The sequence below is a fragment of the Pigmentiphaga litoralis genome, assembly GCF_048632615.1.
Taxonomy (GTDB): Bacteria; Pseudomonadota; Gammaproteobacteria; order Burkholderiales; family Burkholderiaceae_B; genus Pigmentiphaga; species Pigmentiphaga litoralis_B.
The window spans coordinates 4,828,283-4,943,625 of record NZ_CP184479.1; the positions used below are offsets into that span (position 1 = coordinate 4,828,283).

The 115,343-nt window shown below is 64.0% G+C and carries 96 protein-coding genes, 3 tRNA genes and 13 pseudogenes (2 of these 112 running past the window's edge); 72 read left to right on the top strand and 40 right to left on the bottom strand.

What is annotated here, in order from left to right:
- The 6 genes from ACNANG_RS22305 to ACNANG_RS22330 all read left to right on the top strand — a co-directional run.
- Window positions 1–592 carry the 3' portion of an OmpW/AlkL family protein gene (locus ACNANG_RS22305; RefSeq protein ID WP_420224849.1) on the top strand. It extends 140 nt beyond the left edge of the window, so only the last 592 of its 732 coding nucleotides appear in the window; its start codon lies off the left edge, out of view; it ends in the stop codon at window positions 590–592.
- Window positions 593–660: 68 nt separating this feature from the next.
- Window positions 661–2,964, top strand: a complete 2,304-nt coding sequence (locus ACNANG_RS22310; RefSeq protein ID WP_420224850.1) for an ABC transporter substrate-binding protein — start codon at window positions 661–663, stop codon at window positions 2,962–2,964.
- On the top strand, window positions 2,961–3,938 hold the full coding sequence (locus ACNANG_RS22315; RefSeq protein ID WP_189610854.1) for an ABC transporter permease: 978 nt from the start codon (window positions 2,961–2,963) through the stop codon (window positions 3,936–3,938). The genes ACNANG_RS22310 and ACNANG_RS22315 overlap by 4 nt, the downstream gene beginning before the upstream one ends.
- Before the next feature lie 5 nt (window positions 3,939–3,943).
- The gene (locus ACNANG_RS22320; protein WP_420224851.1) at window positions 3,944–5,413 is read left to right on the top strand and encodes an ABC transporter permease; all 1,470 of its coding nucleotides are present in this window, start codon (window positions 3,944–3,946) and stop codon (window positions 5,411–5,413) included.
- The gene (locus ACNANG_RS22325) at window positions 5,410–7,299 is read left to right on the top strand and encodes a dipeptide ABC transporter ATP-binding protein (protein WP_420224852.1); all 1,890 of its coding nucleotides are present in this window, start codon (window positions 5,410–5,412) and stop codon (window positions 7,297–7,299) included. Before ACNANG_RS22320 ends, ACNANG_RS22325 begins: the two co-directional genes overlap by 4 nt.
- 48 nt (window positions 7,300–7,347) lie before the next feature.
- Window positions 7,348–7,435 (top strand) — tRNA-Ser (locus ACNANG_RS22330).
- 54 nt (window positions 7,436–7,489) lie between these two features.
- Here ACNANG_RS22330 and ACNANG_RS22335 read toward each other — a convergent pair.
- Complete coding sequence (locus ACNANG_RS22335) at window positions 7,490–7,861, bottom strand: helix-turn-helix domain-containing protein (RefSeq protein WP_420224853.1); 372 nt, start codon at window positions 7,859–7,861, stop codon at window positions 7,490–7,492.
- 2 nt (window positions 7,862–7,863) lie between these two features.
- Window positions 7,864–8,166, bottom strand: a complete 303-nt coding sequence (locus ACNANG_RS22340) for a type II toxin-antitoxin system HigB family toxin (protein ID WP_420224854.1) — start codon at window positions 8,164–8,166, stop codon at window positions 7,864–7,866.
- Window positions 8,167–8,260: 94 nt separating this feature from the next.
- On the opposite strand from ACNANG_RS22340, the gene ACNANG_RS22345 reads away from it, so the two are divergent.
- A complete protein-coding gene (locus ACNANG_RS22345; RefSeq protein WP_420224855.1) occupies window positions 8,261–8,650 on the top strand; it encodes a YkvA family protein in 390 nt (129 codons plus the stop codon).
- Window positions 8,651–8,737: 87 nt separating this feature from the next.
- On the opposite strand, the gene ACNANG_RS22350 is transcribed toward ACNANG_RS22345, so the two are convergent.
- The 6 genes from ACNANG_RS22350 to ACNANG_RS22375 form a co-directional block, all read right to left on the bottom strand.
- Entirely contained in the window at window positions 8,738–9,190 is a 453-nt protein-coding gene (locus tag ACNANG_RS22350) for a tannase/feruloyl esterase family alpha/beta hydrolase (RefSeq protein ID WP_420224856.1), read from the bottom strand.
- Entirely contained in the window at window positions 9,187–10,476 is a 1,290-nt protein-coding gene (locus tag ACNANG_RS22355; protein WP_420224857.1) for a tannase/feruloyl esterase family alpha/beta hydrolase, read from the bottom strand. Before ACNANG_RS22355 ends, ACNANG_RS22350 begins: the two co-directional genes overlap by 4 nt.
- A 171-nt stretch (window positions 10,477–10,647) precedes the next feature.
- Window positions 10,648–10,935, bottom strand: coding sequence for a hypothetical protein (locus tag ACNANG_RS22360; RefSeq protein ID WP_229828023.1), 288 nt, complete (start codon window positions 10,933–10,935; stop codon window positions 10,648–10,650).
- A gap of 71 nt (window positions 10,936–11,006) precedes the next feature.
- Window positions 11,007–11,237, bottom strand: coding sequence for a hypothetical protein (locus ACNANG_RS22365; RefSeq protein ID WP_420224858.1), 231 nt, complete (start codon window positions 11,235–11,237; stop codon window positions 11,007–11,009).
- Window positions 11,238–11,389: 152 nt separating this feature from the next.
- On the bottom strand, window positions 11,390–11,824 hold the full coding sequence (locus ACNANG_RS22370) for a hypothetical protein (protein WP_420224859.1): 435 nt from the start codon (window positions 11,822–11,824) through the stop codon (window positions 11,390–11,392).
- A 757-nt stretch (window positions 11,825–12,581) separates the two neighbouring features.
- Window positions 12,582–13,487, bottom strand: a complete 906-nt coding sequence (locus ACNANG_RS22375) for a manganese catalase family protein (protein ID WP_420224860.1) — start codon at window positions 13,485–13,487, stop codon at window positions 12,582–12,584.
- Window positions 13,488–13,742: 255 nt separating this feature from the next.
- On the opposite strand from ACNANG_RS22375, the gene ACNANG_RS22380 reads away from it, so the two are divergent.
- The 3 genes from ACNANG_RS22380 (at window position 13,743) to ACNANG_RS22390 (ending at window position 16,750) form a co-directional block, all read left to right on the top strand.
- The gene (locus ACNANG_RS22380; RefSeq protein ID WP_420224861.1) at window positions 13,743–14,069 is read left to right on the top strand and encodes a thioredoxin family protein; all 327 of its coding nucleotides are present in this window, start codon (window positions 13,743–13,745) and stop codon (window positions 14,067–14,069) included.
- Window positions 14,070–14,216: 147 nt separating this feature from the next.
- Entirely contained in the window at window positions 14,217–14,840 is a 624-nt protein-coding gene (locus tag ACNANG_RS22385) for a hypothetical protein (protein ID WP_420224862.1), read from the top strand.
- A gap of 338 nt (window positions 14,841–15,178) precedes the next feature.
- Window positions 15,179–16,750 (top strand): sulfatase-like hydrolase/transferase, encoded by a 1,572-nt coding sequence (locus tag ACNANG_RS22390; protein ID WP_420224863.1) that lies wholly within the window; start codon window positions 15,179–15,181, stop codon window positions 16,748–16,750.
- Here ACNANG_RS22390 and ACNANG_RS22395 read toward each other — a convergent pair whose 3' ends face one another.
- The 4 genes from ACNANG_RS22395 to ACNANG_RS22410 form a co-directional block, all read right to left on the bottom strand.
- Window positions 16,751–17,047 carry a DUF2513 domain-containing protein gene (locus ACNANG_RS22395; RefSeq protein ID WP_420224864.1) on the bottom strand — a complete coding sequence of 99 codons (297 nt, stop codon included), beginning with the start codon at window positions 17,045–17,047 and terminating at the stop codon, window positions 16,751–16,753. It abuts the gene before it with no gap.
- Window positions 17,048–17,258: 211 nt separating this feature from the next.
- Entirely contained in the window at window positions 17,259–17,405 is a 147-nt protein-coding gene (locus ACNANG_RS22400) for a hypothetical protein (RefSeq protein WP_189610823.1), read from the bottom strand.
- A gap of 239 nt (window positions 17,406–17,644) precedes the next feature.
- Window positions 17,645–17,729: transfer RNA gene (locus ACNANG_RS22405), tRNA-Leu, on the bottom strand.
- Window positions 17,730–17,838: 109 nt separating this feature from the next.
- Window positions 17,839–18,099 (bottom strand): hypothetical protein, encoded by a 261-nt coding sequence (locus ACNANG_RS22410; RefSeq protein ID WP_420224865.1) that lies wholly within the window; start codon window positions 18,097–18,099, stop codon window positions 17,839–17,841.
- Window positions 18,100–18,347: 248 nt separating this feature from the next.
- On the opposite strand from ACNANG_RS22410, the gene ACNANG_RS22415 reads away from it, so the two are divergent.
- Together ACNANG_RS22415 and ACNANG_RS22420 are read left to right on the top strand one after the other, a co-directional pair.
- Window positions 18,348–18,929, top strand: coding sequence for a DUF4142 domain-containing protein (locus ACNANG_RS22415; protein ID WP_420224866.1), 582 nt, complete (start codon window positions 18,348–18,350; stop codon window positions 18,927–18,929).
- A gap of 152 nt (window positions 18,930–19,081) precedes the next feature.
- The gene (locus ACNANG_RS22420; RefSeq protein ID WP_420224867.1) at window positions 19,082–19,324 is read left to right on the top strand and encodes a DUF1488 family protein; all 243 of its coding nucleotides are present in this window, start codon (window positions 19,082–19,084) and stop codon (window positions 19,322–19,324) included.
- 39 nt (window positions 19,325–19,363) lie between these two features.
- Here the strand turns inward: ACNANG_RS22420 and ligD are convergent.
- Window positions 19,364–22,212 (bottom strand): annotated as a pseudogene (ligD, locus tag ACNANG_RS22425) (DNA ligase D).
- A 6-nt stretch (window positions 22,213–22,218) separates the two neighbouring features.
- Window positions 22,219–23,310: a Ku protein gene (locus ACNANG_RS22430; RefSeq protein WP_420224868.1), complete on the bottom strand. Its 1,092-nt coding sequence runs from the start codon at window positions 23,308–23,310 to the stop codon at window positions 22,219–22,221.
- A 265-nt stretch (window positions 23,311–23,575) separates the two neighbouring features.
- Between ACNANG_RS22430 and ACNANG_RS22435 the strand changes: the two genes are divergently transcribed.
- The 4 genes from ACNANG_RS22435 to ACNANG_RS22450 all read left to right on the top strand — a co-directional run bounded on the left by ACNANG_RS22435 (window position 23,576) and on the right by ACNANG_RS22450 (window position 26,554).
- Window positions 23,576–24,700: a DUF3182 family protein gene (locus ACNANG_RS22435; RefSeq protein ID WP_420224869.1), complete on the top strand. Its 1,125-nt coding sequence runs from the start codon at window positions 23,576–23,578 to the stop codon at window positions 24,698–24,700.
- Window positions 24,687–25,466, top strand: a complete 780-nt coding sequence (locus tag ACNANG_RS22440; RefSeq protein WP_420224870.1) for an alpha/beta hydrolase family protein — start codon at window positions 24,687–24,689, stop codon at window positions 25,464–25,466. Before ACNANG_RS22435 ends, ACNANG_RS22440 begins: the two co-directional genes overlap by 14 nt.
- Before the next feature lie 274 nt (window positions 25,467–25,740).
- Window positions 25,741–26,133 carry a hypothetical protein gene (locus tag ACNANG_RS22445; RefSeq protein ID WP_420224871.1) on the top strand — a complete coding sequence of 131 codons (393 nt, stop codon included), beginning with the start codon at window positions 25,741–25,743 and terminating at the stop codon, window positions 26,131–26,133.
- A gap of 58 nt (window positions 26,134–26,191) precedes the next feature.
- Complete coding sequence (locus ACNANG_RS22450) at window positions 26,192–26,554, top strand: hypothetical protein (protein WP_420224872.1); 363 nt, start codon at window positions 26,192–26,194, stop codon at window positions 26,552–26,554.
- A gap of 12 nt (window positions 26,555–26,566) precedes the next feature.
- Here ACNANG_RS22450 and ACNANG_RS22455 read toward each other — a convergent pair whose 3' ends face one another.
- Window positions 26,567–26,962: a hypothetical protein gene (locus ACNANG_RS22455; protein WP_420224873.1), complete on the bottom strand. Its 396-nt coding sequence runs from the start codon at window positions 26,960–26,962 to the stop codon at window positions 26,567–26,569.
- Between the two features lie 118 nt (window positions 26,963–27,080).
- Between ACNANG_RS22455 and rraA the strand changes: the two genes are divergently transcribed.
- Window positions 27,081–27,566 carry a ribonuclease E activity regulator RraA gene (gene rraA, locus ACNANG_RS22460; RefSeq protein WP_420224874.1) on the top strand — a complete coding sequence of 162 codons (486 nt, stop codon included), beginning with the start codon at window positions 27,081–27,083 and terminating at the stop codon, window positions 27,564–27,566.
- 54 nt (window positions 27,567–27,620) lie between these two features.
- Here the strand turns inward: rraA and ACNANG_RS22465 are convergent, their stop codons facing one another.
- From ACNANG_RS22465 to ACNANG_RS22475, 3 genes are read right to left on the bottom strand one after another with little or no spacing between them, the layout of a single operon-like run.
- Window positions 27,621–28,619, bottom strand: a complete 999-nt coding sequence (locus tag ACNANG_RS22465; RefSeq protein ID WP_420224875.1) for a Bug family tripartite tricarboxylate transporter substrate binding protein — start codon at window positions 28,617–28,619, stop codon at window positions 27,621–27,623.
- Between the two features lie 55 nt (window positions 28,620–28,674).
- Window positions 28,675–29,688: an amidohydrolase family protein gene (locus ACNANG_RS22470; protein ID WP_420224876.1), complete on the bottom strand. Its 1,014-nt coding sequence runs from the start codon at window positions 29,686–29,688 to the stop codon at window positions 28,675–28,677.
- A 17-nt stretch (window positions 29,689–29,705) separates the two neighbouring features.
- A complete protein-coding gene (locus ACNANG_RS22475; RefSeq protein WP_179587000.1) occupies window positions 29,706–30,122 on the bottom strand; it encodes a RidA family protein in 417 nt (138 codons plus the stop codon).
- A 275-nt stretch (window positions 30,123–30,397) separates the two neighbouring features.
- Between ACNANG_RS22475 and ACNANG_RS22480 the strand changes: the two are divergent.
- From ACNANG_RS22480 to ACNANG_RS22500, 5 genes and pseudogenes are all read left to right on the top strand, one after another.
- Window positions 30,398–31,379 (top strand): annotated as a pseudogene (locus tag ACNANG_RS22480) (NAD(P)H-quinone oxidoreductase).
- A 103-nt stretch (window positions 31,380–31,482) separates the two neighbouring features.
- Complete coding sequence (tpiA, locus tag ACNANG_RS22485) at window positions 31,483–32,265, top strand: triose-phosphate isomerase (protein WP_420224877.1); 783 nt, start codon at window positions 31,483–31,485, stop codon at window positions 32,263–32,265.
- The gene (gene secG, locus ACNANG_RS22490; RefSeq protein ID WP_420224878.1) at window positions 32,265–32,669 is read left to right on the top strand and encodes a preprotein translocase subunit SecG; all 405 of its coding nucleotides are present in this window, start codon (window positions 32,265–32,267) and stop codon (window positions 32,667–32,669) included. The genes tpiA and secG overlap by 1 nt, the downstream gene beginning before the upstream one ends.
- Before the next feature lie 64 nt (window positions 32,670–32,733).
- A tRNA-Leu gene (locus tag ACNANG_RS22495) sits at window positions 32,734–32,818 on the top strand.
- Window positions 32,819–33,020: 202 nt separating this feature from the next.
- Complete coding sequence (locus tag ACNANG_RS22500) at window positions 33,021–34,529, top strand: AMP nucleosidase (RefSeq protein WP_420224879.1); 1,509 nt, start codon at window positions 33,021–33,023, stop codon at window positions 34,527–34,529.
- A 56-nt stretch (window positions 34,530–34,585) separates the two neighbouring features.
- Here the strand turns inward: ACNANG_RS22500 and ACNANG_RS22505 are convergent.
- The 9 genes and pseudogenes from ACNANG_RS22505 to ACNANG_RS22545 all read right to left on the bottom strand — a co-directional run bounded on the left by ACNANG_RS22505 (window position 34,586) and on the right by ACNANG_RS22545 (window position 45,384).
- A pseudogene (locus ACNANG_RS22505) lies at window positions 34,586–35,838 on the bottom strand (Hsp70 family protein).
- A gap of 149 nt (window positions 35,839–35,987) precedes the next feature.
- Complete coding sequence (locus tag ACNANG_RS22510; RefSeq protein ID WP_420227636.1) at window positions 35,988–36,638, bottom strand: TetR/AcrR family transcriptional regulator; 651 nt, start codon at window positions 36,636–36,638, stop codon at window positions 35,988–35,990.
- A 109-nt stretch (window positions 36,639–36,747) separates the two neighbouring features.
- Complete coding sequence (locus tag ACNANG_RS22515; protein ID WP_420224880.1) at window positions 36,748–37,626, bottom strand: sugar phosphate isomerase/epimerase family protein; 879 nt, start codon at window positions 37,624–37,626, stop codon at window positions 36,748–36,750.
- 40 nt (window positions 37,627–37,666) lie between these two features.
- Window positions 37,667–38,629: a Bug family tripartite tricarboxylate transporter substrate binding protein gene (locus tag ACNANG_RS22520; RefSeq protein ID WP_420224881.1), complete on the bottom strand. Its 963-nt coding sequence runs from the start codon at window positions 38,627–38,629 to the stop codon at window positions 37,667–37,669.
- An 87-nt stretch (window positions 38,630–38,716) separates the two neighbouring features.
- On the bottom strand, window positions 38,717–39,736 hold the full coding sequence (locus ACNANG_RS22525; RefSeq protein WP_420224882.1) for an amidohydrolase family protein: 1,020 nt from the start codon (window positions 39,734–39,736) through the stop codon (window positions 38,717–38,719).
- 23 nt (window positions 39,737–39,759) lie between these two features.
- A pseudogene (locus ACNANG_RS22530) lies at window positions 39,760–40,946 on the bottom strand (dihydrodipicolinate synthase family protein).
- 8 nt (window positions 40,947–40,954) lie between these two features.
- Window positions 40,955–42,118: a Gfo/Idh/MocA family protein gene (locus tag ACNANG_RS22535; RefSeq protein WP_420224883.1), complete on the bottom strand. Its 1,164-nt coding sequence runs from the start codon at window positions 42,116–42,118 to the stop codon at window positions 40,955–40,957.
- 417 nt (window positions 42,119–42,535) lie between these two features.
- Window positions 42,536–44,389: an ABC transporter ATP-binding protein gene (locus ACNANG_RS22540; protein WP_420224884.1), complete on the bottom strand. Its 1,854-nt coding sequence runs from the start codon at window positions 44,387–44,389 to the stop codon at window positions 42,536–42,538.
- Window positions 44,390–44,472: 83 nt separating this feature from the next.
- A complete protein-coding gene (locus ACNANG_RS22545; RefSeq protein ID WP_420224885.1) occupies window positions 44,473–45,384 on the bottom strand; it encodes an SMP-30/gluconolactonase/LRE family protein in 912 nt (303 codons plus the stop codon).
- A 241-nt stretch (window positions 45,385–45,625) separates the two neighbouring features.
- Here ACNANG_RS22545 and ACNANG_RS22550 point away from each other — a divergent pair, with 241 nt between their 5' ends.
- A complete protein-coding gene (locus ACNANG_RS22550; protein ID WP_420224886.1) occupies window positions 45,626–47,248 on the top strand; it encodes a methyl-accepting chemotaxis protein in 1,623 nt (540 codons plus the stop codon).
- On the opposite strand, the gene ACNANG_RS22555 is transcribed toward ACNANG_RS22550, so the two are convergent.
- Complete coding sequence (locus ACNANG_RS22555; protein WP_420224887.1) at window positions 47,235–47,558, bottom strand: hypothetical protein; 324 nt, start codon at window positions 47,556–47,558, stop codon at window positions 47,235–47,237. The two genes, ACNANG_RS22550 and ACNANG_RS22555, sit on opposite strands and share 14 nt — an antisense overlap.
- Before the next feature lie 192 nt (window positions 47,559–47,750).
- Here ACNANG_RS22555 and ACNANG_RS22560 point away from each other — a divergent pair, with 192 nt between their 5' ends.
- From ACNANG_RS22560 to ACNANG_RS22635, 16 genes and pseudogenes are all read left to right on the top strand, one after another.
- Window positions 47,751–48,110 carry an NADH-quinone oxidoreductase subunit A gene (locus tag ACNANG_RS22560; RefSeq protein ID WP_179587037.1) on the top strand — a complete coding sequence of 120 codons (360 nt, stop codon included), beginning with the start codon at window positions 47,751–47,753 and terminating at the stop codon, window positions 48,108–48,110.
- Between the two features lie 36 nt (window positions 48,111–48,146).
- Window positions 48,147–48,623: a NuoB/complex I 20 kDa subunit family protein gene (locus ACNANG_RS22565; protein WP_179587039.1), complete on the top strand. Its 477-nt coding sequence runs from the start codon at window positions 48,147–48,149 to the stop codon at window positions 48,621–48,623.
- Between the two features lie 84 nt (window positions 48,624–48,707).
- On the top strand, window positions 48,708–49,301 hold the full coding sequence (locus ACNANG_RS22570) for an NADH-quinone oxidoreductase subunit C (RefSeq protein ID WP_420224888.1): 594 nt from the start codon (window positions 48,708–48,710) through the stop codon (window positions 49,299–49,301).
- 3 nt (window positions 49,302–49,304) lie between these two features.
- Window positions 49,305–50,558: an NADH-quinone oxidoreductase subunit D gene (locus tag ACNANG_RS22575; RefSeq protein ID WP_420224889.1), complete on the top strand. Its 1,254-nt coding sequence runs from the start codon at window positions 49,305–49,307 to the stop codon at window positions 50,556–50,558.
- A 35-nt stretch (window positions 50,559–50,593) separates the two neighbouring features.
- A complete protein-coding gene (gene nuoE / locus ACNANG_RS22580; protein ID WP_420224890.1) occupies window positions 50,594–51,097 on the top strand; it encodes an NADH-quinone oxidoreductase subunit NuoE in 504 nt (167 codons plus the stop codon).
- On the top strand, window positions 51,094–52,416 hold the full coding sequence (nuoF, locus tag ACNANG_RS22585) for an NADH-quinone oxidoreductase subunit NuoF (RefSeq protein WP_179587046.1): 1,323 nt from the start codon (window positions 51,094–51,096) through the stop codon (window positions 52,414–52,416). Before nuoE ends, nuoF begins: the two co-directional genes overlap by 4 nt.
- A gap of 80 nt (window positions 52,417–52,496) precedes the next feature.
- Window positions 52,497–54,838: pseudogene (gene nuoG, locus ACNANG_RS22590) on the top strand (NADH-quinone oxidoreductase subunit NuoG).
- Window positions 54,838–55,911 (top strand): NADH-quinone oxidoreductase subunit NuoH, encoded by a 1,074-nt coding sequence (gene nuoH, locus ACNANG_RS22595; RefSeq protein WP_420224891.1) that lies wholly within the window; start codon window positions 54,838–54,840, stop codon window positions 55,909–55,911. Before nuoG ends, nuoH begins: the two are co-directional and overlap by 1 nt.
- A gap of 13 nt (window positions 55,912–55,924) precedes the next feature.
- On the top strand, window positions 55,925–56,413 hold the full coding sequence (gene nuoI, locus ACNANG_RS22600; protein ID WP_179587052.1) for an NADH-quinone oxidoreductase subunit NuoI: 489 nt from the start codon (window positions 55,925–55,927) through the stop codon (window positions 56,411–56,413).
- Between the two features lie 64 nt (window positions 56,414–56,477).
- Window positions 56,478–57,122, top strand: coding sequence for an NADH-quinone oxidoreductase subunit J (locus ACNANG_RS22605; RefSeq protein ID WP_420224892.1), 645 nt, complete (start codon window positions 56,478–56,480; stop codon window positions 57,120–57,122).
- Entirely contained in the window at window positions 57,119–57,427 is a 309-nt protein-coding gene (nuoK, locus tag ACNANG_RS22610; RefSeq protein ID WP_074323126.1) for an NADH-quinone oxidoreductase subunit NuoK, read from the top strand. Before ACNANG_RS22605 ends, nuoK begins: the two co-directional genes overlap by 4 nt.
- A gap of 27 nt (window positions 57,428–57,454) precedes the next feature.
- On the top strand, window positions 57,455–59,578 hold the full coding sequence (gene nuoL, locus ACNANG_RS22615) for an NADH-quinone oxidoreductase subunit L (protein WP_420224893.1): 2,124 nt from the start codon (window positions 57,455–57,457) through the stop codon (window positions 59,576–59,578).
- Between the two features lie 11 nt (window positions 59,579–59,589).
- Window positions 59,590–61,077, top strand: a complete 1,488-nt coding sequence (locus ACNANG_RS22620; protein ID WP_420224894.1) for an NADH-quinone oxidoreductase subunit M — start codon at window positions 59,590–59,592, stop codon at window positions 61,075–61,077.
- A gap of 20 nt (window positions 61,078–61,097) precedes the next feature.
- On the top strand, window positions 61,098–62,579 hold the full coding sequence (gene nuoN / locus ACNANG_RS22625; protein ID WP_420224895.1) for an NADH-quinone oxidoreductase subunit NuoN: 1,482 nt from the start codon (window positions 61,098–61,100) through the stop codon (window positions 62,577–62,579).
- A 288-nt stretch (window positions 62,580–62,867) separates the two neighbouring features.
- Window positions 62,868–63,188, top strand: coding sequence for a DUF2818 family protein (locus tag ACNANG_RS22630; protein WP_420224896.1), 321 nt, complete (start codon window positions 62,868–62,870; stop codon window positions 63,186–63,188).
- Window positions 63,185–63,811: an NUDIX domain-containing protein gene (locus ACNANG_RS22635; protein ID WP_420224897.1), complete on the top strand. Its 627-nt coding sequence runs from the start codon at window positions 63,185–63,187 to the stop codon at window positions 63,809–63,811. The genes ACNANG_RS22630 and ACNANG_RS22635 overlap by 4 nt, the downstream gene beginning before the upstream one ends.
- Window positions 63,812–63,946: 135 nt before the next feature.
- Here ACNANG_RS22635 and ACNANG_RS22640 read toward each other — a convergent pair whose 3' ends face one another.
- A complete protein-coding gene (locus ACNANG_RS22640) occupies window positions 63,947–66,124 on the bottom strand; it encodes a malate synthase G (RefSeq protein WP_420224898.1) in 2,178 nt (725 codons plus the stop codon).
- A 305-nt stretch (window positions 66,125–66,429) separates the two neighbouring features.
- On the opposite strand from ACNANG_RS22640, the gene ACNANG_RS22645 reads away from it, so the two are divergent.
- From ACNANG_RS22645 to ACNANG_RS22680, 8 genes are all read left to right on the top strand, one after another.
- Window positions 66,430–66,981, top strand: coding sequence for a sigma-70 family RNA polymerase sigma factor (locus ACNANG_RS22645; RefSeq protein WP_420224899.1), 552 nt, complete (start codon window positions 66,430–66,432; stop codon window positions 66,979–66,981).
- Window positions 66,978–68,006: a FecR domain-containing protein gene (locus tag ACNANG_RS22650; RefSeq protein WP_420224900.1), complete on the top strand. Its 1,029-nt coding sequence runs from the start codon at window positions 66,978–66,980 to the stop codon at window positions 68,004–68,006. Before ACNANG_RS22645 ends, ACNANG_RS22650 begins: the two co-directional genes overlap by 4 nt.
- A 73-nt stretch (window positions 68,007–68,079) precedes the next feature.
- On the top strand, window positions 68,080–69,648 hold the full coding sequence (locus ACNANG_RS22655) for a TonB-dependent receptor plug domain-containing protein (protein ID WP_420224901.1): 1,569 nt from the start codon (window positions 68,080–68,082) through the stop codon (window positions 69,646–69,648).
- Window positions 69,645–70,622 carry a TonB-dependent receptor domain-containing protein gene (locus ACNANG_RS22660; RefSeq protein WP_420224902.1) on the top strand — a complete coding sequence of 326 codons (978 nt, stop codon included), beginning with the start codon at window positions 69,645–69,647 and terminating at the stop codon, window positions 70,620–70,622. The genes ACNANG_RS22655 and ACNANG_RS22660 overlap by 4 nt, the downstream gene beginning before the upstream one ends.
- A gap of 123 nt (window positions 70,623–70,745) precedes the next feature.
- Window positions 70,746–71,273 (top strand): biliverdin-producing heme oxygenase, encoded by a 528-nt coding sequence (locus ACNANG_RS22665; RefSeq protein WP_420224903.1) that lies wholly within the window; start codon window positions 70,746–70,748, stop codon window positions 71,271–71,273.
- 231 nt (window positions 71,274–71,504) lie between these two features.
- Window positions 71,505–72,353 (top strand): heme/hemin ABC transporter substrate-binding protein, encoded by an 849-nt coding sequence (locus ACNANG_RS22670; RefSeq protein WP_420224904.1) that lies wholly within the window; start codon window positions 71,505–71,507, stop codon window positions 72,351–72,353.
- Window positions 72,354–72,438: 85 nt separating this feature from the next.
- Window positions 72,439–73,455: a FecCD family ABC transporter permease gene (locus tag ACNANG_RS22675; RefSeq protein WP_420224905.1), complete on the top strand. Its 1,017-nt coding sequence runs from the start codon at window positions 72,439–72,441 to the stop codon at window positions 73,453–73,455.
- 3 nt (window positions 73,456–73,458) lie between these two features.
- Window positions 73,459–74,310, top strand: coding sequence for a heme ABC transporter ATP-binding protein (locus tag ACNANG_RS22680; protein ID WP_420224906.1), 852 nt, complete (start codon window positions 73,459–73,461; stop codon window positions 74,308–74,310).
- A 153-nt stretch (window positions 74,311–74,463) separates the two neighbouring features.
- Here ACNANG_RS22680 and ACNANG_RS22685 read toward each other — a convergent pair whose 3' ends face one another.
- A complete protein-coding gene (locus tag ACNANG_RS22685) occupies window positions 74,464–76,116 on the bottom strand; it encodes an electron transfer flavoprotein-ubiquinone oxidoreductase (protein ID WP_420224907.1) in 1,653 nt (550 codons plus the stop codon).
- A 149-nt stretch (window positions 76,117–76,265) separates the two neighbouring features.
- Between ACNANG_RS22685 and ACNANG_RS22690 the strand changes: the two genes are divergently transcribed.
- The 7 genes and pseudogenes from ACNANG_RS22690 to ftsB all read left to right on the top strand — a co-directional run bounded on the left by ACNANG_RS22690 (window position 76,266) and on the right by ftsB (window position 82,832).
- Window positions 76,266–76,964, top strand: a complete 699-nt coding sequence (locus ACNANG_RS22690) for a CoA transferase subunit A (RefSeq protein ID WP_420224908.1) — start codon at window positions 76,266–76,268, stop codon at window positions 76,962–76,964.
- 10 nt (window positions 76,965–76,974) lie between these two features.
- Window positions 76,975–77,637 carry a 3-oxoacid CoA-transferase subunit B gene (locus ACNANG_RS22695; protein ID WP_420224909.1) on the top strand — a complete coding sequence of 221 codons (663 nt, stop codon included), beginning with the start codon at window positions 76,975–76,977 and terminating at the stop codon, window positions 77,635–77,637.
- 130 nt (window positions 77,638–77,767) lie between these two features.
- Entirely contained in the window at window positions 77,768–78,424 is a 657-nt protein-coding gene (locus ACNANG_RS22700) for a hypothetical protein (RefSeq protein ID WP_420224910.1), read from the top strand.
- A gap of 164 nt (window positions 78,425–78,588) precedes the next feature.
- Window positions 78,589–80,246: pseudogene (locus ACNANG_RS22705) on the top strand (CTP synthase).
- Entirely contained in the window at window positions 80,243–81,127 is an 885-nt protein-coding gene (gene kdsA / locus ACNANG_RS22710) for a 3-deoxy-8-phosphooctulonate synthase (RefSeq protein WP_420224911.1), read from the top strand. Before ACNANG_RS22705 ends, kdsA begins: the two are co-directional and overlap by 4 nt.
- A gap of 18 nt (window positions 81,128–81,145) precedes the next feature.
- Window positions 81,146–82,429: a phosphopyruvate hydratase gene (gene eno / locus ACNANG_RS22715; protein ID WP_420224912.1), complete on the top strand. Its 1,284-nt coding sequence runs from the start codon at window positions 81,146–81,148 to the stop codon at window positions 82,427–82,429.
- Between the two features lie 12 nt (window positions 82,430–82,441).
- Window positions 82,442–82,832, top strand: a pseudogene (gene ftsB, locus ACNANG_RS22720) (cell division protein FtsB).
- A gap of 49 nt (window positions 82,833–82,881) precedes the next feature.
- Here ftsB and ACNANG_RS22725 read toward each other — a convergent pair.
- On the bottom strand, window positions 82,882–83,322 hold the full coding sequence (locus ACNANG_RS22725) for a hypothetical protein (RefSeq protein ID WP_420227690.1): 441 nt from the start codon (window positions 83,320–83,322) through the stop codon (window positions 82,882–82,884).
- Window positions 83,323–83,687: 365 nt separating this feature from the next.
- Window positions 83,688–84,656: an Hsp33 family molecular chaperone HslO gene (hslO, locus tag ACNANG_RS22730; RefSeq protein ID WP_420224913.1), complete on the bottom strand. Its 969-nt coding sequence runs from the start codon at window positions 84,654–84,656 to the stop codon at window positions 83,688–83,690.
- A gap of 94 nt (window positions 84,657–84,750) precedes the next feature.
- Here hslO and ACNANG_RS22735 point away from each other — a divergent pair, with 94 nt between their 5' ends.
- Window positions 84,751–85,629: a ferritin-like domain-containing protein gene (locus tag ACNANG_RS22735; RefSeq protein WP_420224914.1), complete on the top strand. Its 879-nt coding sequence runs from the start codon at window positions 84,751–84,753 to the stop codon at window positions 85,627–85,629.
- On the opposite strand, the pseudogene ACNANG_RS22740 reads toward ACNANG_RS22735, so the two are convergent.
- Window positions 85,553–87,277, bottom strand: a pseudogene (locus tag ACNANG_RS22740) (acyl-CoA synthetase); the annotation flags it as partial. The gene ACNANG_RS22735 and the pseudogene ACNANG_RS22740 sit on opposite strands and share 77 nt — an antisense overlap.
- Window positions 87,278–87,482: 205 nt before the next feature.
- Here ACNANG_RS22740 and ACNANG_RS22745 point away from each other — a divergent pair.
- From ACNANG_RS22745 to greB, 3 genes are read left to right on the top strand one after another with little or no spacing between them, the layout of a single operon-like run.
- The gene (locus tag ACNANG_RS22745) at window positions 87,483–88,367 is read left to right on the top strand and encodes an alpha/beta fold hydrolase (RefSeq protein WP_420224915.1); all 885 of its coding nucleotides are present in this window, start codon (window positions 87,483–87,485) and stop codon (window positions 88,365–88,367) included.
- A gap of 26 nt (window positions 88,368–88,393) precedes the next feature.
- Window positions 88,394–89,236 carry a 3',5'-nucleoside bisphosphate phosphatase gene (locus ACNANG_RS22750; protein ID WP_420224916.1) on the top strand — a complete coding sequence of 281 codons (843 nt, stop codon included), beginning with the start codon at window positions 88,394–88,396 and terminating at the stop codon, window positions 89,234–89,236.
- Between the two features lie 8 nt (window positions 89,237–89,244).
- Window positions 89,245–89,814: a transcription elongation factor GreB gene (gene greB, locus ACNANG_RS22755; RefSeq protein WP_420224917.1), complete on the top strand. Its 570-nt coding sequence runs from the start codon at window positions 89,245–89,247 to the stop codon at window positions 89,812–89,814.
- A 27-nt stretch (window positions 89,815–89,841) separates the two neighbouring features.
- Here the strand turns inward: greB and ACNANG_RS22760 are convergent.
- From ACNANG_RS22760 to ACNANG_RS22780, 5 genes and pseudogenes are all read right to left on the bottom strand, one after another.
- Window positions 89,842–92,111: pseudogene (locus ACNANG_RS22760) on the bottom strand (RelA/SpoT family protein).
- A 183-nt stretch (window positions 92,112–92,294) separates the two neighbouring features.
- Window positions 92,295–92,498 (bottom strand): DNA-directed RNA polymerase subunit omega, encoded by a 204-nt coding sequence (gene rpoZ / locus ACNANG_RS22765; protein ID WP_420224918.1) that lies wholly within the window; start codon window positions 92,496–92,498, stop codon window positions 92,295–92,297.
- 59 nt (window positions 92,499–92,557) lie between these two features.
- Window positions 92,558–93,199, bottom strand: a complete 642-nt coding sequence (gmk, locus tag ACNANG_RS22770) for a guanylate kinase (protein WP_420224919.1) — start codon at window positions 93,197–93,199, stop codon at window positions 92,558–92,560.
- Window positions 93,200–93,236: 37 nt separating this feature from the next.
- Entirely contained in the window at window positions 93,237–93,821 is a 585-nt protein-coding gene (locus tag ACNANG_RS22775) for an MlaC/ttg2D family ABC transporter substrate-binding protein (protein ID WP_420227637.1), read from the bottom strand.
- Window positions 93,822–93,978: 157 nt separating this feature from the next.
- Entirely contained in the window at window positions 93,979–95,121 is a 1,143-nt protein-coding gene (locus ACNANG_RS22780) for a mechanosensitive ion channel family protein (protein ID WP_420224920.1), read from the bottom strand.
- 186 nt (window positions 95,122–95,307) lie between these two features.
- Here ACNANG_RS22780 and ACNANG_RS22785 point away from each other — a divergent pair, with 186 nt between their 5' ends.
- Window positions 95,308–97,176 (top strand): prolyl oligopeptidase family serine peptidase, encoded by a 1,869-nt coding sequence (locus tag ACNANG_RS22785; protein ID WP_420224921.1) that lies wholly within the window; start codon window positions 95,308–95,310, stop codon window positions 97,174–97,176.
- Window positions 97,177–97,297: 121 nt separating this feature from the next.
- On the opposite strand, the pseudogene ACNANG_RS22790 reads toward ACNANG_RS22785, so the two are convergent.
- Window positions 97,298–98,347 (bottom strand): annotated as a pseudogene (locus tag ACNANG_RS22790) (VWA domain-containing protein).
- A gap of 335 nt (window positions 98,348–98,682) precedes the next feature.
- Between ACNANG_RS22790 and ACNANG_RS22795 the strand changes: the two are divergent.
- The 4 genes from ACNANG_RS22795 (at window position 98,683) to ACNANG_RS22810 (ending at window position 102,776) form a co-directional block, all read left to right on the top strand.
- Entirely contained in the window at window positions 98,683–99,621 is a 939-nt protein-coding gene (locus ACNANG_RS22795) for a trypsin-like peptidase domain-containing protein (protein WP_420224922.1), read from the top strand.
- Window positions 99,622–99,688: 67 nt separating this feature from the next.
- Entirely contained in the window at window positions 99,689–100,705 is a 1,017-nt protein-coding gene (locus ACNANG_RS22800) for an AAA family ATPase (protein ID WP_420224923.1), read from the top strand.
- Window positions 100,680–101,702, top strand: coding sequence for a DUF58 domain-containing protein (locus tag ACNANG_RS22805; RefSeq protein ID WP_420224924.1), 1,023 nt, complete (start codon window positions 100,680–100,682; stop codon window positions 101,700–101,702). The genes ACNANG_RS22800 and ACNANG_RS22805 overlap by 26 nt, the downstream gene beginning before the upstream one ends.
- Window positions 101,703–101,723: 21 nt before the next feature.
- A complete protein-coding gene (locus ACNANG_RS22810) occupies window positions 101,724–102,776 on the top strand; it encodes a VWA domain-containing protein (RefSeq protein WP_420224925.1) in 1,053 nt (350 codons plus the stop codon).
- Window positions 102,777–103,057: 281 nt separating this feature from the next.
- Here ACNANG_RS22810 and ACNANG_RS22815 read toward each other — a convergent pair whose 3' ends face one another.
- Complete coding sequence (locus tag ACNANG_RS22815; protein ID WP_420224926.1) at window positions 103,058–104,092, bottom strand: Bug family tripartite tricarboxylate transporter substrate binding protein; 1,035 nt, start codon at window positions 104,090–104,092, stop codon at window positions 103,058–103,060.
- A gap of 153 nt (window positions 104,093–104,245) precedes the next feature.
- On the opposite strand from ACNANG_RS22815, the pseudogene ACNANG_RS22820 reads away from it, so the two are divergent.
- From ACNANG_RS22820 to ACNANG_RS22860, 9 genes and pseudogenes are all read left to right on the top strand, one after another.
- Window positions 104,246–105,966 (top strand): annotated as a pseudogene (locus ACNANG_RS22820) (IlvD/Edd family dehydratase).
- 90 nt (window positions 105,967–106,056) lie between these two features.
- The gene (locus tag ACNANG_RS22825) at window positions 106,057–106,758 is read left to right on the top strand and encodes a GntR family transcriptional regulator (RefSeq protein ID WP_420224927.1); all 702 of its coding nucleotides are present in this window, start codon (window positions 106,057–106,059) and stop codon (window positions 106,756–106,758) included.
- 398 nt (window positions 106,759–107,156) lie between these two features.
- Window positions 107,157–107,720 carry a helix-turn-helix domain-containing protein gene (locus ACNANG_RS22830; RefSeq protein WP_420224928.1) on the top strand — a complete coding sequence of 188 codons (564 nt, stop codon included), beginning with the start codon at window positions 107,157–107,159 and terminating at the stop codon, window positions 107,718–107,720.
- 157 nt (window positions 107,721–107,877) lie between these two features.
- On the top strand, window positions 107,878–111,114 hold the full coding sequence (locus ACNANG_RS22835) for a xanthine dehydrogenase family protein molybdopterin-binding subunit (RefSeq protein WP_420227638.1): 3,237 nt from the start codon (window positions 107,878–107,880) through the stop codon (window positions 111,112–111,114).
- On the top strand, window positions 111,111–111,929 hold the full coding sequence (locus tag ACNANG_RS22840; RefSeq protein WP_420224929.1) for an FAD binding domain-containing protein: 819 nt from the start codon (window positions 111,111–111,113) through the stop codon (window positions 111,927–111,929). Before ACNANG_RS22835 ends, ACNANG_RS22840 begins: the two co-directional genes overlap by 4 nt.
- Entirely contained in the window at window positions 111,926–112,450 is a 525-nt protein-coding gene (locus ACNANG_RS22845; protein ID WP_420224930.1) for a (2Fe-2S)-binding protein, read from the top strand. The genes ACNANG_RS22840 and ACNANG_RS22845 overlap by 4 nt, the downstream gene beginning before the upstream one ends.
- Window positions 112,443–113,867: pseudogene (locus ACNANG_RS22850) on the top strand (AMP-binding protein); the annotation flags it as partial. The gene ACNANG_RS22845 and the pseudogene ACNANG_RS22850, both read left to right, overlap by 8 nt.
- Before the next feature lie 351 nt (window positions 113,868–114,218).
- A complete protein-coding gene (locus tag ACNANG_RS22855) occupies window positions 114,219–115,025 on the top strand; it encodes an enoyl-CoA hydratase/isomerase family protein (protein ID WP_420227639.1) in 807 nt (268 codons plus the stop codon).
- Window positions 115,026–115,130: 105 nt separating this feature from the next.
- Window positions 115,131–115,343 (top strand): annotated as a pseudogene (locus ACNANG_RS22860) (ABC transporter substrate-binding protein); it runs 974 nt beyond the window's last position.

Consider the following 115,343-nt stretch of genomic DNA (forward strand, 5'->3'; position numbering starts at 1 on the left):
CACATCGCCTTCGGCCATTGCAGGCGAAGTGCCCAATACCGGATCGAGCGTCGGCAACGCCAACACGCTGGGCCTGACCGTCGAATACTTCATCACCAACCAGATCGCCGTCGAAGCGGTCTTCGGGATACCGCCGCGCTATCACCTGCAGGGCGCCAAGTCGCTCGAACCGGTCGGCGAACTGGGTTCGGCCAAGCAATACAGCCCGTCGGTGCTGCTGCGCTATCACTTCGGTGAACCCTCGCAGCGGCTCCGTCCTTTCGTCGGTGTTGGCGTCAGCCGGGTCTGGTATGGCGACGTCAAACTGACGGACCGGTTCCAGGGCGTGCTGTCCAGCCGCTTCACGGGCGGCGCCACGTCGGCCGGCCGCACCGACGCCGACATCGACAGCAAGTTCGTGCCGGTCTTCAATATTGGCGCGGGCTACAAGATCAATGAACGGTGGGGCGTGGGCGTGTCGATGTCCTATCTGCCGCTGCGGACCACGATCAATCTCAAGACGACGTTGCCGACTGGCGCAGTCATCGAGAGCGAAACCAAGACCAAGCTCAACCCGATCGTGACCGTGGTCGGCGTCACCTACACGTTCTAGGGATTACCGGCGCGTCGTCGGCCCGGATTTTGCTATTCTTCCCCTCAGCTCACACGGGGAGAGGGTCGATGCGCTTGACGCGCGCTTGTGGTGCAACAACGAACGCTCGTGGGGCGTGGTCCGGCGTACGACGCCTGGTCCTGGTGGCCAGCCTGGCCTGCGTTGCTGTCGCGGGGGCAGCCTGTTCATCGGGCGACCCCGATGAACGGACCCCGCTCAATAGTCCCTACACCGCCGACGCGCAGCGCGAGAATGCGATGTACACCGCATTCACGCAGCGCTCTCCCAAGTACCTCGATCCCACCAGCTCGTATTCGGTCGACGAGACGCCCTACACCTACAACATCTACGAAACGCTATACGGCTATCACTATCTGAAGCGGCCGTATCAGCTGGTGCCGCGTGCCGCGCGGGACGTGGTCGAGCCCACCTACCTGGATGCGCAGGGCCAGCCGCTACCCGCCGATGTGCCGGGCGACCAGGTTGCGCAAAGCGTGTATGACATCCCGATCAAGCCAGGCATCCGCTTTCAGCCGCATCCAGCCTTTGCCGTCGATGCGCAAGGCAAGGATGTCTATCGGCACCTGACCCCGGCCGACCTGCAGGACAAATACGGCGTGCCGGACTTTCCACAAACCGGCACGCGCGAGATGACGGCCGACGATTACGTCTATGCCATCCGGCGGCTGGCCACGACCCGCGTGACGTCGCCCATCTATGCGCACATGACCGACTACATCGTCGGCCTGAAAGAGTACGGCGACCGCCTTCGCGCCATCGACAAGGAAATGCGCAAGGGCCTGGACCCCACCAATCGCGATCTGCCGTGGCTGGACCTGCGCAAGTATGCGTTCGAAGGCGCCGAAGCGCTCGATCCGCACACCTTGCGCATTCGCGTCAAAGGCAAGTATCCGCAGTTCAAGTACTGGCTGGCGATGACCTTCTTTTCGCCCATTCCGTGGGAAGCCGACCAGTTCTACAACCAGCCCGGCATGGCGGCCAAGAATCTGACGCTCAATTACTGGCCGGTGGGCACGGGCCCGTACATGTTGACCGAATACAAGGAGAACCGTCGGCACGTGCTTTCGCGCAATCCCAATTACCGGGGCGAGCCGTATCCGTGCGACGGGTCGGACGAAGACCGTGCCCAGGGCCTGCTGGCCGATTGCGGCAAGCCCACGCCGTTCATCGACCGCATCGTCTTCAACATCGAAAAGGAAGGCGTGCCGCTGCAAGGCAAATTCATGCAGGGCTACTACGACGTGCCGCAGGCAGATCGCGGCGAATACGGCGTGGCCTATCTGGTGGCGATCGGCGATTCGAAGGAAAAGGCCGCGCTGTTCGCGGACCGCGCCATCCGGCTGCCCACCACCGTCGAAACCCAGAACTGGTACATGGGCTTCAACTGGAAAGATCCGGTGGTGGGGAAGGGCGAAACCCCCGAGCAACAGGAACGCAACCGCAAGCTGCGCCAGGCCATCAGCATTGCGGTGGACTGGGAAGAGTACGTCACCATTTTCGAGAACAGCCAGGCGCAGGTCGCGCATGGCCCCTTGCCGCCGGGGCTGCTTGGTTATCGCGACGTGCCCGCGGGCGCCAACCCGGTGGTGTATGACATCGATGGCAATGGCGTGAAGCGCAAATCGCTGGATGTGGCGAAGCAGTTGCTGGCTGAAGCAGGCTACCCGGCGGGCCGCAATGCCGTCACCGGGCAGCCGCTGGTCCTGAACTACGACGCGATGGGGGGCGTGTCGCCCGCCGCCCGATCGCAATTCGACTGGATGGTGCGCCAGTACGCCAAGCTGGGCATCCAGCTCGAAATCCGCACCACCGACTACAACCGCTTCCAGGACAAGATGCTGCGCGGCGTGGCCCAGATCTATCTGTGGGGCTGGAACGCCGACTATCCCGACGCCGAAAACTTTCTGTTCCTGCTGTATGGACCCAATGGCAAGGCCACGTCGGGCGGCGAAAACGCGTCCAACTACGCCAACCCCGAATTCGATAGGCTGTTCGAGCAGATGAAGTTCCTGGACGACGGTCCGGACAAGGAGAAGATCATCGAACGCATGACCGCCATCGTGCAGCAGGACGCACCCTGGATGTTCGGCTACTTTCCCAAGTCGGGCGGCGCCTACCATCAATGGGTAGGGAACGGAAAGCCGACCCAGATGATCCGCAACAACCTTCAATACATGAAGCTCGACCCGGCGCTGCGTGCGCGCAAGATCGACGAGTGGAACCGGCCGGTGTGGTGGCCGCTGATCCTGGTCGCGGCCGTGCTGGCATTGATGATCGTGCCGGCCGTGCGCATGCTGCGCCGCCGGGAAGGCGCCACCGCGCTGCACACCGGCGAGGAGGGCCAGCCATGACCGCCTACATCATCCGCCGTGTGCTGTATGGCGCGCTGATCCTGGTCGGCGTCAATCTCTTCACCTTCCTGCTGTTCTTCGCGGTGAACACGCCCGATGACATGGCGCGGCTGTCCATCGGTGGCCGGCGGGTCAGCGCCGACGCCATTGAAAAGTGGAAGGTCGAGCGCGGGTATGACAAGCCGATGTTGATCAACCGACAGGCCGAAGGCGTCAAGAAGGTCACCGACACCATCTTTTTCGAAAGGTCGGTCAAGCTGTTCGCGCTGGATTTTGGCGCGTCCGATGCGGGACGCGATATCGGCTACGAAGTGCGGCAGCGCGCCGGGCCGAGCCTGGCGCTGGCCTTGCCGACCTTCATACTGGGGTTGATCGCCAGTGTTGCCTTCTCGTTGATGCTGGTGTTCTTCCGAGGTACCTATCTGGACTTCTGGGGGGTGGTGCTGTGCGTGGCGATGCTGTCCATATCGTCACTGTTCTACATCATTGCCGGCCAGTTCCTGTTTTCCAAGACCCTCAGGCTGGTGCCTCTGTCGGGGTACGCGGCCGGGCTGGACGCCTTGCGCTTCCTGGCCTTGCCCGTGCTGGTCGCCTTGATCGCGCGGCTGGGGCCCGAAGCCCGCTTCTACCGCGCGCTGTTCCTTGAAGAGGTCGGCAAGGACTACGTGCGCACGGCCCGCGCCAAGGGGCTGTCGGAACGCCTGGTGCTGTTCCGCCACGTGCTGCGCAACGCCATGCTGCCCATCCTGACCAGCACCATCGCGACCATTCCGCTGCTGTTCATGGGCAGCCTGATCGCCGAGTCCTTCTTCGGCATTCCGGGCCTGGGCAGCTTCACGATGGACGCCATCAACGCACAGGACTTCGCCATCGTCCGCGCCATGGTTTTCATTGGCTCGGTCCTTTACATCATCGGCCTGATCCTGGCCGATATTTCCTACACGCTCGCGGACCCCCGCGTGCGGTTCGAGTAAACCGCATGCCCAAGATCGTTCTGCTGTGGACCGACATCGCCCTGTTCGTGCTGCTGCTGGCAGTGGCCTTCTATGCCTGGCGCGCCTACCGGTCGCCCAACCTGCGCGCCACGTGGGGCAGGGTGGCGCAGGACACGCCCGCCATGTGCGCCGCGGTGGTGCTGGGTGCGTTCGTGCTGATCGGCGTGCTGGATTCGCTGCACTATCGCCCGCTGCTCGAAGCCGTCAAGGTCGAAGGCGCCAAGGGCGGCACCTCGGCGCGCGCCTATGCGCCGGTCACCAAGTCCGTGCTTGATGCGCTGCTGGAAAAGCCGGTCGCCGGACGGGAAAAGACCTATTCCGCGCCGTTGGCCGTGCGCCAGTTCAACAAGGAATCGGTGCTGGTCAATGGCCAGCCCGTGCGTGACTTTCCCCGCTTGCGGTTTGGCGGTGCGCACCTGAAAGACCCGGACTCGCAATGGCTGGGCGACGTGCTGCGCCGGGGCCTGACCGGGCTTGTCGGCGGGGCGCTGGTGGCCCTCGTTGCCTGCCTGCTGGTCGGCGCGGCCATTTCGCACGTGCGCGGCCTCACGCCCCGCGCCACCTGGGATGCGATTGCCGAGCGCCGCACGCCAGTGCCGTGGCGGGCCATGATGATCACCTTCGGCATCCTGTGCCTGCTGACCGGCGTGGCCGCGTCCCTGTCCACCGGCTATCACGTCATGGGCACCGACAGCACCGGGAACGACGTGCTGGTGCAGACCATCAAGAGCTTCCGGACCGCGCTGATCATCGGTAGCCTGACCACCCTGGCGACCCTGCCGCTGGCCTTGTCGCTGGGCATCATGGCCGGCTACTTCAAGGGCTGGGTCGACGATCTGATCCAGTACGTCTACACCACGCTCACCTCAATCCCTGGCGTGCTGCTGATCGCAGCCTGCGTGCTGATGGTGCAGGTGTTCATCGACAACAACCCCGAGATGTTCGCGACCGGCGCCGAACGCGCCGACCTGCGCCTGTTCCTGTTGTGCATCATCCTGGGCGTGACGGGCTGGGCAGGGCTGTGCCGGCTGCTGCGCGCCGAAACGCTCAAGCTGCGCGAACTGGATTATGTACAGGCCGCGCGCGCCTTCGGGGTGTCCCACACGCGCATCATGATCCGGCACCTGCTGCCCAACGTCATGCACATCGTCCTGATCACCGTGGTGCTGGAATTTTCCACCCTGGTGCTATACGAAGCCGTGCTGTCCTATCTCGGGGTGGGCGTGGACCCGTCCATGAATTCGTTCGGGTCAATGATCAACCTGGCGCGGCTGGAAATGTCGCGCGACCCCATGATCTGGTGGAACCTGCTGTCCGCCTTCGTTTTCATGCTGGCACTCGTGCTGTCGGCCAACCTGTTTGCGGATGCCGTCCGGGAAGCCTTCGATCCCCGCGCGCGCGCCTTCCGCCCCGCGTGGGCCCGCAAACGCGTCACCCGGACGGTCCGCCCATGAACGCCGTGATCCAGGATTCCCCCTTGCTGGAAGTGAATGACCTGAGCGTGGTGCTCGATAGCGACCATGGCCTCGTCCACGCCGTCGACGCCCTGCGCCTGACGATTGCCGAAGGCAAGACGTTCGCCCTGGTAGGTGAGTCCGGCTGTGGCAAGAGCATGACCGCCCTGGCCCTGCTGCGCCTGTTGCCCGACGCCGGCCGCATCACGGGCGGCCAGACCCGGCTGCGGGACGTCGACGTCAACCGCCTGCCCGAATACGACATGCGCAAGGTGCGCGGCGGCAAGATCGGCATCATCTTCCAGGAACCGGCCACCAGCCTGAACCCGGTCATGCGGGTAGGCGACCAGATCGTCGAAACCATTCATGCCCACACCGCGTTGCGCGGCGCCGCTGCGCGCGAGAAGGCCATCGACTGGCTGCGCCGCGTCGGCATTCCCGAGCCCGAGCGGCGCATCGACGACTATCCCTTCCAGCTATCGGGCGGGCAAAAGCAACGCGTCATGATCGCCATCGCGCTCGCCGCCGAGCCCGACGTGCTGATTGCCGACGAACCCACCACCGCGCTCGACGTCACGATCCAGGCGCAAGTGCTCACGCTGCTCGGCGACCTGCAACGCGAGCTGGGCATGGCCATGCTGCTGATCACCCATGACCTGGGCGTCGTCCGCAACATAGCCCACCACGTTGCGCTGATGTATGCCGGCCAGATCGTCGAAACCGCGCCTGCCGACACCTTCTTCAACCACCCGCGCCACCCCTACGCCCGGCTGCTGTTCGCGGCCTTGCCCGGCATGGACCGCCGCGGCGAAAAGCTGGCCGCCATCCCCGGCACCGTTCCGCCGCTGAACCAGATCTTTACCGGCTGCCGCTTTGCCGACCGCTGCCCCGCCCACCAAAGCATCTGCGACGCCGCCCCGCCGCCGCTGATCTGGACCGACGCTCGGCACGGCGTGCGCTGCGTACGCATCGACGCCATCGAAGCCTCCGCGGCGCAGGACGCGTCAGGCAAGGAAGTCGTCGACGCCGTTCACGTACCGGAACCCGCAAGCCTGGTCATGCCCGCTCCGGTCACCATGCCCCTGCTGGTGGTTAGGGATCTGAAGGTCCACTTTCCCATCCGCAAAGGCCTGCTGCGCCGGACCGTCGGCGTCGTCAAGGCCGTGGACGGCATCAACTTCTCGCTCGCCGCCGGCCGCACCCTGGCCCTGGTGGGCGAATCAGGCTGTGGCAAGACCACCACCGGCAAAGCCCTGCTGCGCCTGCTCGACGGCAACGCCGACGTCACCGGCCAGGCCACCTGGGAGGGCCGCGACCTGCTGACCGCCCGGCCCGCCGCGCTGCGCACCCTGCGGCGCGACATCCAAATCATCTTCCAGGACCCCTTCGCGTCCTTGAACCCGCGCATGCGTGTCGGCGAAATCCTGGACGAAGGCCTTGCCTCGCTACACCCCGAACACGACCTGCTCGAGCGCCAGACCCGCGTTGCCCGCCTGCTCGATCAGGTCGGCCTGCGCAAAGACGCCGTGAACCGCTACCCGCATGAATTTTCGGGCGGCCAGCGCCAACGCATCGCCATCGCCCGCGCCCTGGCGGTCGAACCCAGGCTGATGGTGTGCGACGAACCCACGTCCGCGCTGGATGTCTCGGTGCAAGCCCAGATCCTGAATCTGCTACATGATCTGCAGGCAGAACTGGGCATGGCCTACCTGTTCATCACGCATAATTTCGGCGTCGTGGAATACCTGGCCGACGACATTGCCGTGATGCAGGGCGGCCGCATCGTCGAAGCCGGCTCGGCCGAACAGGTCCTGCGCGACGCCCGCCACGATTACACCCGCAAATTGCTGTCCGCCGTCCCGCGCTTCGAGGCAAGCGTGGCCTGAAATCGGCTATGATTACGCGCTTGGCGCCCCATGGCGCCGAGTCGATTTGGGTGTGTGGCCGAGTGGTTGAAGGCACCAGTCTTGAAAACTGGCGAACGGCAACGTTTCGTGAGTTCGAATCTCACCGCACCCGCCAAGATTCTGCAGTTAAAAACAAAACGCCGCTTTCATTAGCGGCGTTTTGTTTTGATCATCCCAATGCGGTGGGTTTGATCAGGCTCTCTGCAGGAATGCCAAGTCCCTGATGCAGTTTCCAGATCATTTTCAGGGTCAGTCCCCGCTTGCGATTCAGGACTTCATATACCCGATTCGACTTGCCGATCATGGGCTCAAGATCTTTGACCGTCAAACCGGCTTGGTCCATCCTGAACTTGATGGCCTCGATCGGATCAGGTGGATCGATGGGATACTGTTTTGCTTCGTATGCCTGGACAAGCGTCACCAGCACATCCAGGCGATCGCCATCTGGCGTACCAATGTCTGGATCGCCCTCCATCAGCCGAGCGATCTCTTTCAACGTGGCCTTGTAATCGATCTCGGTTCGAACAGGGTGGATATTCATGGTCACTCCATTTCCACTGTTTCGGCGTCAATCTTGTCGTACTCGGCATGAGTTCCGACAAACTTTATGTAGACGACGCCCAGACGGTATGCGACAGCAGCAATCAACCGGTAATCGTTGCCTTTTATATTGAAGACCACACGCCGATTCTTCAGAATGCTGGCATTGCGGTAGTGCGCCTTGATGTCAGCTGGCTGCGTCCAATCGGCTTTGACTGCTTCATCAAACCATGCGCGCAAGGACTGCTCCGCATCAGGATGTTGTTGCCAGAAGAGGCGAAGGGTACTCACGGCAATGACTCGCATACACAGTACTATAGTCCCATTTTGGGACTTCCACAATTGTTCCCGACTTGCAATGTGCGATGCTGCATTTGATCAACCGACTTGGCGATGTATCTTGTCTCTCCTGGCCTCTCTTAGAACCTGGGCGCGCCGCATCAAACGCGACGCCGTCACCCTGTGGTTCGCTTCCCGCCACCCGGCCATGCCGTGGGTACCCAAGATCGTTGGGGTGATCGCCGTCGCCTATGCCTTGAGCCCCATCGACCTGATTCCCGACTTCATCCCGATTCTGGGCTACCTGGACGACGTGATCCTGCTGCCGGCGATGATCTGGCTGGCGGTGCGGCTGGCGCCCGCCGACGTCATCGCGGCAAGCCGGGTCGAGGCCGACCAATGGATGACGGAGCAGGGCAGGAAGCCGCGCAGCCACGCGGGCGCCGCGGTGATCGTGGTGCTGTGGTTGGTGGCGGCGTGGCTGGCGTGGCGCTGGTGGGCGTCACGCTGACAAGGATGGTTGCGCGACAAGAACGCCTCCAATGAAAAACGGCCCGCAGGGCCGTTTTCCAAAGGGTGTGTCAGGTCAGATCACCAGTCACTGGCACACGAAACTCTCTGCCTTTTCCACATCGCCCGACTTGTACACCGCGGTCTTGGGATACGCGCACAGCGGCCGGGTGCGGTCGGCCGGGATCGCGGGCTTGACGGACGTCAGGCCGCTGGCGTTGGCGGCGCGGGCCTTGGCTACCATCTGCTCGGGCGCGACGCCTTTTTCCACCCAGTTCACGATGGCCGTCAGCGGGTCGAACGAGTCGGTCGACGGGCCGCCCGAGCAGTGCGTCATGGCGGGGACCATGAAGAGGCGCGCAAAGGCTTGGGTGGGCGTCAGGCCGCCGTTCAGCTGAACCAGCCGGTTGTAGTAGTTGATGGTATTGGACACGCTGGGGCCGGGGTCCGAGATGCCGTGATAGAAGATCATCTTGCCGCCGCGCGCCTTGTAGGCGGACAGGTCCAGGCGGGTCGACAGCCACGGCGGGTCGATGGTCATGCGGTTGGGGTAGGTGTCCCAGTTGATGCCCAGGGGATCGAAGGTAGGGTCGGGGGGCTGATATGCAGGTAGGGCACCTGAACCGCGCCGAATGCAAAGTCGCCGGGCAGTGACGTGGCCGTGCCGATCAGCCGGGAGGGCTGGCCGGATGGAGTCATCCAGCCGGTGTCGATGACGTAGCCCTCAACGGGGGTTTCGCGGGGCAGGGCGTAGCCCGGGACGCGCACGGGGCTGCCGCTGGACGTGACCGGGCCGGCGACCGTGGCCTTGACGGCGGCGACCTGGGTCGGTGTCCAGCAGGTGTCGTTCTTGGCGCCGGTGCATTGCAGGACGGCGGGGTCGAAGCTGCACGCGAACGGGTTCTGGACCATGCCGTCGGCGACGCCATCGGTGGCGTCGCAAGCCTTGACGTAGGCGTCGGTGAACAATTGCCGGTCGGTGGGCGAGAAGGATTGCGACCACACGATGCCGCCGGTGGTGTCGCGCGGCGCCGCCTTGGCGAATTGCTGCAGGCCCCAGATTTCGGCGGCGGTAATGCTGCCGAGGTCCATGACGGGTGCGCCGGCCACGACGCCGTCGAAGGCATCGGGAAAGCGCTGCGTGAACATCATGCCCTGGCGTCCGCCGTTGGAGCAGCCCAGAAAGTACGACTTGTCGGGCGCGGCGCCGTAGCTGCCCTGGATGATGGACTTGGCGGTGACGGCGGTTTTGTCGATGGCGTTGTAGCCCCAGTCGATGCGGGCCTGCGGGTCGGCGCCAAACGCGGCGGTCGTGGCCAGGGTGCTGTTCTGGTGACCGCCGTCGGTGGAGACGACGGCATAGCCTTGCGACAGCGCAACGTTGTTGCCGCCGTCGGCGCTGTTGATGATGCCGGTGGCGGGCGAGACGGACCCATCGGTGCCGCCGCCGCCCTGGAAGAAGAAGCGGCCGTTCCATGCCGCCGGCAGCCGCAGTTCGAATTGAATGCCATAGGGCACGCCGCCCACGCCGGTGCGCGGTGCAATGGTGCCCTGAACCACGCAGTGGGCCGGCAGGGCAGTGGTGGCCGTGGTGGCGGCCTTTTCGGCGCCTTCCGCGACCCAGCGGCTGGGGCCGAACACCGGGCTGTTCGTGTAGGTCCGGGACCCAATGGCGGTGCAGGATGCTTCGGACAGGGTGCGGGCGCCGCCGGCCGGAGGCGGGGCAGGGGCGTCATCGTCGTTGCCGCCGCCAAAGCACGCGGCAAGCGACAACAGCAGGGCGCCGCCCGCCACTTTTGACAAGTGGGACTGGAATCCGGTGTTCATGGGGGTCTCCTCCAGCGCCCGCCACTGCATGGCGGCAGGCGTATTTTTTGAACCGTTCTTATTGATCAAGCTTAATTTTGACTATGCTCAATAATGAAAGCGATCCAATGATAGGCATGCCGTCCTGAAGGGGTCAAGCTGTCCTGGAGGTGCCGCCCGCAAGCCGCGGATTCAATTGCGGGTGGTAGCCAGGAACCAGTCCGGTAGCTGGTGATACCACTGCAGCCACCAGCCCTGGTAGTACCGCGCGCCGCTCAGTTCCTCGAATCCGGTAATGACCATGCCCTTTTCGGAATTGAAGGTGAGCATGGCCGGGTCGAGCAGCTGCGGAATGGCCTGGCGATAGTTGGGCTGTCCGGGATTGCCTTCGGCCGCCAGTTCCATGATGACGACCTGGCGCCGCAGATCGGCGCGGTACTGCGAATACATATGGACCCGGCCCGAATAGGGGCCGTCCATGCGGCCGATCTCCAGAGGTTGACCCTGCCGGTGGGTACGTTGAACGATGCAATGCATGGCACACCCCGGGGCTAAGGCTGGATGGGGTGCGCGGGCGCCGCATTTTCGTCGATGAATGCCTGCGCCCATCGCAGCGCGTGGTCGGCGGCGCTGGCCGCCGTGGGCTGCGGGCCCAGGGGAGGGAAATAGATGGCGGCGCGACGGGGACGTGCGCCGCCACGGCGCAGGGCCAGGCGGGCGCAATAACCGCCGGCGGTGGCCGTCGTGCGGATGTCGACGGCATAGTCTTTGTACTGTTGCATCAAAAACCTCCTTATGAATACTGTATGGATATACAGTATAGGCAGGCCTTTGCTGGAATGGGAAGCGTCTAGAAATCGCTTTAAGTTCTTGACGTGTGGCGCGTATTGCACACCGTCGTGGGCGCCGCCTTTTTCATGCGTGCAAGGTCAGTTCAGGAAGACCGTGTGCTGCGCAAGCGCGCGAGCAACCGGGCATATTCATCAGGGGGAGCGGCGTCCGCAGCGGCACCCGGAAGGTCCACTTCGTTGTAGTCGGATACTCGCGAGCAAATGATGAAGGTCGCGGGCCTGACGTACCGGGTAACCCGCCGCGTGCCATGGGGAAACGGGATGCCTTCAAAAATCGCGCGTTCCTGCATCTCGTCCAGGGGCTGGAAGGTGCCGTCCCAGCGCTGCGCCACGTCCTCGCGCATCGGGTGATCCGGATCACCGCCAAAGTCCATGGGGCCGACCTGCAGCATGAAGTAGGCAAGCCGTGGTTTGTGCGCCGGACAATGAAAGGCGATGCGTTCGGGCCAGACCATGGTGACGGCGTCGACCGCCGAGATGCCCTTGGGACCGTCCTGCCGCCATTCCAGCGCACACATGTCGAAGGGGAACGCCGCAGATCCCTCAGTTGCTGGATACCGCCGCCAGGCAGAAAGATCCGCGCGCAGCTGTTGCGCGCGATATGACGAAGCATGGTGTTGACCGGGCCGGCGCCGTCGCAGGACGCGTGCGCCGGAATACCCGCGGGAAACGTCAGGCGCAGGCTGTTGGCCCATCGCACGGCGCAATCGCGAGTTTCGTCGTCCATTACCGCCTCCGGATAAGAACACCTGACTGCGGAAATTAAATCACGGAATCCTCACAACTACCTGCGTAAAAAAGGTGGCGGAACCGTCGTAGGTGTAGCGGCGCGTTTCTTGCAAGTCAGGTGTTCTGCACCCTACGTAAATCGAATGCGTGCGTCATTCGCCAGGAGACACCCATGAAAAATCTACTCGGTCGCTGTACCGTTGCCCTTGCGCTGGCAAGTGCGCTCCTGATGCCCGCCATGGCGAACGGGCCGGTCCTGGTGGCGGCGGATACGCCGCCCGGCGGCGCCGCATCGTCGCCTGGTCCGCGTCCTTTTTCAGGCTTTCGAACCGGACCTGCATCGTGTGACGTCGACGCCTTTACCAAGGTCGAAGTTGGCCAGGTTCACAGATGGTGTCCAGGCGTGCAGACCGCGGGCGGCGGATGTTCCGCCCCCACAATGTGCAAGCGGTGCGATGCCGCCGGCTCATGGGGGCAGGAGTACCGCTGCTGACGGCCTTATCAGCCGCCCGTCAGCCACCTATCCCGCCGTCTTCCGTTTCCGGATCACACCGACGGCGGTGTTCCAAGACCCGTCTTTACCGTGGCGGAGGCGCCCAATTCCGCGCCCGTCGTCGGATTGACCGTCGGGTCGGACAGGGTTCGTTGCGCCATTGCCTGAACCGCTTCGCTTTCGTCCGACGTCAGGGTCGTCTCTGAAATGCCGCCGCCATCGAACCCGCCCTGGTCTTCACGGTTGGACACCACCACGAAGTCGTCGGGGTTATTCCACGGGCCCGCTGCATCGCCTTCGCCTTGCGACATGTTGAAGTAGACGTTGGTAAAGCGTGCATCACCTGGCAGCTTCCCAGGTGGGAAGTTTGGCGTCAGACTGTACAAGGCCTTTTCAAATGACAGCTGGTGCGCGACTTCGCGTGTCATCAGGAAACCCAGCGCGTCCTTGACCCCCGGATCATCGGTCACGTTGATCAGACGTTCATACACGATCTTGGCGCGTGCCTCGGCCGCAATGTTGGAACGAAGGTCCGCCGTCGGATCACCGATCGAATCGATATAACCCGCGTTCCACAATTGGCCGCCTGAATTGATATAGGCGGGCCCGCCGCCGTACAGCACTTGCGTCACGTGCGATGAGTTGCCGCCGCCGCTGATCGTGCGATACATCTCGGCTTCTTCTTCGATGCCTTCGGACAGGCGGCCCTTGTTGCCTTTGTTGAGCATCGCAATCAGATTGCCGATGACTTCAAGATGGCTGAGTTCTTCGGTCGCAATGTCCATCAGCATGTCGCGACGGCCGGGATCGTCTTCGGCAATGGACTGGTTGAAGTACCGACAGGCAGCCGCCAGCTCGCCTTGCGGGCCGCCGAATTGTTCCAGCAGCAGATTGGCCAGACCGGGGTTGCTGCCCGACACACGAACGGTGTATTGCAATCGCTTGTTATGCGCGAACATGATGCTTTCCTTTGAAGGGTGACCGCAGTGTTCACGCATCGCGTGTGCCTGGCAGTGCCTCCCTGTGCTTCCCAGCAAACCTTCAGGCAGGACGCAGCGGCGTGGTAGATCGCGCTCATCGGCTACGGCGAACCTGCCCGATCGTGCTCGTCCACGGGCACGTCACGCAATCCGTTACGGCAAGCCCTTCGCAGCTTCGCTATCGTTGGCTGAGTCTTCCATCCCTATCGTCTTTGATGTCACAGTGAGGTCAGCATGTCCCGTATTCCCTATAGCGCGGCCGAGCCGTCGCGTGCCGACGTGGACGCCATGGCGGGTCCGGTCGTTCTGGACTTTGGCACGAACTGGTGCGGGTTCTGCCAGGCGGCCGCCCCGGTGATCGAGCAAGGTCTGGCCGATACGGCTGGCGTGCCGCACCTGAAGGTGGAAGACGGGAAGGGCCGGCCCCTGGGCCGCACCTTCAAGGTCAAACTGTGGCCCACCCTGATCTTCCTGAAGGACGGCGTGGAAGTGGCGCGACTAGTGCGGCCGGGTGACCCCGCGGACGTGCAGAACGCGCTGGCCAGGATCCTGTCCGCCTAGTGCTTTGCGTGGGCGCCATCTCGCAACGGGCGACAACAAACGTTTCAGTGCGTGTTTCGCCCCGGTTAATGGCCGTCTGCTTGGTAAGGTGCAAGGACACCGCGCCGTCCAGCCGCGCGGTGGACCGCCCGCACGCAAGGAGACGCCGTGGCCAATCGTAGCTATCTGTATTCGACGCATTGCCTGCCAGGAGAAGAGGGGTGTGAGACGGCTGCCCGCATCGGCCTCTCGGAATGGGCGTATGACATCCCGCTCGTTTACAAATTGCTGGTGTCTGGACAGCCGCGCGCCTGCCCGTCATCGATCTGGGAATCCGACGACGACATTGCCATTGCCGGCAACTATGCCGAAGGCGTCGCCCGACTGAAGCGCTTCCTTGCCCGGATCGACTTGCCGTCGGCGCAGCCCATGATCCAGGAGGCGCTAGCGTTTCTGGACGACCCGGCAAACGTGTCGACCTACATCGTCCTGGAAAGCCGGGAGATCTTTGAAATGCAGGGCGACGACCTGGGCGCCCAGAACCAGGACCTGCTGGTGGAAATCGCCGATGCCGGCGCCGACGAAGACGACATCATTGCCGCGCTTCACGCGCCGGCCGCCGAACCGCACGGCCTGCTCGGCAAGCTGTTCGGCCCTAGCCACGACGACCTGTCGGGCGATCTGCACCCCGAAGTCCTGGACGACATTGGCCTGGGTGCATGGAGCAACGACCTGTATTTCGATCTGTCGATGACGGCCGAGCTTCCCGGCGACGACGACATCCGATCCTGACCGGTCTGCGAAATGGGCTAAACTTCGGCCACTTCGCCCAGGCCCTTCACGGCCTGCCGAGCGGTCGGCCCTGGGCCGGCCCTGGCCCTTGTCTTGTCCTTGCGCCTCAGCCACGTCCTATCGCGTGGCGTGCCATGCCGCCGTCGCGGCCTGCTGCCGTGGGCAAGCCGCCAATGAGTAGACGTCGATGCGAGAACATGCTCGCGCCCATGCAGCGCGACTGAATTCCCTTTTTTGCGCGTCCGCCTCGTCCCGAGGCCGACGGTTCCCCTGACACCGCAAGGCTGACCGACGCCCGCATCGCGTTTGGCGTCGCGACACTGACCGTACTGGCCTTCGTGGCGCTCGGCCATGATGGCCGCCGCATCTCACAGTTGATGGCCCTGGCGCTGCCGGCGCTGGCCTGGCTGCTGTGGCCGGTACGCGCGCGTGCCTGGCGCCGCATACGCGCCGCGACGGTTTGGACGTTGGGCATGAGCTTCGTGGTAGACGGCATTGCCCGCGCCTACCTGACCGACAGCTATCAGGCTGCGGCTGACAGCGGCATGGTGATCGGCGCCGTGGCGAACACCAGTGCCAAGGAAAGCGCCGAATACCTGGCGATGTACTGGCGGCCTGCGGTGGCGTGGGCCACGGCTTTGTTCGTGGCCGCTCTGTTGATGTGGCATGCCGTTGCACGCGCCAGTGCTGTCCCGGCCCCTCGTCGTGCCGGCCAGGTCCCTTCGATGCTCTCTCGGTTCGGCGTCGGTGTCCTGGGCGTAGCCTTGCTGGTCAGCGCCGCGGGCTATGCCAGCAAGCCCTGGCGCCGCCTGCATCCGGTCGTGTTCTGGGCCGGGTGGAGCGAGTCGGTGCAGGAACTGCGCCACAGCTGGTCGCACCATGAAGCCGCGCGTGAATTGGCTTTGCAGCGCGCCAGGGACGCCGATCCGGTCATCGCCTCCGCGGCGCCATCCACTGTGGTGCTCGTGATTTCGGAAAGCATCAACCGGGATAATCTGGGCTTGTACGGTTACCCTCGCGCGACCACCCCTACCATGCGGGCGCGCCACCATGCGCTTGATGCCGAATTCGTGCTGCTCAAGAATGCGTGGTCGGTCGACGCAACGACCTTGCCGGGTCTGCGCAGCCTGATGCTGATGGACAATGCGCAAGGTCAGCCGCCTCAACATCTACTGGCGCTTGCCAAGGCCGCCGGGTATCGGGTCTGGTGGATCGGCAACCAGGACGACATCGCGATTGAAAACCTGCACGCCCGGTTTGCTGACGAACTGCATCTGGTGAACCGGACGCCAGGGCGGGGCAGCCAGTCGCCCGATACGGCCGTGCTGGAACCCTTGCAGTCGGCCATGGCCGACCCGCATCCGCACAAGCTGGTCGTAGTGCATCTGATGGGCGCACACCCGCACTATCGCCTGCGCTTTCCCGACAAGGCCAACCCGTTCGACGATTATTCCGACGGCGTGGACCAGGGCATGCAGCACGCCGGCCGCCCGGGGTGGCTGCGCCGCGCGCGGGACGAATACGATTCGGCCCTGTTGACGCAGGACGCCGTCATGTCCAGCCTGCTCGACATGACCCGCAAGGGCGCCGCATCCAATGAGTACCGCGCCTGGATGTTCGTGTCCGACCATGGACAGGAAGTAGGCCACCAGATCAATCATGCCGGCCACAGCCAGATGACGGCGGCGGGCTATCGCATTCCGGCCATGATCTGGCAGTCCGCGCCGCGCGATACCTTGCCGGCGGACATCGACGACCGGCCATTCCGCGCCGATTGGGCGGACATGACCGTCGCCCGTCTGCTGGATATCCGGTGGAAGGGCTACGAGGCGTCGCGCGATGTGCTAAGCGACGCCTACCGCTGGCGGGCGCCCGCGTTGCCCGCCAAGGTCGAATCCTTCGTCAAGTGATCAGTCGTCGAGGGTGTCGTCATCCTCGTCGTCATCGCCGCTGTCTTCAACCGCGTTATAGCCTTCCCAGGCAAGGCGCCATTCCGTGCTGGACGTGACCGGGCCCGGATGCTTGACCTTGACCAGGCCGATGTCGCTCATGATTTCAAGATGGTGCTGCGTCCAACCTTCCGGCACGTCGTCATCGCCGGCAATATCCGCCAGACCTTCGGACAGCGCCGTTGTGCCGACGTAAGACGTTTCGGCTTCGCGCAGCAGTCGAAGCAGCAGGACGACGGTATGGGAATCACGTTGCATGAGGGGCATCTCCTGAATGGGAGACTCATCATGACATGCCAACGCCATTTTGCGCAGACGCCGTGCGCCTGCCGGATGCAACAACGCCCGCGATAAAGCGGGCGCTGTGCCGACATGCGGCGATCCGCCGCGGCGGGGGGCGTAGTTTGGACTTATGGGCCGGAGTTACCAGCCGTCCCCATTATGCTGCCGCGACGATCCACCGTACCTATCAGGAATTGAAGTCGTTGCGCGAACGGGCAGGCGGCGGGGCCGACGCGTTGCGCACCGGGCCATTGTTGCGGCTGCGGGTGTAGGACTTGAGCATGCGCGAAGCCAAGCCAGAAGTGATCGCGAAAAAGATAAGTTTTCTGAGCATATTGTGTGTCCCGGGTTTTGCGAAAAGTGCGAGTCAGGGCAGCGTGAAACGTACGCTGGGGTTATCGTTGCCACCGTCATCCAGCAAGGGGCGTGCCCAGTTGCCGCAAGGTGCGCCTGCAGCCCTGTTATCCCAGTTCGCCAGTGGCCCTGTCGTCGCAGTTCGCCTACCGCAGTTCGCATACATACCGCGCGGACAAAAAAATAGCAGCCCGTAGGCTGCTATTTTCATGAATTTGTTGGTGCCCAGAAGAGGACTCGAACCTCCACACCTTTCGGCACACGGACCTGAACCGTGCGCGTCTACCAATTCCGCCATCTGGGCACTGCTTTCTTATTACTGCTGCTTTGCTAGCTGGCTGCGTTTCGCTGCATCCCCTAGCAAGACCAAGAGTATATAGAAGTTTTGACCGCTTTGCCAACGGTTGCGCAAATTATTTTTGAAGCGGCATGAATTGATTGGCATCGATGGCATGGCAGACACGCGTCAACGTATCCACATAAGCGCGTTCCCAGTCTCGGTAGGGCCCGCCGCCGCCTTCCATCCGCTTCAACAGCGACCGGACCCCTCGCGTTTCCCGAAAGACCTGCACACGCGGATGGAAGCCGTCTTTGCCACGGGCTTCCATCGTGATCTCGATCTCGAATCGGTCCGCTGTCGCAGCAGGCCGTCGGTACTGGAAAGTGCGCTTCATGGGTGTCCGGCCTGCGGAAAGGGAAGGGGCGTCGCCAGTCGCCTCGGGTCCAGGAATTTTTACCATGTGACCTCCGTATTTACCCTCGGCTGAACGGCTGTCAGGTATTTGGATAATGCCGCTGGGTCCCTGCCTGCGGGGCGCGCAGATCCTGGTGCTGTCGGGGCGTGCGGGCGTCCGGACCCGCACCGTATCGGTGTAGGCACGCCACTTGCTCATCCGGATTCATCAACTTCTGGAGGACGACCATGAAAAAGATCCATTTGGCAGCAGTTTGCGCAGCATTGCTGGCAGCGTTCAGCGTGAATTCGGTCAGCGCCGCCGAACTGGCCCGCAAAGACAAGCAATTCATTGAAAAGGCCGCGGAATCCGGCTACCTGGAAATCGAAGCCAGCCGCATGGCGGCAACTAAGGCATCGCACGCCGATATCAAGTCGTTCGCGCAGATGATGGTGACCGACCATACCGCGGTCGATACCGAACTCAAGAGCCTGGCGTCGTCGAAATCGGTGACCGTGCCGACTCAGCCCACGCGCAGCGTCAAATCCAAGCTGGATAGCCTGGCCAAACGCACCGACGGCGCGGACTTCGACAAGAAATATGCCGACGAGATCGCCGTGGACGCGCACAAGGATGCCGTCAAACTGTTTGAAAGCACGGCCAAGGACGCGAAGGACCCAGATATCAAAGCCTTTGCCGCCAAGACGCTGCCCAGCCTGAAGGCCCACCTGGAAAAGGGTGAAGCACTCAAGACGGCGTTGAAAGACTCGGGCAAGGCGCCGGCGCGATCGTCGTCGACCATGCCGATGGGCGCACCTGCCACGCGCTAAACCCTGCAACGCAGGGCATGATCCAACGCCCTCGTTTTCGGGGGCGTTGCTTTATCTACAGCGAACGGATGGTGTTCCCAGCGGTGGGAATGTCAGGGTGTCAGTCCTATAATCCGTGCTGAAGGAGCCCCTACTCGCAGCGAGAGCACGGTATGCACACTTTTCCCAAGTTCGAATCGGATAGCGATGCGCTGAGTTTCCTTGTCCACGTCGACGGTGAATGGCACAAGGCGCGCATTTCGGGCGAGGCATTATGGTCGCGCTTTGGATCGCCGCCTGACGAAGACGGCATGAAACAGTCCTATCTCATCAACGCGTCGCGGATTCATCGCGTTGCGCGCCGCAAGATCGAAAACGGACTGCCTTGCCCGACCCTGGATCCATCGGACTTCTGATTGGCAGGGCCCGGTTGCCGCAAATGCAATCCGCGCGATTCAAGGTTTGGCCGGCTTGAAACCCAGGATTTTCATGCCCTGCGTAATGCTTTGCGCGGAATCGGCATAATCCGCCCACGGCGCGTTGCCTTGATCCAGGCGGGTCTGGATATTTTCCAGATTCCATTGCGACGAGCTTTCCAGGGTATCCACTTCTTCCCATCGCAACGGGACGGATACTCCCAACCCGGGGCGGGATCGCAGGGACCATGCCGACACGGTTGTCGCCCCGAATCCATTGCGCAAATAATCCACGAAAATCTTGCCGACACGGTTTTTCGGACCGCTCTTTGCCGAAAAACGTTTGGGCAGCGTCTTGGCCAGATGCTGCACGATGGCCTGCGAGAAATCCTTGACCGTGTCCCAGTCATATCGGCGCTGCAAAGGCACGACCACATGCAGGCCCTTGCCGCCGCTGGTTTTTACAAAGCAGGCGATTTCCAGTTGTTCGAGCATGGCGCGGACCACGTGCGCCGCTTCCTGCATGGCTGGCCAGGCCACGCCGTCGCCCGGGTCCAGGTCGAACGTCATGCGGTCCGGCTTCGCAATGGCCTGCTTCGTTCCATTCCAGGTGTGGAATTCGAGCACGTTCATTTGCGCGGCGGACAGCAGGCCTGCCGCGGTGGTAATTTCCATCAGCGGCGCGTGACCCGGATCCAGCGCCTTGGGCAACAGGGTCACCCCCGGCATCCTTGCCGCTTCCATGTGTTTCTGGAAGAAGAGTTCGCCGCCAATGCCCTCGGGCGCGCGCACCAACGAGACGGGCCGGTCGACCAGATGCTCCAGGATCAGCGGTGCGACCAGCGCGTAGTACTTGATCACGTCCAGCTTGGTCGTGCCGGACGAGGTGTCGATGACGCGGTCTGGATGGCTGACCTTGAAGCCGGCCGGAAGCGCGGCGGATTCGGAAGCGGCGTCCGCTGCGTTGACGCTTGCGGCCTTTTTCACCGCTGTCTTGGTCGCCGTCGTCTTCTTGACAGCCGTCTTCTTGGCGGCCGTCTTCTTGGCGGGCGCCGTCGTCGCTGCCACCTTGGCCGCCGCCTTTTTCCAGCCGTCTTCTTGACTGCGTTCATCGTGTCCTCGGTGTCATCGCCAGGGCCGGTATCGCTATCCGACGTATTGGGCTCTGGCGCAGGGGTGGGGGCCTCGCGAGTAATGGCCTTGGCGGGCTTGTCGCTGCGCAAGCCGTGAAAGACCGCGTGACGGATGCGACCATCGCCGGTCCATTCGCCAAAAGACACTTCGGCCAGCAACGTGGGCTCGACCCAATGCGCCTTGCGGTCGATGCCTGTCGTTCCGGCAAAGGGCCGGGTCTTGGTTGCCAAGGCTTCCAGACGCCGGGTGACTTCGCTCAAGGTCTTGTCGTTGAAACCGGTGCCGACGTTGCCCGCATATTGCAGCTTGCCGTCGTCATCGTGCACGCCCAGCATCAGAGAACCGAAACCGGTTCGGGTGCCTTGCGGATCGGTATAGCCTCCAATCACGAATTCCTGGCGCTTGCTGCACTTCAGCTTGATCCAGTCACGCGACCGTCGTGACACATAGGTCGATGTCTTGCGTTTGCCGATCACGCCTTCCAGGCCAAGCTGGCAGGCCGACGCCACCACGTCCACCGGCGGCGCATCGAAGGTGCCGCTGTAGCGCAGCGATTCGGGTGTGTCGTCAGTGAACAGGCTTTGCAGATAGGCGCGGCGTGCGATCAGTGGCACCGATCGCAGATCGTGCCCATCGCTGTACGGCACGTCGAACAGGTAGAAAACGATGTCTTTGGTGGCCGCCTTGTCGAACGCATTCTGCAAGGATTGAAAGTCCGGCACGCCGCGTGCATTCAGCACGGTGATCTCACCGTCGTACCACCCGTCGGGCCATCCCAGACCCTGCAAGGTAGCCGCAAGCGGCTTGAGCTTGTGCGTCCAGTCATTGCCATTCCGCGTGAACAACGTGACTGTCTTGCCTTCGATCCGCGCCAGCATCCGGTAGCCGTCAAACTTGATTTCGTACACCCAGTCGCTGCTGTCGGACGGCGGCCCGTCGACCAGGGTTGCCAGCTGCGGCTGGAACGTGACGGGCAGGTCCGCAGGCACGGCGTCGTCCGGCAGGGCAGGCCGGCCGGGTGACGCCTTCTTGCTGCGCGTCTTGCGGGGGCCTGCCGCCGCGGGCGGTTCAACCGCTGCCTTCATGTCAGCCTTGGCGGCCCTTCGGGATGCGGTCGAGGTCCGTGGCGTGGTCTTCTTGCCTGCCTTGCCGCCGTCTTCCCGCGGCATTTCGAATGTTGCCATCCGCGCCAAGGCTTCATCGGACAAGGGCAGGGCGGCCACGCTATCCGGGAATTCGTCGACGACGCTGAAGGTGCCGGCGTCCTGCACGTAGCCGTCTTTTTCCTTGATCAACAGCCACGGTTCCTGCTTTTCGCTCCGGCCTTTCATGCGGACCAGCACCCACTTGCCGCGCATTTTGTGCCCGAACAATTCAAACTTGAGATTGCCGTCGCGATACCCCTGGTCGGGATCGCCCAGTGGCGCCCAGACCCCCTTGTCCCAGATGATGACCTTGCCCGCGCCATACTGTTTTGCGGGGATTTCGCCTTCGAACTGGTTATACGAAATCGGGTGGTCTTCGACGTGCACGGCCATCCGCTTGTCTTTCGGGTCGTAGCTGGGGCCCTTGGGCACCGCCCAGCTTTTCATGGCGCCGTCCAGTTCCAGCCGGAAGTCGTAGTGCAAGCGTGTCGCCCAGTGTTTCTGGATCACGAACGACCGATGCGCGGCATTGGCTTCGCCGCCTTCCTCGGGCTCGGACGTGATCGCGAAATTGCGCTTGGCGCGATAGGTTTTCAGTGAATCCGTCATGGCGTATCAGGCAGAGCGGCGTTTGGCGGGCGCCGACTCGGCGGCAGTGCTCTTGGCCCCGCTCTTCTTGGCAGCGGTCTTTTTCGCGGCTGTCTTGCCTGCCGTTTTGCTGGCGGCGGTCTTGGCGGATGCCTTTGCCGTGCTCTTTGTATCGGCCGATCGGGACGCCGTCTTGCCCGACGCCTTGCCGGCCGACTTGCTGGCACCCTTTCGGGCAGGGGCCTCATCGGCGTCGTCGTCGTCGCCATCGTCGCCGTCATCCGCCGCCGCCTTGCCGCCCGACGCATTCTTGCCTTTCTTCAGGCTGCGTTGCAGCAGCTCGGTCAGGTCGTAGATCTTGGCGCCGGCGGCTTCTTCTTCGACTTCTTCGATCGGGCCTACCGTTTCGGTATCGCCTGCCTTGACCTTCTCGTCCACCAATTTCAGGATCTGCTCGCGGAACGAATCCGTGAATTCTTCGGGCTTGAACGAATCGCTCATGTCTTCGACCAGTTGCTCGCCCATCTTCATTTCCTTGGGCGAGATGCCTGCGTTCGAGACACCTGCGCCGGGCAGGTCCAAGTCGTCCAGGCTGCGGATTTCGTCACCCCACCGCAGCAGATTCAGCACCAGCGCCTTTTCGGACGGAACCAGCACCGCCAGATGCTGCTTGGTCTGGATGACGACCTTGGCAATCCCGACCTTGTTGGTCTTGAGCAGCACTTCGCGCAGCAGCGCATAGACCTTCGCGCCCTTGTTGATCGGCGAGATGTAGTAGGGACGCTCGAAGTACACGAATGGGATTTCGCCCGCGTCCACGAAGGCTTCGATCTCGATGGTCTGGGTGGTCTTGGGATAAGCCGCTTCGATTTCGTCCTGCGACACGATCACATACTGGCCGTCTTCATACTGAACACCCTTGACGATGTTTTCGCGGTCGATTTCCTTGCCCGTTTTCTTGTTGATGCGCTTGTACCCGACCGGATCCATGGTCCGTTTGTCGAGCCAATCGAAATCGATGCCCTGCTCGCTGGTGGCAGAGTGCAAGGCAATGGGGATATGAACCAGTCCGAAAGAAATCGCGCCTTTCCACAGCACGCGCCTGCTCGATGTCGCCATGATGTCCGCCCCGGGGTTTTTGCCGTTGTTCAGCAATAATCATTCCGGACGGGCGTGGCGCGTCGTGACATGCCAATGAAGCCATGCCTCGAAAGCGGAAAGTCAGTCGACGGTAAATATTTCCTGCCGGGCAGCGTCCAGACTGGCTTGGCGGAGAAAATTACATAGTTAATCATTTGCTCACCCGAAAGGCTTACCGGAAATCCGCCAGAGCAGGTAGCTTGTAAAAAGGCTCCACCGTCTCGCCCAACTCTGGAGATATCCGATGGCAACGCTTCACTCATCCGCTCCGTCGGCAGGACAAGTCGTGATCTATCCCGCCCGCAAGAACGTGCCATCCCACGAACGCGCCGTGCATCAGGCACTGGCGACCCGCATTGCCGCGCTCCATGGCCGCCAGTTCGGGGGCATTCATGAAGGCGGGCAGAGCGCCGCGAACACCTACTACATCCCGACGGGCACCATCGTTGGCGTCGCCATGGCGCAGGGCATAGGCATACGGACCGAAGACGATCTCTTCGGTGCCGTAGTGCCCCATGCCTTCATTGCCACCAAGGCCATTTCGCATCCTTTGGTGCGGAGCGACGCGGCTGCGCCGGAAGGGTGGTCCACAGCCTTTGCCGACGCGGTCCACGACGCGACCTTGCGGGGATTGACCGCGTTCACCATGGATGATGCCCGCGAAGCCGGCCGCCAGCTGCTGGCTGCCGGCGCGATCCGCATCAAGCCCGTACTCGCCACGGGCGGCCGCGGCCAGACCGTGGTGCATACCCCTGGTGAACTTGACGCTGCGCTGCAGGACCTGGCGTGCGACGAGCTGACCAGTTGCGGCGTCGTGCTGGAAGAGAACCTGGATCAGGTCGTGACCTACAGCGTGGGGCAGGTCCGGGTCGCTGGATTGGTGGCCAGCTACTGGGGCACGCAGCGGCTGACGCCCGACAACGGCGGTGAAGAGGTCTATGGCGGGTCCGACCTGTACGTGGTGCGGGGTGGATTCGATGCGCTGTTGGCGCTGGACCTGGATCCACCCGTGCGCAAGGCGGTCGAACAAGGTCGCATCTTTGACGACGCGGCATCCGAGCATTACCCGGGCTTGCTGGCGTCGCGCCGCAACTACGACATCGCCCAGGGCATCGACGCGCAAGGACAGCCGTGCAGCGGTGTGCTGGAGCAGTCGTGGCGCATCGGCGGCGCGAGCGGGGCCGAAGTGGTCGCGCTGGAATCTTTCGCGGCCGACCCGGCGCTGAATGTCGTGCAGGCGTCGACGGTCGAACTCTACGGGCCGTCGCAACACGCGCCCGAGGGCGCCTGTGTCACCTTTCGCGGCGAAGACGAAGACGTCGGTTTCATCACCAAGTTTGTAATGGCAGGCAGGTATGGCAATACGTAATGAGAAGGTCAATATCCCGGTTGATCATGAAGCGATCGCCGGAACGTTTCTGGCGCCGGATTCCAAAGTTCCCGGCGTGTTGTTCGTGCACGGATGGGGTGGCAGTCAGCATAGCGATCTGGTGCGCGCCAAGGGCGTGGCGGGTCTGGGCTGCGTCTGCCTGACGTTCGATCTGCGCGGCCATGAACGCACGCTGGATCAGCGCAAGACGGTATCGCGCAATGACAACCTGAGTGACCTGCTGGCGGCGTACGACTGCCTGGTCGCGCATCCGTCGATCGACACCGCATCCATTGCGGTGGTGGGCAGCAGCTATGGCGGATATCTGTCCGCGATCCTGACCACCTTGCGGCCGGTCAAGTGGCTCGCGTTGCACGTGCCGGCCCTGTATCGCGATACGGAATGGGACGTGCCGAAACGGTCTCTGGACCGGGACGACATCGCCCGCTATCGGCGCTCACCGGTTTCCCCCGACGAAAACCGGGCGCTGTCCGCTTGCGCGTCATTCGAAGGCGACGTGTTGATCGTCGAATCCGAGCACGATGATTTCATCCCGCATCAAACGATCATGAATTACCGCGCTGCCTTCATCAAAAGCCATTCGCTGACGCACCGTATATTGGACGGCGCGGATCACGCGTTGACGGGGGAGCTCAGCCAGGCGGCATACAACGACATCCTGCTCAAGTGGACGACTGAAATGTTCATTGGCGCACGGGTTGGCAACAACCTGCACCACTGGACAGCGGACATGGGCCAACAGTGATGCCTCACCGTCCCACGCGGTGGACGGTGTCGACTTCTGTCATTTTCGGGTAACTTGTCAGTACAAGTCTCACCTAAGTGTCTTTCCACAAGGCGTAGACGGCGATATATCGTGCGGCTTGGTGTGTATGGACTTGTTAAATCATTGCCGTATGTCGGCGGTTTGCGCTATCTTCGCGCCCACACGATGTAGCAGTTCGCCTTACGCGGGCTTGTGCCATATACCTAGTCCGTGAAGCGCTACATGCACGGACAATTTCTATCACGACCGCTTCATGAACGGCTATCCCACTTTCAAGACGCTCAACGATACGTTGACTTTCCAGGTGCAGTATCACGGCAACCTGTTTCTCGCGACCATTTCCGGCGAGGTGCTGTGGTCGCACTTCGGCGGTGGCCTGGATGATGCCGGGCTGATGTCCGCGTACTTCGCCAACGAACAGGAGATCCACGGTGTTGCCATCGCGCGCATCCAGGCCGGGGATCTCAATCCAGCGCTGACCATGAAGGACTTTACGTCCGGCCGCGAAGCGGACGATGTGCTGCGCCGCGCGTCGGTAAAATCGTTGGGCCCCAAACTGTTCCAGCAGGCCGCGCCGGCTGCCGATGTCAGCGCCCAGACCAGCCAGTTGCTGGGTCTGATCGGCGCCCGCGCCGCGCTGCGCTGACAGCCGCTCCCGCGCTCCTGTCTGGCACGCGCGGTCGCTCTTCTTTCTACAAGGCACGATGAAAAATACCGCCGGCCCCCTCATTCTCGTCCTGCTGGGCATCGCCTGGCTGCTGCATGAACTTGGCTGGCGTATCGAGTGGGAAGTGCTTGGCGCCGGCGCCCTCGTGCTTGCAGGCGTACTCGTCCTGGCGCTGGAAGGATTCACCAAGTCGTCGGTCGTCAATGGACCGATGCTGATCTTTGCAGGGGCCGGCTGGTATGCGTACCACGAACGCTGGTTCAGCTGGAACCTGATCCTGCCCGTCGGCGTCATCCTGCTTGGCATCTGCCTGGTGCTGTCGCGGGTGTCGAACCTGCCCGTGCGCCGTCCGACCCGTACGGATCGGCGCGCCGCCAACGATGGGTCGCCGCTGCGCTGACCCGCTACAGCCTTAACGTATCGTCAGCACCAGCGACTGCGTACCTGCCTGTGCATCGGACGACTGCATCGTCACCCGGCAATTGACCGGGCTCGGCCCCACCGACGTGCCGCTGTGCTCGAACCCCCACCTGTCCGCCCCGCGCGGCGTGACCGCATAAACGAATCGGCACTGATACCGGTCATCGGCCGACGCATAGGTTGCGCTGCCTTGCAACGGCCCCGCGTCGCGCGCCGTGATAGTGTAGCGGTCACTGCCGCCCACGTTGATGCGGGCGGCAGGCGCTGTCTCGTGCGCGGTGCCGGCGCTGCTCGACACGCGTATCACAGCGCGCGGGCTGTCGTTCTGCACGGTGACCTGGATGACGGCCTGCGCATGGACCGGGCTAGCGAGAAGGCCGGCGAGCACACCCGCGGCGACGAGAACAGGGCGAAATGCAAAAGGTCGATTCAAAGACATGGTGGACGAAGGCGTGCGAAAGGCGAAACCGCTAGACTAAGGCTTCACCAGATTCTCCGGAAGTCCTATGTCCCGTTCGGCCCGTACCAGCGATATCACCGACATGTACCCGCACGCCGCATCGTGCGATATCCAGTTCCGCAGCTTCGGCAAACACCGCATTTTTGAAGGCCGCATCCGTACCCTGCGCACGCTTGAGGACATCGGCCTGATCAAGCAGACACTGGCCCAACCCTCCAAGGGCGAAGTGCTGGTAGTGGATGGTGGCGGATCGATGCGCAGTGCACTGATGGGTGACATGCTGGCGGGCAGCGGCGTCGACAGCGGGTGGGCAGGGGTGGTGGTCTACGGCGCGATCCGCGATTCGATGCTGATCGACAGCCTGGCCATCGGCGTCAAGGCGCTTGGCACCAACCCGCGCCGCAGCGCCAAACGCGGCGACGGGATCGTCGACATACCCGTATATTTCGGCAGCGTCACGTTCGAGCCCGGACACTATCTGTACAGCGACGAGGACGGCATCGTCGTGCTGCCTTCGCCGGCCGACCTGTAATTGAAAAACCCCTGACGGCGTGGCTCGATGGCCATGCTGTCAGGGGGCGTCTCATCAGTCGACCTGCACGTTGGCTGCCTTGATGATGGCGCCGTACTTGTTCAGGTCCTGCTGCATGAACGTGCCAAAGGCGGCGCCCTGCAGATCGGACTTGACCGCACCCATGTTGCGCATCTGCGTCTGCACGGCCGTGTCGGCCAAGGAGGCACGCGTATAGGCCTGCAGCTTGGTGATCACGGCAGCCGGTGTCTTGGCGGGCGCGAACAGGCCGAACCAGGCCTCGGTGTCATAACCCTTCAGGCCGGCTTCGTCCAGCGTCGGCAGGTCGGGCAATTGCGGCGAACGCGTCTTTGCGCTCACGGCCAGGCCGCGCAGCTTGCCTGATGCAATGTGCTGCGTCACGGTCGGAATGTTGATCATCAGGGCCGACACTTCACCGCCCATCAACGCGGTCACGGCAGGCGCCGCGCCCTTGTAGGGCACGTGCGTGATCTGCGTGCCGGCCATCGAATTGAACAGCTCGGCCGACAGGTGCGACAGGCTGCCGTTGCCGCCGGACGCAATGTTCAGCTTGCCAGGGTTGGCCTTGGCGTAGGCAATGAATTCCTGGATGTTCCGAACGGGCAGATTGGGGTTCACCACCAGCACGTTCGGTGCGCTGGCCACGAGCGCAATCGGCGTGAAGTCCCTGACCGGATCCCACGACAGCTTCTTGTACAGGCCGGGTGTCACGGCATGCGAACTGGCGTTGCCCATCATGAGCGTGTAACCATCGGGCGCGGCCTTGGCAACCGCGTCGGCCGCAATGCCACCGCCCGCGCCGGGCCGGTTCTCAATCACGACACTCTGGCCGAGCCGCTCGCCCAGCACCTTGCCGATGCTGCGGGCAAGAATGTCGGTGCCATCGCCCGGGGGCGCGGGCACGACCAGGCGGATGGCATGGTCAGGATAGTCGGCGGCGAACGCGGGCGCGGCAGCGACAACCGACAGCGCGGTCAGGCCAGCCGACAGGGCCGAGCGCGACACACGGCTCAAAGAGGGGACGAACTTCATGGTGGTGCTTCCTTGGGTGCGGGGCGGGGTGGTCAGGAATCGAAGGCGCGTCGGGTCAGGCGGCGACGCCCTTGACGTCGATATTGAAGAAGTCGATGGCGTTGTCGGCCCAGATCGCTTTCTTGTCGGCGTCGGTCAGGTCCGGGTGCTCGGCCACCAGTTGGCCGATCTGCTGTTCGCCCAGCGGGAACGGGTAATCCGATCCCAGCATGATGCGGTCGGTACCCATGACCTCGGCCAGCAGGCGCAGCGCGCGCGGATCGAAGACTGCCGAATCCACGAAGAAACGTTTGACGTATTCCGACGGCGGCTTCGGGCAATCCTTGCGCACGATGTCGCGATGCTTCCATGCGTTCTCGACGCGGCCCAGCAAAAAGGCAAAGCTGCCGCCACCATGGCCGAAACAGATCTTGAGCGATTCGGGAATGCGTTCGAAAGCGCCCGACAAGATCAGCGACAGAATGCCCAGCTGCGTTTCGGCCGGCATGGACACCAGCCACGGCAGCATCCATTGCTTCATGCGATCGCCGCCCATCATGTCCCAGGGGTGGACCAGGATGGGAATGTCCTCGTTGGCGCAGTGCTGCAGGAACGTGACCAGGCCTTCGTCATCCAGATCACGATCGCCCATGTGATTGCCGATCTGCACGCCGTGGTGGCCAATGGACATGGCGCGCGACGCCTCGCGGCAGGCTGCGTCGATATCCTGCAGCGGCACCTGCGCCAGTGCGATCACCCGGCCCTTGGTGGGCTCACAGAATTCGATGGCCAGCTCGTTCATGCGCTGCACCCACGGCATCACGCGGTCGGTCGGATATTCATAGCCGAACATGATCGGCGTCGAACACGTGACCTGGATGTCCACCTTCTGCGCGTCCATCTCGGCCAGCCGGGCATCCACGTCCCACAACGCGTCGTACACCGGCCGGAAGGGCTGATCCGCGCGCATGATCTGGCCGGACTTGCCGCCTTCATCCACGCGCAACCAGGGGCCGCGGACGGGGTCCAGGGCGGCGGCTTCCGCCTGCGTGATCCGCGGGAAGAAGTGGGAATGCATGTCGATTTTCATGGTCGTCACCTGGCGGGTCAGAGGGGTTTGTATGCGATCGCCTTGATCTCGATACGCAGGTGAGGGTGGGGAAGCTGGTGCACGCCAACGGTGGTGCGAGCCGGACCGGTGTAGTCGAAGAACTCGCCATACACCTCGTTGTAGCCGCCAAAGTCATTCATGTCGACGAGGAAGGTGCTGATCTCGACCACGTCGGTCAACGACGCGCCCGCTGTTGCCAGAATGTCACGAATGTTCTCAATCACGGCACGTGTCTGCGCGCGAATGTCCAGGCGCGTTGTGCCCATCGCATCGACTTCGACGCCGGCGAACGAATTGTCGGCGCGGCGCGAGCTCGTACCCGACACGAACAGGAGATCCCCCGCCCGCTTGATATGCGGATACTTTCCGCGAGGAGTGGCCTTGCCTTCGATGACCTGCGCTTGTGTCGTCATGATGTCTCGTATCCTGAAGTTCCGCGCGCGGCATGCATGCCAGCGTCGCACCGCGAGAGTCTAGGGAGGATACGTACAAAAGAACACAAGCTATTTGGAGTCCTGGTATTCGAAATGGGAATGCCCAGGGTTTGAGTACATCTGATCAAGGACTCTAAGATCGAGAGCACAGCGGATCCGGGTCCCCCCGTCCGCCAGTGCTGCCCCTGGGGGAGGCGCGCAGCGCCTAGGGGGCATACCCACCGGGGTTACACTGGTTTTTTTGGAGGCCCCCCATGATCGCGATCGAAATCACCCAGCCTGGCGCACCTGACGTTCTGAAGCCTGTCGAACGGCCTATTCCCGAAACCTGCCGCCGGCGAGGTCTTGATCAAGGTCGTGGCAGCGGGCGTCAATCGCCCCGACGTCTTCCAGCGCAAGGGCAGCTATCCGCCGCCTCCGGGCGCGTCCGACCTGCCAGGTCTGGAAGTCGCGGGTGTCATCGTTGGCGGCGACGCCGGCGCCGCTGGCTTCAAGGTGGGTGACTCCGTCTGCGCTCTGGTGAACGGCGGGGGCTATGCCGAATACTGCGTCGCGCCGGCCGTGCAATGCCTGCCGATTCCGGCCGGCCTGTCCATGGTCGAAGCCGCCGGCCTGCCCGAAACGTACTTCACCGTGTACAGCAACGTCTTCATGCGCGGCCGGCTGTCCGGCAACGAACGCTTCCTGGTGCATGGCGGCGCCAGCGGCATTGGCACCACGGCGGTCCAGATGGCCACGGCCATGGGCCACGCCACCTACGCCACCGTCGGCAGTGACGACCGCGTTCGCGCCGTCGAACAACTGGGCGCCGTCGCCGGAATCAACTACAAGACCCAGGACTTCGTGGCCGAGATCAAGCGCCTGACGGACGGCAAGGGCGTCGACGTCATCCTCGACATGGTGTCGGGCGACTACATTGGCCGCGACCTGCAATGCCTGGCCGATGACGGCCGTATCGTCATGATCGCGATGCTGGGCGGCACCAAGGCCGAACAGCTCGACCTGAACCTGATGATGCGGCGCCGCCTGACGCTGACGGGTTCGACACTGCGCCCCCGCGACGCCGCGTTCAAGGGCAGCGTGGCGACCGCGTTGCGCGAACACGTATGGCCCTTGCTCGAAGCCGGCAAGCTCAAGCCCATCATCCACGCCACCTTCCCTTTGGCCGATGCCGCCAAGGCTCACGCCATGATGGAAGCCGGCGAACAGGTCGGCAAGATCATGCTCACGATCTAGTTTTTACGATAGGTGCTGTAGCGAGAGGCCAGAAGCCGATACAATCGATCTTTTGCCCAAGCCGTCCGGCTGAACATTCGGGGCAATTTTCGATGTGCACTCGATGACCACTACTCAGCAGAAGATCCGCCGTCTCGTCCTTGGCAACTGGAAAATGCATGGCGAGCTTGCCGCCAACGCGCAGCTCCTGTCCGCTATCCGTTCCGGCTGGAACCAGTCCTCGAATGCCGCCGCCTGCGACGTCGGCGTCTGCGTTCCGTTTCCCTACCTGTCGCAAGCCGAATCCGCATTGCACGGGTCCGACATCGCCTGGGGCGCGCAAGACATCAGCCGCTTCGACAAAGGCGCCTACACAGGCGAAGTGTCGGGCGCCATGCTTGCCGATTTCGGGTGCCGCTATGTGCTCGTGGGCCATTCCGAGCGCCGCAGCATGCACGGCGAATCCAGCGACGTCGTGGCTGAAAAGGCCAAGGCGGCGCTCGCGGCCGGCCTGACGCCGGTCGTGTGCATCGGCGAAAGCCTGGAAGAGCGCGAAAGCGGCCGTTTCCTTGACGTGATCCACGCGCAGCTCGCGCCTGTGCTCGCCTTGGGATCCGACGCCGTCGCGCGCATGGTGCTGGCCTATGAGCCCGTGTGGGCCATCGGCACCGGCAAGACCGCCAGCCCCGAACAGGCGCAGGAAGTGCACGCCGCGATCCGCGCCGCGCTGGTCGCCGTCAAGTGCCCGGGCGTCCGTATTCTTTATGGCGGCAGCGTCAAGGCAGCCAACGCGGCCACCCTGTTCGCGCAGGCCGACATCGATGGTGGGCTGATCGGCGGTGCCGCCCTGGTCGCCGACGAATTCTTGCGCATCGCCGAGGCGGGCGCGTCAACCCGGAGTCTTTAATGTCTGTTTTGTTCACCGTCCTGCTGATCGTGCAGGTCATTTCCGCCATTACCATCATCGTCCTGGTGCTGCTGCAGCAGGGCAAGGGCGCCGACATGGGCTCGGCATTCGGCGGCGGTTCCGCAGGCAGCCTGTTCGGCGCAACGGGCGCAGCGAACTTCCTGTCGCGCGCCACCAAGTGGGCGGCGGTTGTCTTCTTCCTGACCACCGCGGGCCTGGCCTACCTTGGCCGTCCGGCCGCATCCGTCGCCCCCGCGGGCGGCGTGATGGACGCCGTGCCAACCGACCGTTCCGTGCCATCGGTTCCAGGCCTGCCGCGTCCTCCGGTTCCTGGTAACGACAACTCGGTTCCTGTTGCACCGACCGCGCCGGCCGCACCTGCCGCCCCCGCAACGCGCAGCTAAAAAGTTGGGAAGTCTGGCGACACCCTCGCCGGATTTCCTATATACTAGCGGGCTTGGAGCAAATGCCGTCGTGGTGAAATTGGTAGACACGCTATCTTGAGGGGGTAGTGGCGAAAGCTGTGCGAGTTCGAGTCTCGCCGACGGCACCAACGAAATTCGAAGTCGATTGAAAAGAACCTGCAACCGTCTTGAACGCGCAGGTTTTTTTTCGTCCTGGCTCAGCCATTCTGCTGTTCACATTCACCGGTATCATGGCTTTGTCGTCGCGACGCGCAAGGCCGCCGACATTGGCCTTTGCGTTTCGACGCCGCTATCGCAGCACGCCTGCCGCGTCCAACGTGAAGAATGCCCATGACTGATTCCGTTCCGCTTTCCGCCCCGCCTGCTCACCCTTTCGAGCCTGCACTGCCTACCCCCTGGCCTACCGAATCCTTTCGCGACGCGTCCGCCGCGGTAGCCCGGCTGATCGCCATTTACGAACGTAACACCGCGTGGCTGGTGGCGTGCTTCAAGGACATCGTGGCCGCCCAGGCCGCTGAAGCCGGACGCGTGCGAGCGTGCTATCCCTTCATCCGCATCCGTGTCGACACTTACGACTCGGTGGACTCGCGCCTGTCGTACGGCCACGTGGCGGAGCCCGGCGTCTATCAGGCCACGGTCACGCAACCGGCCTTGTTCGAGGAATACCTGACCGAGCAGATCAAGCTGCTGATCCAGAACCATGGCGTGGCAATCGACGTGGGCGAGTCGGACGTGCCGATCGCCTTGCACTTTGCGTTTCCCGATGGCACGTATGTGGAAGGCGAACAGATTGAAGCGCTGAAGCGGCCGCTGCGCGACATGTTCGACGTGCCGGACCTGGCGATAACCGACGACGCGATCGTGAACGGAACGTGGTTCGGCAATGACACGTCGCCGCGTCCGCTTGCGCCCTTTACCGCCCCGCGTATCGACTATTCGCTGCACCGGCTGCAGCACTACACGGCAACGGCGCCGACGCATTTCCAGAACTACGTGCTGTTCACCAATTACCAGTTCTATGTGGACGAGTTCTGCGAGCGCGCGCGGGCGCTGGTGGGCAGCGGCGAGTATGACGCGCTGGTGGAGCCGGGCAACCGCATCACGCGGCATGGTGATAGCGAGCCGAACCGGGTCGCGGTGGCGCGGCTTCCGCAAATGCCTGCGTACCACCTTGTCCGGCCCAATAATTCTGGCGTGACGCTGGTCAATATCGGCGTCGGGCCATCCAACGCCAAGACGATTACCGATCACATTGCCGTGCTGCGTCCGCATGCCTGGCTGATGCTGGGCCACTGCGCGGGATTGAGCACGTCGCAGCGGCTGGGCGACTACGTGCTGGCGCATGGCTACGTGCGTGACGACCACGTGCTGGATGCGGACCTGCCGACCTGGGTGCCGGTGCCGCCGCTGGCCGAGGTGCAGGTGGCGCTGGAACAGGCGGTGGAACAGGTGGCAGGGCTGTCGGGGTGGGAGCTGAAGCGCATCATGCGCACGGGTACCGTGGCCACGATCGACAACCGCAATTGGGAACTGCGCGAGCAGCTGGAACCGGTTCAGCGCTTTGCGCAGTCACGCGCGATTGCGCTGGACATGGAATCGGCAACGATCGCGGCCAACGGGTTCCGCTTCCGGGTGCCTTACGGGACGCTGCTGTGCGTGTCCGACAAGCCATTGCACGGTGAGCTGAAGCTGCCCGGGATGGCCAGTGCGTTCTATCGCCGGCAGGTCGGGCAGCACTTGGATATCGGCATTCGGGCGCTGGAACTGCTGCGCGAGATGCCGCCGGAAAGGCTGCATTCTCGCAAGCTGCGCAACTTCATGGAGACGGCGTTCCAATGAAGGGAGGGGCGCTGGCCCAACTGCAGTGTACTGACGATCAGTGCACTGCTTTCTTTTCAGTTGAACTTGCGCACCGCATCCAGCGCCAAACCGGCGCCGATGCTCCCGAACACGTCACCTTCCACACTGCGCGCGGCGGGCACCACCGCCGACAGCCGCTCCCGCAGCAGCGGCAGGCGGCTCGAGCCCCCGTAAAGAACACCGTGTCGATGTCCGCAGGCGCGACATTGGCCTTGCGCAAGACGTCTTGCACCGTCACTTCCACCTTGTCGACCAGATGTCCGACGGCCTTGTCGAACACTGCCCGTGTCACATCGACGGACTGGCCCGGCGCAACACGCGACAGATCGATCACCGCCTGGCCGGCATCCGACAGCGCAATCTTGGCTTCTTCGACCTGCATCGCCAGCCAGTGGCCCGACCGTTCCTTGACCATGCCAAGCAGCAGCGCCAGCTTGTCTTTTTCAGCGGCCTCGCCGTAGATGTCGTTCAGGTGCGCCCAGGCTTTGCGGCTGTAAGCCAGGTTGATGGTGTGCCAGCAAGCCAGGTTATTGAACTGGGTGGATGGCACGTCCTTGCCACTGGTCAGCTTGCTGCCCAAGCCGAAGCGTGGCATGACCGTGGCCAGGCTAAGGTACTTGTCGAAGTCGACGCCGCCAATATGCACACCGCCATTGGCGAGGATATCGTCGCGCCGTTCCAGTTTGGCCGCACGCTCGGGGCCCAACCGGATCACGGAAAAGTCCGAGGTGCCCCCGCCGATGTCGACGACCAGCACCAGCTCTTCGCGATCGATCTGCGATTCGTAATGGAACGCCGCAGCCATCGGTTCGAACTGGAATTCAATGTGCTTGAACCCGACCGACGCGGCAATCTCGGCCAACGTCGTTTGCGCCAGGTCATCGGCCACGGGGTCGTCGTCGACAAAAAACACCGGACGGCCCAGCACGGCGCTGTCGAACCGGCGGCCCGCGGCGGACTCGGCGCGATGTTTGAGTTCGCCAATGAATTTGGCAAGCAGCGTCCGAAAGGGCAGGGCGCGGCCCTGGACTTCGGTGTGGCCTTCCATCAGCGAGCTGCCCAGCAGGCTCTTCATGGACCGCATCAGCCGGCCGTCATAGCCGGCCAGATAATCGGCAAGCGCAGCGCGGCCGTAGCTGATTTCGGCGTCTTCGTCATGGAAGAAGATGGCGGAAGGGAGCGTCGGCTTGCCCTGTTCCAGATCGAGCAGGGCCGGGTGTCCTGGCCGGCTCCATCCCACGGTGGAATTGGACGTGCCAAAGTCGACGCCGCATGCGGTAGACATCATCAAGGTAAGCAACTCACGTAATTACGCGTCGCCTGTCGCGACGGCCCGCCAGTGTAAACGCAAGCCGAGGGATGGCTCCGCGCCGGCCCAACCCCGACCAGGAAGTGTTGCTTCCTGGTGAAGGGGCCCGCCCGACTAGGTCCTTGGCATCAATCCCGCAAGATATACCCCATGATCACTTCGTTGATGTGCGAGATGCGTTCGGCCTTGGCCTTGGCGGACAGCAGGTCGCGGCCGAAGGCGGACGACAGGGTGTGATTGTTCGACAGGTAGAAATACGACAGCGCCGCGATAGACACATACAGCTGCACGGGGTCGACGCCGCCCCGGAAGACGCCGGCGGCGCGGCCGCGTTCCAGGATGCCGGCCAGGGTTTCGATCAATGGCGAATTGACGTTCTGCACATTGTCGGACTGCGCCAGATGCCGCGCGCGGTGCAGGTTTTCGCTATTGAGCAACGTAATGAATTCGGGGTGGGCAAGGTAGTACTCCCACGTGAATTCGGTCAGCTTGCGAACGGCGTCGGCCGGCGACAGATGCTCCAGATGGAGCTTGCGTTCGGCCGCCCGGATATCGTCGTACGCGGCTTCCAGCACGGCCAAAAACAAGGCTTCCTTGTTCTGGAAGTAGTAGTAGATCAGCCGCTTGTTGACCTTGGCGCGTTCGGCAATGCGGTCAACGCGCGCGCCGCCCAGCCCGTACTCGGCAAATTCGTCGCGGGCGGCCAGCAGGATTTCAGCCTGGGTGCGGTCGGCATCGCGTGATCGCTGACGCGGGTCTGTCGTGACGTCGCTGGTCATCGGCGAGTCGCTGACGACGAGGAGGGGCAAGGGGGCATGCGCGACGAGAAGATCAAATCAGGCTCCGGAATGGCCGCGATTATACAACCCGGCCATGCCCGATACGCCGTCAAACCGCGCTGCGATGCCGTTCGATGCAGGTGGCCAGCGTCTCGGCGCCGGGGCGCTTCCACCAGTTGTCTTGCGAAAAGATCTCGACTTCGCTGTAGCCGGCAAAGCCCTGCGCTTCGACCCAGCCGCGTATCAACGGAATATCGATGACGCCGTCCCCCGGCATGCCACGGTCATTGAGCAGGTCGGTGGTCGGCGTGAGCCAGTCGCACACGTGGAAGGCCAGCAGGCGGGATTTACCGGCGCGGGCGATCTGTTCGCGCAGTTTTGGATCCCACCACACGTGATACACATCGACGGCCACGCCCAGGGCGCCGGTCTTGCCGGGGTCCAGGCGATCGCAGATGTCCAGCGCCTGTTCCAGGGTGTTGACGCAGGCGCGATCGGCTGCGTACATAGGGTGCAGGGGTTCGATGGCCACTGGCATGTGCGCGCCCTTGGCATATTCCAGCAGTTCGGCAATGCCTTCCTCGACCTGCGCGCGGGCGCGGGCGATATCCGTATAAGCCGCCTTGCCCGCCAGGGCGCCTGGCAAGCCGCCGACGACCAGCACCAGACACGCTGCATTCAGTTCGGCCGCTTCGTCGACCGCACGGCGGTTGTCGGACCGGGCTGCCAGGTGGCCGGGGGTGTCGGTGTAGGTAAACATGCCGCCGCGGCAGTAGCCGGACAAGGCCATGCCATGCGCGCGCACCGCGCGTGACGTGGCCGCCAGGCCCGCCGACGCCACCTGGTCGCGCCACGGCGAAATGGCCCGCACGCCCTGTTCGGCGCACTGGTCCAGAATGTCCAGCAGCGGGACCTCGCGGCCTTCCTGCCGGCGCAGGGTCGCGGTATTGATGGAAAGCAATTCGTGGCTGTCGGAAAAATTGCGCATGGGTGCATCCGGTAAAAGCAGGTTGTTCAATCTTGAGCGTTCAATCCACGCGGATATTCGCTTCCTTGATCACGCGTGCATACGTGGCGGTCTGCTTGTCGATGAAGCCCGAAAATTCCTGGGGCGTGCTGCCATTGGCGATAAAGCCCTGGGGTTTCAGACGTTCTTCGACCTGCGGCGACCGCATGGCCTTGGCCACTTCGGCAGACAGCTTGCGGGTGACCTCGGCGGGCATGCCGGCCGGCGCCCACAGGCCATACCAGCTCGACATATCGAAGTCGGGCAGGCCCGACTCGGCCACGGTCGGCACGTTGGGCAGGCTCGCGACGCGCGCGCGGGTGGTCACGGCCAGGGCCTTGAGCTTGCCGCTTTCGATATGCGGATAGGACGACGGAATCGCGTCGATCAGGGCGCTGATCTGTCCGCCCAGCACGTCATTCAACGCACCGGCGGTGCCTTTGTAGGCCACGATGGGGATGTCGATCTTGCTTTCGAACTTGATGGCTTCCTGGGCAAGGTGCATGGGGGATCCGAGGGCCGACGTGCCGAACGCGTACTTCGACGGTGTCGCCTTGGCCAGGGCGATGAATTCCTTCAGATTCGATGCCGGCACGCCAGGATAGGCGGCTAGCACCATGGGCACTTCGCCCAGCAGCGATATCGGCGTGAAGTCGCGCGCCACCTGGTAGGGCGTGGCCTTGATCAACAGCGGATTGGCGACCAGAGTGGGCGACTGCACGAGCAGGGTGTAGCCGTCGGGCGTGGCCCTGGCCACCGCTTCGCTGCCGATCGCGCCGCTGGCGCCCGCGCGGTTTTCCACCATGAAGGTTTGGCCCATCTGTTCGGTCAGACGCTGCGCCAGGACCCGCGCGACCAGGTCCACCGTGCCGCCCGGTGAATAGGGAACGATGATACGGACGGTGTGGTTGGGATAGGCCTGCGCATGCGTGGTCATCGGCAGCGCGGCAAGTGCCACGGCCACCATCGGAAGTATCGGGTTCATCAACGTCTCCTGGATGTGCGGGCGCTTCTCTGACGGAAGCGTCTTGGGCAATGCGGCAAGACAAGCGTGGCGGAACAGGTAACCGGGTCAGCAGTCGCAGGGCATCTTCAGCATGCGCAGCGCGTTCTTGAAGTAGATGCCTTCCCGGTCGTCGTCGGACAGATCCAGGCTGTCGATCGCTTCCGGAATGGTCCGCAGGAACATCGGGCCTCCTTCCGGATCGAAGGGGCAGTCGGTGGCGAACAAAACATGATCGGCACTGAAAAATTCCAGCCCGCAGCGCAGGCCGGCGCGGCCGCCCGCCAGCGCCGTGTCGGCGTAGAACATCTTGAAGTAGTCGATCGGCCGCTTGGGCATTGCCTTGAGCAGGCCTTCGTAATCTTCGTCGGACGTGCGGCTGCCGAATTGATCCAGCCCCGGCCCGACGCGGCCGTCAAAGAAGGGAATCATCGCGCCCATGTGGTGCGTGATGACTTTCAGGGTCGGCAGCTTGTCGAAAAAGCCCGAGAACACCATGCGTGTCATGGCCGCACTGGTTTCGTACGGCCATCCGAACGTCCACCAGATCTCGAACTTCGACTTGGTTTCGGTCAGGTAGTCGGGCATGTTGGCGCCGCGTGCCGGGTGCATCCACACGGGCACGTCGTATCGGGACACGGCACGTTCAAAGATGGGCCAGAACTCGGGGTCATCCAGCGGGCGGCCGTTCACGTTGGTGAACACCTGGATGCCGCGCGCGCCCAGTTCCGTGATCGCACGGTCCATTTCTTCAAGCGCGGCGGGCACGTTGTTCATCGGCAGCGAGGCGACGAACGCCGGAAACTTGTCCGGATGCGCGTCGCGGATCTTGGCCATCTCGTCATTGGCCAGCCGTGCCATGTCGGGCGATTGGTCGGGCCCGGCAACGAGTTCGATCGGCGGATTCGACAGCGTCAGGATCTGCTGATAGTCGGGGTGATCTTCCATCATCTTCAGCCGGGCATCCAGGTCGTACAGCACCGGAATGGTCAGCCAGCGTTTGATCGCGCCCTTGTCCTTGGCCATGTCGGCCATGCGATCGAAATAGGCGCGCGGCAGAATGTGCGCGTAGCTGTCGAGTTGTCTCATGCTGACTCCGATCCCCTCGGTTTTTATTCGACGCCGTGCTGGGCCAGCAGCAGCTTCATGCGATGCACGGCCAGGTCCGGCCGCTCCAGCAAACCGGCCGCATCGGCCAGGCGGAACAGCTCGGCAAAGTGCGGCAAGGACCGCGCGCTTTGCTGGCCGCCTACCATGGTGAAGTGGCTTTGGTGCCCGCCGAGCCAGGCAATGAACACCACGCCCGTCTTGTAGTAGCGCGTGGGCGCCTTGAAGATGTGACGGGACAGCGGTACGGTGGGCGCCAGGATGGCGTGGAACCGGTCGGTGTCGCCGGCCGCCAGGGCCTGCAACGCCGCGCTGGCGGCAGGGGCGATCGCATCGAAGATGCCGAGCAGTGCATCGCTTTGCCCATGATTGGGCGACGCCCCTTCGTTGTCACCCGCAATCAATTCGGCATAGTTGAAATCGTCACCGGTATACATGCGCACGCCGGGCGGCAGACGGCGCCGCATCGCGATCTCTTTGTCCTTGTCGAGCGAGAGATCTTGATGCCGTCGACCTTGTCGGGGTGCGCGGCAATGATGCCGAGCGCCGTGTCCATGGCGGCGTCCAGATCATCCGTGCCCCAGTAGCCGGCCAGAGCCGGATCGAACATGCTGCCCAGCCAGTGAAGGACGACCGGCTGCCGGGCCTGCGACAGGATGCGGTCGTAGACACGTTCGTAATCGGCGGGTCCGGTGGCCACTCGGGCTAGGGCGCGGCTCGCCATGACGATCAGCTGACCACCCAGCGATTCGATCGCTTCCATCTGGGTTTCGTAGGCGCAGACCACGTCGTCGACGGACCGGGCATCTTCCGGGGCCAGGTGGTCGGTGCCGCAGCCCGATGCCACCCTTGCGCCCGGCACGTCCTTGGCCGCGTCGAGTGACCGGCGGATCAGTTCCAGAGACGTCGGCCAGTCCAGCCCCATGCCGCGCTGCGCGGTATCCATGGCTTCGGCCACGCCCAGGCCCAGCGACCACAGCCGCTGGCGGTAGGCAATGGTCGCGTCCCAGTCGATCTTGCTTTCAAGGAACGGGTCGATGGCAGCCAGCGGATCGGCCACCACGTGCGCGGCCGAATAGGCAATGCGGTTGAAGGGCGCGGTCGGCGCGGATGCGCGGATGGGATCGGCGTCGCGCAGGGTGTACGGCGCCAGCCTGCCTTGCAGGTCGGGTAGGGTGAGGGTGGCGGGCATGGTGCGCCTCACAGCCCGAGCGAGGGCACATCGACCCAGCGGCGGTCTTTCCAGCTTTCCAGCGCGGCTTCGACGAGTTGCACGCCCTTGGCGCCTTCGGGCAGAGTCCAGCGGTAGGGCGCATCTTCCACCACGTGGCGAATGAAGTGTTCCCACTGGATCTTGAAACCGTTGTCGAACGGTTCGGTGTCAGGCACTTCCTGCCATTGGTCGAAGAAGTTCATTTCCTGCTTCTGATCGGGGTTCCACACCGGACGCGGCGTGGCGACCCGCGACTGGATGCGGCAGTCCGTCAGCCCGGCCACCGCCGACCCTAGCGTGCCGTCCACGTGGAAGGTGACCAGGTCGTCACGGCGTACACGGGTCACCCACGAACTGTTGATTTGCGCAACAACCGGTTCGCCGTTGTGACCCTTCAGCTCCAGTGTGGCGTACGCGGCATCGTCGGCCGTGGCGGTGTAGGGCTTGCCTTCTTCGTCCCAGCGTTTCGGGATGTGGGTCGCGCCAAGGCACGACACGGACTGCACTTCGCCGAACAGGTTGTCCAGCACGTACCGCCAGTGGCAGATCATGTCCAGGATCACGCCGCCGCCGTCTTCCTTGCGGTAGTTCCACGACGGCCGCTGGATGGGTTGCAGGTCACCTTCGAACACCCAGTAGCCGAACTCGATGCGCACCGACAGCATCTGGCCAAAAAAGCCGCTGCGGCGAAGCATGTCCAGTTTCCGCAGACCCGGCAGGAACAGCTTGTCCTGCACCGCGCCGTGCTTGAGCCCCGATTCCTGCGCCATGCGGCAGACTTCCACAGCCTCATTCAGATTGGTGGCGATGGGCTTTTCGCAGTAGACGTGCTTGCCGGCGCGGATGGCCTTGGCGAGCAGGGTGGGGCGCATCTGCGTGGTGCCGGCGTCGAAAAAGATCGTGTCGTTCTTGTTGGCCAGCGCGGCGTCCAGATCGGTGCCCCAGCGGTCGATGCCGTGCCGGCGCGCCAGCGCGGCGATCTTTTCCTCGTTGCGGCCGATCAGGATCGGGTCGGGCATGACCTTGTCGCCGTTCGAAAGGGTCACGCCGCCCTGGTTGCGGATCGCAACGATCGAGCGGATCAGGTGCTGGTTCATACCCATGCGGCCGGTCACGCCGTGCATGATGATGCCGAGTTGTCTGGTGGTCATGTCTGGATGTCTTCTCTTGTCGAAAGGGAGCGCCGGGTTATGGCGAGCGTGCGGCGCCTGCGGTACCGAATCACGTTCGGCTTAATTAACCATTGAGTGAATTGTGGGCGGCAACGATGCCCGTGTCAACTCATCGCCAGGTCGCCGTGGACTAGGGGTTTCACCAAGGATGTATTTCAGCCAGCGCGGGAGAGGCACGCCACTCGACGCTTGGAAAGCTTGCCCGTGTTGACGGGGGCCATCTTTGTGGACACAACGTCGTCAATTAACTGGATGGTGAATTTAAAGCGTTGCGGGTGCCTTCAGGGCGTGCATCAGGCCGAACTGCCGACGCAACCCGCTGGTTCCCCATCAAATCGGCGCCGGAGCGCCGTTCGTCCATGGATCAGGACGACGCCCCTCCAGCGCCGTCCCCCGTCAATCCACGCCCATGAAGCCGCCGGTCTGATGCTGCCACAGCCGGGCATACAGCCCGCCCTTGGCAATCAGTTCGGCGTGCGTGCCGACTTCCACCACCTTGCCTTTTTCCATGACGACCAGGCGGTCCATCCGGGCAATGGTGGAGAGCCGGTGCGCAATCGCGATCACTGTCTTGCCCTCCATAAGGGTGTCCAGGCTTTCCTGGATGGCGGCCTCCACCTCGGAATCGAGCGCCGAGGTTGCCTCATCCAGCACCAGGATCGGCGCATCCTTCAGCAGCACGCGCGCGATGGCGATCCGCTGGCGTTGTCCGCCCGACAGCTTGATGCCGCGTTCACCCACGTACGCGTCAAGACCGGTGTTGCCGTTGTTGTCGGTCAACCGGTGGATGAATTCATCGGCGCGAGCCTGCCGCATGGCCTTGGCCATGTCGGCGTCGGTGGCGCCCGGCCGGCCGTAGAGCAGGTTCTCGCGGATCGACCGGTGCAGCAACGACGTGTCCTGCGCCACCACGCCGATCTGCGATCGCAGGCTTTCCTGCGTGACCTTGGCAATGTCCTGACCATCGATCAGGATGCGTCCGCCCTGCAGGTCGTACAGCCGCAGCAGTACGTTGACCAGGGTCGACTTGCCCGCGCCCGAAGGACCGATCAAGCCGATCTTTTCGCCTGCCGCGATGTCCAGGTGCAGGCCGCCGATCACGCCCGATGTCTTGCCGTAGTGGAAATGGATGTCTTCGAATTGCACGCGCCCCCGAGCCACCTTGAGCGTGGTCGCATCCGGCGCATCCACCAGGGTCTGCGGCCGGGCAATGGTGTTGATGCCGTCCTGCACGTTGCCGATGTTCTCGAAGATGCCGTTGATCACCCACATGATCCAGCTCGACATGTTGTTGATCCGGATCACCAGCCCCGTCGCAAGGGTGATCGCGCCCAGCGAAATGCGGTCTTCGCTCCACAGCCACAAGGCCAGGCCGGTCGTGCCCGCGATCAATATGCCGTTGAGCGTCGTGACCACCGTGTCCATCGAGGTGATCACCCGGCCCGCCAGTTGCGCCTTGTGGGTCTGGTCGGCCATCGCTTCGCGCGCATGTTGTTCTTCGTGATGGCTGTGAGCAAAAAGCTTGAGCGTGCCGATATTGGTGTAGCCGTCAACGATGCGACCCATCAATTGCGAACGTGCTTCGGACGAGATCACCGACCGCTCCTTCACCCGTGGCACGAAAACCATCATCGCCAAGGTGAAGCCCACGATCCAGAACAGCAGCGGCAAGGTCAGCCGCCAGTCCGCTTCGGCAAACAGCACCAGCGAGGTGACCGCATAGATCACGACGTGCCACAGCGCGTCCACCGCCTGCACAGCCGAATCACGCAGCGCATTGCCGGTCTGCAGAATGCGGTTGGCGATCCGGCCCGCGAAGTCGTTGTGGAAGAAGGACAACCCCTGTTTAAGCACGTACCGATGGTTCTGCCACCGGATCAGGGTAGTCAGGCCGGGGCTGATGGTTTGATGCACCAGCAAGTCATGCAGGCCCGTCACCACCGGGCGGATAATCATGGCGACAAAGGCCATCCATAGCAGTTCGTTCCGGTGTTCGGTAAAGAACTCGCGTCCGGTCGATGCCTGCGCCAGATCGACGATGCGGCCGAGGAAGCCGAACAGGGCCACTTCCACCAAGGCGACCGCCAGCCCCACCACCATCAAGATGACGAACAGGGGCCACACCTGCACCACGTAGTGCCAATAGAAGCGGATGACGGATTTGGGTGGCATGCCTTCCGAGGCAGGGCGGAAGGGGTCGATCAGGGATTCGAAACGGTCGTAGATGCCGCGGCGGCGGTGTTCGGGCATGACAGCTCAACAGATGGCGCAGAACCCGCTACCTTACGCCATTCGGGTAGCTGCGCGCATCCTGGTGGCCTGCGATCCGGTGACTAGGCGTGACCTGCCGACCCGATGCCCGGAAATGGCGTATCGGCCAAGCCCTTCGCGCCGACCTGCAGCGCGATGACCGCGCCGCCCAGCGGGTCCTTGGAAAGGTCGCCGTCCTGAGGTTTGGCGGAGGTGACGAACAGCGTGCGCATGTCGGCACCGCCAAAGGCGCACATGGTGGGCTCGCGCATCGGCAGGTCAAGTGTGCGATCCAGGATGCCATCCGGCGTGAACCGCAACAGGGCGCCTTCGCCGTTGGCGCAGGTCCAGTACCCGCCATCGCAATCGACGGCCGCGCCATCGGGCCGGCCCGCGCGTGGATGCAGGTCGGTGAACAGGCGGCGATTCGACGGCACGCCATCGTCGCTGTCGTAATCGAACACCCATACGGCTCCGCGGTCGGGATGCGAGTCGGACAGATACATGCGGTGGCCGTCGGGGCTGAAAGCCAGGCCATTCGGGATCATCAGGTCATCCAGCACGGGCGTGGACAGTCCGTCCAGGTCATAGCGGTACAGCTTGCCGGCGTTCGAACGGGCATCGGCGTCCATGACCATCGTGCTGCACCAGAAGCGCCCCTGGCGGTCCGTACGGCCATCGTTGAAGCGCATTCCGGATGCGGCGTGGGTGACCTCGGCGACGCGGTGCAAGGTGGCTGCATCGGCGTCGGGCGCCAGATGCGGCGCGGCGAACAGGCCGCTTTGCGCAGCCAGAAGCCAGGCGTCATCGCCGGTGGCCGCCATGCACCCGACCATTTCGGGCAAGGTCCAGCTGCGTGTGCGGCCGCTGCCGGCGTCCCAGCGCCACAGGCAACGTGAAGGAATGTCGGTCCAATACAGCGCCTGTTCGCCAGGGTGCCAGACGGGGCATTCCCCCGTGGCGTTGTGCATGGTCCCGAGTCGTTCGAATGTCATGACGGTCTCCCGAAAGGCGCCTGGACCGGTGGAGGTCCGGGCGATGCCTCACGCTCGCTGCATGAGGCGTGCCTGCTGCAACAAAAGCTTCATTCAAGTTGCCTACGTGTTAACCCGATATATAGCGACGGCATCACGGCGACAGGGCTTCACGCATGTCGCCGTTTCCATTTCTGCTTTGTAAAGTCATCACGCCGTCATGACCATCAGGTATCGCTTGTTCGTTCTCGGCTCAGCCGCCATGCTCGCCTTGCTGGTTGTCGTCGCGGGCAGTCTATTGGGATTGCGTCAGCTGACCCGCACCGTGGACGGCCTGGCTGGCCAGCGTATTCCCGCCCTTGTGGCATTGGGCGCAATGCGGGAAGGCCAGGTGCAGGTTGCCCGCTATGCATTGGAACCCCTGCAATGGGCTGCCGAATTTTCCATCGAAGCGCGAAACGAGTGGTCGCGCATGCTGCAGTCCAAAGCGCGCAACTGGCAGGCCGTCGATGCCGCGCGCCAGGTGCTGGCCGGACTGCCGCACACGGAGGACGAACAGGCCGCCCTTGCGGCGTTCGATATCGCGTTCACCGCGTGGGCGGCGCGCGACGCCGCGCTGACCGACCTGTTGACGCAGCTGGTGTCCGTGCCCTCCGCCAACGACCAGGCTTTCCTGTTCATCAAATACCAGGCCGCCTATTCGGCGCAGGAACCGGCGTACGACCAGGCCCAGGCCGCCATGCGCGCACTGGCCGACGTGTACGCCATCGGTGCCGCGCAGGAAGCGGCGGGGCTGGATGCCGCCAGTCAGCGCGTGCGCCTGGTGGTCGCCGTGATTGGCGCGGTGGCCGCAGCCTGCCTGCTCGCCTGGGCAAGGCGTTCGTCGCGCGCCATTACCGGCGCAATCGGCGAATTGCGGTCGGTCCTGATGGCGGTGGCGGCCGATCTGGATGTCACGCGCCGCGCGCCGGTGCGCGGCAACGACGACATCGACGACATGGCGCGCGCCCTGAACACCTTGCTTGACCGGCTGTGCAGCGCCTTGGGCGCGGTGCAGGGCCTGTCGCAGGGCATGCAGGCCTCTGCCCGAGAGGTGACCCAGGCTGCCGACGCCGTCGCGCAGCGGTCACGCCAGCAGACGGCGTCGGCCGGCAGCATGGCTGACGCAGTAGGCGGGCTGACAGCCGTCCTGGCGGAAGTCGACGCCTCGGTCGACCGGGCGGCTGATACGTCGCATCAGGCCAGTGGGCAGGCGGCAGAGGGCAGGGAACTGATCGCCCGGATCGGCGGTCGGATGCAGGACGTGGCCGATCGGGTCGGCCACGCCGCGGATAGCCTGGCCACGCTGAACGCGCACGGGAAGACTATCCAGGATGTCTCCGGCCTGATCTCCGACATTGCCCGCCAGACGCATCTGCTGGCGCTGAACGCCGCCATCGAGGCGGCGCGGGCCGGCGACGACGGACGGGGCTTTGCCGTCGTCGCCAACGAGGTGCATCGCCTGGCCGAGCAAAGCGGACAATCGAGCCGCGTCATTTCCGCAACGGTAGACCAGGTCGCCGCCGACACGCAGTCCGCGATCGCTGTCATGGAGGCGGTCGTGGCCGAAGTCGGCACCAGCCGTGAACTGGCTGGGCAGGCCGGCGATTTCATGCGCTTGCTGCGCCATGGGGCCGAGCAGGCCGCCCTGACGGTGGCGGGCATCCATTCGCTGGTACGGCAGCAGTCCGATGCGAACGCAGAAGTGGCCGCCAACGTCGATTCGGTTGCCGCCATGGCGGGGGATAACGGCGCCGCCGCCGAAGTCACCGCTGCATGCGCCCAGCGCATGCGCGATGCGGCCCGCAAAGTGGATGAGCAGTTGCGTCTGTTCAGGGTCGCGTAAGGGGAAACGGCGGCAGATTCCCCTCGTAACCCGAGCGGTTTCCGGCTTTCGGGCAGCCGCAGGTTTGCGCTATACTCTTGGTCGGGTAAACGTTAATTTTTGGCTGCATGGCCAGCTCGATGCGGATGCAGTGGCGCACGCCATGGCGGATGCCACGGCGGATGCCACGGATCACCGGCCCGCGCCAGAATAAAACGAAGAATACGGACGAAGAATCACAAAGACGTGGTTGTCGTCTGGCCAGCAGTACCGACAGGCCGCGACTGTCGGCGTACCGGGCAGTCGGTTTGCCCATTGCGTCCGCAAACATTCACCCTTGTATGTATCCTGGTAACGCGCGCTACGTCCTGCGACGGTCGCTGCTGGTCAATGTAGTCCCGTAGTGCTTGATCCTGTATTACCGCACGGCGCCCGGCCAGATGGCCAGACATGACGTGCCTTCCTGCCAATTACCGATCGCGCCGGCCCCTGCGGCCACGCGGTCCAGCAAACAGGTCTCCTGATGGAACTCGAGAGTTATCTTCCCGTCCTGCTGTTCATCGTCATGGGCTGTGTCGTCGGGTTTGCGTTGCTGTTCCTGGGGTCGACCATCGGTCCCAACCGCCCCGACGCCGAAAAGCTGTCTCCCTATGAATGCGGCTTCGAAGCCTTCGAAGACGCGCGCATGAAGTTCGACGTTCGCTACTACCTCGTGGCGATCCTGTTCATCTTGTTCGATCTGGAAATCGCCTTCCTTTTCCCCTGGGCCATGGCCAACAACCAAGTCGGCCTGCTCGGATTCGGAACGGTGATGGTTTTTCTCGCCATCCTCGTGGTGGGCTTCATCTACGAGTGGAAAAAAGGCGCGCTCGACTGGGAATGATCCCGTCGGCATACCGAAGGACACTGGGTTTTAGCAATGGCAATCGACGGAATTCTGAACGAAGGCTTTATCACCACGACGGCGGATAAGGTCATCAACTGGGCCAAGACAGGTTCGCTCTGGCCCATGACATTCGGCCTCGCCTGTTGCGCGGTCGAAATGATGCACGCAGGCGCGGCGCGGTACGACCTGGACCGGTTCGGGATCATTTTCCGTCCCAGCCCGCGTCAGGCCGACCTGATGATCGTGGCAGGCACGCTGTGCAACAAGATGGGTCCGGCACTGCGCAAGGTGTATGACCAGATGCCCGAACCGCGCTGGGTCCTGTCGATGGGATCCTGTGCCAATGGCGGCGGCTACTACCACTATTCCTATTCGGTGGTCCGCGGCTGCGATCGCATCGTGCCAGTGGACGTCTACGTGCCGGGCTGCCCGCCGACGGCCGAGGCCTTGATCTACGGGCTGCTTCAGCTGCAGAACAAGATCCGCCGCACGAACACGATCGCCCGTTGACCGGACGATGTGTGTCGCCCCTGTTTTGTTTGACCTCGTTCGCCTCTCCGTTGGGCGGGCTGCCATCTTTCGCTCGGACGCTTCATGACCAAGCTTGAAACCCTGAATCAACGCCTGCTGAGCCTGTTCGGCGACACGGTCCGTGTCAGCGCTGCCCTGGGCGAGCTGACCCTTGAAGTGTCGCCCGCGCAGTACATGCAGGTGTGCCTGACGCTGCGCGACAATCCCGACCTGGGGTTCGAGAGCTGTATCGACCTGTGCGGCGTGGACTATTCGGCCTATGGCAACGACGTCAATGAAGGCCCGCGCTTCGGTGTGGTGCTGCACCTGTTGTCCTATAAGAACAACTGGCGCCTGCGCGTCCGCACCTTCGCCGACGACGTGGACCTGCCGGTCGTGGCGTCGCTGGTCGACGTGTGGCCGGGCGTGAACTGGTATGAGCGCGAAGCGTTCGACTTCTTCGGGATCCTGTTCGAAGGCCATCCCGACCTGCGCCGGATCCTGACCGATTACGGCTTCATCGGCCACCCGTTCCGCAAGGACTTCCCGGTGACCGGCAACGTTGAAATGCGTTACGACCCGGAACAACGCCGGGTCATCTATCAGCCCGTCACCATCGAACCGCGTCTGATCATCCCGCGTGTGATCCGCGAAGACGGCTACGGAGCAGGACGGTAAATCATGGCAGAAATCAAGAACTACACGCTGAACTTCGGCCCCCAGCATCCGGCGGCGCACGGCGTGCTGCGCCTGGTGCTCGAGCTCGACGGCGAAGTCATCCAGCGTGCCGACCCCCACATCGGCCTGCTGCACCGCGCGACCGAAAAGCTGGCCGAACACAAGACCTTCCTGCAGGCGCTGCCCTACATGGATCGTCTCGACTACGTGTCGATGATGTGCAATGAGCACGCCTACGTCATGGCGATCGAAAAGCTGCTCGGTCTCGAAGTGCCGCTGCGCGCGCAGTACATCCGCGTCATGTTCGACGAAATCACGCGCATCCTGAACCACCTGATGTCGCTTGGCTCGCACGCGCTGGACGTGGGCGCGATGGCCGTGTTCCTGTACACCTTCCGCGAACGCGAAGACCTGATGGACTGCTACGAAGCCGTGTCGGGTGCGCGCATGCACGCAGCCTATTACCGTCCGGGCGGCGTGTACCGCGACCTGCCCGACGCCATGCCGCAGTTCCGCGACAACAAATACCGCAGCGCCAAGGAAGTGCGGGCGATGAACGACGAACGGTCGGGGTCGCTCCTGGACTTCATCGAAGCGTTCACCAACCGCTTCCCGGGCTACGTCGACGAGTACGAAACGCTGCTGACCGACAACCGGATCTGGAAACAGCGTCTGGTCGACGTCGGCATCGTGACGGCCGATCGCGCCAAGGCCCTGGGCTTTACCGGCCCCATGCTGCGCGGCTCGGGCGTGGAGTGGGACTTGCGCAAGACGCAGCCCTATGAAGTCTACGACCTGATGCAGTTCGACATTCCGGTGGGCGTCAATGGCGACTGCTACGACCGCTACCTGGTCCGCGTCGAGGAAATGCGCCAGTCCAACCGCATCATCAAACAATGCGTGGAATGGCTGCGCAACAACCCCGGTCCGGTCATCACCGCGAACCACAAGGTGGCGCCGCCATCGCGTGCCGAGATGAAGACCAGCATGGAAGAGCTGATCCATCACTTCAAGCTGTTTACCGAAGGCTTCCATGTGCCGCCGGGCGAAGCCTATTCGGCGGTCGAACACCCGAAGGGCGAGTTCGGCATCTACCTGGTGTCCGACGGCGCCAACAAACCCTATCGGCTCAAGATTCGTGCACCGGGCTTTGCCCACTTGCAAGCCCTGGATGAAATGGCGCGCGGTCACATGATCGCCGACGCCGTCACCATCATCGGCACGCAGGACATCGTGTTCGGCGAGATCGATCGCTAATTCACGACACTACCGAGTCAATACCGGATCACACCATGCTGCTTTCCGAACAGGCCTTCAAGAAGATCGACCGTGAACTGACCAAGTTCCCGGCCGACCAGAAACAGTCCGCCGTCATGGCTGCGCTTGCTATCGCGCAGGACGAGAAGGGCTGGCTGTCGCCCGAGGTGATGGAAGAGATCGCGAACTACCTGGACATGGCGCCGATCGCCGTGCAGGAAGTCGCCACCTTCTACAACATGTACAACCTCAAGCCGACCGGCAAGTACAAGATTTCCGTCTGCACCAATCTGCCCTGTGCCTTGCGTGACGGCGAACGCGCCGCGCATTTCCTGAAGGACAAGCTGGGCATCGACTATCGCGAAACCACTGCCGACGGCGTATTCACCCTGGTCGAAGGCGAGTGCATGGGCGCGTGCGGAGACTCCCCGGTGCTGCTGGTGAACAACAAGCGTATGTGCATTCAGATGTCCGACGATCGCCTGGAAGCCCTGGTGGCCGAGCTGCGTTCGGACGCGACTGCAGGAGGTGCCCAATGAGCACGACCGAAATTCTGCCTATCAGTACCGCTTTCCATGACCGTCACATCGACCCCCAGATCATGGCGGGGCTCGACGGCAACAACTGGCGCATCGACGACTACGTGCAGCGCGGCGGCTATGAAGCCCTGCGCAAGATCCTGACGTCGGGCATGACGCCCGAGCAGGTCATTGCCGAGGTCAAGTCCTCGGCGCTGCGCGGCCGGGGCGGTGCGGGTTTCCCGACCGGCCTGAAGTGGAGCTTCATGCCCCGGACATTCCCGGGCCAGAAGTATCTCGTCTGCAATTCGGACGAAGGCGAGCCGGGTACGTTCAAGGATCGCGACATCCTGCGCTACAACCCGCATATCGTGATCGAGGGCATGGCCATCGCTGCGTACGCGATGGGCATCACCGTGGGCTACAACTACATCCACGGCGAAATCTTCGAGGTCTATGACCGGTTCGAGGAAGCCCTGGAAGAAGCCCGCGCGGCCGGTTTCCTGGGCGACAAGATCCTGGGGTCGGGCTTCAGCTTCCAGCTGCACGCGTTCCACGGATATGGCGCCTACATCTGCGGCGAAGAGACCGCGCTGCTCGAATCGCTGGAAGGCAAGAAAGGCCAGCCGCGCTTCAAGCCGCCGTTCCCGGCCAGCTTCGGCATGTATGGCAAGCCGACCACGATCAACAACACCGAGACCTTTGCCGCGGTGCCGTGGATCATCCGCAATGGCGGCGAGGCCTACCTGAACGTGGGCAAGCCCAACAACGGCGGCACCAAGCTGTTTTCGGTGTCGGGCGACGTGGAGCGTCCCGGCAATTTCGAGATTCCCATGGGGACGCCTTTCTCGAAGCTGCTGGAACTGGCCGGCGGCGTTCGCGGCGGGCGCAAGCTCAAGGCCGTAATCCCTGGCGGATCGAGCGCGCCGGTGCTGCCCGCGCACCTGATGATGGACTGCACGATGGACTACGACTCGATCGCCAAGGCGGGGTCGATGCTGGGATCCGGCGCGCTGATCGTCATGGACGAGACCCGCTGCATGGTCAAGTCGCTGCTGCGCCTGTCGTACTTCTATCACGAGGAAAGCTGCGGTCAGTGCACGCCTTGCCGTGAAGGCACGGGCTGGATGTACCGCGTGGTGAACCGTATCGAAAACGGCAAGGGCCGTCCGGAAGACATCGACCTGCTGGACTCGGTGGCAGGCAACATCATGGGCCGCACGATCTGTGCGCTGGGTGATGCCGCGGCGATGCCGGTGCGGGGCTTCCTGAAGCACTACCGCGACGAGTTCGTCCACCACATCGAACACAAACATTGCGTGGTGCCGCACTACCTGTAGCCGAACGGCAAAGCAGGGCGCGACCGCAAGGTTTTCAATAATGATCACGACTGGCCCTTGACGGGACATACGGAAAGAAGATGGTTGAAATCACGATCGACGGCAACAAGGTGGAGGTGGCGGAGGGCAGCATGGTCATGCATGCCGCCCAGAAAGTCGGCCTTTACGTGCCGCACTTCTGCTACCACAAGAAGTTGTCGATCGCGGCCAATTGCCGCATGTGTTTGGTTGATGTCGAAAAGGCGCCCAAGCCGCTGCCTGCCTGTGCGACACCGGTCAGCAACGGCATGGTCGTGCACACACAATCCGAGAAGGCCATCAACGCCCAGAAGGGCGTGATGGAATTCCTGCTTATCAATCACCCGCTCGACTGCCCGATCTGCGATCAGGGCGGCGAATGTCAGCTGCAGGATCTGGCCGTCGGCTACGGCAGCTCGGCCTCGCGCTACAGCGAAGAGAAGCGGGTGGTGTTCCATAAAAGCCTCGGCCCGCTGGTGTCGGCCGAGGAAATGGCTCGCTGCATCCATTGCACGCGTTGCGTCCGCTTTGGCCAGGAAATCGCCGGTGTGATGGAACTGGGCATGTTGAACCGCAGCGAACACGCCGAGATCACCTCGTTCGTGGGCCGCGCGGTCGAATCCGAACTGTCGGGCAACATGATCGACGTGTGCCCGGTCGGCGCGCTCACCTCCCGTCCCTTCCGCTACAGCGCCCGGACGTGGGAACTGTCGCGCCGCAAGTCCGTCAGCCCGCACGACAGCGTTGGCGCCAACCTGATCGTCCAGGTCAAGAACGACCGCGTCATGCGCGTCGTGCCGCTCGAAAACGAAGACGTCAACGAATGCTGGATCAGCGATCGCGACCGTTTCTCGTACGAAGGCCTGAACAGCGACGATCGCGCGACCACCCCGCTGATCCGCGGTAACGATGGCGTCTGGAAGGAAGCCGACTGGGCCGAAGCCCTGGACTTCGCCGCTGCCGGTCTGAAGCAGGTGCAGGCCAGCGCCGGCGCCGGCCAGATCGGCGCGCTGTCGGCACCGTATGCAACGACCGAAGAATTCGCCTTGCTGGCCCGCCTGGTGCGCGGCCTGGGTTCCGACAACATCGACTTCCGCCTGCGTCATACCGCAACGGACGTGGACGCTGCCCGCACGGGCGCGCCGTGGCTTGGCATGGCGCTGGCCGACCTGGCCACGCTGGACCGCGTCGTCGTGATCGGTTCGTTCCTGCGCAAGGATCATCCGCTGATCGCCCAGCGCCTGCGCCAGGCCGCCAAGGCGGGCACGCGTGTCGTGCTGATCGACGTGGCGGGCGACGATCCGCTGCTGCCTGTCACGCAGCGCATCACCGTCAAGCCCAGCGAACTGGCTGGCGTGCTGGCCCGGCTCGCGGTTGCGGTGGCTGGCGCGAAGGAAGTCGCCGTCCCGGCCGAACTGGGTCAGGTCGAAGCCGATGACGCCTCGACGCGTATCGCCGAACTGCTGCGCACCGGCACCCAGTCGGCCGTGCTGCTGGGTAACCTGGCGGTTCAGCATCCCGATGCGCTCGCCATCGCCGCCAACGCGCAATTCATCGCCACGACGTCCGGCGCCAAGCTGGGTGTGCTGACCGAAGGCGGCAACTCGGTGGGCGGCTATCTGGCCGAAGCCGTGCCGCAGCAGGGGGCAAGACCGCCGCTGCCATGATCGCCGACCCGCTCAAGGCCTACGTGGTGCTGCACGCCGAACCGACGTTCGACTGCGACAACGGTCCGGCCGCGCTGGCCGCGCTCAAGTCGGCCAGCTTCAATGTCGCGCTGACGCCATTCGTGTCCGACGCCAAGGAATGGGCCAACGTGATCCTGCCGATTGCGCCGTTCACTGAAACGTCCGGTACGTTCGTCAACGCCGAAGGCCGCGTCCAGGGCTTCAAGGGCACCGTCCGTCCGCGCGGCATGACCCGTCCAGGCTGGAAGGTATTGCGCGTGCTGGGCAACGCCCTGCAGCTGGCCAACTTCGACGACGAAACCTCGGAATCGGTGCGCGACAGCGTGCTGTCCGGTGACATTGCCTCGCGCCTGTCGAACACGCTGAACGTCGGCGTGTCGCTGGGCAAGGCCGCCACCCCGGTCGCCGCCGGCGCCCTGGAGCGCGTTGCCGATGTGCCGATCTACCGCACCGACGCCATCGCGCGCCGCGCCGAAGGCCTGCAGGCCCATCCGGCGTCCGACGCGCCCGACGCCCGCGCGCACTCGGCCACCCTGGAACGTCTCGGCATGGTCGCGGGCGACCGCGTCCGCGTCACGTCGCCGTCCGGTGTCATCGAGCTTTTCATTCAACAGGACGACACGGTTGCCGATGGGGCCGTCCGTATTTCGGCCGCCCACGCAACGACCGTGGCGCTGGGTGGCGCGTTTGAACAAATCAGCGTGGAGCGTGCCTGATGGCGTGGACTAACTCCCTTCAGGCCTGGGGAACCGGACTCATCGGTGCAGGCGCCTGGTCGGTGGTGTGGAATCTGGTGCTGATCGTCTGCATCCTGCTGCCGGTCATCATCGGCGTGGCCTATCTCACCTTGTGGGAACGCAAGATGATCGGCTGGATGCACGTGCGGGTCGGTCCGAACCGCGTCGGTCCGCTCGGTCTGCTGCAGCCGTTTGCCGACGTGCTCAAGCTGCTCACCAAAGAAGTGATCGTGCCCAGCAGCGCCAACAAGGTGCTGTACGTGATCGCACCGGTCATGGTGCTGATGCCTGCGTTGGCCGGCTGGGCCGTGATCCCGTTCGGTCCTGAAACCGTGCTGGCGAACGTGAACGCCGGTTTGCTGTACGTCATGGCCATCACCTCGCTGGGTGTGTACGGCGTGATCATCGCCGGCTGGGCATCGAACTCCAAGTACGCCTTCCTGGGCGCGCTGCGCGCCTCGGCCCAGATGGTGTCGTACGAATTGGCGATCGGCTTCGTGCTGGTGACCGTGCTGCTGGTGTCGGGCAGCCTGAACATGAGCGATATCGTCCTGAAGCAGAACGCGGGCTGGTTCGCCGACAAGGGCCTGAGCTTCCTCTCGTGGAACTGGTTGCCGCTGCTGCCGCTGTTCGTGATCTACGTGATCTCGGCCGTGGCCGAAACCAACCGCCATCCGTTCGACGTGGTGGAAGGCGAATCGGAAATCGTCGCGGGCCACATGGTGGAGTACTCCGGAATGGCGTTCGCGCTGTTCTTCCTGGGTGAATACGCCAACATGATCCTGCTGTCGTGCCTGGCATCGGTCATGTTCCTGGGCGGCTGGGCGTCGCCGCTGGACTTCGCGCCGTTCACCTGGGTTCCGGGTTGGGTCTGGCTGTTCTTCAAGACATTCTTCGTGGTGTCGCTGTTTGTGTGGTTCCGTGCGTCGTTCCCGCGCTATCGCTACGACCAGATCATGCGCCTGGGCTGGAAGATCTTCATTCCGCTGACGTTGGTCTGGCTCCTGGTGATTGCGGTCTGGATGCAGACGCCTTGGAACATCTGGAAATAAGTAGGACAGAATCATGAACGCAATCAAGGATTTTCTCGGCAGCCTGCTGCTGACCGAGTTGTTCAAGGGCATGCGGCTGACGGGCAAGTACATGTTCGCCCGGAAGATCACCGTGCAATACCCGGAAGAAAAGACGCCGATGTCGGGCCGCTTCCGCGGCCTGCACGCGCTGCGCCGCTATCCCAATGGTGAAGAACGTTGCATCGCCTGCAAGCTGTGCGAGGCCGTATGCCCCGCGCTGGCCATCACGATCGAATCCGAAGTGCGCGACGACGGCACCCGCCGTACCAACCGCTACGACATCGATCTGACCAAATGCATTTTCTGTGGCTTCTGTGAAGAAAGCTGCCCGGTGGACTCCATCGTCGAAACGCACATCCATGAATACCACGGGGAAAAGCGCGGCGACCTGTACTTCACCAAGGAAATGCTGTTGGCGGTGGGCGACCGGTACGAATCGGAGATCGCGCAACGCCGTGCCCAGGACGCGAAGTACCGGTGACCCGCGTGCCTGTCGACTCCGCCCTTCATACCGTCCCTTCGGGCCGGCACCTGACATTCAAACTATGACCGCCATTCTGTTCTATCTGTTTGCTGCGATCCTCGTGCTGGCCGCCTTGCGCGTCATCACGACGCGCAGCCCCGTCACGGCTGCGATGCACCTGGTGCTGGCATTCTTCACGGCCGCCATGATCTGGATGCTGCTGAAGGCCGAATTCCTGTCCATCCTGCTGGTGCTGGTGTATGTCGGCGCGGTCATGGTGCTGTTCCTGTTCGTCGTCATGATGCTCGACATCGACACCAGCAAGATGCGTGAAGGCTTCAAGTCCTATCTGCCGGTAGGCCTGTCGGTCGGCGCCATCATGGTGGTGGAAATGTCGTTCGTGCTGGCGCGTGCCTACTGGGCGCCCGAAGCCGGCCCCGCGCCGGTTGCCGCCGACTTCAACAACACGCGCGCCATCGGCATCGCGATGTACACGGATTATGTGTTCGCGGTCGAAGTCGCCGCCGTGCTGCTGCTGGTCGGCATGGTGTCGGCGATTTCGCTGACGCTGCGCCGCCGTTCCGACGTCAAGGTGACGCGGTCGTCCGACCAGATCCGGGTTCGCGCCAAGGATCGCGTGCGTATCGTCAAGATGACGTCGCAGACCGAGCAGCCGGAGCCGTCGCCCCTGGACACTGCATCCGATTCGAATGGAGCCAAAGCATGACGCTCACCCTGGGCCATTTCCTGGTGTTGGGGGCGATCCTGTTCGCCATCAGCATCGTCGGCATCTTCCTGAATCGCAAGAACATCATCGTGCTCCTGATGGCGATCGAGTTGATGCTGCTGGCGGTCAATATGAACTTTGTCGCCTTTTCCACCTGGATGGGCGACATCAGCGGTCAGGTATTCGTCTTCTTCATATTGACGGTGGCAGCCGCTGAATCGGCCATCGGCCTTGCGATTCTTGTTGTGTTGTTCCGCAACCTGAACACGATCAACGTTGATGAACTTGACCGGCTGAAGGGCTGACGGTCCAGTAAACGAGAAAACCAAGACATGTCGAGCGTTCCTAAGCTCTATCTCATTATCGCTTTCGCCCCGTTGATCGGGTCCATCCTGGCCGGCTTGTTCGGCACCGGCTTCCTTGGACGCTGGCTTGGACGGGCAGGGGCGCATACCGTCACCATCCTAGGTGTCCTGATATCCGCCATCGGCGCGGTCATCGCGTTGCAGGACGCGCTGGCGGGCTACACCTTCAATGGCACCCTGTACACCTGGGGCGCGATCGGCGGCATCAAGCTCGAAATCGGATTCATGATCGACACCCTGTCGGCCATGATGATGGTGGTCGTCACCTCCGTGTCGCTCATGGTGCACATCTACACCATCGGCTACATGAAGGAAGACCCGGGATATGCCCGTTTCTTCTCGTACATCTCGCTGTTCACCTTCTCGATGTTGATGCTGGTCATGTCCAACAACATGCTGCAGCTCTTCTTCGGCTGGGAAGCAGTGGGCCTGGTCTCGTACCTGCTGATCGGCTTCTGGTACACCCGCCCGACCGCCATCTTCGCGAACATGAAGGCCTTCCTGGTCAACCGCGTTGGCGACTTCGGCTTCATCCTGGGTATCGGCCTGCTGTTCGCCTACGCCGGTTCGATGAACTACGCCGAAGTGTTCGCGCAGTCGACCAAGCTGGCCGGCATGACCTTCCCAGGCACGGACTGGATGTTGCTGTCGGTGGCATGTATCAGCCTGTTCATCGGCGCCATGGGCAAGTCGGCGCAGTTCCCGCTCCACGTCTGGCTGCCCGACTCGATGGAAGGCCCCACCCCGATCTCGGCACTGATCCACGCGGCAACGATGGTGACGGCGGGCATCTTCATGGTGTCGCGTTTCTCGCCGCTGTTCGAATTGTCGCCAACGGCGCTGTCCTTCATCATCGTGATCGGCGCCATCACCGCGCTGTTCATGGGCTTCCTGGGCATCATCCAGAACGACATCAAGCGCGTGGTCGCGTACTCGACCCTGTCGCAACTCGGCTACATGACGGTGGCCCTGGGTGCGTCGGCCTACTCGGTCGCGATCTTCCACCTGATGACGCATGCGTTCTTCAAGGCGCTGCTGTTCCTGGCGGCCGGCTCGGTCATCATCGGCATGCACCATGAACAGGACATGCGCAAGATGGGCGGTCTGCGCAAGTACATGCCCATCACCTGGATCACGTCGCTGCTGGGCTCGCTTGCACTGATCGGCACGCCGTTCTTTGCCGGCTTCTACTCGAAGGAAAACATCATCGAAGCGGCCAAGCTGTCGACGACGCCGGGTGCGGGCTTCGCGTACTGGGCGACGTTGATTGGCGTGTTCGTCACGGCCTTCTACTCGTTCCGCATGTACTTCCTGGTCTTCCACGGCAAGGAACGGTTCGCGACCGACGGTGGCCATCATGCCGATGCGCATGGTCATGACGACCACGCCGCGGCGCACGCGACCTCGCACGACGCCCATGCAACGCACGCGTCCCACGATTCGCAGGCCGTTCCGCACGACGATCATTCGCATGACGTGCATGGCCACGACGACCACCACGGCCACGGCGGCGTGCCGCACGAGTCGCCCGCAGTGGTGTGGGTGCCGCTGGTGCTGCTGGCGATCCCGTCGGTCATCATCGGCGCGATCGCGATCGGCCCGCTGCTGTTCGGTGACTTCTTCAAGAACGTGATCTATGTGTCGCCCGACCATCACGTCATGGCGCACCTGGCCGAGCACTTCCACGGCTGGGCCGCATACGGCATGCATGCCTTCACGACCGCGCCGTTTTGGCTGGCCGTGGCAGGGGTGGTGGTGGCCTGGTATTTCTACCTGGTGAACCCGGCGATTCCGGCGGCGATCAAGGCGCGCAGCGGTGCGATCTACACCTTGCTGGACAACAAGTACTACATGGACAAGTTCAACGAAGTCGTCTTCGCCCGGGGCGCTCGCGTCATCGGCAACGGCTTCTGGAAGTTCGGTGACCGCCAGCTGATCGACGGCCTGGTCGTCAATGGCAGCGCGCGGTCGGTGGGCTGGATCGCCTCGGTGGTCCGCCACCTGCAGTCCGGCTATATCTATCACTACGCCTTTGCCATGATCATCGGCATCATGGCGCTCGTGACGTTCTTTGTGTTGATGAATAATTGATGGCAAGCGACATGGCTCAATCTTCTCTTCCGTGGCTCACGCTTGCGATCTTTACGCCGATCGTGTTCGGGCTGCTGGTCCTGGCCACTGGCCGTGAACACAATCCGAACGTCTCGCGCGTCCTGGCGCTGATCGGCTCGATCGCCGGGCTGATCGTCACGCTTCCGTTGATCGCGGGCTTCAACGCCGGCACGGCCGACATGCAGTTCGTCGAGAACACCGCGTGGGTCGCCCAGTTCGGCATCTACTATCACCTGGGCATCGACGGCATTTCGATGTGGCTGGTCCCGCTTACCGCTTTCATCACGGTCATCGTGGTGCTGGCAGGGTGGGAAGTCATCACCGACCGCGTGGCGCAGTACATGGGCGCCTTCCTGTTCCTGTCGGGACTGATGATCGGCGTGTTCGTTGCGCTGGACGGTCTGCTGTTCTACATCTTCTTCGAAGCCACGCTGATCCCGATGTTCATCATCGTGGGTGTGTGGGGCGGTCCGAACCGGGTGTATGCGGCCATCAAGTTCTTCCTGTACACGTTCATGGGCTCGTTGCTCATGCTGGTGGCCTTCGTCTATCTCTGGCATGCGTCGGGCGGTTCGTTCGACATCCAGACGTGGCAGAAGCTGCCCCTGGGCTACACCGAACAGATCCTGATCTTCATCGCCTTCCTGATGGCGTTCGCCGTCAAGGTGCCGATGTGGCCGGTGCACACCTGGCTGCCCGACGCCCACGTCGAAGCGCCTACCGGCGGTTCGGTGGTGCTGGCCGCGATCATGCTGAAGCTGGGCGCCTATGGCTTCCTGCGTCTGTCGCTGCCGATCGTGCCGGATGCGTCGCACAGCCTGTCGGGATTCATGATCGTCCTGTCGCTGATCGCCGTGATCTACATCGGCCTGGTCGCGCTGGTGCAGTCCGACATGAAGAAACTGGTGGCGTACTCGTCGGTTGCCCACATGGGCTTCGTGACCCTGGGCTTCTTCATGTTCAACACCGCCGGTACCGAAGGCGCGATCGTCCAGATGATCTCGCACGGTTTCGTGTCGGGCGCCATGTTCCTGTGTATCGGTGTCCTGTATGACCGCATGCACTCGCGCCAGATTGCCGACTACGGTGGTGTGGTCAACGTGATGCCGCGTTTCGCCGTGTTCTTCGTGCTGTTCTCGATGGCCAACAGCGGCCTGCCGGCCACCAGCGGTTTCGTGGGCGAGTTCTTCGTGATCATGGGCGCCGTGGAATACAACTTCTGGATCGGCCTGCTGGCCGCCACGGCACTGATCCTTGGCGCGTCGTACTCGCTGTGGATGGTCAAGCGGGTGATCTATGGCCCGATCGCCAATGATCACGTGCGGACGCTGACCGATCTGAACCGTCGTGAATTCGCGATCCTGGCGATCATGGCCATCGCCGTGCTGTACATGGGTATCTATCCGGCACCCTTCACCGATGTGATGCACGTCTCGGTCGATGCGCTGCTCAAGCATGTCGCTGTTTCAAAACTGTAAGTCGCGGGACGCTTAACGCAATGGACTTTGCCAATCTGAACCTGCCCCTCGTCATGCCGGAGATGCTTCTCCTGGTGCTGACGTCTGCGATTTTGCTGATCGACGCCTTCAGCAAGGACGAGGAGCGCAAACTCACGCACTACCTGTCGTTGACGACGCTTGCGGCGTTGACCTGGTTGAGCCTGTCGGAGCTGATCTCCGGCGTGCAGGGGACGGCGTTCGGTTCCCTGTATGTCGCCGACAGCATCGGGCACGTGCTCAAGGTGTTTTCGTACATCGCGGTGGGCGTGACCCTGATCTATGGCCGCGGCTATGCGCATCTGCGCGGCATGCTGCGCGGCGGCGAACTGTATGTGCTGTCGCTGCTGGCGCTGCTTGGCCAGATGATCATGATCTCGGCCGGCAACATGCTGACGATCTACCTGGGCCTGGAACTGATGTCGCTGTCGTTCTACGCGCTGGTTGCCTTGCGCCGCGAACACCAGGTATCGACCGAAGCCGCCATGAAGTACTTCGTGCTGGGTGCACTGGCCTCGGGCTTCCTGCTGTACGGCATGTCGATGATCTACGGATCGACCGGCACCCTGACGCTGGATGGCATTGCGCGCGCCGTGGCCGACCAGAACCAGGACCGCATGATCATGGTCTTCGGTCTGGTGTTCCTGGTCGCGGGTCTGGCGTTCAAGCTGGGCGTGGTCCCGTTCCATATGTGGGTGCCTGACGTGTACCAGGGCGCACCGACGCCGGTCACGTTGCTGCTGGGCGGTGGTCCCAAGTTGGCTGCATTCGTCATCATCCTGCGTCTGCTGGTCGAAGGCCTGGGCGACCTGTGGGCCAGCTGGCAGCCGATGCTGGCCATCATGGCCGTCGCCTCGCTGGCGATCGGAAACCTGGCCGCGATTGCGCAGACCAGCCTGAAGCGAATGCTGGCGTACTCGACCATCTCGCACATGGGCTTCGTGCTGCTGGGCTTGATGTCGGGCATCGTCGACGGTAACGCCGCGAACGCGAACAACGCCTACAGCTCGGCCATGTTCTATGTGGTCATCTATGTGCTGACCACGCTGGGTTCGTTCGGCATCATCATGCTGCTCTCGCGTGCCGGTTTCGAATGCGATGACATCAAGGATCTGGCTGGCCTGAACCGTCGCAATCCCTGGTACGCCCTGATCATGCTGCTGCTGATGTTCTCGCTGGCCGGCGTGCCGCCCACCGTGGGCTTCTACGCGAAGCTGTCGATCCTGCAGTCCCTCGTGGGCATCGGCCAGATCGGCCTGGCGATCACGGCCGTGGTGTTCTCGCTGATTGGCGGCTACTACTACCTGCGTGTCGTCAAGACCATGTACTTCGACGAACCGACCGACAACTCGCCTATCGTGGCATCGATAGGCTTCAAGTCGGTGCTGTCAGTCAACGGCGCCCTGATGCTGGTGCTGGGCGTGCTGCCCGCGCCGCTGATGGCACTGTGCGTCCAGGCGGTCTCCACGTCGCTGAAGTTTTGAGCGTGTGCAATTCTGAGCCTCAACGGGTTTGAGCTTCTGCGGGTTTGGGCTTCAGCGTTCTGAGCGTCCGCGGTTTGAGTTTCAGCGGTTTTGAACGTACGCGCTTCTGGACCTCCAAGGTTCTGACTTTCCGTAGTTCCGACGTGTTGGAGTTGTGAAGTCATGAGTCCAGGCTCCGGAATCCTTTTTCTGGAGCCTGACGCTTATCAAGGCCCGCCTGAACCGGTACTGCGTCCGTCCACTGCGACGCGTTACCCCTCAGGCTTCCCTGCAAGGTGGTGCTCGCTCTTGAAACAAACGCTCGCCATCTACGTTCTTGTGTTCCTTGCGCTGGTCGGCGCGAACCTTCCCTTCCTTACCGAACGCCTGTTCGCCGTGCTGCCATACCGCCGCGCGGGCGCGATCGTTGCTAAGCCATTCTGGCTGCGCTTTGTCGAACTGGTGGTGCTGTACCTGCTGGTCGGCTTGATCGGGCGCGGCTTCGAAGCCAGCCTGGGCAACGTCTTTCCGCAAGGATGGCAGTTCTACGCCATTACCTTCGTGCTGTTCCTGGTGCTGGCGTTTCCCGGCTTCGTACACCGGTACTTGATGAGAAAGAGGGTCGCATGACGGCAGACGAACTGCGCAAGGATCTGGACGCCGCGTCGGCGCGCATGAAAGAAGCGACGCTGACCAGCGAATCCGTGTTCAAGGGCAAGCTGCTGGACGTCTGGCGCGACACCGCCCAGCTGCCCAACGGCGCCACGGCCACGCGTGAACACTTCCACCACCCAGGTGCGGCGGCTATCGTGCCGGTCCTGCCCGATGGTCGCCTGGTGTTGGTCAAGCAGTACCGCTACCCCATGCACCGCGCGTTCGTGGAATTCCCGGCGGGCAAGATCGACAAGGGCGAAGCACCCCTGGCCACCGCGCAGCGGGAATTGCTGGAAGAGACCGGGTATCACGGTGGCGAGTGGACCGAGCTGACCACCATCCACAATGCCATTGCCTACTGCGATGAACGGATCATTCTGTTCATGGCCGAGGGAATCGAGGCGGGCGAGCAGAAACTGGACGAGAACGAGTTCGTCGAGGTGTTCACGGCCACGCTGGAAGAGCTGCTGTCATGGATTGCGGCGGGCCTGGTCACCGACGTAAAGACGATCATCTCGGCGTTCTTTGTCGAGAAGTTTCGTGAGGGCAGGGGAGATCAGGTGCCTGTCAAAGGAACGCCAGATTCATCAGGCGGCTAGGGCGCCGCGCTTGACCAATAACAAATGCCGCAGCGGCTCACGCCCCTGCGGCATTTTTTAGCCACGGTCGATGCGCAGTAGCCGGGACGCTGCCGCCCAGGCTATCCGCAGGGCGTTAGCGCCTGGGCCGTCTGATTACCCCCGCGCCGCCTTCTGCTCCAACCGGAAGCGATGCAGCAGCGGTTCCGTATAGCCGTTAGGCTGCGCCAATCCTTCAAACACCAGCGCACTCGCTGCCCTGAACGCCAGCGACGTCTCCTCATTGCCTGACATGGGTTCATACAGCGGATCGTTCGCGTTTTGCTGATCCACCACCTTGGCCATGCGCTTCATCACTTCCTTCACTTCCGCCTCGGTCGTGACGCCGTGGCGCAGCCAGTTGGCGATGTGCTGGCTGGAAATACGCAGCGTGGCGCGGTCTTCCATCAGGCCGATATTGTGGATGTCGGGCACCTTGGAGCAGCCAACGCCCTGGTCGATCCAGCGGACCACGTAGCCCAGGATGCCTTGGGCGTTGTTCTCCAGTTCCTGCTTGATGTCGGCGGCGGACCACTTGGACGGGTCGCCGATCGGCACGGTCAGCAGACCTTCCAGCAACTGGTCGTCCACGTCGGCCAGGCGGGTCTTCTCCAGTTCCTGCTGGACGGCCTGCACGTCGATCTGGTGGTAATGCAGCGCGTGCAGTGTGGCGGCGGTGGGCGAGGGGACCCAGGCGGTGTTGGCGCCGGCCTTGGGGTGCGCAATTTTCTGTTCGAGCATGGCAGCCATCAGGTCGGGCATGGCCCACATGCCTTTGCCGATCTGTGCGCGGCCGCGCAGGCCGGCGTCCAGGCCGATCAGGACGTTGCTGCGCTCGTAGGCAGCGATCCATGCGGATGCCTTCATGTCGCCCTTGCGCATCATGGGCCCCGCTTCCATGGCCGTATGCATCTCGTCGCCGGTGCGGTCCAGGAAACCGGTGTTGATGAAGGCGACGCGTTCGCTGGCGGCGGCGATGCAGGCCTTGAGGTTGACGCTGGTGCGGCGTTCCTCGTCCATAATGCCCATCTTCATGGTGTGACGCGGCAGGCCGAGCAGGTCTTCGATGCGGTCGAAGAGTTCATTTGCAAAGGCCACCTCGGCGGGGCCGTGCATCTTGGGCTTCACGACATAGAACGATCCGGCGCGCGAGTTCTGCTTGCGCTTCAGGTCGGGCAGCGAGGCGAGGGTAGCCACCACGCCGTCCATGATGCCTTCGGGGATCTCCAGGCCGTCCTTGTCCAGAATCGCCGGGTTGGTCATCAGGTGGCCGACGTGGCGCACGAACATGAGCGAGCGGCCATGCAGCGTCAGTTCCTTGCCATCGGCGCCGGTGTAGGTGCGATCGGCGTTCAGGCGGCGAGTGAAGCTTTTGCCGCCCTTGCTGACTTCTTCGGTCAGCGTGCCCAGGTTCAGGCCCAGCCAGTTGCGGTACACGTGCACCTTGTCTTCGGTGTCGACCGCGGCGATGGAGTCTTCGAAGTCCATGATGGTCGTCAGGGCGGCTTCCATCAGCACGTCCTTGACGCCGGCCTTGTCGGTGCTGCCGATGGAATCCGTCTTGTCGATCTGGATCTCGAAGTGCAGGCCGTTATGGCGCAGCAGCAGGGCGGTCGGGGCGGACGCATCGCCTTGGTACCCGCGGAATAGGGACGGGTCTTGCAGACCCGTGGTCTTGTCGCCCAGGCCGACTTGCAAAGCGCCGTTGCTGACCGTGTACGAGGTAGCGTTGGCGTGCGAGCCGCCCGCCAGCGGCGCAGCCTGGTCCAGGAAGGCGCGGGCACGTGCGATGACGGCCTGGCCGCGCTTGGGGTTGTAGCCGGCGCCACGTTCCGCGCCGTCGGTATCGGGCAGCGCGTCGGTGCCATACAGGGCGTCATACAGGCTGCCCCATCGGGCGTTGGCCGCGTTCAGGGCGTAACGCTGGTTCGAGACCGGCACCACCAGCTGCGGGCCGGCCTGTTCGGCGATTTCGGTATCGACGTTGCGGGTGCTGGCCTTGACGGTGGCCGGCCGGGCCTGCAGATAGCCGATGCTTTCCAGGAAGCTGCGATAGGCTGCCATGTCGGTGATGGGGCCCGGGTGCGCCTGATGCCAGGTATCGATGTCGGCTTGCAGACGGTCGCGTTCTTTGAGCAACGCGCGGTTCTTCGGCGCCAGGTCGTGGACCAGGCGGGAGAAGCCCTGCCAGAAGGTGTCGCTGTCCAGGCCGGAATCCTTGAGGGCTTCCTGTTCGATGAAACGATCCAGCAGCGAGGCTACCTGGAGGCCGTGGCGGGCGATGCGTTCAGTCATTGGGAGTTCTCCACACATTCTTGGGTAAGGAAGTCGGGCGTGTCCGGTGCAGCGCCCGGACGTTTTCGCTACCGATGATCATAAACGCCCGGAAGGTCCCGGCGGGCGTCCGATACCGTCTATTGCGGTCACTAGTCTTTTGCGTGGGAAGTGGGGACGGCCTTTCACGTTGGCGGCAGTTCGCGGTAGCCGTGTGCGTGACTTCACCTATGATCCCCTCCCTGACGAAGCGTATGATAATGAGTATCATTGTCGTTTACGGCTGTGTCGGACGACAGCCTGGCCGGGTGGGGAGCGAAAGAGCGATGATTCGAGCGGAGTGGGCGACAGGCCGTGGCGGTGCCGGGGGTGGAGGAAACGCGGGCGGCGACGTTGGGGAGTTGTATCGCGCGCACCGGACGTGGCTCACGTCTTGGTTCCATCGTCGCCTGTCGGATCGGCACGAGGCGGAAGACCTTGCGCACGACGCGTTCGTCCGGGTGGTTGCGCGGCGTGCAACGCTGGATCTGTCGCAGCCGCGGGCCTTGCTGTCGGCGATTGCCAAGGGCTTGCTGATCGACCATTTCCGGCGTCATGCGCTGGAGCAGGCCTATCTGGCCGAACTGGCGTGCGCCGACCCGTCGGTGGTGCCGTCTGCCGAAGCCATGGCTGACACTCTGCAGTCCTTGCGGGAGGTGGACCGGTGGCTTGCAAGGCTGTCGGCCAAGGCGCGCGCCGCGTTCCTGTTCAGCCGGATCGATGGGCTGACGCATGCGGAAATCGCCGGTGCGCTGAAGGTGTCGGTGTCGCGGGTGCGTCAGTATCTGGCTCAGGCGCTACGAACCCTGTATGACGCGTCGCTGGAGACGCAGCCATGAGCGAAGCCCACGCGCCCTCCGATGTGGTTGACCAGGCGATCGCGTGGCTGCTGCGGATCGAGGCCGACCCGTCCGCCCGGCAGCAGCGGGCCTGGACCGCATGGCTGGCGTCCGACGCGCGGCACGCGCAAGCCTGGGAGCGGCTGCGGGCGATCGATCGGCAGTGTGCAAGGCTGGACGCGGCGGCAGGCCGGGTGCTGCACCGGCAAGGCCGGGCAGGGCGCGTGGGTCGCGTCGTCAACGCCAGTACCGTGGCGGCGGGCCTGCTCGTGCTGGTCTGCGGTGGCGGCATGGCGCATCGGTGGGTTCCTGTTTCAGGCTGGATGGCCGCATACGCGACGGCCACGGGTGAAGCGCGCGTGGTGGTGCTGGCCGGCGGTACGCGGGTCCGCATGGATACCCGGACGGCATTTGACGTGCAAGAAGACGCGGTGTCGAGGACCATAGTGCTGCGTGCGGGCGCGATTGCGGTCGAGACCGCCCATGGCGACGCGAAGGCATTCTCGGTGCAGACCGATGAGACACGAGTACGGCCCTTGGGCACGTATTTCACGGTACGCAGCGAAGATGGCGCCACTGACGTGACGGTACTCCGGTCAGCGGTCGCGGTGGCCATCCTCGACAGCGAACGCGTCATTCAGGCCGGCGACCACATGCGCGTCGATGCTTTTGGCGCCGTCACCGCATCGGGCCGCGCCCCTGCGCAGTCCGACGCCTGGACGCACGGCATGCTGGTTGCCGACCGCATGCCGCTGGGCGAATTCGTGCGCAGGGTCGCGCGCTACCGCAGCAGTGCGGTCACGGTGGATCCCTCCATTGCCGCCCTGCCGGTCAGCGGCAGTTATGCGCTGGCCGATACGGACCTGGCCCTGGCGGCCATGGCGCAGGCCCTGAAGGTGCGGCTTGCGAAGCCTGTGCCGGGCTGGACCCATATCGGACCGGCAGAACGCGCCGGTCCCGCAACGCACGGCCTGTCAGGGGAACGCGCCGGGTCCCCCACGTCCTCTGGCAGGACCGAAAAATAAATGCATCTTCCTCTGTCACTTTTCGGTGGGTCGTTCGGTAAGACGGGTATCACTCTCTTATCGATGATTCATCATGACTGTTCTGCCTACTCCACGCGGCGTCTTGCGACCGCGTACGCTGGTCCTGGCCTTGCACATGACCCTGTCGCCGGCATGGCTGACGGCGCCGCTCGCGTTGGCGCAGGCCGACGCGCCCGCTTCGGAACGCGACTACGCCTTGCCGGGCGGTGCGCTGGCCGACACGCTCAATCAGATCGCCGCGCAGGCCGGGCTTACGCTGGCGCTGACGCCCGACCAGACGGAAGGCAAGCGCGCGTCGCCGGTACAAGGCCGCTACCTCGCTCCCGATGCCATGACGCAGGCTCTGCGCGGCACGGGGTTGGCGCTGGACCGCACGCGCCTGGGCACCTATGCGCTCAAACCGGCGCCCGCGCCGAGCCGTGCGCCGGCGCGTTCTGCTCCCGGTAACGTCATGGCCTTGCCCATCGTGCCCGTGATTGGCCAGCGCATCGATGCGGAGTCGGTAGGCAGGTCGTCATTGAACGCCGAGCAGATCGAGGTCGAACAGGCCGGCAATCTGGCGTCCTTGATCGACAACCTGCCAGGCGTGGACATGTCGGGGTCGCCGCGCCCGGGCGGCCAGGCCATCAACGTCTGGGGCTTCAACAAAGTGCAGGACGTGAAGGTCATCGTCGACGGCGCGCCCAAGGGCTTCGACAAATACCGGCAGGGCACCGTGTTCATCGAACCTGAACTGATCAAGCGCATCGACGTGAACAAGGGTCCGCACACGACCTTGTACGGCAATGGCGGCTTTGGCGGCGTGATTGCGATCGAGACCAAGGATGCGACCGACCTGCTGCGCGCGGGTGAGAACGTGGGCGGCTTCCTGAAGTACAGCCGTCACACGAACAATCACGAGAACATCCGGACCGCGTCGGTGTATGGGCGGACCCCCGGCAGCGCCGTCGACGTGCTGGCCTTCGTCACGGACCGGCATTCCGGAGACCTGCGCAAGCCGGATGGCGATCCCTTCCGGTTTTCGTCCAGCGACATGCTGTCGGGTCTGTTCAAGGTCAACGCCCGCATTGCGGCGGACCAGCACCTGACCCTGTCGGCGATGCGTGGCCGCAGCAATGGGTGGCACCCCTTTGCGGCGCTGGGTGAAGACGTGGCGGCGCCGACGGCCGCCGAGATCGCGCGATATGGCTACGACGAAGCCTGGCGCCGCAAGGTGCTGTTTCGGGATCAGGACGATGACACCTATTCGATCAAGTGGCGTTATGCGCCAGCCAGCAATCCGCTCGTGAATCTGACGGCGTCGTATGCCTATTCCAAGACGACCCAGCATGACGTCCGGACCGCATCGGCGTCCACCGGGTTCCTGGGCACGCTGGGCAGCGAAAGCTGGGTGGGATACCGTGATCAGCTTGCGGAAGTGCGCAACGAAAGCGCGTTCAAGTGGGGGCCGGTGGAGCATCTGCTGACATTGGGGGGCCAGTATCATAGAAACGATCGCGACACGTTGATGCACTACAAGGCAAGCGTTCGCGACGCAAGCTACAACTATGGGTATTTCCAGCCTTACTACATGCCCGAAGGGGGCAGCGGACCGCGTCTGCCTACGCGCAGGACGCGATGACCTTTCGCGACGTCACCGTGACCGTGGCGTCGCGTTTTGACCGGGTCGACACCGAAGGCCAGCCGAATGTCGCCCCGCGCTACAACAGCCCGCTACCGGTGGCCGGCCATGACTACCGCGGCGTGACCTACACCGGATGGTCGCCGCGTGTCGGAATGTTCTGGAAAGCCACGCCGCGGGTGGCGTTATTCAGCGACGTCAGCCGGACGTGGCGCGCGCCGCTGATCGACGAAAGTTATACGGTCCAAGGGTGCGCCACGGCTGCCGCGTGCAGCAGCGTGCCGGGCACCAGCCGCGGCCTGGAGCGCGAGCGCGTCAATGCACTCCGGGGCGGCGCGGTCTTCACCACCCAGGGCATCCTGGGCGCCGACGACAGCGCCGTCATCCGCCTGACCGCGTTTCATCACAATGTGACTGACGCGATCAATCTGCGACGCGGTATCCTCTATGACGGCTACGTGCGGGGCGGCGACAATGTGTCCCCGCCGGGCCTGTCGAACTACCGCAACCTGAGCGGCTACCGGACACGCGGCGTCGAACTTGAATCCTTCTACGACAGCCGCCGCTTCTTTGCCAGCCTGTCGGCATCGATGCAGCGCGGACATCGACGCGGCAGTCAGAACGATCCGTGGGGCCCCGACGAAGTGGTAGCGACACAGGCAGCCGATAAACTGATCGTGTCCGCCGGGGTCAAGATTCCCGAGACAAGGCTGGCAATCGGCTGGCGCGGCAAGTTCGTGGCAAGGCAGGATCGTGTGCTGCCGCTAGGCAACTATTATCGGCTGCCACCCAGCGCCGGATATGGCTTGCACAGCCTGTTCCTGACGTGGCGTGTCGACCAAGGGCCGCTGGACGGGCTGGAAGCACGGCTCACGATCGACAACGTGTTCAACCGCAATTACATGCCGTACCTTAGCGAAGCCGTGACAGGCGTTGGCCGCGATGCACGCCTCAGTGTCAGCAAACGATTTTGAATCTACCCATGCAGAGCCCTTCCATGTCGTCCCCCCACTACCGATGCATCCCGCGGCGCCGTTGCCGAAGCGACGCTGACCCTGTCGCAGCGGCTCAAGGCCGAAACCGCCAGGCTGCATGACATGCTCGATCAGTTGGTGATGTCCACCAAGCCTTTCGACAGCCGCGACAACTATGGACGCTTCGTGCTGACCCAGTATCTGTTCCAGCGGGACATCGAGTCGCTGTATGACGATGCGCGCCTGCAGGCGATGATTCCGGATCTGCCGTCCCGCCCGCGTCTGGCCGCGGCTGCGCTGGACTTGCAGGACCTGGGTGTCGTGGTGCCTGACGCCGCCGATGCGCCGGCCGCGGCCCGGCTGGCCCTGGAAGAGGGGCTGGGCTGGCTGTATGTGTCGGAAGGGTCCAAGTTGGGTGCGGCGTTCCTGTTCAAGGAAGCGGCGGCGCGCCTGGGGTTGAGCGAGACCGTCGGGGCGCGCAACCTGGCCGCGCCGGAAGGGGGGCGGGGGGCTGCGTGGAAACGCTTCGTGCTGGTCCTTGATCACAACGACCTGTCGGCCGATGACGAAGACCGCGTCGTGGAAGGCGCGCGTCAGGCCTTCCACCGGTTTGCCGAACTGCTGCGGCGCAGTTTCGGTCTTGCGGCGTAGGGGGAGGCGATGCGGTGGATGCCTGCTTCGGCCGCTTGCCCGGGACGTCGCCGCGTGATGCGGATGGCGTCCGTTCTGCCTGCTGTGGTTCCCGGCGCCACATTACTGTCACGCTTCGTGGCGGCGGTGGGGGCTACCGGCCTGCTACCTGTGTCTGCTGCGCAGGCTGCCACGACCGCGACGCCGTCATCTTCGGCAAATGTCACCGTTAGCTCCGCGCGTCCCCGCCTGGTGTCCGTTGGCGCGGGTACCACGGAGATCGTCTACGCCCTGGGCGCCCAGGCGCAACTGGTGGGCGTCGATACGAGCAGTCTGTACCCGGCCGTGGCGCAGGCCTTGCCCAAGGTGGGCTACCAGCGGACCTTGACTGCGGAAGGCGTCATGTCCCTGGCGCCTCAAGTGCTGCTGGCCAGTCAGGACGCCGGGCCGCCGGCCGTGCTGGCCCAGGTCGCCGCGGCCGGCGTAACCGTGGTCCGCGTGGATGGCGCGTATTCGTTCGAAGGGCTGCTGCAACGGATAGGACAGGTGGCCAGCGCCACCGGCCGGCTCGATGAAGGGGAGAAACTGTCGCGCGCGCTGGCCGCGCGTTGGGCCGATGTGATGGCGCAGGTGGACGGCAGGCCGCCCCGCACCGAGTCGGGCAAGATCGCGTCCGTGGCCTTCCTGATGCGGCATGGTCCAACGGTCGTAGCCGCGGGCAGGGGCACGGGCGCGGATGCCATCTTGCGTCTGGCGGGTGCGCGCAATGCGTTCAACGAGGCGTTCGAAGGCTATAAACCACTGTCGGCCGAAGCGCTTGCGCAGACCGCACCCGACGTCATCATCGGCACCTACGACGGCACGCTCAAACCGGGCGACACGGACGCCTTGAAGGCGTTGCCGGGCGTCGCGATGACGCCGGCGGGGCGCAGCGGCGCGGTTCGCAGCTTCGACATCGTCTTGCTGCTGGGCTTTGGCCCGCGGCTGCCCGAGGCGGTCGAGACGCTGCATCAGGGTCTGCTGCAAGCGGTGGGTGGACCGGGGCAAGGTGCGGTCCAATCGATGACGCAGCCTGCCGCGTCTGCCGCCAGTCCTCGCTGATGGCCATCCTGCAGACGCGAGCGCCGATGCATGCGTCTCCCGGCACACGTGGGCCGGGAAGGGTGCCCCGCCGGCCCTGTTCACCGTGCTTGCGGCGCTGCTGATCGCTCTTCTGGTCATGGCGGCAGGGCGCGGCGCCTATCCCATCTCGCCGTCGCAGGTCGCGGCCATCGTTTTGAGCAAGCTGGGCGTGTCCGATGGCGGCTTCGACCCGCAGCAGATGGGTGTGCTGTGGACCATCCGGCTGCCGCGCGTCGTGCTGGGCGCAGCCATCGGCGCGTTGCTGGGCATGGCCGGCGCGACGATGCAAAGCCTGTTCCGCAATCCTTTGGCCGATCCGGGGCTGATTGGTGTATCGAGCGGTGCCGCGCTGGCCGTGGCACTGACGATCGTGTTCGGCAATCTGTGGTGGCCTGGCCTTGCCGCACACCTCGGTCTGGCGCTGTATCCGCTGGCCGCGTTTGTGGGCGGCGTGGTCACCACCTTGCTGGTGTATCGCATTGGCCGGACGTCCATGGGTGTGTCGGTTGCCGCCATGCTGCTGGCGGGCATCGCGCTCAATGCGATCGCCTTTGCCCTGATCGGACTGGCAAGTTATGTGGCGACCGACGAACAGTTGCGCAGCATGACGTTCTGGAATCTGGGCAGCCTGGCGGCGGCGTCATGGCCGGTGGCAGGCGTGGTCGCCGCTGGGGGTGCCATTGCGTTGTCTGGCATGTGGCGGATGCGGGTCGGCTTGAATGCCATGGCGCTGGGCGAGGCCGAAGCGCGTCATCTTGGAGTCCATGTCGATCGGCTCAAGACCTTGTCCATCATTTTCAGCGCGCTGGCGGTCGGCTTGGCGGTCGCCTTCTGCGGCATGATCGGCTTTATCGGTCTCGTCGCGCCGCATTGCATCCGGCTGATCGCCGGGCCGGACGCCCGCGTGGTGATGCCCGGATCCGCCTTGTTAGGCGCCGCGTTGACGGTCGGAGCCGACGTAATGGCGCGCACGCTCGTTGCGCCCGCCGAGATGCCGATCGGTGTGCTGACGGCGCTGATCGGCGCCCCGTTCTTCCTGGCGTTGCTGCTGCGCGGCAAGGGCCGGATGATGGAGGGCTGAACGATGACGGCAGTCGAGACACCGGTGCTTCGCCTTGACGGTTTGACCGTGCATCGCCGGCAGCGCGGCGGAGTCGACCGCCCCGCGGTGCGCGACGTTTCGTTAAGTGTCGCGCCGGGCGAACTGGTCATGCTGATCGGCCTGAATGGCGCCGGCAAATCCACCTTGCTGGCCGCCGTATCAGGCGACCTGGCTCCGGCATCGGGCCACATCGACTTTGACGGCAAGCCCCTCGCGTCGTGGCACCGGAAGATCCTTGCCCAGCGCCGCGCCGTCCTGCCCCAACGTGCCGGACTCAGCCTGCCATTCACGGTCCAGGAAGTCATCCGGCTGGGATGCCTGGCGCGGACCGGATCGCACGCCACGATCGCTCGCATCATCAATGAGGCCGCCACCGCCGCGGGCGTGGACCATCTGGCCCATCGTTCGATGACCGAACTGTCGGGTGGCGAGCAGGCCAGGGTGCATTTGGCGCGGGTGCTGGCGCAGATCTGGCCGGAGGCCCTGGCGGATGCCGGCACCATGCCGCCGCCCCGCAACCTGTTGCTGCTGGACGAACCCTGCGCCAGCCTGGATCCGCACCATCAGCACGCCGTCTGCACCGTGGTGCGCGACTTTGCGCACCGGACCGGCACGGGCGTGGTGATCACGATGCACGACATGAATCTGGCCGGACAGTATGGCGACAGAGTTGTCGCGCTTTTGGACGGCATGATCGCCGCGGACGGCACGCCGCGCGATGTCCTGACGCGGTCGTTCGTGCAGCATTGCTTCGCCGTCGATGCCGCCCGTCTGGATGTTGATGCAGACAGCGGATTGCTGGTGGCGACACGGCCATGGGCGGGCCAGGCATAAGCGGTTCAACGCGGGCGAAAAGCGACACTCTGCTAGGCGAAGGGTGGCTTTTCATGATCGGATCTTCAGCACGCCACACCCGACGGCGTCACCTTCGCCGCCATCCTGACAGCATGGCTGCCGGTCGAGTGAGGTCTAGCTGTGACCCGGCGCTTACATTTCGGTGTACACCGGCCCTTCGCCACCCTGCGGCGTGACCCACACGATATTTTGTGTTGGATCCTTGATGTCGCAGGTCTTGCAGTGCACGCAGTTCTGCGCGTTGATCTGCAGCTTGTCGGCGCCGGCGTCGTCTTTCACGTATTCATACACGCCCGCAGGGCAGTAGCGGCCTTCGGGCCCGGCGTAGGTCGGCAGATTGATACGCGTCGGTACGGTCGGATCCTTCAATGTCAGATGGACCGGCTCGTCTTCCTCGTGATTGGTGTTTGAAATGAACACCGAGCCCAGGCGATCGAAGGTCAGCTTGCCATCCGGCTTGGGGTACGCGATCGGCGTGCATTCGCTGGCCGGTTTCAGGTACACGTGGTCGGGTTTGGTCCGATGAATGGTCCAGGGCATATTGCCGCGGAACACCAGTTGTTCGATACCCGTCATCAGGGTGGCAATGGTGCGGCCCTTCTTGAACCACTGCTTGAAGTTGCGCGCCTTGTTCAGTTCTTCGAACAACCACGAGGCTTCGAACGCCGCCGGGTAGGCCGTCAGTTCATCGTGGCGGCGATCGGCCACCACGGCGTCGAAGGCGGCCTGCGCGGCCAGCATGCCGGACTTGATCGCGGCATGGCTGCCCTTGATGCGCGATGCGTTCATGAAGCCGGCTTCACAGCCGACCATGGCGCCGCCCGGGAACACCAGCTTGGGCAAGGACAGCAGCCCGCCCGCCGTGATCGACCGCGCGCCATACGAAATGCGCTTGCCGCCTTCCAGGAAGGCTCGGATCGTCGGGTGCGTCTTGAAACGCTGGAATTCTTCGAACGGCGACAGGTAGGGATTGGCGTAATCCAGCCCGACGATCAGTCCGATGGCGACCTTGTTGTCTTCCTGGTGGTACAGGAAAGACCCGCCGTAGGTGTCGCTTTCCAATGGCCAGCCGGCGGTGTGGATCACCAGACCGGGCTTGTGCTTGGCCGGATCGATTTCCCACAGTTCCTTGATGCCGATGCCATAGCTTTGCGGATCCTTGCCGTCAGCCAGCTTGAACCGTTCCATCAACTGGCGGCCCAGATGGCCGCGCGAGCCTTCCGAAAAGATCGTATAGCGGGCGTGCAGTTCCATGCCGGGCTGGAACTGGTCGGTGGGTTCGCCGTCGCGGCCCACGCCCATGTTGCCGGTGGCCACGCCCTTGACCGACTCGTCGTCGTTGTAAAGGATCTCGGCCGCGGCAAACCCCGGAAAGATGTCGACACCGAGACCTTCGGCCTGTTCGCCCAGCCAGCGGGTGACCTTGCCGAGGCTGACGATATAGTTGCCGTCGTTATGGAAACAGGGCGGCAGCATCCACGACGGAGTGGCTTTTGCGCCGGTATCCGACAGGAACAGGAAGCGGTCTTCGGTCACGGGCACCGTCAGCGGGGCGCCTTTTTCTTTCCAATCGGGAATCAGTTCGGTCAGCGCGCGTGGATCCATGACCGCACCCGACAGGATGTGGGCGCCAATCTCGCCACCTTTTTCCAGCACACAGACACCGATCTCGCGGCCGGTCTCGGCCGCGAGTTGTTTCAGGCGAATCGCGGTGGAAAGTCCGGCAGGGCCGCCGCCAACGATGACGACGTCGTATTCCATCGACTCGCGTTCAATCTCTTGCATGAGGAAAGTGCTCCGCGTGGGCGGGCGACGGGCCGCAAGGCCGGATGGCGGTTCCGTCACCAATAGGTTGGAAGTATTATTCTCGGATTGTATTTTAGGCGTTCACGTACGATCACGCTGAAACCAGCAGTCAACGAGGAAAAAGATCAATGAATAAAGTCTATGCGAGCGCCAGAGACGCGCTGCTCGACATCGTGCGCGATGGCCAGACCATCGGGGTGGGCGGCTTTGGCCTGTGCGGGATTCCCGAAGCGCTCATCGACGCGCTGCGCGATTCCGGCGTCAGCCAGTTGACCTGCATCAGCAACAATGCGGGCATCGACAATGTCGGTCTGGGCAAGCTGCTGGCGACTCGGCAGATTCGCAAGATGATCGCCTCGTACGTGGGCGAAAACAAGGAATTCGAACGGCAATACCTGGCGGGCGAGCTGGAAATCGAATTCACGCCCCAGGGGACGCTTGCCGAAAAGCTGCGGGCGGGCGGCTCGGGCATCCCGGCCTTCTTTACCGCAACCGGCGTGGGCACGATGATCGCCGAAGGCAAGGAAACGCGCGAATTCGACGGCCAGACCTACGTGATGGAACGTGCGCTGGTGCCTGACGTGTCGCTGGTCAAGGCCATGGTGGCCGACAGAAGCGGCAACCTGATCTTCAACAAGACGGCCCGCAACTTCAACCCGAACGTGGCCATGGCGGGCAAGATCACTGTGGCGGAAGTCGAAAAGATCGTCGACGTGGGTGAACTCGATCCCGACCAGATCCATCTGCCCGGCATCTTCATCCATCGCATCGTGTTGAACGCCACCCCTGAAAAACGCATCGAGCAGCGCACGACGCGCCCCGCATAAGGAGACGACCATGGCCTGGAACCGTGAACAAATGGCGGCTCGCGCTGCGCAGGAACTGCAGGACGGCTTTTATGTGAACCTGGGCATCGGCTTGCCGACCCTGGTGGCCAACCACGTGCCGGCTGGCCTCGAGGTGTGGCTGCAGTCCGAAAACGGACTGCTGGGCATCGGCCCGTTTCCGCTGGAAAGCGAGGTCGATCCCGACATGATCAATGCCGGCAAACAGACCGTGACAACGCTGCCGGGTTCGTCGATCTTTTCGTCGGCTGACTCGTTTGCGATGATCCGGGGCGGAAAGATCAACCTGGCCATCCTGGGCGCCATGCAGGTGTCCGGCAAGGGCGATCTGGCGAACTGGATGATCCCGGGCAAGATGATCAAGGGCATGGGCGGCGCCATGGACCTGGTGGCCGGCGTGGGCCGGGTCGTGGTGCTAATGGAACATGTGGCCAAAAAGAAAGACGGCACGACCGACATGAAGATCCTGGGCGAGTGCACGTTGCCGCTGACCGGCCTGGGCGTCGTGGATCGCATCATCACGGATCTGGCCGTGATCGATGTGACCCCGGACGGCCTGAAGCTGGTCGAGACCGCCCCGGGCGTGACCGTGGCGCAGGTCCAGGAACTGACGGGCGTCACGCTCGACACCTCGGCGGTGACGGTTGCGGCCTGACATCGCGCAGGGTGGGGGTCGGGAGGGCGCGGGCGAGGCACGTGCATGCGGCCCGGCCGAAGTCGGCGCCACGGCACTCAGCGCAGTAGCGATAGGCGCAGGTGCGTTCGGCGCGGCGTGCAGGTCAGGGGTGGGCCGCATCGCGGCGTTGCTCGTGTTCGCAACGGCTGCGGTGTTCAGCACCGGCACGGTCCAGGCGGAAGCACCTGGGCCCTTGTTGCCGCCCGCCCTGGCCATTCCGGCGGTAGCGTCATCGGCACAGGCTTTCGTTCCCGACGGCTTCACGCTCGCAAATGAAGTCACCGGCGATCTGGGCGGCGCCTATCCCGGCGTCGTCCAGGTCTACGAAAACCCGCAGGGCCGCCGCGCCATGCTGGTGGGATTTCGCCGGCCCAATGGTTTCGAGGCGACCGGTTGGGGCTTCGTGCTGCCATGCCGCACCTGTGGCGCCGACCTGCCGCCCGACCGCAACCTGGACGTCCGCATCCAGGGCGGAGCGATCATCGTGGTCGATCGCAGCGAATCGGCGGCCGAGGGGACGACCACGCAGGCGCAGCTTGTGTTTCGGCCATCCGACGATCGCCGCGGCTGGCTTCTGACCACGCTGACGCAGCTGACGGTCTTTACGAAGGACCGCCGTGCCGAGCAATCCTACATAGACTACCGCCGTGGCGATACGCAGGATGCCGTAGGGCGTTTTGACGGCGCGCGCTTCGTGCCGGATCGCATAGACTCTGGTCGCACCGACGCACGGGAACTCCCGCTGAACACGCTGGCGCTGTACTGAACGCCGACACGCTCTGCCGGTCGTCGTCCCGGGCAGCTACGGCGTCTGCTGCCGAAGGTGGGCTGTCTCCAACGGTTACCGCACACAGTCCGGCAGGCCTTGCGCATACCCGCTATAATTCCGATTTCCCGCAAGCGCTCGGCAAAAACCGGGTGCAATTGGCAATGACCAAGTACGTATTTGTTACCGGTGGCGTGGTGTCTTCCCTTGGCAAGGGCATCGCCGCGGCATCCCTGGCTGCGATCCTCGAATCGCGCGGCCTCAAAGTCACCATGCTTAAGCTGGATCCCTACATCAATGTGGATCCCGGCACCATGAGCCCCTTCCAGCACGGCGAAGTCTTCGTGACCGAAGACGGCGCCGAAACCGACCTGGACCTGGGCCACTACGAGCGCTTCATCAGCACCCGCATGCGGAAGGTGAACAACTTCACCACCGGCCAGATCTACGAATCCGTGCTGCGCAAAGAGCGCCGCGGCGACTATCTTGGCAAGACCGTGCAGGTCATCCCGCACATCACCAACGAAATCCAGGACTACATCGCACGGGGCGCGGCCGCCGCGTGGGATGGCCAGACCGACGTTGCGATCGTCGAAATCGGCGGCACGGTGGGCGACATCGAATCGCTGCCCTTCCTTGAAGCCGTGCGCCAGATGAGCCTGCGGCTGGGCCGCAACAGCGCGTGCTTCATCCACCTGACGTTGGTGCCTTTCATCGCGTCGGCAGGCGAGCTCAAGACCAAGCCGACGCAACATTCGGTGCAGAAACTGCGCGAAATCGGGATCTACCCGACGGCGCTGCTGTGCCGTGCCGACCGCCCGATCCCCGACGACGAACGCGCCAAGATCTCGCTGTTTTCGAACGTGCAGCTCGACGCGGTCATTTCGGTGTGGGATGCCGATTCGATCTACAAGATCCCGGCCATGTTGCACAAGCAGGGCCTGGACGATCTGGTCTGCGAAACGCTCAACATCACCGCCAAGCCTGCTGACCTGACGGTGTGGGACAAGCTGATCGAAGCCAAGGAAAATCCCGACAACGAAATCACGATCGCCATGGTCGGCAAGTACGTCGACCTGACCGAGTCGTACAAGTCGTTGACCGAAGCCCTGGCGCACGCCGGCATCCATGCACGCACCAAGGTCACGGTCGAATATCTCGATTCCGAAGTGATCGAAACCGAAGGCGTGGGCGCGATGGCCAAGTACGACGCCATTCTGGTGCCAGGGGCTTCGGCCGCCGGGGCACCGAAGGCAAGATCCAGGCGATCCGTTACGCGCGTGAAAACGGCGTGCCGTACCTGGGCATCTGCCTGGGCATGCAACTGGCCGTGATCGAATATGCTCGCCATGTGGCGGGCCTGAACGACGCCAACAGCACCGAGTTCGAACCCGATACCCCGCACCCGGTGGTCGCTCTGATCACCGAATGGATGGATCGGGAAGGCCGCACCGAACAGCGCACGGCGGCGTCCGACATGGGCGGCACGATGCGCAAGGGCGCGCAGCGGGTGCCGGTCAAGGCGGGCACGCTCGCGCAGCGCATCTATGGCGACGAAGTGAACGAGCGCCATCGTCATCGCTACGAAGTGAACAACGTGTATGTTCCCAAGCTCGAAGCTGCGGGCATGGTGATTAGCGCGCGCACGCCGACCGAAAACCTGCCCGAAATGATGGAGCTGCCGGCCCATCCGTGGTTCGTGGGTGTGCAGTTCCACCCCGAATTCACGTCCACGCCGCGCAATGGCCATCCGCTGTTCTCGGCCTATGTGCGCGCCGCGCTCGACCGTAAACAGAACACCACGACCAAGGAAACCGTATGAGCCAGCTCGACGCGATGACCCGAACCCATTCGTTCTGCGGCTTCGACGTCGGCTTGCAGCATCCGTTTTTCCTGATCGCGGGCCCCTGCGTGATCGAATCCGAGCAGATGGCGATCGATACCGCCGGCACGCTCAAGGAAATCACGACGCGCCTGGGCATCCCGTTCATCTACAAAAGCTCGTTCGACAAGGCCAACCGCAGTTCCAGCAAGACCTTCCGGGGTCTGGGCATGGACTTCGGCCTGCGCGTGCTGTCCGAAGTCAAGTCGCAGCTGGGCTTGCCGGTGCTGACCGACGTGCATGACATCGAACAGGTCGGCCCGGTGTCCGCCGTGGTCGACATGCTGCAGACGCCGGCCTTCCTGTGCCGTCAGACCGATTTCATCCGGGCCTGCGCCGCGTCGCTCAAGCCCGTGAACATCAAGAAAGGCCAGTTCCTTGCGCCGCACGACATGGTCAATGTCGTCGACAAGGCGCGCGAGGCCGCGATCGAGGCGGGCGGGGACGGCAGCAACATCCTCGTCTGTGAACGCGGCGCCTCGTTCGGCTACAACAACCTCGTGTCCGACATGCGCTCGCTCGCCATCATGCGGGAGACGGGCTGCCCCGTCGTGTTCGACGCCACCCACTCGGTGCAATTGCCGGGCGGGCAGGGCGCAAGCTCGGGCGGCCAGCGCGAATTCGTGCCGGTCCTGGCGCGCGCCGCGGTTGCCGTGGGGGTGTCCGGCCTGTTCATGGAAACCCATCCCGATCCCGCGCATGCGAAATCCGATGGTCCGAATGCGGTACCGCTGGGGCGCATGGCCGACCTGTTGGGCTCGTTGATCGAGCTGGACCAGGTGGCAAAGCGCCATGGCTTCATCGAAAGCGATTTTCAGTAAACCACCACGAGACACATCATGAGCGCAATCGTAGACATCATCGGCCGCGAAGTCATTGACTCCCGCGGCAATCCCACCGTCGAATGCGACGTCCTGCTCGAGTCGGGGGCCATGGGCCGCGCGGCCGTGCCATCGGGCGCATCGACCGGATCGCGTGAAGCGATCGAACTGCGCGACGGCGACAAAAGCCGCTATCTCGGCAAGGGCGTGCTGCGCGCTGTCGAGAACGTGAACACCGAAATCGCCGAAGCGCTGATGGGCCTCGACGCACAGGAACAGGCCTTCCTGGACCGCACCCTGATCGACCTGGACGGCACCGAGAACAAGGAGCGCCTGGGCGCCAACTCGATGCTGGCCGTGTCGATGGCCGTCGCCAAGGCGGCCGCCGAAGAATGCAGCCTGCCGCTGTATCGCTATTTCGGTGGCAGCGGCGCGATGAGCATGCCCGTGCCGATGATGAACGTGATCAACGGTGGCGCGCACGCCAACAACAACCTCGACCTGCAGGAATTCATGATCCTGCCGGTCGGCGCACCGTCTTTCCGTGAAGCTCTTCGCATGGGCGCCGAAGTGTTCCATGCGCTCAAGAAGCTGATCAACGACAAGGGTATGTCGACGGCCGTGGGTGACGAAGGCGGCTTTGCCCCCAACGTCGAAAACCACGAAGCCGCGATCCAGCTGGTGCTGCAGGCGATCGAAAAAGCCGGCTACGAGCCTGGCACGCAGATCGCCCTGGGTCTGGACTGCGCCGCGAGCGAGTTCTTCCGCGACGGCAAGTACCACCTGGAAGGCGAGAAGGCCGCGCTGACCCCGCAGGAATTCACGCATCTGCTGGCAACGTGGTGCGACAAGTACCCGATCATTTCGATCGAAGACGGCATGGCGGAAGGCGACTGGGCAGGCTGGAAGTACCAGACCGAACAGCTCGGCAAGCGCGTGCAGCTGGTGGGCGACGACCTGTTCGTCACCAACACGAAGATCCTGAAGCAGGGTATCGACCAGGGCATCGCCAACTCGATCCTGATCAAGATCAACCAGATCGGCACGCTGACCGAAACGTTCGCCGCCATCGAAATGGCCAAGCGCGCTGGCTACACCGCCGTCGTGTCGCACCGTTCGGGCGAAACCGAAGATTCGACCATCGCCGACATCGCGGTGGGTACCAACGCCCTGCAGATCAAGACCGGCTCGATGTCGCGTTCGGATCGTATGGCCAAGTACAACCAGTTGCTGCGGATCGAAGAAGATCTGGGCGACGTGGCGCACTACCCAGGTCGTTCGGCTTTCTACAACCTTCGTTAAAAGCCGCCGTCCATGCGTCTGCTCACCCTGATCATCGCCTTGCTGCTGGTCGCGATCCAGTACCCGTTGTGGCTCGGCAAGGGGGTGGATGCGCACCTGGGAGCTGGAGCGGCTGCTGGCCGCCCAGCACGAGGTGAACGCCAAGCTCGAAACGCGCAATATCGCCCTGGATGCCGAAGTCCGCGACCTGAAAAGCGGTACGGACGCCATCGAAGAGCGTGCGCGCTTCGAACTTGGCATGATCCGCGAAGGCGAGGCCTTCGTGCAGATCGTGGATGCTTCGTCCGCCACCGCCCAGGCCCCCGCGCCGGGCGCTGCGGGTGCGGCTGCAGGTGCGCCAGCCAGGGCGCCTGCACCGGCTGTCCGGCCCTCTGCCGCTTCGCAGCAACGTCAGTCGCGCTGATCGGAACCGCATCGTCGTTCCGGTCCGCGAAGGGTCGTTCCGCACCGTCTCACCGCGGCATTGTTCCGCTTCCCCCATCGCTTTTCCACCGATGACGCATAGTCTGCGCTTGCATCGGCATGGCCATGTCCCGCCGGATCACGACGAGTCCGGCTTGTCGGGCTGCGTTCGTATAGGCGTCGGCGCCTGAAGCAGGCACCCCGTGCCTGAGCACCTGCCGAATACCCGGAAACAACGGCGCGTGCAGGTAGGTCAGGTCGAGCAGCAGGATCGTGTCGTCGTCATGGCGGCCGCCTGCGCGCCGGTCGGGCGGCACACGCACGAGCCGGTAGCCATCGACACCCCACCGAGCGTAGAAAGCGTCCAGCTGTTGTCGCACGGCCGCATGCCCGTCGGCAAGATCCGTCTTGCCTTTCCCCAGCAAAGGAACCAACCCGCGTTCGAACGCCAGGCGCACGGCGGCCGGATCCGCATCGGTGATGGCACCCATGCGGGCGGCTTCGAACAGTGCATAGGTGACCGCTTGACGGGCCACGGCCCACCGCGTCACTTCAATCACCCCGACCCCCAGCAGAAACAGGGGCAGGGCGACTAGCAGGAATTCGACAACCGCCGTGCCGCGGGGGTGGCGTGGGGCGGCGGGTCGGCACGACGGGTGGGAAGGGTGCGGGGCATCCAAGGCATCCCGACAGTCTGCGCAACCGTCAGCCCGGGCGTCATCCGGAATAATGCGTTGGATAAATCCAGCCGCCTGTGCTTGCGGTCCCGACGGGCGTGCTAAAGGCGTAAGGTGAGGAGAGGATAAAAAAGCGCGGGACCCCGCCCGCGCTTTCGACTTGCTACGGCAAGACGCCGTCAATGCCGGGCATCGCTCTGGTGCCGCAGCGCCGACGATTCCGTCGCGAACAACTCCGCGACATCGACCGGGTCGAATTCAAATGCCTTGACGCAGTAGTCACACTTGACCTCGACGCGACCTTGTTCTTCGACGATGTCGTCGACCTCTGCCTGGCCCAGGCGCAGCAGCACGTTCGCCACCTTTTCGCGCGAGCAGGTGCAACGGTACTGGACGGGCAGCGGCTCGAACGCCGTCATCGTTTCCTGCCAGTACAGGCGGCGGATGATGGTGTCGGGCGTGACGGTCAGCAGTTCTTCGGGCTTGATGGTTTCGGCCAGATGCTGGGCACGGTCCCATGTGTCGGCCAAGTCCGCTTCCTTGTCCGCGTCGGCGGTCCCTTCGGTAGCCGGGGCGTCGGCCGCAGCCGCGACACTGTGGCCGCCCTGGTCGGGCAGCTTTTGCAGCAGCAGACCCGCCGTACAGTTGGCGTCGGCCGCCAGCCACATGCGCGTCTGAAGCTGTTCCGACGTCGCCATGTAATGCTCGAGCACTTCCGCCACGGTGTCGCCCTGCATGGCCACGATGCCCTGGTAGGGCTGCTGGCCGGCGTGCCTGTCCTGGGGGTCCAGCACGACCGAAAAGCGGCCGTTGCCGCCCGGGCTCAGCAGCGTTTGCAGCGTGCCGTCCTCAGGCACGTCGTAGCCATCGCGGATCTTGACGGTAGCGCGCATGCCCAGGTCGGCGTGGCATTCGACCACGATCAGCCCGATGGGGCCGTCGCCTTGCAGCTGAAGGACGACGGTGCCATTGAACTTGATGTTGGCAGCCAGCAGAGCGGCCGCCGCGACCAGCTCGCCCAGCAGCTTCTGCACGGCAGGCGGGTAGTCATGGCGGGCCTGGATTTCCTGCCAGGTGTCGCGGATGGCAACGACTTCGGCGCGTACCGTGTTGCCTTCGAACAGGTACTTTTTGAGATGGTCGGACAAAAATGCTGCTCCTGAACGCCGTGGCTCGTGGCCTGGCGGGTGGTACACGTCTGGTTACCGGCAAGATTGTACCGGCCCAGCCTACAATCGGCGCATGACAGAAACGAGAGAACTCCGCCGTCGCGCCTGCGAACTATTGTGTCTGACGGATCCCGTGGACAAGGCCGCCAGGACGCGCGAGTTGGCCGCGCTGGGATGGGTGGCCGATCCGGAAGCGGACCTGGCCGAACCCGGTGGGGTGCCCGGCCGGCCCGACAAGCCCGTGCTGGTGGCGCCGCGTGATGTGCCGACACGTGGCATGGCCACGGCCGAGGCGCGCGCCGCGCTCATGCATGCGCTGGCGCATATCGAATTCAACGCCATCAACCTGGCCCTGGATGCTATATGGCGCTTTTCTGGCCTGCCACAAGGGTTCTATCAGGATTGGTTGAAGGTGGCGGGCGAGGAGGCCCTGCATTTTACGCTGCTGACCGGTCACATGGCGGCCCATGGCGTGTCCTACGGCGACTTTCCGGCGCACGACGGGCTGTGGCAGATGGCGGAAAAGACCAAGGGCGATCCGCTGGCCCGTATGGCGCTGGTGCCGCGTACCCTGGAAGCCCGGGGACTGGACGCCAGCCCCGCGATCCGGGCGCGTCTGGCGCATGCGGGCGACCATCAGGCCGCCGGCATACTGGACATTATCCTGCGCGATGAAATCGGCCACGTGGCGATCGGCAACCGCTGGTACCGCTACCTGTGCGATGCCGCCGGGCTGGATCCGGTGGCTCACTATCCGATCCTGAGCGAGGCCTACGTAGTGCCTGTGCTGCGGGGGCCGTTCAATTTCCCGGCACGCCGGGAAGCCGGGTTCACGGAGCCGGAGCTGGCGGCGCTTGAGCAGGCAGCCGCTTCCGCGCGGATTCCTCCTCGCGAAAGCGCAGCGCCATCCGCCGCACCGTCCCGTTCACCGTCATCGGCAAAGCCGTCATGACTTCCACGTCGGCCGGGACCTGCCAGGCAGGCAGGTGCTGGCGGGCGTAGTCCCGCAGGGCGCGCGCGAACGTGTCATTTTGGCCACCGGGATCGCCCTGCGGGTCAGCCGCGTCGCCCGGCAATTCGACACCGCCGCTGTCAGCGTCGGGGCCATCGCCCCCTCGTCCCGCCCCGTCGGGGCCCGCCTTGCGCCGCACCACATAGGCCTTCACCCTGGAACCGCGCCCCGGCACGACGGCTACGTCTTCCACGCCCGGACAGCCGCGCAACACGGCCTCGACTTCGTCCGGCACCACCGTGTGTCCGCCTTCCACCGCAAATACGTCTTCGATGCGGCCGGCATACCAGAAATAGCCGTCCTCATCGACGCGCGCCAGGTCCCCGGTGTGATGCCACGTGCCACTGACCGGCCGGCCGGATTCCTCGCCGCGCCAATAGCCCAGGAAGAGCGCAGGGTCGGCATGCCCCTGGATGTCGTACCGGTTGACAACGATTTCGCCAACGGTGCCTGCGGGGGCGGCATGCCCCTGTCTGGTGGCAATGGCCACCTGGTGGCCGGGATAGGGCCGACCCATGCTGCCGGGGCGGGTCGGCCATTTGTGCCGGCTCTGGCCGATAATGCCGCGCACTTCGGCCTGGCCATAGGTTTCGTTGGGCGTCACGCCAAGCTCGCGTTCACATCGGGCGGCCAGGGCGGTGTCCAGGTGCGATCCGCCCACGGCCATCGCCCGCAACGACAGCCTGTAGCGCGTCGCGGCGTCGGGCACGGCATCCAGCAAGCCGCGCAGGGCGGCCGGCTGCAGGCTTGCATTGGTCACCTGGTAGCGTTCCAGCAGTTCGAACACCTGCTCGGGCGTGCTCGCATGGCGGCTGGCGACCAGGGGCTGACCGAAGTAAAGGGCAGGGAACAGGCCATCGAAGAGACCGTGACCGCCGCCCCATTCCGACCCCGTCCAAAGCACGTCGGCAGGTTGCGGAAACCAGTCCTGCGACGCCACGACGCCAGGCAGCGTACCGATCAACGCCCCATGCGACAGCACCACACCCCGCGCCGGACCGGTCGTACCCGTCTTGTACAGCAGGATGGCGGGATCGTTCGCGCTGGTAGGATGCATGTCGAACACGCTTTCCTGCCGGGCGATCAGGGTACGCCAGGACAGCACGCGTTCGTCGTCCAGATCGATGCCGATCGCCTGGCGCAATAGGGGGCATCGATCGGCGGCGGGCAGCACGGTATCCGCGGCCATGCCGTCGACCAATACGATCCGCGCTTCGCTGTCGCGCAGGCGCTGTTCGACCACCTCGCCGGGCAGGCGGGTCGATAACGGCACCGTCATCGCGCCCAATTGGTAAACGGCGATGTGGGCGACGGCTGCTTCGGGCCGCTGGGGCAGGGCGATGGCCACCCGGTCGCCGCGCTGCACGCCCATGCGGCGCAGACCGTTCGATAAACGGTTGGCGTATTCATGCAGCCGGGCAAACGTCCAGACCTCGCGCTCGCCATGCATGTTTTCCGCATACAAGGCGATGCGGCGCGCGTCGGCACTGGTGGCCGTCCAACGGCGGCAGCACGCATCGGCGATGTTGAAACGCTGAGGAACCCACCATCTGAACGTGGTGTAGAGTGCCTGATACTGGTCTTCCATAACCCTCCGCTGGCGATTCAAGATCTCGGTCGGATCGGCGTGCGTGGTTCAGCCAGCCTTCGCTTATAACGCAATGATCGTTGACCTGACGGACATCCGCAATGTCTTTGCGGACTTCAGGGTCTGCCCTGCGCCAGGCTGCGTCACGTGTTCCCGAAGGGTGAGGGATAGCGTCCGTCCACGTTGCTAATTCTGGTAAGTAATCATGTACGTACCCCGAGTGTCATCCCGTTCCGAAACCCTGATCGTGCGAGGCGTCCCGCACCATTTGCGGCACTGGGGCACACCTGACGCTCCCTTGTTGCTGGCCTTGCACGGGTGGATGGATGTTGCCGCCTCTTTCCAATTCGTTGCGGATCACCTGGCCGACCGCTGGCACATCGTCGCGCCGGACTGGCGGGGTTTTGGCCTGACCGGCCCGACCGGGGTCGATTGTTATGAATTCAGCGACTACCTGGGGGATCTGGACGCCATGCTGCGCCACCTGTCTCCTGATAGGCCGGTGCCGCTGGTGGGGCATAGCATGGGCGGCAATATCGCCATGCTGTATGCAGGGGTGCGGCCGGAACGGGTCAGCGCGGTGGTCAACCTGGAAGGCCTGGGCTTGCCTGGCACCCAGGCTGGGGATGTGCCGGCGCGGCTGGCATCCTGGCTCGACCAGTTGGTGAAAGGAGCAACGCTGCAGGACTACCCCAGCGCGGATGCCGTGGCCGAGCGGCTGCGCAAGACCAACCCCCGGCTCACGCCCGACCGCGCGGCCTTCCTGGCTCGGCAGTGGGCCAGGGAAGTCGATGGCCGTTGGGTGCTGCTGGCCGACCCGGCGCACAAGATCCTGAACCGGGTGGCTTACCGGGTGGACGAGGTGCAGGCCTGCTGGCGTGCGATCCAGGCGCCGGTGCTTTGGGTCGAGGCTGACGACAGTGACATCCTGCGGCGCATGACGGCGTTGCCGGATTACCGGTCGCGGCTCGCCGCCGTTCGTCATTTGCGTCAGACCACCGTTGCCGACGCCAGCCATATGCTGCACCACGACCAGCCCGAAGCGGTGGCGCAACTGGTAGCAGAATTCCTGCAGTTGAACGGCCGCTGACAGCAGGCCGGACTTACAATTGGGATATGGCCTCCCAGCAAAATTTCGATCTGCACTGCCACTCCTGGATCTCCGACGGCATGTTGTCGCCGCGGGACCTGGTGGCGCGCGCCCATGCCAATGGCGTGGACGTGCTGGCCCTGACCGATCACGACGAAATCGGCGGGCTGGCCGATGCCGCAGCCGCCGCGTCCAGCCTGGGCATCGGCTTCGTTCCGGGGGTCGAAATCTCTGTGACCTGGGCCAACGAAACGGTGCATATCGTGGGACTGCAGGTCGATTCCTCCAATGCTGCGCTTGACGCCGGATTGCGCGCGACCCGCTCGGGCCGGGAACGTCGCGGCCGGGAAATGGCCGATCAGCTGGCGGCGGTGGGCATCCCGGGCGCATTCGAAGGCGCATTGCGGCATGCCGGCAATCCTGATCTGATCGGCCGCACCCACTTCGCGCGCTACATCGTGGAGCAAGGCGTCTGCCAGGACGTGCGGGAAGTATTCCAGCGGTTCCTGATCGACGGCAAACCCGGTTATGCCCCGATGCGCTGGGCGTCGCTGGCCGACGCAGTCGGCTGGATCCGCGGGGCGGGCGGCGTGGCCGTCATTGCCCATCCGGGCCGCTACGACTACACCCCCGTGCAATTCCACGCCTTGTTCGAAGAATTCCTGGGGCTGGGCGGCGTGGGCATCGAGGTGATCACGGGCAGCCACACCCCCGACCAATACCGCGAATATGCGCAGGTGGCCGCCACCTATGGCTTCCTGGCGTCGCGCGGGTCTGACTTCCATGGTCCGGCAGAAAGCCGGGTCGATCTGGGCGCTCTGCCGCCGCTACCCGACCATCTTGCGCCGGTGTGGCGCGACTGGGTCTGACTACCGACATGAACAAAGCCTTTGTCAAAGAATCCGATGCCGACGAAGACGACGAGCTGCCCGAAGCTGTCGCCTTGCCGGCTGGTGTACGCAACTACATTACCCCGGAAGGCTACGCGCGTCTGCGTGACGAACTGACGCACTTGATGACCGTCGATCGGCCATCGGTCGTGCAGATCGTGTCGTGGGCCGCGTCGAATGGCGACCGGTCCGAAAACGGCGATTATCTGTACGGCAAGAAGCGGCTGCGCGAGATCGATCGCCGCATGCGTTTCCTGACGAAGCGGCTGGACATAGCCGAGGTGGTCGACAGCGCGTCGCAGCCCAACCGCGATCACGTGTTCTTCGGCGCAACCGTCACGTATTCGGACAAGGAAGGTGACACGCACACGGTGACCATTGTGGGCGTGGATGAAGCGGAACCCCTGCAAGGCAAGATCAGCTGGATTTCGCCGGTTGCCCGCGCGCTGACCAAGGCCAGGATCGGCGACACGGTCGTGCTGCGCACGCCCGCCGGGATCGACGAACTGGATATCCTGGAAGTCAGCTATCCGGAGCCGGTGGCGGACGCCAGCTGAAGTAGGGACTGACCGAGCTGTTTCCGGTCAGCCCTTGATCCGGATGATCCTTTGCACCTGGGGCACGCGCCGCAGGTAACGGATCACCTGCGCCAGGTGCTGGCGGCTTTCCACCTGCACGGTAAAGTGCACCGCTACCGTGCTGGATGCCTCATCCTGCATCGATACATGGGTAATGTTCGCGTCGGCGGCCGAAATCTCGGCCGCGACCCGTCCAAGTACCCCGCGTTCCTGACGCAGCACCACGTCAATGCGTGCCGTGAAGTGCTTCGACGTCTGGTCATCCCACGCCACGTCCAGCCAGCGTTCCGGTTCGCGCGCGCGCTGGCGGCGGGCGTTGGGGCAATCTTCGGTGTGCACCACCAGGCCGTGGCCCAGGCGCACGTACGCGACGATGGAATCGCCCGGGATGGGCGTGCAGCACGGCGCCAGCTGCACCGCCAGGCCTTCGTTGCCCTGGATGCGGATGGGCGTGGCGGCTGGGTCGGTCGCTTCGTCCACCTGCGCCGCCGACGTGGCGATCGGATCGCCTTCGGGCATGAAACGGCGGGCCACCACGGCCGCCAGGCGCTTGCCCAGTCCGATGTCGGCCAGGATCTCGTCACGCGACCGGGCCCCGCTTCCGCGCGCCAGTTTGTCCCACACCGGGTCGGTGGGTTCGGGCATGAGCAGGCCGATGGACTTGAGCGCCGACGCCAGCAGGCGTTCGCCAAAAGCAGCGGATTCTTCGTACTTGACTGTCCGCAGGTAGTGGCGGATCTCGGACCGCGCCTTGCCGGTCCGCACGAAGTTGAGCCACTGCGCATTGGGACGCGACGACTCGGACGTAACGATCTCGACCGAGTCCCCGCTCTTCAGCTCGGTGCGCAGCGGCACGAACTCGCCATTCACCTTGGCAGCCACCGTCTGGTTGCCGACGTCGGTATGGATCAGGTACGAGAAGTCGATGGGCGTGGCGCCGCGGGGCAGGGAGATGATCTTGCCGCGCGGGGTGAATACGTACACCGCATCGGGGAACAGGTCGACCTTGACGTGTTCCAGGAATTCGCTGCTGTCGCCGGTCTGGCGCTGGATGTCCAGCAGCGACTGCAGCCATTGATGGGTGCGCTTTTGCAGGTCGTTCAGGCTGACGTCGCTGGACTTGTACAACCAGTGCGCCGCCACACCGCTTTCGGCGACCTGGTTCATGTCACGCGTGCGTACCTGGAATTCCACGGGTGTGCCGTAGGGTCCGACGACTGTCGTGTGCAAGGACTGATACCCGTTCACCTTGGGGATGGCGATGTAGTCCTTGAACTTGCCGGGAACCGGGCGGAACAGTTGATGCAGCGTACCGAGGGTCAAATAACATTCAGGCTGGGAATTGACCACCACCCGGAAGCCATAGATGTCCAGGACCTCGGAAAACGACTTTTTCTGTTCGGTCATCTTGTTGTAGATGCCGAACAGGTTCTTTTCCCGGCCGAGCACGTCGGCTTCGATGCCCGCGGCGGGCAGGGCGGCGCGGACGGTTTCCTGGATCTTGCCGACCAGTTCGCGGCGATTGCCGCGGGCCGACAGCACCGCGCGTTGCAGCACTTCGTAGCGATGCGGATAGATCGCCTGGAAGCAGAGTTCCTGCAGTTCGCGGTAGATGATGTTCAACCCAAGGCGGTGCGCAATGGGCGAATAGATGTCCAGCGTCTCACGGGCGACACGGCGGCGCTTTTCAGGCGCTACGGCACCCAGCGTGCGCATGTTGTGCAGACGGTCGGCCAGCTTGATCAGGATCACGCGGACGTCCCGCGCCATGGCCAGCAGCATTTTGCGGAAGCTTTCCGCCTGCTGTTCGGCCTTGCTGGCGAATTCGAGCCGGTCGAGCTTGGACAGTCCGTCGACCAGGTCGGCCACGTCCACCCCGAAGCGTTCGATCAGTTCCTGCTTCTTGACCCCTGGTCTTCCATCACGTCGTGCAGCAGCGCGGCCATAAGCGCATCGGCATCGAGCTTCCAGCCGGCGCAGATTTCGGTCACCGCGATAGGGTGCGAGATGTACGCTTCACCGCTGGCGCGGAACTGCCCCAGATGCGATTCGTCGGAAAAACGATAGGCGTCGCGGACACGGCGAACGTCTTCCGGGCTCAGGTACAGCGCGATGGTTTCAGTCAGCGGGGCCAGCGATACCCCGGCGGCGGGGGCATGGTACGAAGCAGACGTAGCGGAAGGCGCGAGCGGCGAATGGCCGTTCGAAGCGGGGGAAACTGCAGACGAGGGCTCGGGCGTGGACCCTGAACGTGAGGAAGTGACAGTAAATCCCATAGTCGTCGCAAGAGAGTCAGCAGGGGCGGCGACGACCGACCCTGCCCAGTGCGATACCCAACCGGACACCTTGTGGGCGCACTGGAAATTGGCATCGTCCGAGGGGTGGAAACTGTCGCCCGGGGCGTCTTGCGACGAAGGCGCCCCGGGTTCCACCCCACAGACTGGATACAGGCTGACTACTTAGGTGGGGACCTTCTTGAGCATTTCCAGACCCGTCTGGCCGGCAGCGATTTCGCGCAGCGCGGTCACGGTCGGCTTGTCCTTGGTGTCGAGCTTGGCCGCATGGCCTTGCGCGAGCTGACGCGCACGATAGGTGGCGACCAGGGTCAATTTGAACCGGTTCGGAATTTCTTTCAAGCAGTCTTCGACCGTAATACGTGCCATGAGGGTCCCAGAGAAAGTCAGTGCAGATCAGTGCAGAAGCGCTTACGCGCGCGGCGCGGCTAGACGGGCGCCGGAGTGTGCGGGATGCCGAGCTCGGAAAACAGCTGGGCGTGGCGCGCCGCCTGAGAACGAAAACGCAGCCGGGCGGCGGAAACAATGGTGTTCAGTTCCGCCAGGGCTGCGTTAAAGTCTTGATTAATAATAACATATTCGGACTCGGGGGCGTGCGCGAACTCGCCACCCGCTGCCAGCAGGCGCCGCGCGATCACCTGCGGCGCATCCTGCCCACGGTTGTGCAGACGGGCTTCCAGCGCCTCGATCGACGGCGGCAGGATGAATATGCCGATGGCCTCGGGATATTTGGCCCGAACCTGACGGGCGCCCTGCCAGTCGATTTCCAGCAGCACGTCCTGGCCGGCCTCGGTCTGGCGCATGATCCAGTCGCGCGGCGTGCCGTAGAAATTGCCATGGACTTCGGCCCACTCCAGCAGGTCGTCTTCGCGCTGCATCTTTTCGAAGGCGGCAACGGAAACGAAATGGTATTCCTTCCCGTCGGTTTCTTTCGGGCGGGGCGCCCGGGTCGTGCAGGAAATGGACAGCCGGATCTCGGGGCTGCGTTCAAGCAGCGCGTTGACCAGGCTGGACTTGCCTGCGCCGCTCGGGGCGACAACCATGAATACGTTTCCGGCTCTTAGGGGCATGACAGAAGCTGGCAAAAGCGTAAGGATACCAAACTGGCTATGGCGAGACCTTCATCTGTTCATTGCGGCTGCGCAGGGTCGTGATCAGCCCGTCGATGCCGCTTTGCGCCACGACCGGCGAAAACTGATTGCGATAGTTTTCGATGAACCACACGCCCAGCACGTTCAGGTCATAGATTTTCCAGCCCTGAGGCGTCTTTTCCATGCGGTAGTCCACGGGCACGGCCTCGCGGTCTTCATCGCTGACCAGCGTGCGCACCACGACGTCGGTGGCCGCCGCATCGGCGCGGAAGGGCCGCATTTCGACCTTGGCCTGCGGAGAGATGCTGGACACCGCGCCGCTATACGTGCGCACCAGCATGTTGCGGAATTCCTTGACCAATTGCTGCTGCTGTTCGGGCGTCGCCTGGCGCCAGTAGCGGCCCACGGCCAGGCGCGTGGTTTTTTCGAAATCCACATACGGCAGGATCAGTTCGTCGACAGCCTGATTGACCTTGGCCGGGGACCCGGACTTCAGTTCATTGTCGGACCGGATCCGGGCCAGCACGTTCGTCGCGGCCTTTTCGATGAGCGCGGCAGGCGGATCCATGGGGTCGGGGGCCTGGGCGTGGACCAGGGGCATGGCGGCAAAGCCGGCCACACCCAGCACCAGCGTCGCCACGCAGCGTCGCGCAAAGGCTGCGGGCGAACGCACGCATGCGGCGGTGGTTGGGGTCGTTGAGGGGTACATGGTCGAAACTCCAGACAAGACAAAAGATGCGCAAAGGGTGTTTTTCACTCTACGCGAACTTGCTGGCCTTGGGGATCGGCGCACTGTAAGCATCGGCAATCCGGCTGTTGCCGTTGACCTCGGCGCGGGAGAGTTCTCCAGACATCTCGGCGCGCACGCGAGGCAGCCCTTCAGGGTACTGCGCCGCCACAAAGCTCAGCATGGCTTCCCGTATCTGGCAACGCAACTCGAACGCAGTTCCCGAATCGATCGCGCTGACAAGCAGGCGGACCTGCATCGCGCGGTCGGACGTGTCGACCACGTGCATGACGCACACCCGTTTGTCCCACAGGGCGTTGGCATGGCAGACGCGTTCGAACTCGGCGCGCACCTTGTCCAGCGGCACGCTGAAATCCAGCCACAGAAAGACCGTGCCCAGAATGGTGGACGATGTGTGGGTCCAGTTTTCGAACGGATTTTCGATGAACCACTGCAGCGGCACGATCAGCCGGCGTTCGTCCCAGATCCGGACGACCACGAAGGCACCCGTGATCTCTTCGACCCGGCCCCATTCTCCCTGGACGATCAGCACGTCATCGATGCGAATCGGTTGCGTAAAGGCGATCTGCAGGCCGGCAATGAAGTTGCCCAGCACCGGGCGCGCGGCAATACCGGCCACCAGTCCGGCCACCCCGGCGGACGCCAACAGGCTGGCGCCGAACTGACGGGCTCCGGGTAAGGTCAGCAATACAAACGACAGGCCGAGCAGCGCGATGATGAAGTGGGCGCTGCGCGTGAGCACGCGCGTTTGTGTCAGGATGCGGCGCGCCTTCAGGTTGTCGACGACGTCATACGGATTCAGGCTGATGACCGTTGCGCTAATGGCATGCACGCAGCGGTGCACGAACCAGGTCATGGCCAGGATCAACGTTACGGAGACCACGTACGAGGCGCCGGTCAGAAATGGGAAGTTTTCGGGTGTGCCACTGAGCACCATGCGGACCGCGAACAGCATCAGCACGACCTGGCTGGCGCGGTAGGCGTAACGCGTCATCGCCGTGGTGAAAGGCTTGCGGCGGGCCAGCCGGCGCAAGACCGCGATCAACGCGCGGTGGATCACGAAGGCCGCGATCAGCGCCACGACGATGGCCGAGCCGAACAGAAGCCATGGACGCGCCAGGGCCAAGACGTTGTCGGGAAGGATCGCGTCCATGCCACCTCTCTGGGTACGGTTGAGAAGTGATTCATCCTAACAAGCAAGCCCGCCCCAGGGCACGGACTCAAGTTTTTCCATTTGTGTGCACTGCAGCATGGCCGCTGCCGGCTGGGGCGATTGGCGGAACCTATCGCCGGGCTACAGTATCGAACCTGCTTCGCTGACTTCCAAAGGTGCTTGCCCATGACGACGACCCCCGCCCGAACTGCCCCCGCCAAGCGTTACGACGTCAGGGATTTCTTTCGCAAGCCCGAGCGGTCGCAATACCGCATCTCGCCCGACGGCAAGCACCTGGCCTTCCTTGCGCCGCATGCCGGACGTCAGAATGTATTCGTGCAGCCTCTGGCCGCCGACGGGACCTTGTCGGGTGAACCGCGCGCGCTGACCTCCGAGACGGCGCGAGACGTGGGCGGCTACTTCTGGAAGGGCAGCGACCATGTGCTGTACGTCAAGGACTTTGGCGGCGACGAGAATTTTCATGTGCTGTCCGTGCCCATTGCCGGCGGCGCCGAGCCGCGGGACCTGACGCCGTTCGACGGCGTGCGGGCGCAACTGGTGGATGACCTGGAAGATGATGATGCGCACCTGCTGCTGTCGCATAACCACCGCGACAGCCAGGTGTTCGATGTCTTTCGCGTCGACGTCGCCACGGGCGAGGCCGAACTGGTGGCGGCCAACCCGGGCAATATCACGGGTTGGGGGACCGATCACGATGGCAAACTGCGCCTGGCCATCACGACCGACGGCGTGAACAACACGCTGATGTATCGCGAGCACGAAACCGACGACTTCAAGGCGCTGTTGACCACCGACTTCAAGGAGTCGGTGTCGCCGCTGTTCTTTACCTTCGACAATCGCCGGCTGTATGTATCGTCCAACCGCGGGCGCGACAAAGCGGCGATCTTCGAATTCGATCCGCAAACGGCACAGGAAGGCGCGCTGCTGTTCGAGCACCCCGATGTGGACGTATCGGGTCTGGCGTATTCCCATCGCCGCAAGGTGCTGACCGAGATCCACTACACCACATGGAAGAGCGAGCACAAGGTGCTCGACCCCGTGCTGGCCGCGGTCTATGACGATCTCAAGCAGCAACTGCCGGGTTACGAGATCGCCTTGCAGAGCGCCACCCGCGACGAGACCCGCTTTATCGTTGCCACCTACAACGATCGAACGCAGGGTGCGCGCTACCTATACGACAGCCAGTCGCGCAAACTGACGCTGCTAAGCGTGATCCAGCCGCACCTGGCCGAGGGCGACATGGCCGTCATGAAGCCTATCGAATTCGCGGCGCGCGATGGCCTGACCCTGCGCGGCTATCTGACGCTGCCCGTTGGGGTGCCGGCGGAACATCTGCCGGTGATCGTCAATCCGCATGGCGGGCCGTGGGCGCGCGACGTGTGGGGCTTCAACCCGGAAATCCAGTTCCTGGCCAATCGGGGCTATGCCGTGCTGCAGATCAATTTCCGCGGGTCGACCGGCTTTGGCCGCGCGTTCTGGGAAGCGTCGTTCAAGCAGTGGGGCAAGACCATGCAGCACGACATCAGCGATGGCGTGGAGTGGCTGGTGAAGTCCGGCGTGGCCGATCCCAAGCGGATCGCGATCTATGGCGCGAGCTATGGCGGCTATGCGACGCTGGCCGGCATTGCGTTTACGCCCGATCTGTATGCGGCGGCCGTGGACTATGTGGGCGTCGCCAACCTGTTCACGTTCATGAACACCATTCCGCCTTACTGGAAGCCCTTCCTGGATTCCATGCACGAGATGGTCGGCCATCCGGAAAAGGACGAAGCGCTGCTGCGCGAAGGATCGCCGGTGTTTTTCGTCGACAGGATCAAGACGCCGCTGTTCGTCGCGCAGGGGGCGCAAGATCCGCGCGTCAACAAAGACGAAAGCGATCAGATCGTGGCGGCGCTGCGGGGCAGGGGAGTCGATGTGGAATACATGGTCAAGGACAACGAAGGCCACGGCTTCCATAACGAAGAAAACCAGTTCGAGTTCTACACGGCCATGGAGTCCTTCCTGGCCAGACATCTGGATCCCCAGCCAGCCTGACCAGGCCCGACCGATGCAGGCCCGAACGCTGCAGGCTTCAGGGGGCGCCCCGACTGCCGCATCCGGCGCGGGCCGGGCCGGTCGGGCGCCGCGCGCTTGGCCTCGGTCTGTCAGGACGGCGTCATTGGCGACGGAACCAGAGCACGGACAGTCCCGCCGCCAGCACGGTCAGCAGTGCGGCCAAGGCCGCGAACAGGGCGCTGATTTCGGTTTCGCGCTTTTCCATCGAAAACTTCAGGTTCAGGCCTTCGTAGATCTTGCGCAGGTCGGCCGCGGAACTGGCCTGGAAGTACTCGCCACCGGTCATCTGGGCGACGGCCTTCAGCGTGGGTTCATCCAGGCGCGCATAAAAGGACCAGCCCTCGTCGCCGATCATGGCGCCCTGGTTGGTGCCGAAGCCAACGGTGTAGACCCGCACCCCGCGTTCCGCCGCCATCTTGGCGGCGTCCAGCGGATCGGGGCCGGTCGTGCGGCGGCCGTCGCTAAGCAGGATGATCGCGCCGCCCGTGTACGACGCTGGCATGACCGGTGCTCGCTTTGCTACGGGCGCTTCCGGCTTGGCGCCGGCCGGGGGCAGGGCGCGTGAGCCATATCGCGAATTGCTGCGGAACACTTCGGATTCGAGATCGATACCGTCCTGCGGGAAAAGCATGGCTAGCGCCAGGATCAGGCCGCTGCCCGTGGCCGTGCCCCGCTGAAGCTGAAAGCGTTCGATGGCCGCGATCATGTCGGGCCGGCTCTCGGTAGGCGTTTGCACGACAGCGGCGGTGCCCGCGAACGAGACGATGCCAAGCCGCACGCTGGACGGCAGTTCATCAATGAACTGTTTGGCGGCGCCCTGCGCGGCAAACATGCGCGTCGGCTCGACGTCGCTGGCCTGCATGCTGCGTGAGACGTCCATTGCCAGGACCAAAGTCAGATATTCGGCCGGCAAGACCACCGTGGCGCTGGGCCGGGCAGCCGCGAACAGCGCTGAAATCATCGCTAACAAAAAAGCAGCGGCGGGATGTGCCGGCGAAAGCGCTGCGCGGGTCCAAGCGCGTCCCGGACCAGCAGCATGCTGGAATAACGCAGCACTGCTTTTGCGCCGTCGCAGGACGGCGATATACGCCACGATCAAGAGAGGAACGAGGAGCAATGACCAGAGCAGGTCAGGCCATAAAAACCGCATGGATGCTCCTTGATCGTCGGGCTGCAAGACGGAGGGAATCGTCAGCCCCAGTATGCACAGGAACCCTGTCGCTGGTAAAGACGGATGTACCAAATCCAGAGTGAAAGTGTTAACTTGGTTCCTGCCAGGCCGATTCGTATCTTGAGGGTCAGAGGATGAAGCGAGCACCGCTCTACAGCAGCACGAGTCGGCCGACAGCGGCACCGGGTGGGCCATCCATACCCTCGGAAGCGCCCCCTGCTTCCGCATCAGCTCCCGCCGTTCCTGCGTCCTCCGCTGCGTCGCGCACCCCTTCCCGTATCCGCGCCTTCCTGCACCGTCACGACAAGGCCGCCATGTTCGTGTGCGGTCTGCTGTGTGCCGGCGTGCTGGCCCTGTTGCTGCGCACGGCGCCGGGTAGCCAGGCGCCGCTGACGCAGGACGACATCAACGCCGCCGTCTTGCATACGCTGGAAACGCAGTCGCTGCCGTCACGCCCCGCGCGCGCCGCCGAAGCGGTGCGCAGGTCGGTGGTGCGCGTGCGCGGCTACCCGGATACCGTGCCGACCGACACCAAGCCGCAGGGCGCCGTCCCGAAGGCCGATATCGTGCCGCCGCCGCAGGAAAAGCCGCGTAACGATGGCGCCAAGCCGCCAAGCCGACAGGCGGACGCTGGCAAGCCTGGCGCGCCGCGCGAGGGCGAGCGCGGGGCCAGGCCAGGCGCGCCCTCGGGCAAGAACGACGCGCCCGATGAAGACCGCGGCAGTGTCGGGTCAGGCGTCGTGGTGGTTGAAGATGGCACCATTCTGACCAACTTCCATGTGATTGCCGGATCGAAACGCCTGGTCGTCACGTTCTTTGATGGCTTCGAATCCGAAGCGACGGTGGTCGGCGTCCAGCCCGACAAAGACCTGGCCGTCATCAAGGCCAAGTCCACGCCCGACGACCTTCCGCCCGCGACCCTGGGCAGCACGGCCAACCTGCGTCCGGGTGACGAAGTGGTGGCGGTCGGCTTTCCGTTCGGCATCGGGCCATCGGTCTCGTCGGGTGTCGTGTCGGGTCTGGACCGCGCCTTCGTGTCGCCCCAGGGCAAGCAGGAATTGACCAAGCTGATTCAGTTCGACGCCGCGGCCAACCCGGGCAATTCCGGCGGGCCGCTGGTCTCGATGGACGGCGAGGTCGTGGGCATCGTCACCGCGATCCTGAATCCGACCGAAGCGCACACCTTCATCGGCATCGGATTCGCGACGACCATCGAATCGGCCGGCAGCGCGGTGGGGGTGCCGCCGTTCTGATCCGTCGTCGCGCACACCGTCATTCATGCATTCATTCATTCATGGTCATCGCTCGGGGAATCGGCTTATGGAAGACAAGGCAACGCAGGGACTGGACACCGCTTCGTTGATGGAGCGGGTGCTGTATGAAGTCAAGCGCGTGGTGGTGGGGCAGGACCACTTCCTGGAACGCGTGATGGTGGCGATCCTGGCCCAGGGGCACCTGCTGGTGGAAGGGGTGCCAGGTCTGGCCAAGACGCTGACCGTCAACACGCTGGCGCGCACCTTGCGAGGCTCGTTCAAGCGCATCCAGTTCACCCCTGATCTGTTGCCGGCTGACCTGATCGGTACGCGCATGTACAACCAGAAAAGCGGCGAATTCAGCACGGTGCTGGGCCCGGTGTTCACGAATCTTCTGCTGGCGGACGAAATCAACCGCGCGCCCGCCAAGGTGCAGTCGGCCCTGCTGGAAGTGATGCAGGAGCGGCAGGTCACGATCGCGGGCGAGACGCATAAGGTGCCGTCGCCGTTCCTGGTCATGGCCACGCAGAACCCGATCGAGACCGAGGGCACCTACCCACTGCCCGAGGCCCAGGTCGACCGTTTCATGATGAAGGTGCTGATCGACTACCCGAGCGAAGAAGAGGAGTTCGTGATTGCTTCGCGCGTGACGGGCGTGGCGACGCAGGTGGCGGCGGTCGCATCGATCGAACAGCTGCGCGACATCCAGGCCGAATGCCGCCGCGTGTATGTGGACCCCGGCATCATGCAGTATGCCGTCAAGGTCGTGTCGGCCACGCGCCGGCCCGACCGCTACGGCCTGGGCGACATGGCTCGCTACGTCACCTTCGGCGCCAGCCCGCGCGCCACCATCAACCTGATCGAAGGCAGCCGTGCCCTGGCCTTCCTGCGCGGCCGCACGTATGTGCTGCCCGAGGACGTGATTGACCTGGTGCCTGACGTGCTGCGGCATCGTCTGGTGCTGTCGTACGAAGCGCTGTCGGATGGCCTGTCGGCCGATCAGTTGATCATGCGCATTCTCAAAGCCATTCCCGCGCCTGACCGGCCATTGGACACGCATGTTCGGGTTGAAGCGACAGCGTAAGGCGGCGCGCGCCGCGGGCGAGCCGGCGGCCCCGCCAGCGCCGTCTCCGTCATCGGCCAGCGCCGGGCTGCCCAATCCGGAACAGCTGCTGCAGCGGCTGGAATGGACCGTGGTGCGGCGCCTGGATGGCCTGCTTCAGGGCGATTACCGCACGCTGTTTCGCGGTTACGGACTCGACCTGGCCGAGCTGCGCGAGTACCAGCCGCAGGACGACGTGCGGTATATCGACTGGAATGTGACGGCACGTCTGCAGACACCCTACGTCCGCGAGTTCCAGGAAGATCGCGAGGTGGCGGGGTGGTTTTTGCTGGACCTGAGCGGGTCGCTGGATTTTGGATCGCAGGCGGTGCGCAAACGCGGGATGTCGGCCGGCTTCGTTGGCGTGCTGGCGCGGCTGCTGACGCGCAACGGCAACCGCATCGGCGCCGTGCTGTATTCGGCGGATGGCATGCAGACCATTCCGGCCAAGTCCGGGCGACGGCATGTGCTGCACGTGCTGGACAGCATGCTGAAGTCCAAGGCAGCCACGGCACAGCGGCAGACCGACCTGCGGGAATTGCTGACGCAGGCGCAGTCGTCCATCAAGCGGCGGTCCGTGGTGTTCGTGGTGTCCGACTTCATCAGCCAGCCTGGCTGGACCAAGGCGCTGGCGCAGCTGGCCCAGCGCCATGAAGTGGTCGCGGTGCGGCTGTACGACCCGTTGGAACTCGAGCTGCCCGACCTGGGCATGGTCATGATGCAGGACGCGGAAACCGGCGAACAGTTGTTCGTGGATACGCATGATCCGGGGTTTCGCAAGCGTTTCATGGACGCGGCGGCAAAACGCGAGGCCGACCTGCGCGATGCGTTGAGCCAGGCCGGCGTGGACTGCCTGGAACTGAGCACGATGGACCGGCTGGATGCGGCGCTGCTGCATTTCATTCGCCAGCGCAAGCGGCGCGGGCAGCTTGCGTCGGGCGTCAATCCCCTGGCGCGGCGCGCCGGCCGGTCCGGTTGAGGGTAAGGGAAGGGTAGCGAAATGACCATCGATCACGTCGGGCACCTGACGCTGCTATGGCCGCGCATGCTGTGGCTGTACCTGCTGGTGCCGGTGCTGGTGTTGCTGTACGTGCGCCTGCTGGCGCGGCGGCGGCGCGTGGCCGCCAGCTACCCGAGCCTGGACCTGGTCGGGCAGGCCATGGGCGACAGCCGCATGCGCCGCCATCTGCCGGCTGTCCTGTTGCTGCTGGGTTTGTGCGCCATGCTGTTTGCCGTGACCCGGCCGCAGGCCGTGGTGAAGCTACCCTCGCGGCTCGAAACGGTCGTGCTTGCCATGGACATGTCGGGCAGCATGCGGGCCGACGACGTCAAACCCAGCCGCATGGTGGCGTCGCAGACCGCCGCCAAGGCCTTCATCGATGACCAGCCGCACAACGTGCGCCTGGGCGTCGTGGCGGTCGCGGGAGCGGCGGCGCTTGTGCAGTCGCCGACGCGTCTGCGCGAAGACGCGACCGCCGCCATCGACAACCTGCAGATCCAGCGCGGCACGGCATTGGGCAGCGGGCTGATCATCTCGCTGGCCACCTTGTTGCCAGCCGCCGATCTCGATGTGGAAGGGCTGATCAGCGGCCGCCCGACCTACGGTGCGGTGCCGCCCAAGGTCGATCCGGAAGCGCCGCCCGTCACGCCCGGGTCGAACCGGTCGGTGGCGATCGTGTTGCTGTCGGACGGGCAGAGCAATACCGGCCCGGACCCGATGAAGATCGTGGACGTGGCGGCGTCGCATGGCGTGCGGATTTACACGGTCGGCGTCGGGACAAACGAAGGCGCGACCTTGAGCGTGGATGGCTGGTCGATGCGCGTGCGCCTGGATGACGAGGCGCTGAAGAAGATTGCGTCGGCCAGTGGCGGCGAATATTTCCGCGCCGATAACGCCAAGGAGCTGAAGAAGATTTATCAGTCGCTGGCGATGCGGCTTGCGTATGACAAGGAAGAGCCGATGGAAATATCGGCGTTGTTCGTGGCGTTGGGCGCGATGCTGACGATGGTCGCCGCGCTTTTATCCATGTGGTGGTATGGCAGAATATTATGACCCCCTTGGCGCTTCGCGCCTCCCCAGGGGCGGCACTGGCGGACTGGCAAAGCCAGATCCGCTGTGCCCTAGAGGAGCAGGCCCCCCCTTGGCGCTTCGCGCCTCCCCGAGGGGCGGCACTGGCGGACCGGCAAAGCCGGATCCGCTGTGCCCCTGATTTACCGCTCTTGGTGCCTGCGGTTTGTATGGTGCTTGCGGTTTCTCTTTGGCGGATTGATTTGGCCCCGACGCGTTGTTGCGTTCGGGGCCAGTTTCTTTTGATCGCTGCTTTCTTGCGGCGCTTAGTCGGCTTTGACGTTGGCGTCGGTGATGACTTTCGCCCATTTCGCGACTTCGGTCTTGATCGCGGTTGCGGCGTCGGCGGGGGCGGCGTAGTTGGCGATGACGCCTTGCTGCAGCAGGGCGTCTTTGGCGTCCTGGGTACTGAGCGCTTTTTTCATTTCCGACGTCAGCTTGTCGACCACGGCCTTGGGTGTGCCGGCGGGGGCGAGGATGCCGAACATGGAGCTGACTTCGAAGCCCTTCAGGCCGGCTTCGGCGGCGGTGGGGACGTCGGGCAGGGTGCTGACGCGGTCTTTCGATGCGACGGCGAGCGCGCGCAGTTTGCCGGACGCGATGAAGCCCTGTGCGGCAGGCGCCGTTTCGATCATGCTCAGGACCTGTCCGCCGACCAGATCGGTCATCGCGGGGCCGCTGCCCTTGTACGGGACGTGCAGCATGTCGATGCCCGCCATCTTCTTGAACATTTCGCCCGCCAGATGCTGGGGCGATCCGCTGCCCGACGACGCGAATGTCAACGAACCGGGCGACTTCTTGGCAATCGCGATCAGATCGGTCAGGTTCTGGGCCTTGACGGTGGGATTGACCACGAACACCAGCGGCACCGAGCCGACGATGCCCACGGGCGTGAAGCTTTTTTCCAGGTCGTAGCTGATGGTCTTGGCGAACAGTGTCGCGTTGATGGCGTGGCTGGTCAGCGCGCCCATCAGCAGCGTGTAGCCGTCGGGCGCCGCCGTGGCGACGGCGGCGGCGCCGATGTTGCCGGTCGCGCCGGCGCGGTTGTCGACGACCACCTGCTGGTTCAGCGCCAGCGACAGTTTTTGCGCAATGACGCGGCCGATCACGTCGGTGGCGCCGCCTGGGGGATACGGGACGATCAGGCGCACGGGCTTGCTTGGGTAGTCGTCTGCGGCGTGCGCAAGGAAAGGCGTTCCGGCCAGGCCGGCCACTACCAATGCGAGCAGCAGGTGGCGACGCAGGGGATGGAAAGTACGGAGGGAGGGGGTACAGAGCGTCACGCGTCGTTCTCCTGTCATTTTTATCAGCAAGGGGTCGCGCCCCTCTTGTGACGGACTATAGAAGTGGGTAGCATCATCGTCAAGAATATTATTGATAATCAAATCGACATGACTTCAAAGCCAAAAACGCCGGGAACGACCGCACCCAATGGCCATTCCACCACCCCCGAGATGTCCCAGGAAGGCATGTCGAAAGGGCTGACCAACTACGGGGACCGCGGCTTTTCGCTTTTTCTGCGCAAGGCCTTTATCAAGGGCTCGGGGTATACGGACAGTGCGCTGACGCGGCCGGTCATCGGCATCGTCAACACCGGCAGCGCCTACAACCCCTGTCACGGCAACGCGCCTCAGCTGATCGAAGCCGTCAAGCGCGGCATCATGCTGGCAGGCGGCTTGCCCATGGACTTCCCGACGATCTCCATCCACGAAAGCTTTTCCGCGCCGACGAGCATGTATTTGCGCAACCTGATGTCGATGGACACGGAAGAGATGGTTCGCGCCCAGCCGATGGACGCGGTGGTGCTGATCGGCGGCTGCGACAAGACGGTGCCCGCGCAGTTGATGGGCGCGGCGTCGGCCGGCATTCCCGCCATTCAACTGGTGACGGGTGCGATGCTGACCGGCTCGCATCGGTCGGAACGGGTGGGCGCCTGCACCGACTGCCGCCGCTATTGGGCGTACTACCGCGCGGACCAGATCGACGACCAGGAGATTGCGGACGTCAACAATCAGCTGGTGGCCAGCGTGGGCACCTGTTCCGTGATGGGCACAGCCAGCACGATGGCATGTATCGCCGAAGCCCTCGGCATGATGGTGCCGGGTGGCGCCTCGGCCCCGCCGTGACGGCGGACCGGATCCGTATCGCGGAGCAGACCGGCACCTTGGCGGTGCAAATGAGCAAGGACCGCCTGACCATCGACAAGGTGCTGACGGCCGAAGCCTTCGAAAACGCCATGCGGGTGCTGCTGGCCATTGGCGGTTCGACCAACGGCATCATCCACCTGACCGCGATTGCCGGCCGCATGGGTTTCGAGGTGGACCTGGAAGCACTGGACCGCTTTGGCGCCGAAACGCCCGTGCTGGTCGATCTGAAGCCGTCGGGCCAGCATTACATGGAAGACTTCCACAAGGCGGGCGGCATGATCACGTTGCTGCGTGAACTGAAGCCGCTGTTGCATCTGAACGCGTTGACCGTCACAGGCCGCACGCTGGGCGAAGAGCTCGACGCCGCCAGCGCGCCGTTCAAGCAGGACGTGGTGCGTCCGTTCAGCAACCCGATCTACCCGCAGGGCGGCATTGCCGTGCTGCGCGGCAATCTGGCGCCTGGCGGCGCCATCATCAAGCAGTCGGCCGCGGCGCCAGAACTGATGGAACACGAAGGACGCGCGGTGGTGTTCGAAGACGCCGAAGACATGGTCACGCGCCTGGACGATCCGGATCTGGACGTGAACGCCGACGACGTGCTGGTGCTCAAGCGTATTGGGCCCAAGGGCGCGCCGGGCATGCCCGAGGCCGGGTACATTCCGATCCCGATGAAGCTGGCGCGGGCGGGCGTGAAAGACATGGTCCGCATTTCCGATGGCCGCATGAGCGGTACGGCTGCCGGCACGATCGTGCTGCACGTCACGCCCGAAGCGGCCGTGGGCGGCCCGCTGGCGTATGTACGGAACGGCGACCGCATCCGGCTCAGCGTCAAGAATCGCGAGATCGCGCTGCTGGTTTCGGCCGAAGAACTGGCCCAGCGGGCGCGTGTCGCGCCCGTCGTCGAACCGGCAGCGGACCGCGGCTATCGCAAGCTGTTCATGACGACCGTGACGCAGGCCGACGAAGGCGTCGACTTCGACTTTTTGCGCGCGGCCACAATGACCGGCACAATCCCCAGAACGAAATAACCCGGCGGCCCGATCCGGGCCAGCTCTGTCTGCGTGTCATCGGCATGGCAGAACAGGGCGGCCCCGGTTGCCCGCTTTCCTTCTGACGCCATGGACACAGCCCTGCTTCACGCACCCGATGCCGCAACCCTTGACGAGCCGACTACCGACCCGGTGGCGCGAGTCGTCGGCGCATTGGAAGAAGACATCGTGCTGGGGGTGCTCAACCCACGCGAACGCTTGATCGAAGATGAATTGATGCATCGCTTCGGCATCAAGCGCCATGTGGTGCGCGAGGTGCTGGCCATGCTGGATCGCCTGGGCCTGACCGAAAGGCGGCGCAACATCGGTTCGCTGGTGCGGTCCTTCACGCCCAAGGAAGTTTCCGAGCTGTATCAGCTGCGGGCCTTGCTGGAAACGCAGGCGGCCAGCCTGATTCCTCAGTCGCCCGATCCGGATGCGTTGAACGAATTGGTCGACATCCAGGAAGCGCACGACGCCGCGGTGCAGGCCAACGATCCGCGGCGCGTGTTTCGCGCCAACGTACGTTTCCATCAGGCCTTGTTCGGGCTGACGGGCAACGTCGTGCTGCAACGCGCGATCGCCGAGTATGCGCGCCAGACCCACCCCATCCGCTTCAGTTCGCTGGTATCACCGGACTACCGGCAGAAGGCCTGCCGCGAACACTGGCAAATGATCGCGGCACTGAAAGCGGGCGATCGGGATACCCTGGTCACCCTGTGCCGGGAGCACCTGCTGCCGTCGCGCGACGCCTACCTGAGCGCGAACCAGCACCGTTTCGGTCCGCCATGAAGGGGGTGCCGTCGTTTTGACATCGGCGTGTAAGATAGCTTCGGGCACCACAACAACGATCGACAGGCCCGGGTTCATCGAAGTCGATAAGGAGACGGTGTGTCGACGGCAATCAGGATATTCCAGGGCAGGTTTGGCCGGGTCGCATTGCTCGACATGGACAAGCCGCTCGTCACGCATGCGCATCATCATTGCCATGTGCTGATCAAGGCAAGCGGCGCCGACACGGCCTTCCGGGTGCGCGACCGGATCACGCCGCTGACCGACGACACCGCCGTGCTCGTCAACGCCTGGGAATCGCATTCCTATGAACATCCCGGCGCGCTCGCGCCCCCACCGTCATCCTGGCGCTGTATGTCGAGCCGGCCTGGCTCGGCGAAATCCAGCGGCACCTGTCGGTGGCCGCGCATCCCCAGTTCTTTCCCAATCCCTGTGTCGAGATCTCGGCGCGGATCCGCAAGCTGGCCGACGACCTGGCCATGGAAATGCTGTACGCCGACGACATTCCGGCCAGGCGGCTCGAAACCGTGCTGTTCGATCTGATGATCGCGGTGATCGATCCGTTTTCGGAATGGCGCAACATGCGCCACCTGCTGCACGCGCACAGTGCGATCGGCGGTGATCCGCGTATCCGCAAGGCCATCGGATACATGCGGCAGAACCTGGGCACCGAGTTCGACATGGACCGGGTGGCCATGCACAGCGGGTTGTCGCGAGCCCATTTCTTCACGCTGTTCCGGCGCTGCACGCGCCTGACGCCCAATGTCTACAGCAACGTGCTGCGCATGGAAGCAGCAATCACCGACCTGACACATACGCGCCAGCCGCTGGCCGACATTTCGTCGCGGCTCGGCTTTTCGGCGCCCAGCCACTTCACCCGCTTCTTCCGCCAGCACATCGGCAGTGCGCCAGCGGACTTCCGCCGCGTGGTGCAGCATTACGAAAAACAGACTCAAGGGTAAGTGACCGGATTCTTCGGTAAGGGCTTTCATCCTCTTCCTGCCTAGACTGCGCCCATCGACATGAAGACCGATGGCGCAGCGAGTGCGACCGCCGGCGGGACAGAGAGACGTGAAAGCAGAACAGGGCGCGGGCGCGCATGCCCACGTCGGCCAACGGATGCCCCGCGTCGAGGACGACGCGCTGCTGACGGGCCGCGGCCGCTTTGCCGACGACCTGGGCGTCCGGCCCGGCAGCCTGCATGCCGCCGTGTTGCGATCGCCGCACGCGCACGCGCGGGTGGTTGCGGTCGATGCCGCGCCCGCGCTGGCCTGCCCAGGCGTGCGCGCCGTGCTGACCGGCGCCGACGTCAAGGCGTGGACCCGGCCCTTCGTGGTCGGCGTCAAGAGTCCCATGGAACATTACTGCCTGGCCGTGGAGACGGTGCGCTACGTGGGCGAACCGGTGGCCGTGGTGGTTGCCGGCACGCGGGCGCTGGCCGAAGATGCGCTGGACGCCATCGTGGTTCAGTACGAGGCCCTGCCGGCGGTCGTAGACGTGGACGAGGCGATTGCCGGGGACGCGCCGCTGCTGCATCCGGCCGTGGGCAGCAACGTGCCCAGCGACCGGCATTTTTCCTATGGCGACCCTGACGGCGCCTTTGCATCGGCCCCGCATCGCGTCGGGCTGACGGTGCGTTACCCCCGCAATTCGTGCACGCCCATCGAGTGCTACGTGGTGCTGGCCGAGTGCATGCCTGGCGATGAGGGCTACGAGGCCACCTCGAATTTCCAGGGCCCGTTCTCGCTTCACACCGTGATGGCCTTGGCATTGCAGATTCCGGCCGCGCGGCTGCGCTTGCGCACGCCGCCCGATTCGGGCGGCAGCTTCGGCGTCAAGCAGGGCGTGTTTCCGTACATCGTGATGATGTGCCTGGCCGCGCGCAAGGCGGGCGCGCCGGTCAAGTGGGTAGAAGACCGGCTGGAACATCTGGTGGCGGCCACGTCGGCTACCGGCCGCGTGTCGACCATCCAGGCCGCCGTGCAAGACGACGGCCGCATCCTGGGATTGGATCTCGACCAGTTCGATGACGTGGGCGGATACTTGCGCGCGCCGGAGCCCGCAACCTTCTACCGCATGCATGGCTGCCTGACCGGCGCCTATGCCATCCCTCATCTGCGCGTCCGCAACCGCGTGGTGCTGACCAACAAGACGCCGGCGGGACTCGTGCGCGGCTTTGGCGGACCGCAGGTGTACTTCGCGCTGGAACGGTTGATGCAGCGGATCGCCGTCGAGCTGGGACTCGATCCGCTGGAGGTGTATCGCCGCAACTTCATCCAGCCCGACGCATTTCCGTATCGCGCGGCGGCGGGCGCATTGCTGGATTCCGGCAACTATCCGCTGGGACTGTCCCTGGCGGCGGAACAGGGCGGGCTGGCCGAACTGGTCGAGCGGCGCGACGCGGCGCGGCGGGAAGGGCGGCTGTACGGCATCGGGTATGCGGCGATCGTCGAGCCGTCGATCTCGAACATGGGCTATATCTCGACGGCGCTGACGCCCGAGCAGCGCGCCAAGGCGGGCCCCAAGAACGGAGCGATCGCATCGGCCACCGTGTCCATCGATCTGCTGGGCGGTGTGACCGCGCTGATCGACTCGACGCCGCAAGGGCAGGGCCACCGCACAGCGGCGGCGCAAGTGGTGGCCGACGTATTCGGTCTGCGTCCCGCCGATGTCACCGTCAATGCCGAATTCGACAGCCAGAAAGATGCGTGGTCGGTGGCGGCGGGCAACTATTCGAGCCGCTTTGCCGGCGCGGTCGCGGGCACGCTGCACCTGGCGGCGGTCAAGCTGCGCGACAAGCTTGCCGCCATTGCCGCGCCCTTGCTGGCGTGCGAGCCGGCCGCCGTATGTTTTGCCGGAGGCCAGGTGTTTGCAGGGGCCGCCCCCGACCGCACGCTTCCATTCGCGCGGCTGGCCGCGGGTCCGCATTGGGCCCCGGCACTGTTGCCCCAAGGCGTTGAAGTGGGGCTGCGCGAAACGGTGTTCTGGACGCCGGAACAGCTTGAAGCGCCGACGGACGATGACCGGGTCAACACGTCGGCGGCCTATGGTTTCGCGTTCGACATCTGTGCCGCAGAAGTGGACCCCGACACTGGCCGCGTGCGGATCGACCGTTACGTGACCTGTCATGACGCGGGCACCCTGCTGAATCCGGACCTGGCTGACGGGCAGATCCGTGGCGCCTTCGCGCAAGGCCTGGGCGCTGCGCTGATGGAAGAATTTGCGTACGGGGGTGACGGCAGTTTCCAGTCCGGCACCTTTGCCGATTACCTGGTGCCGACCGCTTGCGAGGTCCCCGAGCCGGTGATCGTGCACATGTCAACGCCGTCGCCCTTTACGCCGCTGGGCGCAAAGGGCCTGGGCGAGGGCAACAACATGAGCACGCCGGTGTGCATCGCGAATGCCGTGGCCGACGCGCTGGGCGTAGCGAACGTCGCACTGCCGCTGACGCCGTCCCGAGTGATGGCATTGATGGGCATCGAAGAAACCCCGCCCAGCCTGACTCAGGGTCCGAACGGGGCCAAGGCAGCCGAGGACAAGGCAGGCAGGGACAGGACAGGCAAGGATGGGGCAGGCAAAAGCAAGGCAGGCAAGGGGCTGAGCGCGCAGGGCAGCGTCGAGCTGGCGGCCACGCCCGAAGCCATCTTTGCAGTGTTGCTGGACCCGGTCGTGTTGGCCAAGGTCATACCGGGTTGCCATGCGCTGGAAAGCACCGGCGACAACCAGTATCGCGCCGACGTGACCCTGGGGGTCGGCATGGTCAAGGCCCGTTATGCCGCCGAGATCAGCCTGTCGGAACTGGACCCGCCGCATCGCCTTCGGCTGGCGGGGGCCGGGACGTCTTCGCTTGGCACGGCCAGTGGCAGCGGCAGCGTGGTGCTGACGCCGTCGGGCGCGGGCACGCGGCTGAGCTATGACTACCACGCCGATGTCAGCGGCAAGGTGGCGGCGGTCGGCGGCCGGATGCTGGAAGGCGCGGCCAGGATCGTACTGAAGCAATTGTTCGAACAATTGGGCAAACAGGCAGAGGGCAGGTCTGGCAGCGGGCCTGGCGCAAGGCTTAATGGACGCGCCGCCGACGGCACGACGGCGGCGCCACAAAGCACAAGCCGCAGCGCAATCCGCGGTGCGAAGCCGCCCCAGGGCTCGGGCTACGGCCAGGCAGCCGCGGCAGCGGCGGCGAACCCTCCGTCGTTCTGGCGTCGCCTGCTGAACAGCGTTCTCGGCAGCAAGCCGCATCCCGCAGGGGACACCGCGGAGGATCCTGCCAGAAAGCCCGGATCGGATGCACGGTCGAAGCCGGCCTCCCATTCTGGTTCGACTGCCTCATCGGGTGACTCAGGAGACGCGCCATGAAGCCCGGTCTTTACGATTACTACCGCTGCGACAGCGTCGAGGAAGTGCTGGAACTGCTGCACCGGCATGGTGAGGACGCCCGCATCCTGGCGGGCGGGCAGTCCCTGATGGCGGCGCTGAACATGCGGCTGGCGCAGCCCAAAGTGGTGGTCGACATCTCGCGCATCGCGCCCTTGGCTTACGCCCGCATCGCCAAGGATGCCCTTGTCATCGGTGCGGCCGCGACGCAAGCCAGCGTGGAGTGGCGGCCGTCGTTGGCCAAGGAAGTGCCGCTGCTCAAGCTGGCCTTTCCGTACATCTCGCACTTCCAGATCCGCAATCGCGGCACCGTGTGCGGGTCGATTGCTCACGCCGACCCCAGCGCGGAGCTGCCCGTGGTGCTGCTGGCGCTGGGTGGCCGGGTCGGGCTGCGGTCGCGTCAGGGGCGCCGCGAACTGTCGGCCGACGCCTTTGCGCAGGGCATGTTGATGACCGCGCGCCGGCCCGACGAACTCGTCGAAGACGTGAGCTACCCGATGCACCGCGCCGGCACGGGCTATGCCTTTGCCGAGATGGCCCAGCGGCATGGCGACTTCGCTATCGCCGCGCTGGCGGCCTGCGTGGATGCCGACGGTATCCGGCTGGCGGTGGGCGGGGTGTCGGATCGCCCGCGTCTGCTCAAGATTGAGCGGATGTCAGGTTCCGCATTGGATGACGCCCTCAACGACTTTGCATGGAGCCTGGACGCCCAGGATGACCAGCACGCCAGTGCGCAGTATCGGCGGCACCTGGTGCGCCGCCTGGGGCGCCGCGTGATTGAGGAGGCAAGCGCATGAAAGCACTTGAACAACGCAGCCGGACGATGATCTCGATCCAGCTCAATGGGCAGACGCGCCATGGCGGATGCGACAACCGCACGTCTTTGGTGGATTTCCTTCGGCATGAACTGGGTGCGACGGGCACGCATGTGGGATGCGAGCACGGCGTGTGCGGAGCATGCACGGTGCGGGTGGACGGCGTAGCGGTGCGGGCCTGCATGATGCTGGCGGCGCAAGCCGAAGGCAGCCGTGTCGATACGGTGGAGGGACTGGCCAGGTCCGCCGCCATGAGCGACCTGCAGCAGGCTTTCAAGCGGCGCCACGCCTTGCAGTGCGGCTTCTGCACCGCGGGCATTCTCATGTCGTGCAGCGACTTTCTTGAACGCCTTCCGGATCCGACGGAGACCGAGGTGCGCGAGATGCTGTCGGGCCATCTGTGCCGATGCACCGGCTACACCAACATCGTGATGGCCGTGCTCGACGTGGCCGCATCCCGGCGCGCGTCCGCGCCAGCCGAACGCAAGGATCATCATGCTTGACCTGGGCCGCACGTTTCTGCAAAGCGTGGAGCGCAGCCCCACGGCGCTGGCCATCGTCGATGGCGACGTCCGGCTGACCTATGCGCAGTGGTTCGACAAGGTGCGCCATGTCGCTGGCGGGCTGCGCGCAATCGGGCTTGCGCGCGACGACCACCTGTTGATCGTGCTGCAGAACCGCTGGGAAATGGCGACGCTGCATTGGGCCTGCCAGTTCCTGGGCGTGGTGGCCACGCCGCTGAACTGGCGGGCGAAGCCGGACGAGGTCGACTACTGCGCGGCGGATTCCGGCGCCAAGGCGATCGTATTCGAGGCGGTCAGCGCCGACGCGGTGGCGGGGTCCGCATTCGCGCAGCAGATGGCGCGGATCCGGGTGGGCGAGGCCCAGGCACGAGAGGTAGCGCAGGCGCCGCGGGCGGCCCACGCACCCCAAGGACCGCAAACCGCCCAGTCTCCGCACCCCGCCGACCCGCCCCTCGCGGTGCCGTCCGGCGACATCACGTCCTTCGACGATCTGCTGAACGCGCCGCCGCTGGATCGCGACGACCCGCCGCTGGGGGCAGGGCCGGAAGATATTTCCTTGATGCTTTACACGTCGGGCACCACGGGCAAGCCCAAGGGCGTGCCGCGCCGCCACCGCCAGGAACGCGCGGCCGCATTGGCGCATGTGGCGCAGAACAGCTACCGGCGCGGCGAACGCACCTTGGGGGTCATGCCGCTGTATCACACCATGGGCGTGCGGTCCTTGCTGGCCATGGCAATGGTCGATGGCCTGTTCGTGTGTGTGCCGCGTTACGACTCGGCAGCCGTGCTGCGGCTCATCGCGGCCGAACGCATCACCAATCTGTATCTTGTGCCGACCCTGTACCACGACATGCTTGCGCACCCGACCTTTGCGCAGACCGACGTGACATCGGTCACCAAGATCGGCTTTGCCGGCGCGCCCATGCATGACGCCTTGCTCAAGCGCATTGACGCGGCGTTCACGCCGGAACTGTTCGTCAATCACTACGGATCGTCCGAGGTCTATACCTGCACCATCAATCAGGATGCGGTGGCCAAGCCGGGCTGCGCGGGACGAGCCGGCATCAACACGCGGATCGGCGTAGTGCCGCTGGACGCCACCGCCCCGCACCCGCGGATCGCGGCCGGGCAGGAAGGGCAGATCATTGCCGACCTGGCGGGTGATGAAGCGTTCGATGGCTATTGGAACCGGCCCGATGCCGACGCCAAGGCGCTGAAAGGCGGCTGGTATTTCACGGGTGACACGGGCTATGTGGACGCCGATGGCGACCTGTTCGTGACCGGCCGCGTGGACGACATGATCATCTCGGGCGGCGAAAACATTTCGCCCGTCGACATCGAATCGGTGCTGTCGCTGCACCCCGGCGTCGATGAGGTTGCGGTCGCGGGTCTGCCGGATGAGCGCTGGGGTCAGCGTGTGGTGGCTTTCGTCAAGCGCCACGTAGATGCACGCACGGACCGTGACCACGTCACCGCCGACGACCGCGCCACGGCCAGCGACCGCGCCACGGCCGGCGACCGCGCCACGGCCAGCGACGGCGCGCACGCTGATGCCATTACCGTTTCCGCCGTCGACGCCGCCGCGCTCGACGCGTGGTGCCGCACATCGGAGCTCGTCAATTTCAAACGGCCTCGCGACTACGTGTTCGTGCAGGCCATCCCCAAGTCGCCTGTCGGCAAAGTGCTGCGGCGTTGCCTGGTGGCCGGCGACTTTGAACCGGAACACCCCTTTCCAAGGAGCAAGACAGTGTCTGACCTTACCCACCCCGCGCAGTCGCTGCTGGAAAATCTTTCGGGCTTTCGGGTGGAGGTGGATGCCGCGCGCGAACGCGCCGACATCGTGCTCGACCGCGCGCCGTTGAACGTCATCACCATGCCGCAGCGCGATCAACTGCGCCTGGTCTTTGAAGCGCTGGACGCCGATCCGCGGGTGCGGGTCATCGTGCTGCGCAGCACCGGTGAACATTTTTCCAGCGGGGGCGACATCAAGGGCTTCATGGAAGCCACGCCCGAAAAGGTGTCGGCGCTGGCCTGGAATGTGGCGGCCCCGTTTCGTTGCGACAAGCCGGTGATCGCGGCCAACCGCGGCTACTGCTTTGGCGTGGGCTTTGAAATTTCCTTGGCGTGCGATTTCCGGATCGTCACCGACACCACCTTGTACGCGTTGCCCGAACAGAAACTCGGACAGATACCCGGGTCTGGCGGATCGGCGCGGCTGCAGAAAATGGTGGGCGTGGGCCGCACCAAGGACATCGTGATGCGGTCCCGCCGCATACCTGGCCAGCAAGCCTACGAGTGGGGTATCGCGGTGGACTGCGTGGCGGATGCGGATCTGGAAAAGGCGACCGATGCCCTGGTGGACGAACTGCGAGCGTTCTCGCCCTTGGCCCAGCGCACCGCGAAGAAGCTGCTGAACGACACCGAAGACGCGCCCTTGTCGATTGCCATCGAACTGGAAGGCCATTGCTATTCGCGCCTGCGCAGTTCGGACGATTTCCGCGAGGGCGTTGAAGCCTTTCACGGCAAACGCAAGCCCGCGTTCAAGGGCAGCTGACCGCGCCCGTTCGCGCGGGGCAGCGCCTGCTTTCCGCATTGGGATTCGGACCTGCATTCAAACGATGTGAACCCGGACAAACGGGTCGTTTACAGGAGACTTGCCATGAAGACGCTACAAAGAACCGCCGTTGCCGCACTCTGGTCCGCAGGCTTGCTGGGCGCGGTCGCGCCGGCGGTCCATGCGCAAACCGGTCCGCTGCGTATCGGGGTCGTCACGCCGCTGTCGGGCACCTATGCCCCGATCGGGGCGCAGGTAAAGATGGGGCTGGACCTGGCACTGAACGAGATCAACGCGGCGGGCGGCATCCTGGGCCGC

Coding starts and splice junctions, on each gene's coding strand:
- ACNANG_RS22825 (WP_420224927.1), top strand. CDS start 106,057: ATGGACACAGCCCTGCTTCACGCACCCGATGCCGCAACCCTTGACGAG.
- ACNANG_RS22780 (WP_420224920.1), bottom strand. CDS start 95,121: ATGGACGCGATCCTTCCCGACAACGTCTTGGCCCTGGCGCGTCCATGG.
- ACNANG_RS22415 (WP_420224866.1), top strand. CDS start 18,348: ATGAAAAAGATCCATTTGGCAGCAGTTTGCGCAGCATTGCTGGCAGCG.
- ACNANG_RS22450 (WP_420224872.1), top strand. CDS start 26,192: ATGAAAAATACCGCCGGCCCCCTCATTCTCGTCCTGCTGGGCATCGCC.
- ACNANG_RS22795 (WP_420224922.1), top strand. CDS start 98,683: ATGTTCGTGTGCGGTCTGCTGTGTGCCGGCGTGCTGGCCCTGTTGCTG.
- kdsA (WP_420224911.1), top strand. CDS start 80,243: ATGAGCCAGCTCGACGCGATGACCCGAACCCATTCGTTCTGCGGCTTC.
- ACNANG_RS22775 (WP_420227637.1), bottom strand. CDS start 93,821: ATGCCCCTGGTCCACGCCCAGGCCCCCGACCCCATGGATCCGCCTGCC.
- rpoZ (WP_420224918.1), bottom strand. CDS start 92,498: ATGGCACGTATTACGGTCGAAGACTGCTTGAAAGAAATTCCGAACCGG.
- ACNANG_RS22365 (WP_420224858.1), bottom strand. CDS start 11,237: ATGCAACAGTACAAAGACTATGCCGTCGACATCCGCACGACGGCCACC.
- ACNANG_RS22695 (WP_420224909.1), top strand. CDS start 76,975: ATGGCCTGGAACCGTGAACAAATGGCGGCTCGCGCTGCGCAGGAACTG.
- ACNANG_RS22845 (WP_420224930.1), top strand. CDS start 111,926: ATGAAAGCACTTGAACAACGCAGCCGGACGATGATCTCGATCCAGCTC.
- nuoH (WP_420224891.1), top strand. CDS start 54,838: ATGGCGTGGACTAACTCCCTTCAGGCCTGGGGAACCGGACTCATCGGT.
- ACNANG_RS22680 (WP_420224906.1), top strand. CDS start 73,459: ATGACGGCAGTCGAGACACCGGTGCTTCGCCTTGACGGTTTGACCGTG.
- ACNANG_RS22445 (WP_420224871.1), top strand. CDS start 25,741: ATGAACGGCTATCCCACTTTCAAGACGCTCAACGATACGTTGACTTTC.
- ACNANG_RS22565 (WP_179587039.1), top strand. CDS start 48,147: ATGGCAATCGACGGAATTCTGAACGAAGGCTTTATCACCACGACGGCG.
- ACNANG_RS22575 (WP_420224889.1), top strand. CDS start 49,305: ATGGCAGAAATCAAGAACTACACGCTGAACTTCGGCCCCCAGCATCCG.
- ACNANG_RS22515 (WP_420224880.1), bottom strand. CDS start 37,626: ATGCGCAATTTTTCCGACAGCCACGAATTGCTTTCCATCAATACCGCG.
- ACNANG_RS22440 (WP_420224870.1), top strand. CDS start 24,687: ATGGCAATACGTAATGAGAAGGTCAATATCCCGGTTGATCATGAAGCG.
- ACNANG_RS22655 (WP_420224901.1), top strand. CDS start 68,080: ATGACTGTTCTGCCTACTCCACGCGGCGTCTTGCGACCGCGTACGCTG.
- tpiA (WP_420224877.1), top strand. CDS start 31,483: ATGACCACTACTCAGCAGAAGATCCGCCGTCTCGTCCTTGGCAACTGG.
- ACNANG_RS22735 (WP_420224914.1), top strand. CDS start 84,751: ATGACAGAAACGAGAGAACTCCGCCGTCGCGCCTGCGAACTATTGTGT.
- ACNANG_RS22310 (WP_420224850.1), top strand. CDS start 661: ATGCGCTTGACGCGCGCTTGTGGTGCAACAACGAACGCTCGTGGGGCG.
- ACNANG_RS22555 (WP_420224887.1), bottom strand. CDS start 47,558: ATGTTTGCGGACGCAATGGGCAAACCGACTGCCCGGTACGCCGACAGT.
- ACNANG_RS22550 (WP_420224886.1), top strand. CDS start 45,626: ATGCTCGCCTTGCTGGTTGTCGTCGCGGGCAGTCTATTGGGATTGCGT.
- nuoK (WP_074323126.1), top strand. CDS start 57,119: ATGACGCTCACCCTGGGCCATTTCCTGGTGTTGGGGGCGATCCTGTTC.
- ACNANG_RS22375 (WP_420224860.1), bottom strand. CDS start 13,487: ATGTTCGCGCATAACAAGCGATTGCAATACACCGTTCGTGTGTCGGGC.
- ACNANG_RS22650 (WP_420224900.1), top strand. CDS start 66,978: ATGAGCGAAGCCCACGCGCCCTCCGATGTGGTTGACCAGGCGATCGCG.
- greB (WP_420224917.1), top strand. CDS start 89,245: ATGAACAAAGCCTTTGTCAAAGAATCCGATGCCGACGAAGACGACGAG.
- ACNANG_RS22360 (WP_229828023.1), bottom strand. CDS start 10,935: ATGGACGGCCCCTATTCGGGCCGGGTCCATATGTATTCGCAGTACCGC.
- ACNANG_RS22395 (WP_420224864.1), bottom strand. CDS start 17,047: ATGCAACGTGATTCCCATACCGTCGTCCTGCTGCTTCGACTGCTGCGC.
- ACNANG_RS22420 (WP_420224867.1), top strand. CDS start 19,082: ATGCACACTTTTCCCAAGTTCGAATCGGATAGCGATGCGCTGAGTTTC.
- nuoE (WP_420224890.1), top strand. CDS start 50,594: ATGCTGCTTTCCGAACAGGCCTTCAAGAAGATCGACCGTGAACTGACC.
- ACNANG_RS22500 (WP_420224879.1), top strand. CDS start 33,021: ATGACTGATTCCGTTCCGCTTTCCGCCCCGCCTGCTCACCCTTTCGAG.
- ACNANG_RS22400 (WP_189610823.1), bottom strand. CDS start 17,405: ATGCTCAGAAAACTTATCTTTTTCGCGATCACTTCTGGCTTGGCTTCG.
- ACNANG_RS22520 (WP_420224881.1), bottom strand. CDS start 38,629: ATGAACCCGATACTTCCGATGGTGGCCGTGGCACTTGCCGCGCTGCCG.
- rraA (WP_420224874.1), top strand. CDS start 27,081: ATGTCCCGTTCGGCCCGTACCAGCGATATCACCGACATGTACCCGCAC.
- ACNANG_RS22570 (WP_420224888.1), top strand. CDS start 48,708: ATGACCAAGCTTGAAACCCTGAATCAACGCCTGCTGAGCCTGTTCGGC.
- ACNANG_RS22620 (WP_420224894.1), top strand. CDS start 59,590: ATGGCTCAATCTTCTCTTCCGTGGCTCACGCTTGCGATCTTTACGCCG.
- ACNANG_RS22525 (WP_420224882.1), bottom strand. CDS start 39,736: ATGAGACAACTCGACAGCTACGCGCACATTCTGCCGCGCGCCTATTTC.
- ACNANG_RS22835 (WP_420227638.1), top strand. CDS start 107,878: ATGCCCCGCGTCGAGGACGACGCGCTGCTGACGGGCCGCGGCCGCTTT.
- ACNANG_RS22745 (WP_420224915.1), top strand. CDS start 87,483: ATGTACGTACCCCGAGTGTCATCCCGTTCCGAAACCCTGATCGTGCGA.
- ACNANG_RS22685 (WP_420224907.1), bottom strand. CDS start 76,116: ATGCAAGAGATTGAACGCGAGTCGATGGAATACGACGTCGTCATCGTT.
- ACNANG_RS22350 (WP_420224856.1), bottom strand. CDS start 9,190: ATGACCATCGACCCGCCGTGGCTGTCGACCCGCCTGGACCTGTCCGCC.
- ACNANG_RS22640 (WP_420224898.1), bottom strand. CDS start 66,124: ATGACTGAACGCATCGCCCGCCACGGCCTCCAGGTAGCCTCGCTGCTG.
- nuoL (WP_420224893.1), top strand. CDS start 57,455: ATGTCGAGCGTTCCTAAGCTCTATCTCATTATCGCTTTCGCCCCGTTG.
- ACNANG_RS22325 (WP_420224852.1), top strand. CDS start 5,410: ATGAACGCCGTGATCCAGGATTCCCCCTTGCTGGAAGTGAATGACCTG.
- ACNANG_RS22805 (WP_420224924.1), top strand. CDS start 100,680: ATGTTCGGGTTGAAGCGACAGCGTAAGGCGGCGCGCGCCGCGGGCGAG.
- secG (WP_420224878.1), top strand. CDS start 32,265: ATGTCTGTTTTGTTCACCGTCCTGCTGATCGTGCAGGTCATTTCCGCC.
- ACNANG_RS22320 (WP_420224851.1), top strand. CDS start 3,944: ATGCCCAAGATCGTTCTGCTGTGGACCGACATCGCCCTGTTCGTGCTG.
- ACNANG_RS22725 (WP_420227690.1), bottom strand. CDS start 83,322: ATGGGTGCCATCACCGATGCGGATCCGGCCGCCGTGCGCCTGGCGTTC.
- ACNANG_RS22645 (WP_420224899.1), top strand. CDS start 66,430: ATGATTCGAGCGGAGTGGGCGACAGGCCGTGGCGGTGCCGGGGGTGGA.
- ACNANG_RS22800 (WP_420224923.1), top strand. CDS start 99,689: ATGGAAGACAAGGCAACGCAGGGACTGGACACCGCTTCGTTGATGGAG.
- ACNANG_RS22475 (WP_179587000.1), bottom strand. CDS start 30,122: ATGACGACACAAGCGCAGGTCATCGAAGGCAAGGCCACTCCTCGCGGA.
- ACNANG_RS22535 (WP_420224883.1), bottom strand. CDS start 42,118: ATGACCACCAGACAACTCGGCATCATCATGCACGGCGTGACCGGCCGC.
- ACNANG_RS22355 (WP_420224857.1), bottom strand. CDS start 10,476: ATGAACACCGGATTCCAGTCCCACTTGTCAAAAGTGGCGGGCGGCGCC.
- gmk (WP_420224919.1), bottom strand. CDS start 93,199: ATGCCCCTAAGAGCCGGAAACGTATTCATGGTTGTCGCCCCGAGCGGC.
- ACNANG_RS22315 (WP_189610854.1), top strand. CDS start 2,961: ATGACCGCCTACATCATCCGCCGTGTGCTGTATGGCGCGCTGATCCTG.
- ACNANG_RS22785 (WP_420224921.1), top strand. CDS start 95,308: ATGACGACGACCCCCGCCCGAACTGCCCCCGCCAAGCGTTACGACGTC.
- ACNANG_RS22335 (WP_420224853.1), bottom strand. CDS start 7,861: ATGAATATCCACCCTGTTCGAACCGAGATCGATTACAAGGCCACGTTG.
- ACNANG_RS22370 (WP_420224859.1), bottom strand. CDS start 11,824: ATGTGTGCGCTGGAATGGCGGCAGGACGGTCCCAAGGGCATCTCGGCG.
- ACNANG_RS22465 (WP_420224875.1), bottom strand. CDS start 28,619: ATGAAGTTCGTCCCCTCTTTGAGCCGTGTGTCGCGCTCGGCCCTGTCG.
- ACNANG_RS22810 (WP_420224925.1), top strand. CDS start 101,724: ATGACCATCGATCACGTCGGGCACCTGACGCTGCTATGGCCGCGCATG.
- ACNANG_RS22410 (WP_420224865.1), bottom strand. CDS start 18,099: ATGAAGCGCACTTTCCAGTACCGACGGCCTGCTGCGACAGCGGACCGA.
- ACNANG_RS22435 (WP_420224869.1), top strand. CDS start 23,576: ATGGCAACGCTTCACTCATCCGCTCCGTCGGCAGGACAAGTCGTGATC.
- ACNANG_RS22690 (WP_420224908.1), top strand. CDS start 76,266: ATGAATAAAGTCTATGCGAGCGCCAGAGACGCGCTGCTCGACATCGTG.
- ACNANG_RS22545 (WP_420224885.1), bottom strand. CDS start 45,384: ATGACATTCGAACGACTCGGGACCATGCACAACGCCACGGGGGAATGC.
- eno (WP_420224912.1), top strand. CDS start 81,146: ATGAGCGCAATCGTAGACATCATCGGCCGCGAAGTCATTGACTCCCGC.
- ACNANG_RS22510 (WP_420227636.1), bottom strand. CDS start 36,638: ATGACCAGCGACGTCACGACAGACCCGCGTCAGCGATCACGCGATGCC.
- ACNANG_RS22635 (WP_420224897.1), top strand. CDS start 63,185: ATGACGGCAGACGAACTGCGCAAGGATCTGGACGCCGCGTCGGCGCGC.
- ACNANG_RS22815 (WP_420224926.1), bottom strand. CDS start 104,092: ATGACAGGAGAACGACGCGTGACGCTCTGTACCCCCTCCCTCCGTACT.
- ACNANG_RS22380 (WP_420224861.1), top strand. CDS start 13,743: ATGTCCCGTATTCCCTATAGCGCGGCCGAGCCGTCGCGTGCCGACGTG.
- ACNANG_RS22605 (WP_420224892.1), top strand. CDS start 56,478: ATGACCGCCATTCTGTTCTATCTGTTTGCTGCGATCCTCGTGCTGGCC.
- nuoI (WP_179587052.1), top strand. CDS start 55,925: ATGAACGCAATCAAGGATTTTCTCGGCAGCCTGCTGCTGACCGAGTTG.
- ACNANG_RS22750 (WP_420224916.1), top strand. CDS start 88,394: ATGGCCTCCCAGCAAAATTTCGATCTGCACTGCCACTCCTGGATCTCC.
- ACNANG_RS22665 (WP_420224903.1), top strand. CDS start 70,746: ATGCTCGATCAGTTGGTGATGTCCACCAAGCCTTTCGACAGCCGCGAC.
- ACNANG_RS22340 (WP_420224854.1), bottom strand. CDS start 8,166: ATGCGAGTCATTGCCGTGAGTACCCTTCGCCTCTTCTGGCAACAACAT.
- ACNANG_RS22470 (WP_420224876.1), bottom strand. CDS start 29,688: ATGAAAATCGACATGCATTCCCACTTCTTCCCGCGGATCACGCAGGCG.
- ACNANG_RS22540 (WP_420224884.1), bottom strand. CDS start 44,389: ATGCCCGAACACCGCCGCCGCGGCATCTACGACCGTTTCGAATCCCTG.
- ACNANG_RS22660 (WP_420224902.1), top strand. CDS start 69,645: ATGACCTTTCGCGACGTCACCGTGACCGTGGCGTCGCGTTTTGACCGG.
- ACNANG_RS22560 (WP_179587037.1), top strand. CDS start 47,751: ATGGAACTCGAGAGTTATCTTCCCGTCCTGCTGTTCATCGTCATGGGC.
- ACNANG_RS22430 (WP_420224868.1), bottom strand. CDS start 23,310: ATGGCGACATCGAGCAGGCGCGTGCTGTGGAAAGGCGCGATTTCTTTC.
- nuoN (WP_420224895.1), top strand. CDS start 61,098: ATGGACTTTGCCAATCTGAACCTGCCCCTCGTCATGCCGGAGATGCTT.
- ACNANG_RS22840 (WP_420224929.1), top strand. CDS start 111,111: ATGAAGCCCGGTCTTTACGATTACTACCGCTGCGACAGCGTCGAGGAA.
- nuoF (WP_179587046.1), top strand. CDS start 51,094: ATGAGCACGACCGAAATTCTGCCTATCAGTACCGCTTTCCATGACCGT.